106 protein-coding genes and 3 pseudogenes (2 of these 109 cut by a window edge) are annotated in these 111127 nt (G+C 64.1%); 59 read left to right on the forward strand and 50 right to left on the reverse strand.

Features of this window, described 5'->3' with window-relative positions:
* Positions 1–155: the 5' portion of a YgdI/YgdR family lipoprotein gene (locus SA190iCDA_RS10350; protein ID WP_070886848.1), read on the reverse strand. It extends 67 nt beyond the left edge of the window; 155 of the gene's 222 nt are visible here — the first part of the coding sequence; the start codon lies at positions 153–155; its stop codon lies off the left edge, out of view.
* Between the two features lie 107 nt (positions 156–262).
* Positions 263–835, reverse strand: a complete 573-nt coding sequence (mobA, locus tag SA190iCDA_RS10355; RefSeq protein ID WP_070886849.1) for a molybdenum cofactor guanylyltransferase MobA — start codon at positions 833–835, stop codon at positions 263–265.
* A 68-nt stretch (positions 836–903) separates the two neighbouring features.
* Between mobA and moaB the strand changes: the two genes are divergently transcribed.
* The 5 genes and pseudogenes from moaB (at position 904) to SA190iCDA_RS10380 (ending at position 5576) form a co-directional block, all read left to right on the forward strand.
* Positions 904–1443, forward strand: a complete 540-nt coding sequence (moaB, locus tag SA190iCDA_RS10360) for a molybdenum cofactor biosynthesis protein B (protein WP_013792019.1) — start codon at positions 904–906, stop codon at positions 1441–1443.
* Complete coding sequence (glp, locus tag SA190iCDA_RS10365; protein ID WP_070886850.1) at positions 1440–2651, forward strand: gephyrin-like molybdotransferase Glp; 1212 nt, start codon at positions 1440–1442, stop codon at positions 2649–2651. The genes moaB and glp overlap by 4 nt, the downstream gene beginning before the upstream one ends.
* Before the next feature lie 105 nt (positions 2652–2756).
* Positions 2757–3652, forward strand: a pseudogene (gene yegS, locus SA190iCDA_RS10370) (lipid kinase YegS).
* A 121-nt stretch (positions 3653–3773) separates the two neighbouring features.
* Positions 3774–4703: a chemotaxis protein CheV gene (locus tag SA190iCDA_RS10375; RefSeq protein WP_070886852.1), complete on the forward strand. Its 930-nt coding sequence runs from the start codon at positions 3774–3776 to the stop codon at positions 4701–4703.
* Positions 4704–4775: 72 nt separating this feature from the next.
* Positions 4776–5576: an MOSC domain-containing protein gene (locus SA190iCDA_RS10380; protein WP_070886853.1), complete on the forward strand. Its 801-nt coding sequence runs from the start codon at positions 4776–4778 to the stop codon at positions 5574–5576.
* Positions 5577–5652: 76 nt separating this feature from the next.
* On the opposite strand, the gene SA190iCDA_RS10385 is transcribed toward SA190iCDA_RS10380, so the two are convergent.
* Entirely contained in the window at positions 5653–7578 is a 1926-nt protein-coding gene (locus tag SA190iCDA_RS10385; protein WP_070886854.1) for a transglycosylase SLT domain-containing protein, read from the reverse strand.
* Positions 7579–7941: 363 nt separating this feature from the next.
* Between SA190iCDA_RS10385 and SA190iCDA_RS10390 the strand changes: the two genes are divergently transcribed.
* Entirely contained in the window at positions 7942–9870 is a 1929-nt protein-coding gene (locus tag SA190iCDA_RS10390; protein WP_070886855.1) for an ATP-binding cassette domain-containing protein, read from the forward strand.
* A 79-nt stretch (positions 9871–9949) separates the two neighbouring features.
* On the opposite strand, the gene SA190iCDA_RS10395 is transcribed toward SA190iCDA_RS10390, so the two are convergent.
* Positions 9950–10393 carry a universal stress protein gene (locus SA190iCDA_RS10395; RefSeq protein ID WP_070886856.1) on the reverse strand — a complete coding sequence of 148 codons (444 nt, stop codon included), beginning with the start codon at positions 10391–10393 and terminating at the stop codon, positions 9950–9952.
* 87 nt (positions 10394–10480) lie between these two features.
* On the opposite strand from SA190iCDA_RS10395, the gene SA190iCDA_RS10400 reads away from it, so the two are divergent.
* On the forward strand, positions 10481–10918 hold the full coding sequence (locus SA190iCDA_RS10400) for a hypothetical protein (protein WP_070886857.1): 438 nt from the start codon (positions 10481–10483) through the stop codon (positions 10916–10918).
* Between the two features lie 29 nt (positions 10919–10947).
* Here the strand turns inward: SA190iCDA_RS10400 and SA190iCDA_RS10405 are convergent, their stop codons facing one another.
* The gene (locus SA190iCDA_RS10405) at positions 10948–11766 is read right to left on the reverse strand and encodes a hypothetical protein (protein ID WP_070886858.1); all 819 of its coding nucleotides are present in this window, start codon (positions 11764–11766) and stop codon (positions 10948–10950) included.
* A 435-nt stretch (positions 11767–12201) separates the two neighbouring features.
* On the opposite strand from SA190iCDA_RS10405, the gene fadB reads away from it, so the two are divergent.
* The 6 genes from fadB to SA190iCDA_RS10435 all read left to right on the forward strand — a co-directional run bounded on the left by fadB (position 12202) and on the right by SA190iCDA_RS10435 (position 19809).
* A complete protein-coding gene (gene fadB / locus SA190iCDA_RS10410; protein WP_070886859.1) occupies positions 12202–14349 on the forward strand; it encodes a fatty acid oxidation complex subunit alpha FadB in 2148 nt (715 codons plus the stop codon).
* Positions 14350–14379: 30 nt separating this feature from the next.
* The gene (gene fadA / locus SA190iCDA_RS10415; protein WP_070886860.1) at positions 14380–15555 is read left to right on the forward strand and encodes an acetyl-CoA C-acyltransferase FadA; all 1176 of its coding nucleotides are present in this window, start codon (positions 14380–14382) and stop codon (positions 15553–15555) included.
* Positions 15556–15757: 202 nt separating this feature from the next.
* A complete protein-coding gene (locus tag SA190iCDA_RS10420) occupies positions 15758–15994 on the forward strand; it encodes a DUF1653 domain-containing protein (RefSeq protein WP_070886911.1) in 237 nt (78 codons plus the stop codon).
* A gap of 256 nt (positions 15995–16250) precedes the next feature.
* Complete coding sequence (gene topA / locus SA190iCDA_RS10425; RefSeq protein ID WP_070886861.1) at positions 16251–18857, forward strand: type I DNA topoisomerase; 2607 nt, start codon at positions 16251–16253, stop codon at positions 18855–18857.
* A 54-nt stretch (positions 18858–18911) separates the two neighbouring features.
* The gene (locus SA190iCDA_RS10430; RefSeq protein WP_070886862.1) at positions 18912–19433 is read left to right on the forward strand and encodes a DUF6586 family protein; all 522 of its coding nucleotides are present in this window, start codon (positions 18912–18914) and stop codon (positions 19431–19433) included.
* Between the two features lie 139 nt (positions 19434–19572).
* Positions 19573–19809: a hypothetical protein gene (locus SA190iCDA_RS10435; protein WP_042555598.1), complete on the forward strand. Its 237-nt coding sequence runs from the start codon at positions 19573–19575 to the stop codon at positions 19807–19809.
* 161 nt (positions 19810–19970) lie between these two features.
* Here the strand turns inward: SA190iCDA_RS10435 and sulA are convergent, their stop codons facing one another.
* A complete protein-coding gene (sulA, locus tag SA190iCDA_RS10440; protein ID WP_070886863.1) occupies positions 19971–20426 on the reverse strand; it encodes an SOS-induced cell division inhibitor SulA in 456 nt (151 codons plus the stop codon).
* A gap of 11 nt (positions 20427–20437) precedes the next feature.
* Positions 20438–21049, reverse strand: a complete 612-nt coding sequence (lexA, locus tag SA190iCDA_RS10445; RefSeq protein ID WP_070886864.1) for a transcriptional repressor LexA — start codon at positions 21047–21049, stop codon at positions 20438–20440.
* Between the two features lie 250 nt (positions 21050–21299).
* Between lexA and SA190iCDA_RS10450 the strand changes: the two genes are divergently transcribed.
* Both SA190iCDA_RS10450 and nagZ read left to right on the forward strand, forming a co-directional pair.
* Entirely contained in the window at positions 21300–22001 is a 702-nt protein-coding gene (locus tag SA190iCDA_RS10450; RefSeq protein ID WP_070886865.1) for a TetR/AcrR family transcriptional regulator, read from the forward strand.
* A gap of 167 nt (positions 22002–22168) precedes the next feature.
* Complete coding sequence (nagZ, locus tag SA190iCDA_RS10455; RefSeq protein WP_170833969.1) at positions 22169–23167, forward strand: beta-N-acetylhexosaminidase; 999 nt, start codon at positions 22169–22171, stop codon at positions 23165–23167.
* 381 nt (positions 23168–23548) lie between these two features.
* Here nagZ and mfd read toward each other — a convergent pair whose 3' ends face one another.
* Positions 23549–26992: a transcription-repair coupling factor gene (mfd, locus tag SA190iCDA_RS10460; RefSeq protein ID WP_070886867.1), complete on the reverse strand. Its 3444-nt coding sequence runs from the start codon at positions 26990–26992 to the stop codon at positions 23549–23551.
* A gap of 152 nt (positions 26993–27144) precedes the next feature.
* Between mfd and SA190iCDA_RS10465 the strand changes: the two genes are divergently transcribed.
* The 11 genes from SA190iCDA_RS10465 to sthA all read left to right on the forward strand — a co-directional run bounded on the left by SA190iCDA_RS10465 (position 27145) and on the right by sthA (position 38635).
* Positions 27145–28593 (forward strand): glyceraldehyde-3-phosphate dehydrogenase, encoded by a 1449-nt coding sequence (locus SA190iCDA_RS10465; protein ID WP_070886868.1) that lies wholly within the window; start codon positions 27145–27147, stop codon positions 28591–28593.
* A gap of 130 nt (positions 28594–28723) precedes the next feature.
* Positions 28724–29698, forward strand: a complete 975-nt coding sequence (locus SA190iCDA_RS10470) for an arsenic resistance protein (RefSeq protein WP_070886869.1) — start codon at positions 28724–28726, stop codon at positions 29696–29698.
* 307 nt (positions 29699–30005) lie between these two features.
* Positions 30006–31343, forward strand: coding sequence for a Na(+)-translocating NADH-quinone reductase subunit A (locus SA190iCDA_RS10475; RefSeq protein WP_070886870.1), 1338 nt, complete (start codon positions 30006–30008; stop codon positions 31341–31343).
* Positions 31344–31346: 3 nt separating this feature from the next.
* Positions 31347–32558 (forward strand): NADH:ubiquinone reductase (Na(+)-transporting) subunit B, encoded by a 1212-nt coding sequence (locus SA190iCDA_RS10480; protein WP_070886871.1) that lies wholly within the window; start codon positions 31347–31349, stop codon positions 32556–32558.
* Positions 32551–33339 (forward strand): Na(+)-translocating NADH-quinone reductase subunit C, encoded by a 789-nt coding sequence (locus SA190iCDA_RS10485; RefSeq protein WP_070886872.1) that lies wholly within the window; start codon positions 32551–32553, stop codon positions 33337–33339. The genes SA190iCDA_RS10480 and SA190iCDA_RS10485 overlap by 8 nt, the downstream gene beginning before the upstream one ends.
* A 1-nt stretch (position 33340) precedes the next feature.
* Entirely contained in the window at positions 33341–34009 is a 669-nt protein-coding gene (locus SA190iCDA_RS10490) for an NADH:ubiquinone reductase (Na(+)-transporting) subunit D (RefSeq protein ID WP_070886873.1), read from the forward strand.
* On the forward strand, positions 34009–34617 hold the full coding sequence (nqrE, locus tag SA190iCDA_RS10495; protein ID WP_070886874.1) for an NADH:ubiquinone reductase (Na(+)-transporting) subunit E: 609 nt from the start codon (positions 34009–34011) through the stop codon (positions 34615–34617). The genes SA190iCDA_RS10490 and nqrE overlap by 1 nt, the downstream gene beginning before the upstream one ends.
* 15 nt (positions 34618–34632) lie before the next feature.
* Positions 34633–35856, forward strand: a complete 1224-nt coding sequence (gene nqrF, locus SA190iCDA_RS10500; protein WP_070886875.1) for an NADH:ubiquinone reductase (Na(+)-transporting) subunit F — start codon at positions 34633–34635, stop codon at positions 35854–35856.
* Positions 35857–35961: 105 nt separating this feature from the next.
* A complete protein-coding gene (locus SA190iCDA_RS10505) occupies positions 35962–36885 on the forward strand; it encodes an FAD:protein FMN transferase (protein ID WP_070886876.1) in 924 nt (307 codons plus the stop codon).
* On the forward strand, positions 36882–37115 hold the full coding sequence (gene nqrM / locus SA190iCDA_RS10510; protein ID WP_070886877.1) for a (Na+)-NQR maturation NqrM: 234 nt from the start codon (positions 36882–36884) through the stop codon (positions 37113–37115). Before SA190iCDA_RS10505 ends, nqrM begins: the two co-directional genes overlap by 4 nt.
* Before the next feature lie 125 nt (positions 37116–37240).
* Positions 37241–38635: a Si-specific NAD(P)(+) transhydrogenase gene (sthA, locus tag SA190iCDA_RS10515; RefSeq protein WP_070886878.1), complete on the forward strand. Its 1395-nt coding sequence runs from the start codon at positions 37241–37243 to the stop codon at positions 38633–38635.
* 146 nt (positions 38636–38781) lie between these two features.
* On the opposite strand, the gene SA190iCDA_RS10520 is transcribed toward sthA, so the two are convergent.
* The 4 genes from SA190iCDA_RS10520 to SA190iCDA_RS10535 all read right to left on the reverse strand — a co-directional run bounded on the left by SA190iCDA_RS10520 (position 38782) and on the right by SA190iCDA_RS10535 (position 41009).
* Positions 38782–39300 carry an AAA family ATPase gene (locus SA190iCDA_RS10520; RefSeq protein WP_070886879.1) on the reverse strand — a complete coding sequence of 173 codons (519 nt, stop codon included), beginning with the start codon at positions 39298–39300 and terminating at the stop codon, positions 38782–38784.
* A gap of 114 nt (positions 39301–39414) precedes the next feature.
* Positions 39415–40134: a glycerophosphodiester phosphodiesterase gene (locus SA190iCDA_RS10525; protein WP_070886880.1), complete on the reverse strand. Its 720-nt coding sequence runs from the start codon at positions 40132–40134 to the stop codon at positions 39415–39417.
* Positions 40135–40143: 9 nt separating this feature from the next.
* Positions 40144–40440 (reverse strand): phosphodiesterase, encoded by a 297-nt coding sequence (locus SA190iCDA_RS10530; protein ID WP_070886881.1) that lies wholly within the window; start codon positions 40438–40440, stop codon positions 40144–40146.
* Entirely contained in the window at positions 40437–41009 is a 573-nt protein-coding gene (locus tag SA190iCDA_RS10535; RefSeq protein ID WP_070886882.1) for a PilZ domain-containing protein, read from the reverse strand. The genes SA190iCDA_RS10530 and SA190iCDA_RS10535 overlap by 4 nt, the downstream gene beginning before the upstream one ends.
* Positions 41010–41104: 95 nt before the next feature.
* Between SA190iCDA_RS10535 and SA190iCDA_RS10540 the strand changes: the two genes are divergently transcribed.
* The 11 genes from SA190iCDA_RS10540 to murB all read left to right on the forward strand — a co-directional run bounded on the left by SA190iCDA_RS10540 (position 41105) and on the right by murB (position 51275).
* Positions 41105–42355: a lipoprotein-releasing ABC transporter permease subunit gene (locus SA190iCDA_RS10540; RefSeq protein ID WP_070886883.1), complete on the forward strand. Its 1251-nt coding sequence runs from the start codon at positions 41105–41107 to the stop codon at positions 42353–42355.
* Positions 42348–43052 (forward strand): lipoprotein-releasing ABC transporter ATP-binding protein LolD, encoded by a 705-nt coding sequence (lolD, locus tag SA190iCDA_RS10545; RefSeq protein WP_070886884.1) that lies wholly within the window; start codon positions 42348–42350, stop codon positions 43050–43052. Before SA190iCDA_RS10540 ends, lolD begins: the two co-directional genes overlap by 8 nt.
* Entirely contained in the window at positions 43052–44296 is a 1245-nt protein-coding gene (locus tag SA190iCDA_RS10550; RefSeq protein WP_070886885.1) for a lipoprotein-releasing ABC transporter permease subunit, read from the forward strand. The genes lolD and SA190iCDA_RS10550 overlap by 1 nt, the downstream gene beginning before the upstream one ends.
* Before the next feature lie 99 nt (positions 44297–44395).
* Positions 44396–46642, forward strand: a complete 2247-nt coding sequence (locus SA190iCDA_RS10555) for a DNA internalization-related competence protein ComEC/Rec2 (RefSeq protein ID WP_083329841.1) — start codon at positions 44396–44398, stop codon at positions 46640–46642.
* A 72-nt stretch (positions 46643–46714) separates the two neighbouring features.
* A complete protein-coding gene (locus tag SA190iCDA_RS10560; protein ID WP_070886886.1) occupies positions 46715–47371 on the forward strand; it encodes a MotA/TolQ/ExbB proton channel family protein in 657 nt (218 codons plus the stop codon).
* A complete protein-coding gene (locus SA190iCDA_RS10565; RefSeq protein ID WP_070886887.1) occupies positions 47368–47796 on the forward strand; it encodes an ExbD/TolR family protein in 429 nt (142 codons plus the stop codon). The genes SA190iCDA_RS10560 and SA190iCDA_RS10565 overlap by 4 nt, the downstream gene beginning before the upstream one ends.
* Positions 47796–48803 (forward strand): tetraacyldisaccharide 4'-kinase, encoded by a 1008-nt coding sequence (gene lpxK, locus SA190iCDA_RS10570; protein ID WP_070886888.1) that lies wholly within the window; start codon positions 47796–47798, stop codon positions 48801–48803. Before SA190iCDA_RS10565 ends, lpxK begins: the two co-directional genes overlap by 1 nt.
* A gap of 40 nt (positions 48804–48843) precedes the next feature.
* Complete coding sequence (locus tag SA190iCDA_RS10575) at positions 48844–49029, forward strand: Trm112 family protein (protein WP_013791977.1); 186 nt, start codon at positions 48844–48846, stop codon at positions 49027–49029.
* A 1-nt stretch (position 49030) separates the two neighbouring features.
* The gene (gene kdsB, locus SA190iCDA_RS10580; RefSeq protein WP_070886889.1) at positions 49031–49795 is read left to right on the forward strand and encodes a 3-deoxy-manno-octulosonate cytidylyltransferase; all 765 of its coding nucleotides are present in this window, start codon (positions 49031–49033) and stop codon (positions 49793–49795) included.
* Positions 49795–50259 (forward strand): low molecular weight protein-tyrosine-phosphatase, encoded by a 465-nt coding sequence (locus SA190iCDA_RS10585; RefSeq protein WP_070886890.1) that lies wholly within the window; start codon positions 49795–49797, stop codon positions 50257–50259. The genes kdsB and SA190iCDA_RS10585 overlap by 1 nt, the downstream gene beginning before the upstream one ends.
* On the forward strand, positions 50256–51275 hold the full coding sequence (gene murB, locus SA190iCDA_RS10590) for a UDP-N-acetylmuramate dehydrogenase (protein WP_070886891.1): 1020 nt from the start codon (positions 50256–50258) through the stop codon (positions 51273–51275). The genes SA190iCDA_RS10585 and murB overlap by 4 nt, the downstream gene beginning before the upstream one ends.
* 112 nt (positions 51276–51387) lie before the next feature.
* Here the strand turns inward: murB and SA190iCDA_RS10595 are convergent, their stop codons facing one another.
* Together SA190iCDA_RS10595 and rne are read right to left on the reverse strand one after the other, a co-directional pair.
* Positions 51388–52593: an ISL3 family transposase gene (locus SA190iCDA_RS10595; RefSeq protein WP_329610183.1), complete on the reverse strand. Its 1206-nt coding sequence runs from the start codon at positions 52591–52593 to the stop codon at positions 51388–51390.
* A 144-nt stretch (positions 52594–52737) separates the two neighbouring features.
* Positions 52738–55943: pseudogene (gene rne, locus SA190iCDA_RS10600) on the reverse strand (ribonuclease E).
* 748 nt (positions 55944–56691) lie between these two features.
* Here rne and rluC point away from each other — a divergent pair.
* From rluC to sppA, 3 genes are read left to right on the forward strand one after another with little or no spacing between them, the layout of a single operon-like run.
* The gene (rluC, locus tag SA190iCDA_RS10605) at positions 56692–57645 is read left to right on the forward strand and encodes a 23S rRNA pseudouridine(955/2504/2580) synthase RluC (RefSeq protein ID WP_070887115.1); all 954 of its coding nucleotides are present in this window, start codon (positions 56692–56694) and stop codon (positions 57643–57645) included.
* The gene (locus tag SA190iCDA_RS10610; protein WP_070887099.1) at positions 57638–58333 is read left to right on the forward strand and encodes an HAD-IA family hydrolase; all 696 of its coding nucleotides are present in this window, start codon (positions 57638–57640) and stop codon (positions 58331–58333) included. Before rluC ends, SA190iCDA_RS10610 begins: the two co-directional genes overlap by 8 nt.
* The gene (gene sppA / locus SA190iCDA_RS10615) at positions 58323–59297 is read left to right on the forward strand and encodes a signal peptide peptidase SppA (RefSeq protein ID WP_070887098.1); all 975 of its coding nucleotides are present in this window, start codon (positions 58323–58325) and stop codon (positions 59295–59297) included. The genes SA190iCDA_RS10610 and sppA overlap by 11 nt, the downstream gene beginning before the upstream one ends.
* Positions 59298–59696: 399 nt before the next feature.
* On the opposite strand, the gene SA190iCDA_RS10620 is transcribed toward sppA, so the two are convergent.
* Together SA190iCDA_RS10620 and fnr are read right to left on the reverse strand one after the other, a co-directional pair.
* Positions 59697–60245 (reverse strand): adenine phosphoribosyltransferase, encoded by a 549-nt coding sequence (locus SA190iCDA_RS10620; protein ID WP_070887097.1) that lies wholly within the window; start codon positions 60243–60245, stop codon positions 59697–59699.
* Between the two features lie 26 nt (positions 60246–60271).
* Positions 60272–61006: a fumarate/nitrate reduction transcriptional regulator Fnr gene (gene fnr / locus SA190iCDA_RS10625; RefSeq protein ID WP_070887096.1), complete on the reverse strand. Its 735-nt coding sequence runs from the start codon at positions 61004–61006 to the stop codon at positions 60272–60274.
* Positions 61007–61150: 144 nt separating this feature from the next.
* Between fnr and SA190iCDA_RS10630 the strand changes: the two genes are divergently transcribed.
* Positions 61151–61636: a hypothetical protein gene (locus tag SA190iCDA_RS10630; RefSeq protein ID WP_070887095.1), complete on the forward strand. Its 486-nt coding sequence runs from the start codon at positions 61151–61153 to the stop codon at positions 61634–61636.
* A 40-nt stretch (positions 61637–61676) separates the two neighbouring features.
* On the opposite strand, the gene hemN is transcribed toward SA190iCDA_RS10630, so the two are convergent.
* From hemN to ccoN (SA190iCDA_RS10700), 14 genes and pseudogenes are all read right to left on the reverse strand, one after another.
* Positions 61677–63059: an oxygen-independent coproporphyrinogen III oxidase gene (hemN, locus tag SA190iCDA_RS10635; RefSeq protein ID WP_070887094.1), complete on the reverse strand. Its 1383-nt coding sequence runs from the start codon at positions 63057–63059 to the stop codon at positions 61677–61679.
* Positions 63060–63180: 121 nt separating this feature from the next.
* Entirely contained in the window at positions 63181–63864 is a 684-nt protein-coding gene (locus SA190iCDA_RS10640; RefSeq protein WP_070887093.1) for a sulfite exporter TauE/SafE family protein, read from the reverse strand.
* Complete coding sequence (ccoS, locus tag SA190iCDA_RS10645; protein ID WP_070887092.1) at positions 63857–64060, reverse strand: cbb3-type cytochrome oxidase assembly protein CcoS; 204 nt, start codon at positions 64058–64060, stop codon at positions 63857–63859. Before ccoS ends, SA190iCDA_RS10640 begins: the two co-directional genes overlap by 8 nt.
* Positions 64057–66482: pseudogene (locus SA190iCDA_RS10650) on the reverse strand (heavy metal translocating P-type ATPase). Before SA190iCDA_RS10650 ends, ccoS begins: the two are co-directional and overlap by 4 nt.
* Before the next feature lie 11 nt (positions 66483–66493).
* The gene (locus SA190iCDA_RS10655; RefSeq protein ID WP_070887090.1) at positions 66494–67000 is read right to left on the reverse strand and encodes a FixH family protein; all 507 of its coding nucleotides are present in this window, start codon (positions 66998–67000) and stop codon (positions 66494–66496) included.
* 355 nt (positions 67001–67355) lie between these two features.
* Positions 67356–68762: a cytochrome c oxidase accessory protein CcoG gene (ccoG, locus tag SA190iCDA_RS10660; protein ID WP_070887089.1), complete on the reverse strand. Its 1407-nt coding sequence runs from the start codon at positions 68760–68762 to the stop codon at positions 67356–67358.
* Between the two features lie 180 nt (positions 68763–68942).
* Positions 68943–69890 carry a cytochrome-c oxidase, cbb3-type subunit III gene (gene ccoP, locus SA190iCDA_RS10665; protein ID WP_070887088.1) on the reverse strand — a complete coding sequence of 316 codons (948 nt, stop codon included), beginning with the start codon at positions 69888–69890 and terminating at the stop codon, positions 68943–68945.
* A complete protein-coding gene (locus SA190iCDA_RS10670; RefSeq protein ID WP_070887087.1) occupies positions 69887–70087 on the reverse strand; it encodes a CcoQ/FixQ family Cbb3-type cytochrome c oxidase assembly chaperone in 201 nt (66 codons plus the stop codon). Before SA190iCDA_RS10670 ends, ccoP (SA190iCDA_RS10665) begins: the two co-directional genes overlap by 4 nt.
* 4 nt (positions 70088–70091) lie before the next feature.
* Positions 70092–70700: a cytochrome-c oxidase, cbb3-type subunit II gene (ccoO, locus tag SA190iCDA_RS10675; RefSeq protein ID WP_070887086.1), complete on the reverse strand. Its 609-nt coding sequence runs from the start codon at positions 70698–70700 to the stop codon at positions 70092–70094.
* A complete protein-coding gene (ccoN, locus tag SA190iCDA_RS10680) occupies positions 70697–72151 on the reverse strand; it encodes a cytochrome-c oxidase, cbb3-type subunit I (protein ID WP_070887085.1) in 1455 nt (484 codons plus the stop codon). Before ccoN (SA190iCDA_RS10680) ends, ccoO (SA190iCDA_RS10675) begins: the two co-directional genes overlap by 4 nt.
* 233 nt (positions 72152–72384) lie before the next feature.
* Positions 72385–73320 carry a cytochrome-c oxidase, cbb3-type subunit III gene (gene ccoP, locus SA190iCDA_RS10685; RefSeq protein WP_070887084.1) on the reverse strand — a complete coding sequence of 312 codons (936 nt, stop codon included), beginning with the start codon at positions 73318–73320 and terminating at the stop codon, positions 72385–72387.
* Entirely contained in the window at positions 73317–73502 is a 186-nt protein-coding gene (locus SA190iCDA_RS10690; RefSeq protein WP_013791955.1) for a CcoQ/FixQ family Cbb3-type cytochrome c oxidase assembly chaperone, read from the reverse strand. Before SA190iCDA_RS10690 ends, ccoP (SA190iCDA_RS10685) begins: the two co-directional genes overlap by 4 nt.
* Positions 73503–73506: 4 nt before the next feature.
* Positions 73507–74115, reverse strand: coding sequence for a cytochrome-c oxidase, cbb3-type subunit II (ccoO, locus tag SA190iCDA_RS10695; protein WP_070887083.1), 609 nt, complete (start codon positions 74113–74115; stop codon positions 73507–73509).
* Positions 74115–75554, reverse strand: coding sequence for a cytochrome-c oxidase, cbb3-type subunit I (gene ccoN, locus SA190iCDA_RS10700; RefSeq protein WP_070887082.1), 1440 nt, complete (start codon positions 75552–75554; stop codon positions 74115–74117). Before ccoN (SA190iCDA_RS10700) ends, ccoO (SA190iCDA_RS10695) begins: the two co-directional genes overlap by 1 nt.
* 99 nt (positions 75555–75653) lie before the next feature.
* Between ccoN (SA190iCDA_RS10700) and SA190iCDA_RS10705 the strand changes: the two genes are divergently transcribed.
* The gene (locus SA190iCDA_RS10705) at positions 75654–76349 is read left to right on the forward strand and encodes an alpha/beta family hydrolase (protein WP_070887114.1); all 696 of its coding nucleotides are present in this window, start codon (positions 75654–75656) and stop codon (positions 76347–76349) included.
* A 77-nt stretch (positions 76350–76426) separates the two neighbouring features.
* Positions 76427–76798: a hypothetical protein gene (locus SA190iCDA_RS10710; protein ID WP_070887081.1), complete on the forward strand. Its 372-nt coding sequence runs from the start codon at positions 76427–76429 to the stop codon at positions 76796–76798.
* 223 nt (positions 76799–77021) lie between these two features.
* On the opposite strand, the gene SA190iCDA_RS23395 is transcribed toward SA190iCDA_RS10710, so the two are convergent.
* The 10 genes from SA190iCDA_RS23395 to acnA form a co-directional block, all read right to left on the reverse strand.
* Positions 77022–77300, reverse strand: a complete 279-nt coding sequence (locus tag SA190iCDA_RS23395) for a 5-carboxymethyl-2-hydroxymuconate isomerase (RefSeq protein ID WP_205881608.1) — start codon at positions 77298–77300, stop codon at positions 77022–77024.
* A gap of 174 nt (positions 77301–77474) precedes the next feature.
* Positions 77475–77780 carry a hypothetical protein gene (locus SA190iCDA_RS10715; protein ID WP_070887080.1) on the reverse strand — a complete coding sequence of 102 codons (306 nt, stop codon included), beginning with the start codon at positions 77778–77780 and terminating at the stop codon, positions 77475–77477.
* 140 nt (positions 77781–77920) lie between these two features.
* Positions 77921–78082, reverse strand: coding sequence for a DUF2986 domain-containing protein (locus SA190iCDA_RS10720; RefSeq protein ID WP_070887079.1), 162 nt, complete (start codon positions 78080–78082; stop codon positions 77921–77923).
* A gap of 39 nt (positions 78083–78121) precedes the next feature.
* Positions 78122–78376 (reverse strand): GNAT family N-acetyltransferase, encoded by a 255-nt coding sequence (locus SA190iCDA_RS10725; RefSeq protein ID WP_236101164.1) that lies wholly within the window; start codon positions 78374–78376, stop codon positions 78122–78124.
* Between the two features lie 251 nt (positions 78377–78627).
* Positions 78628–78960 carry a hypothetical protein gene (locus tag SA190iCDA_RS10730; RefSeq protein WP_070887078.1) on the reverse strand — a complete coding sequence of 111 codons (333 nt, stop codon included), beginning with the start codon at positions 78958–78960 and terminating at the stop codon, positions 78628–78630.
* Between the two features lie 37 nt (positions 78961–78997).
* A complete protein-coding gene (locus SA190iCDA_RS10735) occupies positions 78998–79336 on the reverse strand; it encodes a DUF6966 domain-containing protein (protein ID WP_070887077.1) in 339 nt (112 codons plus the stop codon).
* Positions 79337–79374: 38 nt separating this feature from the next.
* Positions 79375–79533, reverse strand: a complete 159-nt coding sequence (locus SA190iCDA_RS10740) for a DinB family protein (RefSeq protein WP_236101167.1) — start codon at positions 79531–79533, stop codon at positions 79375–79377.
* Positions 79534–80095: 562 nt separating this feature from the next.
* Positions 80096–80419 carry a hypothetical protein gene (locus SA190iCDA_RS10745; protein ID WP_070887075.1) on the reverse strand — a complete coding sequence of 108 codons (324 nt, stop codon included), beginning with the start codon at positions 80417–80419 and terminating at the stop codon, positions 80096–80098.
* A gap of 17 nt (positions 80420–80436) precedes the next feature.
* Positions 80437–82002, reverse strand: coding sequence for a methyl-accepting chemotaxis protein (locus tag SA190iCDA_RS10750; RefSeq protein ID WP_070887074.1), 1566 nt, complete (start codon positions 82000–82002; stop codon positions 80437–80439).
* Between the two features lie 313 nt (positions 82003–82315).
* Complete coding sequence (gene acnA, locus SA190iCDA_RS10755) at positions 82316–85054, reverse strand: aconitate hydratase AcnA (RefSeq protein ID WP_070887073.1); 2739 nt, start codon at positions 85052–85054, stop codon at positions 82316–82318.
* A 241-nt stretch (positions 85055–85295) separates the two neighbouring features.
* Between acnA and rlmM the strand changes: the two genes are divergently transcribed.
* Both rlmM and tusA read left to right on the forward strand, forming a co-directional pair.
* Positions 85296–86351 (forward strand): 23S rRNA (cytidine(2498)-2'-O)-methyltransferase RlmM, encoded by a 1056-nt coding sequence (rlmM, locus tag SA190iCDA_RS10760; protein WP_070887072.1) that lies wholly within the window; start codon positions 85296–85298, stop codon positions 86349–86351.
* Between the two features lie 73 nt (positions 86352–86424).
* Complete coding sequence (gene tusA / locus SA190iCDA_RS10765) at positions 86425–86667, forward strand: sulfurtransferase TusA (RefSeq protein ID WP_070887113.1); 243 nt, start codon at positions 86425–86427, stop codon at positions 86665–86667.
* 287 nt (positions 86668–86954) lie between these two features.
* Here the strand turns inward: tusA and SA190iCDA_RS10770 are convergent, their stop codons facing one another.
* Positions 86955–88334: an MATE family efflux transporter gene (locus SA190iCDA_RS10770; RefSeq protein WP_070887071.1), complete on the reverse strand. Its 1380-nt coding sequence runs from the start codon at positions 88332–88334 to the stop codon at positions 86955–86957.
* A gap of 114 nt (positions 88335–88448) precedes the next feature.
* On the opposite strand from SA190iCDA_RS10770, the gene pdxB reads away from it, so the two are divergent.
* A complete protein-coding gene (pdxB, locus tag SA190iCDA_RS10775) occupies positions 88449–89600 on the forward strand; it encodes a 4-phosphoerythronate dehydrogenase PdxB (RefSeq protein WP_070887070.1) in 1152 nt (383 codons plus the stop codon).
* Between the two features lie 24 nt (positions 89601–89624).
* On the opposite strand, the gene SA190iCDA_RS10780 is transcribed toward pdxB, so the two are convergent.
* Positions 89625–89801, reverse strand: coding sequence for a PA1571 family protein (locus SA190iCDA_RS10780; protein WP_170833972.1), 177 nt, complete (start codon positions 89799–89801; stop codon positions 89625–89627).
* Between the two features lie 175 nt (positions 89802–89976).
* Between SA190iCDA_RS10780 and SA190iCDA_RS10785 the strand changes: the two genes are divergently transcribed.
* Positions 89977–90552, forward strand: a complete 576-nt coding sequence (locus SA190iCDA_RS10785) for a DUF1287 domain-containing protein (protein WP_070887069.1) — start codon at positions 89977–89979, stop codon at positions 90550–90552.
* Between the two features lie 59 nt (positions 90553–90611).
* Here the strand turns inward: SA190iCDA_RS10785 and SA190iCDA_RS10790 are convergent, their stop codons facing one another.
* Both SA190iCDA_RS10790 and SA190iCDA_RS10795 read right to left on the reverse strand, forming a co-directional pair.
* Positions 90612–90899 carry a DUF3509 domain-containing protein gene (locus SA190iCDA_RS10790; protein ID WP_070887068.1) on the reverse strand — a complete coding sequence of 96 codons (288 nt, stop codon included), beginning with the start codon at positions 90897–90899 and terminating at the stop codon, positions 90612–90614.
* 111 nt (positions 90900–91010) lie between these two features.
* Positions 91011–91232: a hypothetical protein gene (locus tag SA190iCDA_RS10795; RefSeq protein WP_070887067.1), complete on the reverse strand. Its 222-nt coding sequence runs from the start codon at positions 91230–91232 to the stop codon at positions 91011–91013.
* Between the two features lie 581 nt (positions 91233–91813).
* Between SA190iCDA_RS10795 and dnaX the strand changes: the two genes are divergently transcribed.
* From dnaX to SA190iCDA_RS10825, 6 genes are all read left to right on the forward strand, one after another.
* Positions 91814–93886: a DNA polymerase III subunit gamma/tau gene (gene dnaX / locus SA190iCDA_RS10800; protein WP_070887066.1), complete on the forward strand. Its 2073-nt coding sequence runs from the start codon at positions 91814–91816 to the stop codon at positions 93884–93886.
* A 17-nt stretch (positions 93887–93903) separates the two neighbouring features.
* Entirely contained in the window at positions 93904–94230 is a 327-nt protein-coding gene (locus SA190iCDA_RS10805) for a YbaB/EbfC family nucleoid-associated protein (RefSeq protein WP_013791929.1), read from the forward strand.
* Between the two features lie 312 nt (positions 94231–94542).
* Entirely contained in the window at positions 94543–95142 is a 600-nt protein-coding gene (gene recR, locus SA190iCDA_RS10810) for a recombination mediator RecR (protein ID WP_070887065.1), read from the forward strand.
* 121 nt (positions 95143–95263) lie between these two features.
* Positions 95264–95770, forward strand: a complete 507-nt coding sequence (locus tag SA190iCDA_RS10815; protein ID WP_236101171.1) for a sigma-70 family RNA polymerase sigma factor — start codon at positions 95264–95266, stop codon at positions 95768–95770.
* Positions 95771–95773: 3 nt separating this feature from the next.
* Positions 95774–96721 (forward strand): FecR domain-containing protein, encoded by a 948-nt coding sequence (locus SA190iCDA_RS10820; RefSeq protein ID WP_070887064.1) that lies wholly within the window; start codon positions 95774–95776, stop codon positions 96719–96721.
* Between the two features lie 113 nt (positions 96722–96834).
* Positions 96835–99324 carry a TonB-dependent siderophore receptor gene (locus SA190iCDA_RS10825; RefSeq protein ID WP_070887063.1) on the forward strand — a complete coding sequence of 830 codons (2490 nt, stop codon included), beginning with the start codon at positions 96835–96837 and terminating at the stop codon, positions 99322–99324.
* Between the two features lie 368 nt (positions 99325–99692).
* Here SA190iCDA_RS10825 and SA190iCDA_RS10830 read toward each other — a convergent pair whose 3' ends face one another.
* On the reverse strand, positions 99693–100604 hold the full coding sequence (locus SA190iCDA_RS10830; RefSeq protein WP_070887062.1) for an AraC family transcriptional regulator: 912 nt from the start codon (positions 100602–100604) through the stop codon (positions 99693–99695).
* A gap of 276 nt (positions 100605–100880) precedes the next feature.
* Here SA190iCDA_RS10830 and SA190iCDA_RS10835 point away from each other — a divergent pair, with 276 nt between their 5' ends.
* Positions 100881–101618 (forward strand): SDR family oxidoreductase, encoded by a 738-nt coding sequence (locus tag SA190iCDA_RS10835; protein ID WP_070887061.1) that lies wholly within the window; start codon positions 100881–100883, stop codon positions 101616–101618.
* A 61-nt stretch (positions 101619–101679) separates the two neighbouring features.
* A complete protein-coding gene (locus SA190iCDA_RS10840) occupies positions 101680–101955 on the forward strand; it encodes a putative quinol monooxygenase (protein WP_070887060.1) in 276 nt (91 codons plus the stop codon).
* Between the two features lie 59 nt (positions 101956–102014).
* Here the strand turns inward: SA190iCDA_RS10840 and SA190iCDA_RS10845 are convergent, their stop codons facing one another.
* Positions 102015–102443 (reverse strand): organic hydroperoxide resistance protein, encoded by a 429-nt coding sequence (locus SA190iCDA_RS10845; RefSeq protein ID WP_013791921.1) that lies wholly within the window; start codon positions 102441–102443, stop codon positions 102015–102017.
* Between the two features lie 192 nt (positions 102444–102635).
* Entirely contained in the window at positions 102636–103085 is a 450-nt protein-coding gene (locus SA190iCDA_RS10850; RefSeq protein WP_070887059.1) for a MarR family winged helix-turn-helix transcriptional regulator, read from the reverse strand.
* 174 nt (positions 103086–103259) lie between these two features.
* Here SA190iCDA_RS10850 and SA190iCDA_RS10855 point away from each other — a divergent pair, with 174 nt between their 5' ends.
* Positions 103260–103652, forward strand: a complete 393-nt coding sequence (locus SA190iCDA_RS10855; RefSeq protein ID WP_070887058.1) for a hypothetical protein — start codon at positions 103260–103262, stop codon at positions 103650–103652.
* A gap of 10 nt (positions 103653–103662) precedes the next feature.
* On the opposite strand, the gene SA190iCDA_RS10860 is transcribed toward SA190iCDA_RS10855, so the two are convergent.
* Both SA190iCDA_RS10860 and SA190iCDA_RS10865 read right to left on the reverse strand, forming a co-directional pair.
* Entirely contained in the window at positions 103663–103920 is a 258-nt protein-coding gene (locus SA190iCDA_RS10860; protein WP_070887057.1) for a YgaP family membrane protein, read from the reverse strand.
* 10 nt (positions 103921–103930) lie between these two features.
* Entirely contained in the window at positions 103931–104308 is a 378-nt protein-coding gene (locus tag SA190iCDA_RS10865; RefSeq protein WP_070887056.1) for a termination factor Rho, read from the reverse strand.
* A gap of 213 nt (positions 104309–104521) precedes the next feature.
* Between SA190iCDA_RS10865 and SA190iCDA_RS10870 the strand changes: the two genes are divergently transcribed.
* From SA190iCDA_RS10870 to katE, 3 genes are all read left to right on the forward strand, one after another.
* Entirely contained in the window at positions 104522–104917 is a 396-nt protein-coding gene (locus tag SA190iCDA_RS10870) for a DUF2513 domain-containing protein (RefSeq protein ID WP_070887055.1), read from the forward strand.
* Positions 104918–104936: 19 nt separating this feature from the next.
* Entirely contained in the window at positions 104937–107393 is a 2457-nt protein-coding gene (locus SA190iCDA_RS10875) for a glycogen/starch/alpha-glucan phosphorylase (RefSeq protein WP_070887054.1), read from the forward strand.
* A gap of 1230 nt (positions 107394–108623) precedes the next feature.
* Complete coding sequence (gene katE, locus SA190iCDA_RS10880; RefSeq protein ID WP_070887053.1) at positions 108624–110762, forward strand: catalase HPII; 2139 nt, start codon at positions 108624–108626, stop codon at positions 110760–110762.
* Between the two features lie 322 nt (positions 110763–111084).
* Here katE and SA190iCDA_RS10885 read toward each other — a convergent pair whose 3' ends face one another.
* A protein-coding gene (locus tag SA190iCDA_RS10885; protein ID WP_070887052.1) for a hypothetical protein crosses the window boundary here: on the reverse strand, positions 111085–111127 show its end. Its footprint extends 206 nt past the window's final position; the window shows 43 of its 249 coding nt (coding positions 207–249); its start codon lies beyond the right edge, outside the window; it ends in the stop codon at positions 111085–111087.

Below are 111127 nucleotides of genomic sequence, written 5' to 3' on the forward strand. Positions count from 1 at the left end.
AACTCGTAGAAGCCGGTGTCGTCGTCGAAATCGGGACGATCGACAGTCTGGATTTCACGGCCATCATTGAGAGTGATCACCGATGGCGTGGAACAGCCTGCCAGGGTAACCAGGCCGAGGGCGAGTAGAAACGCAGCGGTAGTCCGTTGCTTCATGGCATGTCTCCTTAAGTCGAGGCAGAGTGATTACCTTGGCTCAGACGGGTACGCCGAGACCAAGTTCCACCCTATTTATCCACCCGAGGCTGCTCTGCCGCAAGCTTTCAGCCGAGCAGGTCGGGTGAATTGAGGTTGCTCAGGCGTGGATCGTCGGGCTCGCAAGGCAGGGCTGCGGGATCATGTGCACGCAGCCAGCGTTGGGTGCTGCGCTCGCCGGCCTGCCATGCCCGTTCCAGTGATGGCTGCAGGCGGCGAGGGATGACGGCGAACAGCGGTTCCCAATAGCCGGCGCGCTGGGCCATTACCGGGCGATCGTCGGCCAGGGCCAGCAAACGCTCGACCAGCGCGCGGTCGACCCGCGGGGCGTCGCAGGGCAGCACCAGCAGCAGGGGATGACGGGCGACCTGCAGGGCTGCGCGGATGCCGGCCAGGGGGCCGGGATAGTCGGCACTGTCGTCACCGACCAGGCGATCGGCATAGGCAGCATAGGCCTGCTGGTTGCGGTTGCAGGAGATGATCAGGTCATCGGTCAGCGGCCGCACCACCTCATGCAGCCATGCGATCATGGGTCGCGCCTGCCAGTGCACCAGGCCCTTGTCCAGGCCGCCCATGCGCTGGCCGCGGCCGCCTGCGAGCAGAACCACCGAGAAGGGCTGGGACGGGGCTGGGGCGGGCATGGCAGGGTCTCCGGAGATGGCGCTGTGGTATAACACCGGCCTTTGTAGACGACAACTGGAAGCCTGCCATGAGCCACAAGGCCGATGCGCCATTCGTGCCCCTGAATATCGCCGTATTGACGGTCAGCGATACCCGCACGCTGGAAACCGACACCTCGGGGCAACTCTTCGTCGATCGCCTGAAAGCCGCAGGCCATAATCTTGCCGAGCGGGTGCTGCTCAAGGACGACCTTTACAAGATCCGTGCCCAGGTCGCCACCTGGATCGCCGAAGACGTGGTGCAGGTGGTGCTGATCACCGGGGGCACCGGCTTTACCGGCCGCGACAGCACACCGGAAGCGGTGGCCTGCCTGCTCGACAAGCAGGTCGATGGCTTTGGCGAGCTGTTCCGGCAGATATCCACTGCCGATATCGGCACCTCGACCATTCAGTCCCGGGCCCTGGCCGGCCTGGCCAACGGCACCCTGGTGTGCTGCCTGCCGGGCTCGACCAATGCCTGCCGCACCGGCTGGGACGGCATCCTTGCCGAGCAGCTCGATGCGCGCCATCGCCCGTGCAATTTCGTGCCGCACCTGAAACTCGCTGCGCCCTGCGAGAGCCGCGGATGAGCGAGCAGCCGTCACCGCTGATGCCGGTGGAGCAGGCGCTGGCTCGCTTGCTGCGACTGGCCGAGGACAGCCCGATTACCGAGCACGAGCTGGTCGATCTGGCCGCTGCCGACGGTCGCGTGTTGGCCGAGCCGATGATCGCCGGCCTGGACCTGCCACCCTGGCCGAACAGCGCCATGGACGGTTACGCGTTGCGCCTGGCCGACTGGCAGGGTGAGCCACTGCCGGTCAGCCAGCGCATCCTCGCCGGCCTGGCGCCTGACGCGCTGCAGCCCGGCACTTGCGCGCGCATCTTCACCGGAGCCCCGGTTCCCCGCGGCGCCGATACGGTCGAGATGCAGGAGAACGTCAGTGTCGCCGACGATGGCCGGGTGCATTTCCATCAGCCGCTCAAGTTGGCGCAGAACATCCGTCCCCAGGGCCAGGAAAACCGCAAGGGCGAGATGCTGCTGGCTGCTGGTACGCGGTTGGGCCCCATCGAACTGGGGCTGGCGGCGTCCATTGGCCTCGCCCGGCTGTCGGTACGGCGTCGGCCGCGGGTGGCGGTGCTGTCCACCGGTGACGAGCTGATCGAGCCGGGCCATAAGCTGGGCGCCGGGCAGATCTACAACAGCAACCGCTACCTGCTGGTCGCCTGGCTGCAGCGTCTGGGCTGTGAGGTCATCAATGCCGGCATCCTGCCCGATGAACTCGAGCGCACGCGCCAGGCTTTGGGTGAACTGGATGATGTCGACCTGATCCTCTCCACCGGTGGGGTGTCGGTGGGCGAAGCGGACTTTCTCGGTATCGCCCTGCGTGAAGCCGGCGAACTGGCGTTGTGGAAGCTCGCCATCAAGCCGGGCAAGCCACTGACCGTCGGCGAGTTCCGCGGTCGCCCGGTGATCGGCCTGCCGGGTAACCCGGCCTCGACCCTGGTGACCTTCGGCCTGTTGGCGCGCCCCTATCTGTTGCGCCGCCTCGGCGTGCAAAAGGTCGAACCCCTGGGCTTCCCGGTGCCGGCAGGCTTCACCTGGGGCAAACCGGGCAAGCGCCGCGAGTTCCTGCGCGCGCGCCTCGAGAACGGCCGCGTGGTGCCGTATTCGAACCAGAGTTCAGGGGTGTTGCGCAGCGCTGCCTGGGCCGAGGGGCTGGCGCAGGTGCTGGAAGGCACCACCCTCGCCGAAGGTGACCTGGTGCAGTTCATTCCAATGAGCGAACTGCTCGGCTGAGGCGCAGGGCCGGCAGTCTGCAGCAACTGACGGCGGGCGTGATTATTTCGCTCGCCCGTTGTCTGGATAAGCAGCACTGTCTTCAAACCCCCTTCCGGAGCCGTTATGCAAGAGCGTAAAGCGCTGTTGATCCTTCATGGTAAGCAGTCCCTCAACGACGAGGTTCGCGCTGCGGTCAACAGCCAGCGTGAGCGTGGCTGGGATCTGGCCGTGCGGCTCACCTGGGAGGCGGGCGATGCCCAGCGCCTGGTCGCCGAGGCCCTGCAGGCAGGCTACCCGACGCTGATCGCCGGCGGCGGTGACGGCACCTTGCGTGACGTCGCCGAAGCCATGGCCAAGGCCGAAAACGACGCCAGTCTGGTCTTGCTGCCGCTGGGCACCGCCAATGATTTCGCCCATGCGGCGGGCATACCGCTGACGCCCGCCGACGCGCTGGCGCTGCTCGATACGCCTGCGCAGCCGATCGACCTGGGTGAGGTCGATGGCGAGCTGTTCCTCAATATGGCCACGGGGGGCTTTGGCTCCAATATCACCGCCAATACCTCCGAAGATCTCAAGCGTTTCCTGGGTGGGGCGGCCTACATGCTCACCGGCCTGACCCGCTTCGCCGAAGTGCGTTCGGCCTTTGGTCGCTTCAAGGGCCCCGATTTCCAGTGGGAGGGCGATTTTCTCGCCCTGGGCATCGGCAATGGCCGGCAGGCCGGTGGCGGGCATGTGCTGTGCCCCACGCCCGGGTGAACGACGGCTTGCTGGACGTGTGCATCGTGCCGGCCGCTTCCGATGTGGTCGGCACGCTCGGCACGCTGCTGTCCGGTGGCCTCAAGGGCATCGAGGGCGTGGCGATCAGCGCGCGCTTGCCCTGGCTGGAAATCGATGCCCCGGAAGGCCTGGATCTGAACCTCGATGGAGAGCCACGTGGCGGGCATCGTCTACGCTTTGCGGCAAGGCCCCAGGCACTGCGCCTGCATTTACCGGAGCATTCGCCTTTGCTGCGCGACTGATCGGCGGGCACTGGTGTAGCGCCGCGCGCTGGTGCAAGATGGCGTTGCGCCATGCCGCCTACAGTAATTGCACGACTGGCCGATAGCTTCATACGAACACCACGCCTCACAGGAGCGAATAATGGCCGGTATTCTCGACACCGTTGATCAACGGACGCAGCTGGTAGGCGAGAACCGCCTGGAAATCCTGATGTTCCGCCTGGCGGGCCGGCAGCTGTTCGCCATCAACGTGTTCAAGGTGCAGGAAGTGCTGCACATGCCCAAGCTGACCTTGATGCCGCACCGCCATCGTTTCGTCTGCGGGGTGATCCACCTGCGCGGCCAGACGCTGCCGGTGATCGATCTGTCCCAGGCCATCGGCATGCGGCCGATCGTGCCGGATGAGCGCAGCACCATCATCGTCACCGAGTACAACCGCTCGATCCAGGCATTCCTGGTCGGCGGCGTCGACCGCATTCTCAACCTCAACTGGGAATCCATCCTGCCGCCGCCGGGTGGTGCGGGGCGTCAGCATTACCTGACGGCCATCACCAAAGTCGACGACCAACTGGTGGAAATCATCGACGTGGAGAAGGTGCTGGCCGAGATCGTGCCGTACGACACGCGCATCTCCGGTGACCGTCTGGCCGATCCGTTGCTGGAAAAGGCCCGGGGCCGCGAGGTGCTGCTGGTCGATGACTCCAGTGTGGCCCTGGCCCAGCTGCGCGATACCCTGTCGCAACTGGGCATCAAGCTGCACGTCGCCACCGATGGCCTCAAGGGCCTGCAGTTGCTCAAGGGCTGGGCCGATGCCGGTGAAGTCATCACCGACAAGCTGCTGATGATGTTCACCGACGCCGAAATGCCGGAAATGGACGGCTACCGCCTGACCACCGAGATTCGCCAGGATCCGCGCCTGCGCGACCTGTACGTGGTGCTGCACACCTCGCTGTCCGGCAGCTTCAACGATGCCATGGTCAAGAAGGTGGGCTGCGACAACTTCCTCTCCAAGTTCCAGCCAGACAAGCTGGTGGATGTGATTCGTCAGCGTCTTGCTCTAGACGAAAAGTAGAGCTCTGTCGGCTTGAGCCCCGGCGGCGGTTTGCGTATAACCGCCGTTTCGCTCAAGTCAGGACGCCGAGCCATGTACCTCTCAGCGCTGTACCGCTTCCCCCTCAAGTCCGCCATGGGTGAATCCCTGCCCAGCCTGCAGCTCGACGGTCTGGGTGTGGCCGGCGATCGCCGCTGGATGTTCGCGGATGCGCAAACCGGGCGATTCATGACGCAGCGCACCTTTCCCCACATGAGCCAGCTGCAGGCACGCTGGAACGCCGCTGGCGGCCTGAGCCTGGAAGCGCCTGGCCTGCCGGCGTTGCAGGTGGCGTTGCCGGAACCGGACCAGGCGCTGCGCGGGGTGATCATCTGGCGCGATACCCTGCGGGTACCGGATGCCGGCGACGAGGCCGCCGCCTGGGGCAGTGCGTTCATGGGCAAGGCGTGCCGCCTGGTGCATGTGCCGGCAGCGCGGGCGCGTTTCATCGAAGGCAACCTCAGCGGTGACGAGAAGGTCGGTTTCGCCGACGGCTTTCCGCTGCTGCTGATCGGCCAGGCCTCGTTGGATGACCTGGTGGCGCGGGTCGGCCGCCCCCTGGAGATGCTGCGTTTTCGTCCCAACCTGGTGGTGCAGGGCAGCGAGCCCTATGCCGAGGACAGCTGGAAGCGTATCCGTATCGGCGATGTCGAGTTCACCCTCGCCAAGCGCTGTTCGCGTTGCGTGATCACCACCATCGACCCGCGGACGGGGGAGCGCAGTGCCGACCTTGAGCCGCTGACCACCCTGCGCAGCTACCGCCTGGGCGAGGGCGGCATCCTGTTCGGACAGAACCTGATCAACCATGGCAGCGGTGAGTTGCGGGTCGGCATGCCAATCGAGGTGCTGGAATAAGCTTCTGAGCTACAAGCTACAAGCTACAAGCTACAAGCGAGTGGCGATAACTTGTGGCTTGAAGCTTGCCGCTGCCTTACTGGTCGAAATAACGCTCGTGCCAGCCCACCAGCGGCTGGGGCGCATTGAGCTTGTCGCCGTAGATCACCGCGTAGGACAGCACGTTCTGCACGTACTGGCGGGTCTCGTTGAATGGAATGTTTTCCACCCACACGTCATAGGCCAGGTGGTCGGCGCCGCGCAGCCACTGGCGCACGCGGCCGGGCCCGGCGTTGTAAGCGGCCGAGGCGAGCACCCGGTTGCCGTTGAACTGGCCGTAGATCTGGCTCAGGTAGGCGGCGCCCAGCTGGATATTGACGCTGGGCAGCAGCGCGTTGTTCGGGTTGCTCAAGGGAATGTCGAACTTGCGCGCGGTCTCCTTGGCCGTGGCGGGCATCACCTGCATCAGGCCCATGGCGCCGACGGGGGATTTTGCATCGGCCATGAAGCCGCTTTCCTGGCGGGTGATGGCGAATACCCAGCTCGAGTGCAGGCCACGCTTCTTGGCCTCGGCGGTCAGCGATTCGCGGTGAGCCATGGGAAAGCGGATGTCCAGGTCATCCCAGTACTTGGCTTGGCTGATGGTGCGGATCGCCGGGAAATACCACTGCCTGTCGTAGGCCAGGCGCGCCTGGGCGACCAGCTCGTCACGGTCGAAATGGCGGCTGGCGTGGTACCACTCGCGGCGGCCTTCGACGATCTGGCCGCGGTCGTGGAATTCCATGGCGCGACGTATACCGGGGGCATTGCGCACCTTCTTCATGACGGCCGGGCTCAACTGCAGGGGTGCGTTCTTCAGGTAGTAGGGTTCCTTGACCTGATCGGCGGCCATGAAACCGTAGAAGTCGCGCTCCTTGGCCAGCTCGTGGAACAGCGGCTGGGCGGCCTTGCCGTTGGGCTGGGCCAGTTGCAGGCTGCGCGCCTGCCAGTAGCGCCAGCGGTTGGTGCTGGCCAGGGACTCGGGCATGCGGCTGATCAGCTTGTAGGCGTCGTCCCAGCGGCCCAGGCGCAGCAGCAGGCGGGCGCGCCATTCGCTGACGGTGTCGTCGCGCAGGTTGGGGTCGTACCTGGCCATGACGTCGAGCGCGCGCGGGTCGAAGCGGCGCGCCAGGGTCAGGCCGATCTCGTTGGCGATGGCGACCTTCTCCTGCTCGGAAAAGCGCATGCGCTGCGAGTAGCCCTCGAGCAGGCTCAGGGCCTGTTCCGGGTCCTGGCGGGCGAGGCGGCGCAGGCCGAGGCTGACCACATCGCCCATGGCGTCGTCGGCTGGCGTGAAGCGTGCGGTCTGGGTGAGCATCTGCGGTTTCTGGGCGACGTCCACGAGCAGCTTGCCGTGGTTGCTCAGGGTCGGCAGGTCCTTGCTCAGAAAGGTCGCCAGGCTATAGTTGCGCGCTTCGGCGGCCAGCTTGGCGCGCTGCCAGCGGCGTTGTTCGGTCAGTTGGCCTCCGGCGGCCCAGCGGTCGAACAGGCGGTCACAGGCTTCGGGCTGGGATTTGCCGACCAGCCAGAGCTTTTCTGCGCTGGCATAACCTTCGGCGGTCTGGCCCTGGGCCAGCTGACGCTGGCCGTTCAGGCAGTCCAGTTCGGTGAAGTTGAGCCCCGGGTCGTAGTACTTGGCGAAGGTCTGCCATTCACCGCGTTCGGCGAGCCAGCGCAGCCAGCGCAATTTCATCCAGCTGGCCTGGGGCAGGTCACCATGGGCGGCGAGAAAGGCTTCGATTTCCTGGTTGCTGGCCCACTTCAGGCGCGCGGTCAGTTCGTCATAGGCCAGGTAAGGGGTCAGCGGGTAGTCGCGCAGGGCGCTGGCGTAGCGCTGGTAAGGCCCCTTGTCGCCCTTGGCGAGCGCGGCCTTGGCCTCGTCGTAGTACTGACGTTGCTGCTGCAGGCTCGCGGCCTGGCTGAGCGTGGAGGTGGCGGCGCAAAGGATCAGGCAGGAAAGCAGACTGGGCAAACGACAGCGCATGGCACTTCCGGGGTCATCTCGTGAGCGGGCGCGACCTGGCTGGTGCCGGTCGCCTGATGTGCCCTTGGGGCGGCGTGCGCCGCGGCGATGCGGGCATCGTCAGGCGCGGCGGCAATGGCCGCTAGCTTAGCCTTTTGCCGGCGTGCCGCGAAAGGGCCGTCGGTGCCTGGCCCATGTCTGTTTATGTCACATCGATGGCCGGCGCCGAGGCCGACAGACGCCGAGGGTCTTCTCGGTTAGAATACGCGCCCGTTTTTGGCTGGCGCGTGCCGGCCGGATCAGTTTCGTGGTCGGCAGCAGCGAGGCCCAGGTCGCGCCCCAGGCTTTCGCCCACCACTCCTGCGTATTGTCGAGGCAACCCTGATGACCCTGCTCAAGTTCACCGATGTTTCCCTGGCCTTTGGCGCCATGCCGCTGCTGGACAAGGTGTCTTGGCAGATCGCCCGCGGTGAGCGGGTGTGCATCATCGGCCGTAACGGCACCGGCAAGTCGAGCATGCTCAAGCTGGTCAACGACCAGCAGAAGCCCGACGACGGTGCCATCTGGCGAGCGCCTGGCCTGAAGATCGGCGAACTGCCCCAGGAGCTGCCGGTGGCCGATGGCCGAACGGTGTTCGACGTGGTCGCTCAGGGCCTGGACGGCGTTGGCGACCTGCTTGCCCAGTACCATCACCTGGCGCAGAACTGCGTGACCGAAGAAGACCTGAACAAGCTCATGCACGTGCAGCAGGAGCTGGAGGCGAAGGACGGCTGGCGCCTGCAGCAACTGGTCGACAGCACCCTGAGCCGCCTGCAGCTGCCGGCCGACAAGACCCTGGCCGAGCTCTCCGGCGGCTGGCGCCGTCGCGTGCTGCTGGCCCAGGCGCTGGTCAGCGAGCCCGATCTGCTGCTGCTCGACGAGCCCACCAACCACCTGGACATCGGCGCCATCGCCTGGCTCGAAGAGGCCATCAAGGATTTCCAGGGCGCCGTGCTGTTCATCACCCACGACCGGGCCTTCCTGCAGAGCCTGGCCACGCGCATTCTCGAACTGGATCGCGGTGGGTTGATCGACTGGAACGGCGATTACGCCAGCTTTTTGGTGCACAAGGAGGCCGCGCTGGCCGCCGAAGAAACCGCCAACGCGCTGTTCGACAAGAAGCTGGCCCAGGAAGAAGTGTGGATCCGCCAGGGCATCAAGGCCCGCCGCACCCGTAACGAAGGCCGCGTACGTGCCCTCAAGGCGCTGCGGGTGGAGCGCAGCGAGCGCCGCGAACGCACCGGCAAGGCCAATATCCAGCTGGATGTGGCGGACAAGTCCGGCAAGCAGGTGATGGTGCTGGAGAACGTCAGCTTCGCCCATCCGGGCGGCCCGCTGCTGATCAAGGACTTTTCCATGGTGCTGCAGCGCGGCGATCGCATTGGCCTGCTCGGCGCCAACGGTACCGGCAAGACCACGCTGCTCAAGCTGATGCTCGACGGCTTGCAGCCGACCGCCGGCAAGGTGGAACAGGGTACCAAGATCGAGGTGGCCTATTTCGACCAACTGCGTCACCAGCTCGATGTGGAAAAGACCGTCATCGACAATATTTCCGAAGGCCGCGATTTCATCGAAATCGATGGCCAGAACCGTCATGTGCTGAGCTACCTGGGCGACTTCCTGTTCAGCCCGCAGCGTGCCCGCACGCCGGTCAAGGCATTGTCCGGTGGTGAGCGCGCCCGCCTGCTGCTGGCCAAGCTGTTCAGCAAGCCCGCCAACCTGCTGGTGCTCGACGAACCGACCAACGACCTGGACGTGGAAACCCTGGAGTTGCTCGAGGAAGTGCTGTCGAACTTCAAGGGCACCGTGCTGATGGTCAGCCACGACCGGGCTTTCCTCGACAACGTGGTGACCAGCACCCTGGTCTTCGAGGGCGAGGGCAAGGTGCGTGAATACGTCGGCGGCTACCAGGACTGGTTGCGCCAGGGCGGCTCGCCGCGCCTGCTGGGCGTAGGCGAGAGCAAGTCGGGCAAGGCCGAGCTGGGTTCGGCGATCGTCGAGACGCCCGTGGCCGAAGCGCCGGTCGCCGAAACTGCCGCTGCTGCACCAGCGGCCAAGAAGAAGCTCAGCTACAAGCACCAGCGCGAGCTGGACGCCATGCCCGAAATGATCGATGCCGCCGAGCAGGCGATTACCGCGCTGGAAGCTAAGGTGGCCGATCCGGCGTTCTATCAGCAGCCGGCCGAGCAGACCGCCGCGGTGCTGGCGCAGCTGCAGGAAAAGCAGCAGGAGCTGGAACAGTTGATCGAGCGCTGGGCCGAGCTGGAAGGCTAAGCGGAGAGGGCGGCGCCCTGCCGGGATGATCGCATGCGATGATGCCGGGCCGATGCCCGGCGTCATTCGCCGGGGCCGATCAGGCCGAGGGTTTCTTGAGGCTTACGGCCAGCACGTCGCACGGTGCACCATGCAGCACGTCGTTGGCGGTGGAGCCGAGCAGCAGGGCCAGGCCATGGCGGCCGTGGCTGCCGACGATGATCAGGTCGCAGTGCTGTTCGGCGGCCAGGCGGTGAATTTCCTGGCGCGGTTGGCCATAGGCCAGGTGGCGGCTTTCGGCGCTGAGCTGCGGGTATTTGATGGCAAAGGCGTCGAGGCGCTCCTTGGCCTGCTCGAACTGCTGCTGTTGCAGCATCGACAGGTCCATCGGCACGTCACCGCCGAAGGCCATGGCCATCGGCTCGACGATATGCACCACGGACAGCTTGGCCTGGGTGCTGGCGGCCAGAGCCTGGGCGCGCTTCATTACCGGGTCGCACTCCTCGGTCAGATCGACGGCGACCAGAATGTGCTGGTAGGACATGGGGTGTCTCCTTACAAGGGTGACCAGTGATTTCAAGTATGGCTGGTTTGAGCATTTACCACAGGTTGCGCAGTCGAGATAGAACTTATGACGGGATGGATCGTTCTGGGCTTGCTGGTCCTGGCCCTCAGCCCGCTGGTCTGGCTGGTGCCGTCGCGTCGCCAGCGCGGGCAGATGGACGTGCGCCTGCAGGCGCGGCGCCTGGGCCTGGCGATGCAGCTGGCCCGCGAGGAATGGCCGTACTGGCTAGGCAAGACGCCGCCCAACCCCTGCCCGCAGTACCACAGGCCGCGACCCCGGGGACGCCAGGACAGTTGGTGCTACTGGCAGCGCGAGCCGGGCCAGTGGCTGAACAAATGGCAGGAGCCCTGCACGGACGTGGCGCTGGCCGAGCAACTGGCAACGCTGCCGGCCGACGTCTACAAGGCCGAGGCCACGCCGCAGATGATCGCGCTGTTCTGGGGGGAGCGGGCCCAACCCGAAGCCTTGCCGGCGATCGCCGACTTTCTCAAGGGCCGTGCCTGACTCAACCGTCGGGCCGGCGCCGCGGCGGCTCATGAAGCGCCGCCCGCCTGCGCGTACAGCGTGTCGACGTCCGCCAGGCTGTGGATGATGCTGTCCGAGTACTTGTTGACCAGGAAGGGCACGCTCTTTTCGTTGTAATTGCGCAGCGAGCCTTCGATATAGCGCCATTTGGTCACCACGCCGTCGAGCTTGACGTTGACCGCCGTGGTATTGCCCGGTTGCTTGCGCAATGCGCTCAGGCGCGCGGAAAAGTCGGCCACCAGTTCCTCGATGGGGCGCTCGCTGCTGTCGCCCGAGAAACTGGCTCCCACCGAAGCGCTGCGTGCCGCGTAGTTCACCGCGATGCTCTGCATCAGCACGCTGAGTTCGCGGGTGGCCGCCATCTGCGCGCTGATGGCGTTGCCATCCATCCGCCGCAGCGCCTCGTAAAGCGCCTGGGCCGTTGCCAGTACCTGGCGGTTGCGGGCGGCCAGATCCGCGACCGGCTGCAGGTCCGTGTAGCCCTGCTGCTGCAGTGCCGCCATCAAGGTCGTCAGTTCTCCATCGTAACGCTGCCATTGTTGCTGCAGCTGCGTCTGCAGGCGGGCGGCCCCCACGTCGGCCAGGTTGGCCAACCTGCCAAGCTGCTCGCGCGCCTGCTGACGGGAGGCGTCGATCATCCGTGCATATCGCTGGTCGCCTTCCATGCTGTTGTACATGTAGAAGTCGCCCAGGCTTTTCTGGGCCGAGAGATGGAAGTTCTGCAGGTGCTTGAGGTCGCCGGTGGTGTTGGCAAATGCCGCTGTGGGTATCAGCAGGGCGGCAAGCAGAAGGGCACGCAGAGAGACGGCACGCAAGTGAGTTGGCATGCGGGAACCTCGGTGTAATCGCTCGTTCTTGTTGTTTTCGGTCATTCGGTGGCAGCCGAATGGCCGCGACTCTACCCTTGACCCGGGGTTTTGGCTAGCGGTCACCAACTGGCCAGCGGCGCCTGCCGAATGATGGGATATCGACGCGGATGATCGGCTTTTCGCTACCAGGGTATGTGACTGTATGGTCTGCGTAGTGCCGGCCGCACCTGGCTACATCACGCCAATTGACAATCGCAGGCTTTTGCCTGAAGGTGTGCTCACCCAAATCAAACGGGCGTATGAATTGAGTGTTTGTCTTGCCGGCAATGCCCAATTCAGTCCGAATACCGCATCGGTGGGTAGCAGATTTTCGTCTACGTTGTCTGGTGGCGTGAGTCAGCCGGTTGGCTCCGGTGTGTACTGTTCAGATTCCCTTAGCGTGGAGATCAGTTGATGATTTACGAAGGTAAAGCCATCACGGTTAAGGCTCTTGAAAGCGGCATCGTCGAACTCAAGTTCGACCTCAAGGGTGAGTCCGTCAACAAGTTCAATCGTCTGACCCTCAGCGAGCTGCGCCAGAGTGTCGATGCGATCAAGGCCGATGCCTCGATCAAGGGCGTGATCGTCAGCAGCGGCAAGGACGTGTTCATCGTCGGCGCCGACATCACCGAGTTCGTCGACAACTTCAAACTGCCCGAAGAGCAGCTGGTTTCCAGCGGTCTGGAAGCCAACAAGATCTTCAGCGATTTCGAAGACCTGAACGTACCCACCGTGGTCGCCATCAACGGCATCGCCCTGGGTGGCGGCCTGGAAATGTGCCTGGCCGCCGACTACCGGATCATGGCCGAGGGCGCCAAGATCGGCCTGCCCGAAGTCAAGCTGGGTATCTATCCGGGCTTTGGTGGCACCGTGCGTCTGCCGCGCCTGATCGGTACCGACAACGCGGTCGAGTGGATCGCCTCCGGCAAGGAAAACCGTGCCGAGGAGGCCCTCAAGGTCGGCGCCGTGGATGCCGTGGTCAGCGCTGACAAGCTGCAGGCCGGTGCCCTGGACCTGATCAAGCGCGCCATTTCCGGCGAGCTCGACTACAAGGCCAAGCGCCAGCCCAAGCTGGAAAAGCTCAAGCTCAACGCCATCGAGCAGATGATGGCCTTCGAAACCGCCAAGGGCTTCGTTGCGGGCCAGGCTGGCCCGAACTACCCGGCGCCGGTCGAAGCGATCAAGACCATCCAGAAGGCCGCCAACTTCGGTCGCGACAAGGCGCTGGAAGTCGAAGCCGCCGGTTTCGCCAAGCTGGCCAAGACCTCGGTAGCGGAGAGCCTGATCGGCCTGTTCCTCAATGACCAGGAATTGAAGAAGAAGGCCAAGGCCCATGACGCCATCGCCCAGGACGTGAAACTGGCTGCCGTGCTCGGCGCCGGTATCATGGGCGGCGGCATCGCCTACCAGTCGGCGTCCAAGGGCACGCCGATCCTGATGAAGGACATCCGCGAGGAAGGCATCAAGATGGGCTTGGGCGAGGCCTCCAAGCTGCTCGGCAAGCGCGTCGAGAAAGGTCGCATGACCACCGCGCAGATGGCCGAATCCCTGAGCGCCATTCGCCCAACCATGTCCTATGGCGACTTCGGCCATGTCGACATCGTCGTCGAAGCCGTGGTCGAGAACCCCAAGGTCAAGCAGGCCGTGCTGGCCGAGGTCGAGGCGGCGGTCAAGGAGGGCACCATCCTGGCGTCCAACACCTCGACCATCTCCATCAGCCTGCTGGCCAAGGCCCTCAAGCGTCCGGAAAACTTCGTCGGCATGCACTTCTTCAATCCGGTGCACATGATGCCGCTGGTCGAAGTCATCCGCGGCGAGAAATCCAGTGACGAGGCGGTGGCCACCACCGTGGCGTACGCCAAGAAGATGGGCAAGAACCCGATCGTGGTCAACGACTGCCCGGGCTTCCTGGTCAACCGCGTGCTGTTCCCGTATTTCGGTGGCTTCTCCAAGCTGCTGAGCTTCGGCGTCGACTTCGCGCGTATCGACAAGGTCATGGAGAAGTTCGGCTGGCCCATGGGCCCGGCCTACCTGTCCGACGTGGTCGGCATCGACACCGGCCACCATGGTCGTGACGTGATGGCCGAAGGCTTCCCGGACCGCATGGCCGTGGAAGGCCGTACCGCCGTCGACGTGATGTACGAAGCCAACCGCCTGGGCCAGAAGAACGGCAAGGGCTTCTACGCCTACGAGACCGACAAGCGCGGCAAGCCGAAGAAGGTCAGCGACCCCGAGGCGTACGAGCTGCTCAAGTCGATCGTGGCCGAGCAGCGTGAGCTGAGCGACGAGGACATCGTCAACATCATGATGATCCCGCTGTGCCTGGAAACCGTACGCTGCCTGGAGGACGGCATCGTCGAGACCGCCGCCGAGGCCGACATGGGTCTGATCTACGGCATCGGTTTCCCTCCCTTCCGTGGTGGTGCGCTGCGTTACATCGACAGCGTCGGGGTTACCGAATTCGTGGCCCTGGCCGACAAGTACGCCGATCTGGGTGCGCTGTATAAGCCGACCGAGAAACTGCGTGAAATGGCCAAAAACGGCCAGACCTTCTTTGGTTAATCGCGCAACGATTGGAGCGAGAGTGAATTTATGAGCCTGAATCCAAGAGATGCAGTCATCGTCGACTTCGGCCGGACCCCGATGGGTCGTTCCAAGGGCGGCATGCACCGTAACACCCGCGCCGAGACCATGTCGGCGCAGCTGATCAGCAAACTGCTGGAGCGCAACGCCAAGGTCGACCCCAAGGAAGTCGAGGACGTCATCTGGGGTTGCGTCAACCAGACCCTGGAGCAGGGCTGGAACATCGCCCGCATGGCCTCGCTGATGACCCAGATTCCGCACACCAGTGCCGGGCAGACCGTCAGCCGCCTGTGCGGCTCGTCGATGAGCGCGTTGCACACCGCCGTGCAGGCGATCCAGACCGGCAATGGCGATGTCTTCGTGGTCGGCGGCGTCGAGCACATGGGCCACGTCGGCATGATGCATGGGGTCGACCCGAACCCGCACCTGTCGCTGTACGCCGCCAAGGCGTCCGGCATGATGGGCCTGACCGCCGAGATGCTGGGCAAGATGCACAACATCAGCCGCGAGGCCCAGGACAAGTTCGGCGTGCGTTCCCACCAGCTGGCCCACAAGGCCACGGTCGAAGGCAAGTTCAAGGACGAGATCATCCCGATGCAGGGCTTTGATGAGAACGGCTTCCTCAAGGTCTTCGACTACGACGAGACCATTCGCCCGGAAACCACCCTGGAAAGCCTGGCCAACCTCAAGCCGGCGTTCAACCCCAAGGGCGGCACCGTCACTGCGGGTACCTCCTCGCAGATTACCGATGGCGCCTCCTGCATGATCGTCATGAGCGCCCAGCGCGCCCAGGATCTGGGCATCCAGCCGATGGCCGTGGTGCGCGCCATGGCCGTGGCCGGTGTCGATCCGGCGATCATGGGGTATGGCCCGGTGCCGTCCACCCAGAAGGCGCTCAAGCGTGCCGGTCTGACCATCGACGACATCGATTTCGTCGAGCTCAACGAAGCCTTTGCCGCCCAGGCGCTGCCTGTGCTCAAGGACCTCAAGCTGCTCGACAAGATGGAAGAGAAGGTCAACCTGCACGGTGGCGCCATTGCCCTGGGTCACCCGTTCGGTTGTTCCGGGGCGCGTATCTCCGGTACCCTGCTGAACGTGATGAAGCAGAACAACGGCACCTTCGGCGTGGCGACCATGTGCGTCGGCCTGGGCCAGGGCATCACCACGGTGTTCGAGCGCATCTGAGGATTCGCCAGGACTGCTGCGTTATATAAAGGTGACGCAGCAGTTCTTTCCAGTGCGCTGTACAGGTTGCACAACCGGGGCCTCTGCCCCGGTTTTTGTTTTTTGGCGCTCCGGCAAGTGTGGAGGCCAAGCGGAACGGATGGTCGGGGGATAACCGGCCGTTCCTTTGTATCGGACGAAAAACTTTCCAGGAAATTGAATGATGTCGCTGCAACCCGGTCTCTACCGTCATTACAAAGGTCCCGAGTACCGCGTGCTGGGCGTGGCCAGGCACTCGGAGAGCGAAGAGGAAGTGGTCGTCTACCAGGCGCTGTATGGCGAATTCGGCCTCTGGGTGCGGCCGCTGGCGATGTTCACCAGCGAGGTGGAACTGGACGGCGAGCAGGTTCCACGCTTTGCTTTGGTCGAGGCCGAAGCGAGTGTTTTAAGTCGCCCCTGAGGGCGCCTCAGGAAGCGGTCGCCCTTGACCTTGCCTTGACCGCCACTATATATAGCGGGGCCAAAGCTGAACGCAGGGCCATCGCAGGCGTGCAAATGCACCTCTTCGGTCCACGGCAGCACCACGCTTCTTGCGTTCGCTCCATCGAGCGGGCGCCTTCATCGTCGATGCGATACGCGTCGACTCGATACGCCCAACAGTGTTTTCAGGCGCCTGGTCGCCGTTCACCTACCGAATTTCAGGAATTTTCCAATCCATGGGTAAATCGCTGGTCATCGTGGAATCCCCGGCCAAGGCCAAGACCATCAACAAGTACCTGGGCAGCCAGTACGTGGTGAAGTCGAGCATCGGCCATATCCGCGACCTGCCCACCAGCGGCGGGGCGGCTACCAAGGAACCTGCCAAGCGCGGCAAGGCAGCGGCAGGCGAAGCGCCGGCGTTGTCGCCGAAGGAAAAGGCCAAGCGCCAGCTGTTCGCGCGCATGGGCGTCGACCCGGAGCACGGCTGGAAAGCCAAGTACGAAATCCTGCCCGGCAAGGAAAAGGTGGTCGAGGAACTGCGCCGCCTGGCCAAGGAAGCCGACACCATCTATCTCGCGACCGACTTGGATAGAGAGGGGGAAGCCATCGCCTGGCACCTGCGCGAATCCATCGGCGGCGATGACAGCCGCTACAAGCGCGTGGTGTTCAACGAGATCACCAAGAAGGCCATCCAGGAGGCGTTCTCCGCCCCGGGCGAGCTGGACATCAACCGCGTCAACGCCCAGCAGGCGCGCCGTTTCCTGGACCGCGTGGTGGGCTACATGGTCTCGCCGCTGCTGTGGGCGAAGATCGCCCGTGGCCTGTCGGCCGGCCGCGTGCAGTCGGTGGCCGTGAAGCTGGTGGTCGAGCGCGAGAAGGAAATCCGCGCCTTCGTGCCCGAAGAATACTGGGAAGTGCACGCCGACCTCGGTACTGCCAAGGACGCCCAGGTGCGCTTCGAAGTGGTGCGTGAGAACGGCGCCGCCTTCAAGCCGCTGAACGAAGCCCAGGCCATGGCCGCGCTGGCGACCCTCAAGGCGTCGAGCTACAGCGTCGCCAAGCGCGAGGACAAGCCGACCAGCAGCAAGCCGACCGCGCCGTTCATCACCTCCACCCTGCAGCAGGCGGCCAGCACGCGCCTGGGTTTCGGGGTGAAGAAGACCATGATGATGGCCCAGCGGCTCTACGAGGCCGGCTACATCACCTATATGCGTACCGACTCGACCAACCTGTCGGCCGACGCCATCGAGATGGTGCGTGGCTTTATCGACAGCGAGTACGGCAGCAAATACCTGCCGGAGAAGCCCAACTATTACTCGAGCAAGGAGGGCGCCCAGGAGGCGCACGAGGCGATCCGCCCTTCGGACGTCAACCTGCGGCCGACCCAGCTGTCCGGCATGGAGCGCGACGCCGAGCGCCTGTACGAGCTGATCTGGCGCCAGTTCGTGGCCTGCCAGATGCCGCCGGCCGAGTACCTGTCGACCACCGTGACCGTCACCGCTTCGCAGTTCGAGCTGCGCGCCAAGGGCCGTATCCTCAAGTTCGACGGTTACACCCGTGCCCAGCCACAGATGAGCAAGCCGGGCGACGATGCCGTGCTGCCGGAAATGCAGGAGCGCGAGTCGCTCAGGCTGATCAAGCTCGATCCCAGCCAGCACTTCACCAAGCCGCCGGCACGCTACTCGGAAGCCAGCCTGGTCAAGGAAATGGAAAAGCGTGGTATCGGCCGTCCGTCCACCTACGCAGCGATCATTTCCACCATCCAGGACCGCGGCTACGTCGCCCTGCACAACCGTCGTTTCTATTCCGAGAAGATGGGCGACATCGTCACCGAGCGTCTCAGCGAGAGCTTCGCCGACCTGATGGACTACGGCTTCACCGCCGGCATGGAAGAGAATCTCGATGACGTCGCCCAGGGCGAGCGCGAGTGGAAGCACCTGCTCGACGAGTTCTACGGCGACTTCAAGAAGAAGCTCGAAGTGGCCGCCGACGGCGACCACGGCATGCGTGCCAACACGCCGACCCTGACCGATATCCCGTGCCGCGAATGTGGCCGGCCGATGATGATCCGCACCGCCTCCACCGGCGTGTTCCTCGGCTGCTCGGGCTACGCCCTGCCGCCGAAAGAGCGCTGCAAGGCCACCATCAACCTGGTGCCGGGCGACGAGATCGCCGCCGATGACGAGGGCGAGTCGGAATCGCGGGTGCTGCTCGGCAAGCATCGCTGCCCGATCTGCGCCACGGCGATGGACGCCTACCTGCTGGACGAAACTCGCAAACTGCATATCTGCGGTAACAACCCGGATTGCGCGGGCTATGAAATCGAGCAGGGCCAGTTCCGTATCAAGGGCTATGAAGGCCCGAGCCTGGAATGCGACAAGTGCGGCAGCCAGATGCAGCTCAAGACCGGCCGTTTCGGCAAGTTCTTCGGCTGTACCAACAGCGAGTGCAAGAACACCCGCAAGTTGCTGCGCAACGGCGAGCCGGCGCCACCCAAGATGGATGCGGTGAAGATGCCGGAGCTCAAGTGCGAGAAGGTCGACGACACCTACGTGCTGCGCGATGGCGCGTCGGGGCTGTTCCTGGCTGCCAGCCAGTTCCCGAAGAACCGCGAAACCCGGGCACCCCTGGTACTCGAGCTGTTGCCGCACAAGGACGAGATCGATCCGAAGTACCACTTCCTGTTCGATGCGCCGGCGCGCGATCCGGAAGGCCGTGCGGCAGTGATCCGCTACAGCCGCAAGACCAAGGAGCAATACGTACAGACCGAAGTGGACGGCAAGCCTACGGGCTGGAAGGCGTTCTTCGACGGCGGCAAGTGGAAGGTCGAAGACAAGCGTTGATCCGTGCTCGGTGCGCGCGTCATGCGCGCACCCGAGGCTATCTGGAGAGTGCATATGGCTGGCGAACTGTATACCCGTACCAATCAGAAGATCTTCTACGCCGGCCTCTCCCTGGAGTCCTGGCGCAAGGCCGAAGAGGGGCGGGCCATGAATGCCCAGGCGCTGGTGCAGGCCGAGCGCGAGGCCACGCTGTTTCATCTGTACGGTGCGTTGCTTGGGCTGTGCCATGAGGTTGCCGGCTTCTACCGTTTGCCCAACAGCAGCGCTGCCCGTGCCGAAGTGCTGCTGGATCGCCAGAACCTGAACGGGGCGCCAAGCCCGGAGCTGGCGGAACTGGTCGAGCTGGCCGAAAACCGGCAGACCTGGCTTGGGCAGCTTCTGGCTGCCCATGCCGAGCTGTTCAAACCGCCGCGTCCGCCCCGCGAGCCAAAGGGCGATCCCAACGCCTCCGCCCTGATCGAGGCGGTAAGCCTGGGCGATGAGCCGCCGCTGCTTGAGCGCGAAACCCTGGAAGGCTGGCGGCAGGAACTCAAGGCGCTGGCCCAGCGTTTTCGTGTCGGGCTCAGCGAGTGGTAAGCGTCGCCCGATATTGAGCCAAAGCCGTTTGGCATCTGGCGGCTTTTTCATCAACCGATCAGGCGGGCTGGCTGTTACACTGTACGGCCTTTTGTGGCACGCCTCCTCGAGACGCTGCCCTTCGTGGAGAATCCGAGTTATGCCTACGTCTTTCCTTGAAATCGTCGAACTGCCCGATGGGCGCATCGCCCTGCGTCGCGCCGACGATGAGGAAGCACTGGTCGTGCTGGACTTCTCGGAGGATGCCAAGGCGTTCCTGCAGGGCCAGCATGTGGAGGTCGCCAAGGCGATGCTCAATGTCGGCGTGCAAATGGCGGGCAGAATGGCTGAAGGTGATTTCGAGCAGGAAGACGAGCAGCCGCGCGTTTTGCATTAACTACAGGCTGCAGGCCACAAGTTGCAGGCTATAGGCAATAGCGAAAAGCCCCTCCAGCGTGAGGGGCTTTTTCATGGGAACACCGTCCCATGGGCCAAGCCATTCGACGAGTTACCGTACGGCCGGGCACGCTTGCAGCTTGCAGCTTGCAGCTTGCAGCGTCAGCCCAGGCTGATATTCAGGCTTTGCGCCTTGCCGGTGCGCGCTGCTGCTTCGAGCTGCTGGCGTGCATGCTGGGGCAGGGGGTGCAGCCAGCTGACCACGGTGTGGCTGCGGCCAAGCTTCAGGGCTTCCTGAGCCAGTTGCAGCGGGCTCTGGTTGCGACGCGGCTGCAGCAGCAGAATACGCTCACGGTTAAGGCCGGCGTCACGCAGCCAGCTCTGGGTCAGGCTGGCGGGCGGGGCGATCAGGGTCAGCCAGCGTTCGTCATCCTTCTCGCTCAGTTCTCGCAGCATGGGCGCCAGTAGCGTCAGGCAATGCCCAGCGGCACCACGCAGCGACACCTCGCTGAACGCGGCTTCCTGGCTGGTTGGTTCCTCTACAACTGCGAGGGTCGATGCCAGAAAGGCATCGAACAGGGGCAGCTGGTTACGGCTCAACGACTGGGGGAACTGCATGACGCCTCCAATTAGCGGCGGATGACGCCGACACTCAAACCTTCGATGACCAGGTTCTGCTCCTCGAGATTCACCTCGATCGGGGCGAACTCCGGGTTTTCCGCCAGCAACCACACGGTATTGCCTTCGCGCTTGAAGCGCTTGACCGTCACTTCATCGTCGATGCGCGCGACCACCACCTGGCCGTTGCGCACCTCACTGGTGGTGTGCACCGCCAGCAGGTCACCGTCGATGATGCCGATGTCCTTCATGCTCATGCCGCGTACGCGCAGCAGGTAGTCGGCCTTGGGACGGAAGAAGTCCGGGTTGATCCGGCAGGCCTCTTCTATATGCTGTTGCGCCAGGATCGGCGCACCGGCGGCGACACGACCGATCACCGGCAGCCCGTCTTCTTCTTCCTGGTTGGGCTCGAAGCCCGGAATGCGAATGCCGCGGGAGGCGCCCGGGGTCATCTCGATGGCGCCTTTGCGCGCCAGGGCCTTGAGGTGTTCCTCGGCCGCGTTCGGCGACTTGAAGCCCAGGGCCTGAGCGATCTCCGCGCGGGTTGGCGGGTAGCCGTTGTCTTCCAGGCACTGCTTGATGAAGGCGAGAATTTCGCCTTGGCGGGGCGTCAGCTTGATCATGTGAGGCGCTCTGGCTTTTTATACAGTGACTGGGATTATATACAGTAAGTCGTGCTTGGCAATCGGTTGATGCCCGCCGTGTTGATATAAGGCCAGGCAGCGGATGACCGGTAACCCGGGGTAGAGGGCAGCGGCGACGTGCGACGCGCTCGCCAAATGGTGACTGAGCAGCCAGAATACGCCCTGCGCGACTTGACAGTGGCACGCGCTGAAACGTATGTTTCAAACACTTGTTTGTCTGGTGGATGTCATGGCGCAATCGGAAACCGTTGAACGCATTCTCGACGCGGCGGAGCAGTTGTTCGCGGAGAAGGGCTTCGCCGAAACGTCGCTGCGCCTGATCACCAGCAAGGCCGGGGTCAATCTGGCGGCCGTCAACTACCACTTCGGCTCCAAGAAGGCCCTGATCCAGGCAGTGTTCTCGCGCTTTCTCGGGCCGTTCTGTACCAGCCTGGAGCGCGAACTGGACAAACGCCAGAGCAAGCCCGGGGTGACCTTCAGCCTCGAGGAACTGCTCGAGTTGCTGGTCGAGCAGGCCCTGGCGGTCAAACCGCGCAGCGGCAATGACCTGTCGATCTTCATGCGCCTGCTGGGCCTGGCATTCAGCCAGAGCCAGGGCCACCTGCGCAAATACCTCGAAGAAGTCTACGGCAAGGTATTCCGCCGCTACATGTACCTGGTGCACGAAGCGGCACCCGGCATTCCGCCCCTGGAGCTGTTCTGGCGCGTGCATTTCATGCTTGGCGCTGCAGCCTTCAGTATGTCCGGTATCAAGGCGTTGCGCGCCATGGCCGAAAGCGACTTCGGCGTGGACACCTCGATCGAACAGGTGATGCGCCTGATGGTACCGTTCCTGGCGGCGGGCATGCGCTCGGAGAGCGGCGTGACCGATCCGCGTCTGGCGTCGGCGCAGCTCATTCCCCGCCACAAAAGCCCGCCCAGCAAGTCCTGAGGCTTGTCGGTGGGCCTCGGCTGCCCCTAAGCTACCGCCCTTTAGTGCGCCCAGTCCTGCCGGCTGGTTCGTGTCGCCCGTGCGACCGGGAACCCTTTGTCGCGCCATTGTCAGATGGCCATTGGGCGTGATGCTTATCTTCAAGGAATTCTGTTGTGACGACTCCCCTGTATGGCTCCCTGATGGTGGATATCGCCGGTCCCTGGCTGACCGCCGAGGATCGCCAGCTGTTGCGCCAGCCCGAGGTTGGTGGCCTGATCATCTTTGCCCGCAATATCGAGAACCCGCGGCAGGTGCGGGAATTGTGCGAGTCCATCCGCGCGGTGCGTCCCGACCTGCTGCTAGCGGTGGATCAGGAGGGCGGGCGCGTGCAGCGCCTGCGTCAGGGGTTCGTGAAGTTGCCGGCGATGCGGGCCATCGCCGGTTGCGCCGGTGCCGAGCAACTGGCGCGCCAGTGCGGCTGGCTGATGGCCACCGAAGTGTTGGCGGTGGGGCTGGACCTGAGCTTCGCTCCGGTGCTGGACCTGGACCACGAGCGCAGTGCGGTGGTCGGCCACCGCGCCTTCGAGGGCGACCCCGAGCGGGCCACGCAGCTGGCCGGCGCCTTTATCCGCGGCATGGCGGAGGCGGGCATGGCGGCCACGGGCAAGCATTTCCCCGGCCATGGCTGGGCCGAGGCCGACTCCCACGTGGCGATTCCCCTTGACGAGCGCAGCCTGGATGAAATCCGCCAGCAGGATCTGCGCCCGTTCGCGGTGCTGAGTCGCGACCTGGCCGCAGTGATGCCGGCCCACGTCATCTACCCGCAGGTCGACAGCCAGCCGGCCGGCTTCTCGCGCCGCTGGCTACAGGACATCCTGCGCGGCGAGCTGGGCTTCGAGGGGGTGATCTTCAGCGACGACCTGTCGATGGCCGGCGCCCATGTGGTCGGTGATGCCGCCAGCCGTATCGAGGCAGCGCTGAGCGCCGGCTGCGACATGGGGCTGGTGTGCAATGACCGGGCGGCGGCGGAGCTGGCGCTGTCGGCAGCGCAGCGCCTCGAGGTCGTTGCACCGAAAGGGCTGGAGCGTATGCGTCGGCGCGCTTTTCCGGGTGTCGACTACCGCCAGGATCCACGCTGGGCGCAGGCGCTCTCGGCGTTGCGCGCCGCGCAGTTGGTGGAGTAAGGCGAGGACATTTGTCTCGATTTATCGCGCTGACTGCAAAGTGGGGCAGATTCAGCCGGCCGTTCGCGATCGTGGGAGGGGCCGGCGGCGATCCGCTTTAGCCCCGAGCTCTTTGTTTGCCTTGATAAAAAAATCGCGGCTAAAGCCGCTCCCGCGAGATCGCTGGATGTCTGCTTCTGCGTTGTATCAGGGACGTAGGGTGGACGACGCTTCATCCGTCCACCATGCAACGATCGAAAAGGTGGACACAAAGAGCGTTGTCCACCCTACGCAGGGAGTGGCTGCTTCTGCCTTGTAGCTGCCGCAATAGGGTAACAAGCAGGCCCCTGAGTATCGCCACGCCCTAAATGATCAGGGCCGCATAAGCGGCCCTGATCGTTTTCAGCTCTTCACCGTCGCCAGTAGCCGCTCCAGCAGCGCTTCCAGGGTATTGAAGCGTTCCTCGGCGCGTTCCATCGGCACCGAGAAGCGGAACAGCGTGGCGCCTTCGAACTTGTAGCGGTTCGGCGCACTCTGGATCAGCTTGATCAGCGTCAGCGGATCGACCGGCGTTTCCGCGGCGAACTCGATGCGCCCGCCCTGTGGCCCGGCATCGATCTTCTTGATGCCCAGCCGTTCGGCCTGCAGCTTCATCAGTGTCAGGCGCACCAGGTGCTTGGTCGGCTCGGGCAGCAGGCCGAAGCGGTCGATCATCTCCACCTGCAGTTCCTTGAGACCGTCCTCGTCGTTGGCATTGGCAATGCGCTTGTAGAGAATCAGGCGGGCGTGCACGTCCGGCAGGTAATCCTCGGGGATCAGCGCCGGCACCCGCAGGTTGATTTCCGGCCCGCCGCCCAGGGGCTGGTCGAGGTTCGGCTGCTCGCCCTTGCGGATCGACTTGACCGCCCGTTCGAGCATTTCCATGTACAGGGTGAAGCCGACCGCCTGGATCTGCCCGCTCTGGCCGTCGCCGAGCAGTTCGCCGGCACCGCGGATTTCCAGGTCGTGGGTGGCCAGCACGAAGCCGGCACCCAGGTCCTGGGCGTTGGCGATGGCCTCCAGGCGCTTCTGCGCGTCGTCGGTCATCTGCTTGCGTGGCGGGGTCAGCAGGTAGGCGTAGGCCTGGTGGTGGCTGCGGCCGACGCGGCCGCGCAGCTGGTGCAGCTGGGCCAGGCCGAACTTGTCGGCGCGCTCGATGATGATGGTGTTGGCACTCGGCACGTCGATGCCGGTCTCGATGATGGTCGAGGCGATCAGCACGTTGAAGCGCTTGTGATAGAAGTCGCCCATCACCTGTTCCAGCTCGCGCTCGTGCATCTGCCCATGGCCGATGCCGATGCGCGCCTCGGGCACCAGTTCGGCGAGGTCGGCGGCGCACTTCTCGATGGTCTTCACGTCGTTGTGCAGGTAGTACACCTGGCCGCCGCGCAACAGTTCGCGCAGCAGCGCTTCCTTGATGGTCGGCTTGTTCTGCTCCATGACGAAGGTGCGCACCGACAGGCGCCGCGCCGGTGGGGTGGCGATGATCGAAAGGTCGCGCATGCCCGACACCGCCATGTTCAGGGTGCGCGGAATCGGCGTGGCGGTGAGGGTGAGAATGTCCACTTCGCTGCGCAGGGCCTTGAGGGCCTCCTTCTGGCGCACCCCGAAACGGTGCTCCTCGTCGATGATCACCAGGCCCAGGTTCTTGATCTTGACGTCGTCCTGCAACAGCTTGTGGGTGCCGATGATGATGTCGATCTTGCCTTCGGCCAGCTGCTCGATGGCGGCGCTGACTTCCTTGGCGCTCTTGAAACGGCTCATCACCTCGACGGTCACCGGCCAGTCGGCGAAGCGGTCGCGGAAGCTGTTGTAGTGCTGCTGGGCGAGCAGGGTGGTCGGCACCAGGATCGCCACCTGCTTGCCGCCGTGCACGGCGATGAACGCGGCGCGCATGGCCACTTCGGTCTTGCCGAAGCCGACGTCGCCGCACACCAGCCGATCCATCGGCTTGGCGGCGAGCATGTCCTCGCGCACCGCCTCGATGGCGCTCTGCTGATCCGGCGTTTCCTCGAACGGAAAGCCGGCGCTGAAGGTTTCGTAATCGGCTTTCGGGTCGCGGAACGCGTAGCCCTCGCGGGCGGCGCGGCGGGCATAGATGTCGAGCAACTCGGCGGCGACGTCGCGCACCTGCTCGGCAGCCTTGCGCTTGGCCTTCTGCCAGGTTTCCGAGCCCAGGCGGTGCAGCGGCGCCAGGGCGTCGTCGCTGCCGGTGTAGCGGGCGATCAGGTGCAGGCTGGCCACCGGCACGTAGAGCTTGGCTTCCTCGGCGTACATCAGGGCGAGAAATTCGGCGGCCTGGCCGTCGAATTCCATGGTCACCAGGCCCAGGTAACGGCCCACGCCATGGTCGATGTGCACCACCGGCGCGCCTTCGCGCAGCTCGGTGAGGTTCTTGATCACGTTGTCGCCGGCATCGCGGGTCTTCTCCCGGCGGCGGCGCTGCATGATGCGCTGGCCGAACAGCGGGCTCTCGGCGATCAGCGCGATGTCAGCGAGCTGCAGGCCTTCGTCGAGCGGCGCGATGGTAATGCCCAGGCGCTCCTTGCTCGCGCAGAACTGCGGCCAGCCCTCGACTTCCCTGGGCTTGAGCTTGAGCCGGGCGAGCAGCTCGAGCAGCACCTCGCGGCGCCCGGCGGACTCGGCGCAGAACAGCACGCGGCCCGGGTATTCCTCGATAAAGCGGCGCAGGGCGGCCAGCGGTTCACTGGTCTTGGCCTGGATCGCCAGGTCGGGTAGGGCACTGGCCTCGAAGCGCGTACGGCCGACGCCTGGCTCGATGTCCTCGGGGCTGATCACCACCCGCGGCCAGTCCTTAAGGCGGGCGAAGCAGTCCTCGACCGGCAGGAAGATATCGGCGGGCGGCAGCAGCGGCCGCTCGGGGTCGACCCGGCGTTCCTCGTAGCGGTTGCGCGCATCCGTCCAGAACTGCTCGGCGGCCTTTTCGATCCCGGGCAGCGAGAACACCTGGGTGTCCTGGGGCAGGTAGTCGAAGAGGGTGGCGGTTTCCTCGAAGAACAGCGGCAGGTAGTACTCGATACCCGCCGGGGTGATGCCGGTGGACAGGTCCTGGTAGATCGGGCAGCGCCGGAAGTCGACGTCGAAGCGCTCGCGGAAGCGGCCACGGAAGTCGGTGATGGCCTTCTTCTCCAGCGGGAACTCGCGTGCCGGCAACAGTTTGATCGACTCGACCTTGTCGACCGAGCGCTGGGTCTCCGGGTCGAAGGTGCGCAGCGTCTCGATCTCGTCGTCGAACAGGTCGATACGAAAGGGTTGCTTGCTGCCCATCGGGAACAGGTCGATCAGCGCGCCGCGCACGGTGAATTCGCCATGCTCGTAGACGGTGTCGACATAGCGATAACCGGTGGCTTCCAGGCGCGCGCGCATGTCATCGACATTGATGCGCTGGCCGACGTCCAGCACCAGGCTGCTGCCGAGCAGAAAGCGCGTGGGCGCGAGGCGATGCAGCGCCGTGGTGATCGGCACCACCAGAATGCCGTGCTTGAGCTCCGGCAGGCGGTACAGCGCGGCAATGCGCTGGGAGATGATGTCCTGGTGCGGCGAGAACAGGTCGTAGGGCAGGGTTTCCCAGTCCGGGAAGTGCAGCACGGGCAGTTCGGGCGCGAAGAAGCTCAGTTCCTGCTCCAGGCGTTCGGCGCTCTGGCTGTCGGCGGTGAGCAGCAGGGTGAAGCGTTTGGCGGAGTTGGCCGCCTCGGCGATGGCCAGGCTCAGCGCGGCACCGGGCAGGTTGCCCCAGTGTTGTTTACCGGCGGTGGCCGGCAAGGACGGCAGACGCAGTACAGGCACGGGTGGCTCGCGATTGGTAACGATTTGGCCCCTGATTGTAACTATCCGCGAGGATGACTGTCAGTGTTTCGACCGCTGCAGATTGCCGACCCCTAGCTGGCTCGTCATAATGTAGCCCCTTTTTTCAGCCCCTACATGTGGAAGGTAATGCCGTGACTCAGAAGCCCGACCAGTGTCTTGGTGAATGGATTGACCGTGAAGCTCTCGCCGAGGCGATGATTCCGCTGATCGGTCAGCTGTACCGCAACAACAACGTGGTGCTGTCGATCCATGGCCGCAGCCTGATCAACCGCTCGGTCATCGAGATTCTCAAGGCGCATCGCTTCGCCCGTCACCGTCAGGCTGACGAGAACGGCCTGGCCGTTCACGATTCCTACGCCGTGCTCAAGGCCATGAGCGAGCTCAAACTGGGCGCTGCGTCCGTCGATCTGGGCAAGATGGTCGGCAAGTTCAAGGCTGAAGGTAACGGCCGCAGCATCGAGCAGTTCGTCAAGGACGAGCTGGCCGACGTCGCCAACCAGCAGAACGCCTCGCCACGCAAGGGCACCGACGTGGTGCTCTACGGTTTTGGCCGTATCGGCCGCCTGCTGGCGCGCATCCTGATCGAACACACCGGTGGTGGCGACGGCCTGCGTCTGCGCGCCATCGTCGTGCGCAAGGGCGCCGAGAACGACCTGGTCAAGCGCGCCAGCCTGCTGCGCCGCGACTCGGTACACGGCAAGTTCGACGGCACCATCACCATCGACGAAGCCAACAACACGCTGACCGCCAACGGCAACCTGATCCAGGTGATCTACGCCAAGGATCCGTCGGCCGTCGACTACACCCAGTACGGCATCAAGGATGCGCTGCTGGTCGACAACACCGGCGTCTGGCGTGATGCCGACGGCCTGGGCCAGCACCTCAAGTGCCCGGGCATCGACCGCGTGATCCTCACCGCACCGGGCAAGGGCGCGCTGAAGAACATCGTGCATGGCATCAACCATGGCGAAATCACCGCCGACGACAAGATCATCTCGGCCGCCTCCTGCACCACCAACGCCATCGTGCCGGTGCTCAAGGCGGTCAATGACCAGTACGGCATCGTCAATGGCCACGTCGAGACCGTTCACTCGTACACCAACGACCAGAACCTGATCGACAACTTCCACAAGGGCAGCCGTCGTGGCCGTAGCGCCGCGCTGAACATGGTCATCACCGAAACCGGTGCCGCCACCGCTGCCGCCAAGGCGCTGCCGGTGCTCAAGGGCAAGCTGACCGGCAACGCGATTCGCGTGCCGACGCCGAACGTGTCGATGGCCATTCTCAACCTGAACCTGGAGAAGGCCACCAGCCGCGAAGAGATCAACGAGTACCTGCGCCAGATGGCCATGCACTCGGACCTGCAGAAACAGATCGATTTCGTCAGCTCCCAGGAAGTGGTGTCCACCGACTTCGTCGGTTCGCGCCATGCCGGTGTGGTCGATGCCGAAGCCACCATCGCCAACGACAACCGCGTCGTGCTGTACGTCTGGTACGACAACGAGTTCGGCTACAGCTGCCAGGTGATTCGCGTGATGGAAGAAATGGCCGGGGTCAATCCGCCTGCCTTCCCGCGTTGATCGCGCCGGTATGAAAAAATGGGAGCCCGAGGGCTCCCATTTTTATTGGCCTTCCGTGAGCAAGCCGAGTCTCTGGACCGGGCTCGCAATAATATTCGGAGAAGGCGCTTTTTGGCGGGCAAGGAGGCATATGAACAGAGAAAGACTGGAGCAGGGGCAAATTCCCATCTACTTCGCTGCAGTCACCGTGGCGGCGCTTGGTGGGGTGCTGGCGCCTGCTGTTTTTCAGGCAATGGCGGTTCTGGTGACACCTGCCATTGCGCTGCTGATGTACGCCATGTTCCTGCAGATTCCTTTTCTGGCGCTGCGACAAGGCTTGAGCGACAGGCGTTTTGTGGTGGCACTTATGGTCGCCAATTTCGTTCTGGTGCCGATGCTTGTTTGGGCATTGACCCGAAGTCTGGTCGACCACCCGGCACTGCTGGTAGGTGCTTTGCTGGTTTTGCTCACGCCGTGTATCGACTATGTCGTGGTATTCACGCACATCGGCAGGGGTGATTCGCAGCGGATGCTGGCCGCGACGCCCTTGCTGCTGTTGCTCCAGTTGCTGTTGCTGCCCCTGTACCTGAGCCTCATGCTGGAGGCGGGGGCTCCACTGGTTATCGCCATTGAGCCCTTTGTCGAAGCGTTCCTCGTCCTGATCGTCCTGCCGCTGGTGCTGGCCGTTATCACCTGTGACGCAGGGCGTAGGTGGCAAACCGTGCAGCGCTGGAACAGTGCCTGGGCCTGGGCGCCGGTGCCTGCCATGGCAATTGTGTTAGTGGTGGTGATCGGCTCGCAAATCGACTTCGTCATGCGCGAGCTTGGCAGGCTGCTACCGGTAGTGCCCGTTTATCTCGGTTTCATGGTGCTGGCGCCTTTGCTTGGCGCCTTGGCCGCCTGGATGGTCAGGCTACCGGCCGGGACGGCACGCTCGGTGGTTTTCAGCAGTTCGACCCGGAACTCGTTGGTGGTATTGCCGCTGGCACTGGCACTGCCCGAGGGCGTTCGTGAGTTGGCCGCAGCGGCCGTCATAACCCAGACGCTTGTGGAACTGATGAGTGAGCTGATCTATATCCGTGCGGTACCGTCGCTGATCTGGCGCAAGCGCAGGCCACCTCCGTGAATAGCCGCAACGGGAATGCTGTCATATCGCAACGAGCACAAGCCGGCAGGGCCTCTCTGGCTGGCGGGTTGTCCATGGGGGCGGGTCTGGAATGCCCGCTCAACTGTTGCGTCCTGTAACGTAAGTTCCAGGGAAAGCAACAGCTTGGGTAGCGTCGCGTTGTCGCACAACCGTATAATCCCGTCGATTTTTACCCGCGTCCGCCCTTCGTTTGCATTGGCTATTGCTAGTTCAGTGCGTGACGAGCATTTGCGTTTCAGGCTGCGGACGTATTCCAAGAAAGCTTAAACAGTGGTTAGGCAGACCTATGATCAAAATAAAACATGGGCTTGATTTGCCCATAACAGGCGCGCCGGCTCAGCAGATCGAAGCAGCCAGGCCGGTGCGCAGTGTCGCTGTCATAGGCTTCGATTATCACGATATGAAACCCTCCATGGCGGTTCAGGTCGGGGATCGGGTCAAGCTGGGCCAAATTCTGTTCTCCGACAAGAAGCTGGAGGGTGTGCATTACACCGCCCCTGGTGCTGGTGTAGTGAGCGCCATTCACCGCGGTGAGAAGCGGGTGCTGCAATCGGTTGTCATAGAACTGGATGGCGACGAGCAGGAAAACTTCGCTCAGTATACCCATGAGCAGCTGGCCAGCCTGAATGACCAGCAGGTGCGAGATAATCTGCTGCATTCCGGCCTCTGGACCGCTCTGCGCACTCGGCCTTACAGCAAGGTGCCTGCGGCCGATGCCGTGCCCAGCTCGATATTCGTCACGGCCATCGATACTCATCCGCTGGCTGCTGACCCTGCCGTAGTGATCGCCGAGCAGGCCGCCTATTTCGAAAGTGGGCTCAAGGTACTCAGCCGCCTGGCTCGTGTGTTCCTCTGCAAGGCCGAGGGCGTCACGTTGCCCGGCGAAGCCGTGGCTGGAGTGACCAGTGAATCCTTCGCCGGCCCACACCCCGCAGGTCTACCCGGCACTCATATTCATTTCCTCGATCCGGTAAGCGTCAACAAGAGCGTATGGACGATCAACTATCAGGACACCATCGCCATCGGCAAACTGTTCTCCACCGGACAGTTGTCAGTGGAGCGTGTCGTTGCGCTAGCGGGGCCTGTCGTCGAGCGTCCACGTCTGTTGCGTACCCGTCTGGGCGCCAACCTCAGTGAGCTGACGGCAGGTGAGCTGCAGCCTGGCAACAACCGTGTGGTCTCTGGCTCGCTGCTGGGCGGGCGTATCTCCCGCGGCGCCTGTGATTTTCTTGGGCGTTACCATCTGCAGGTATCCTGCCTGCGCGAAGGGAATGATCGCGAATTGATGCATTACCTGCGTGCCGGGGTGAACAAGCATTCGGTGCTCAACATCTTTGTGTCGAAGTTGAACGCTGCCAAGCGGTTCGCTTTTTCCACCAGTACCAACGGCAGCCCGCGAGCGATGGTGCCGGTGGGTAACTACGAGGTCGTGATGCCCCTCGATATCCTGCCGACCCAGCTGCTGCGTTATCTGATCGTCGGTGATACGGAAATGGCTCAGAAGCTTGGTTGCCTGGAGCTCGACGAAGAAGACCTGGCGCTGTGTACTTACGTATGTGCCGGTAAGTATGAGTATGGTCCGATCCTGCGGGACAACCTCAGCCGTATCGAAAAGGAGGGCTAATCCGTGGGTATCCGTGCATTTCTCGACAAGATCGAGCATAACTTCGAAAAGGGCGGCAAGTACGAGAAGTGGTACGCCCTCTACGAGGCGGCCGACACCTTTTTCTACCGTCCCGGTAGCGTGACCAAGACCACCGCTCATGTGCGCGATGGCCTCGATCTCAAGCGCATGATGATCACCGTCTGGGCCTGTACCTTTCCGGCCATGTTCTTCGGCATGTGGAATACCGGTTACCAGGCCAACCTGATCTTCGCCCAGAACCCCGAGCTGTTGGCGGCGCAGGACGGCTGGCGCTTCGGGCTGATCGGCTCGCTGGCGGGCTTCGATCCCAACAGCCTGTGGGACAACTTTATCCAGGGGGCAGCCTATTTCCTGCCCGTGTATGCGGTGACCTTCATCGTTGGCGGCTTCTGGGAGGTGCTGTTCGCCTCCATCCGTCGTCATGAGGTCAACGAAGGCTTCTTCGTCACCTCGGTGCTGTTCGCTCTGATTCTGCCGCCCAGCATTCCGCTGTGGCAGGTGGCCCTGGGCATCAGCTTCGGCGTGGTGATCGGCAAGGAAGTGTTCGGCGGTACCGGCAAGAACTTCCTCAATCCGGCGCTGACCGGCCGTGCCTTCCTGTTCTTCGCCTACCCGGCGCAGATGTCCGGTGACGGGGTGTGGACGGCGGTCGACGGCTTCGCGGGCGCGACCTCGTTGAGCCTGGCGTCCTCCGGTGGTATCGATAACGTCATCAACAACGGCGTGACCTGGATGGATGCCTTCATCGGCACCATGCATGGCTCGATCGGCGAGACCAGCACCCTGGCCATCCTGATCGGCGGTGCGGTACTGCTGCTCACCAAGATCGCTTCCTGGCGTATTGTCAGCGGCGTGATGATCGGCATGATCGGCCTGAGCACACTGTTCAACACCATTGGCTCGGAAAGCAACCCGATGTTCGCCATGCCGTGGTACTGGCATCTGGTGGTTGGCGGCTTCGCCTTCGGCATGATCTTCATGGCTACCGATCCAGTTTCGGCATCGATGACCAATACCGGCAAATGGATCTTCGGCATTCTCATCGGCGTGATGGTGGTATTGATTCGTGTCGTCAACCCGGCGTTCCCCGAGGGCATGATGCTGGCGATCCTGTTTGCCAATCTGTTCGCACCGCTGATCGACCATTTCGTCGTACAGGCCAATATCAAGCGGAGGCTGGCACGCAATGTCTAGTCAAAAAGAATCCACCGCCCGCACACTGCTCGTGGCGTTGCTGGTCTGTCTGGTTTGCTCGGTGTTCGTAGCCGGCGCCGCGGTGGCGCTCAAGCCCACCCAGCTGGAAAACCGCCTGCTGGACAAGCAGCGCAGTATCCTGGCGATTGCCGGGCTGGGTAATCCGAACATGCCGGGTTCTGCGGTTCGCGCCATGTTCGAGGACACCATCCAGGCGCGGCTGGTCGATCTGCAAACCGGCAAGTTCTCCGACAAGTTCGACCCGGTGACCTTCGAGCCCCTGGCGGCTGCCAAGGATCCCGAATTGTCGCGTCCGCTGTCGGCTAGCGAGGACATTGCCTCGATTCGTCGCCTGGAGAACTACACCACCGTATATGTGGTGGAAAAGGACGGCCAGCTTGACACCGTGATCCTGCCCGTACGCGGTTACGGCCTGTGGTCGACCCTGCACGGCTTCATCGCGCTCAAGGGCGATCTCAATACTGTGGTCGGCATGGGCTTCTATCAGCACGCCGAAACCCCCGGCCTGGGCGGTGAAGTCGACAATCCGAAGTGGACCGGCCAGTGGCCCGGCAAGAAAATCTTCGACGAGGACGGCCAGCTCAAGGTGCAGGTCGTCAAGGGCGGCGTGAACCCGCAGAGCCCGGACGCCATTCACCAGGTCGATGGCCTGGCGGGCGCCACACTCACCGGTAACGGCGTTGATCATCTGCTCAAGTTCTGGCTCGGTCAGAACGGTCTTGGTCCGTTTATCGCTAACCTGCGCGCAGGGGAGGCTTGATATGGCACAGCCATCTATCAAAGACGTATTGCTCAACCCGATTTTCAACAACAACCCGATCGGCCTGCAGATTCTCGGCATCTGCTCCGCGCTGGCGGTAACCTCCAACCTCAAGACCGCCCTGGTGATGTCGGTGGCGCTGACCATGGTGACCGGGTTCTCCAACCTGTTCATTTCCATGATCCGCAGCCAGATCCCGGCGTCGATCCGCATGATCGTGCAGATGGTGATCATCGCCTCGCTGGTGATCCTGGTCGACCAGTTGCTCAAGGCCTTCGCCTTCAGCCTGTCCAAGCAGCTGTCGGTATTCGTCGGCCTGATCATCACCAACTGTATCGTGATGGGCCGCGCCGAGGCCTTCGCCATGCAGAACCCGCCGGTCCTGTCGTTCTTCGACGGCATCGGTAACGGCCTGGGCTACAGCGCCATGCTGATTGCCCTGGGCATCATCCGCGAGTTGTTCGGCGCCGGCAAACTGATGGGCTACACCATCATCCCGGTGGTCAATGACGGCGGCTGGTACCAGCCCAACGGCATGCTGCTGCTGCCGCCTTCGGCCTTCTTCCTGATCGGCCTGTTCATCTGGGGCATCCGGGTGTGGAAGACCGACCAGATCGAGAAGAAAGACTTCAAGATGGCGCCCCAGGTTTCCAACAAGGAGGCCTACTGATGGAACATTACATCAGCCTGTTCGTGCGGGCGGTGTTTGTCGAGAACATGGCCCTGGCGTTCTTCCTGGGCATGTGTACCTTCATCGCCATCTCCAAGAAGGTGGAAACCGCCATCGGTCTGGGCGTGGCCGTAGTCGTGGTGCTCGGTATCACCATGCCGGTCAACAACCTGATCTACGCCAACCTGCTCAAGGACGGCGCGCTGGCCTGGGCCGGCCTGCCGGATGTGGACCTGAGCTTCCTGGGCCTGTTGACCTTCATCGGGGTGATCGCGGCCATCGTGCAGATTCTGGAAATGACCCTGGACAAGTACGTACCCGCGCTCTACAACGCGCTGGGCGTGTTCCTGCCGCTGATCACCGTCAACTGCGCCATCATGGGTGGCTCGCTGTTCATGGTCGAACGCGACTACAACCTGGCCGAGAGCACGGTCTACGGTGTCGGCGCCGGGGTCTCCTGGGCGCTGGCCATCGCCGCGCTGGCCGGTATTCGCGAAAAGCTCAAGTACAGTGACGTGCCGGCGGGCCTGCAAGGGCTGGGCATCACATTTATCACCATCGGTCTGATGTCGCTGGGCTTCATGTCCTTCTCCGGCGTGCAGCTTTAAGGGTGGGATGAAGGGATGAATTACGAAGTATTTATCGCGATCGGCATGTTCACCGGCATCGTGCTGGCGTTGGTGCTGATCATCATGGCGGCACGCGCCAAGCTGGTATCCAGCGGTGACGTGAACATCGAAATCAACGGCGAGAAGACCATCACGGTTCCGGCGGGCGGCAAGCTACTGCAGACGCTGGCGGCCAATAACATCTTCCTCTCGTCCGCCTGCGGCGGCGGTGGCACCTGCGCGCAGTGCAAGTGCATCATCGAAGAGGGCGGCGGCGAGATGCTGTCCACCGAGGAATCGCACTTCACCAAGCGCGAGGCCCGTGAGGGCTGGCGCCTGTCCTGCCAGGCTTCGGTGAAGCAGGACATGAAGATCGAAGTGCCGGAAGAGGTGTTCGGCGTCAAGAAGTGGGAGTGCACCGTCGAGTCCAACCCCAACGTGGCGACCTTCATCAAGGAACTCACGCTGCGTCTGCCGGAAGGCGAGAACGTCGACTTCCGTGCCGGTGGCTACGTGCAGTTGGAATGTCCGCCCCACGAAGTGCACTACAAGGACTTCGACATCCAGGAGGAATATCGCGGCGACTGGGACAAATTCAACCAGTGGAAGTACGTGTCCAAGGTCGACGAGACCGTGATCCGTGCCTATTCCATGGCCAACTATCCGGAGGAGCGCGGTCTGGTCAAGTTCAACATCCGCATCGCCTCGCCACCACCGGGCAAGGACCATCTGCCGCCCGGCCAGATGTCGTCCTATGTGTTCAGCCTCAAACCCGGCGACAAGATCACCGTGTACGGACCCTTCGGTGAGTTCTTCGCCAAGGATACCGACGCCGAGATGATCTTCATCGGCGGTGGTGCCGGTATGGCGCCGATGCGCTCGCATATCTTCGACCAGCTCAAGCGCCTGAAGTCGACCCGCAAGATCAGCTTCTGGTATGGCGCGCGCTCCATGCGCGAATCCTTCTACAACGAAGAATACGATCAGTTGCAGGCGGAGAACCCGAACTTCGAATGGCACCTGGCACTGTCCGATCCGCAGCCGGAAGACAACTGGACCGGTCTTACCGGTTTCATCCACAACGTGCTCTACGAGAACTACCTCAAGGATCACCCGGCGCCGGAAGACTGCGAATTCTACATGTGTGGCCCGCCCATGATGAACGCCGCCGTGATCAAGATGCTCACCGACCTGGGTGTGGAGTCCGAAAACATCCTGCTCGACGACTTCGGCGGTTAAAACATGAGGTTAGCGGTACTACAGCCCGTTATTGCTGTCGCCTTGGCGGCAGCCCTAACGGGCTGCTTGCATTCAGACAGGATCGAAAGCTTTGGCGGCCCGACCATGGGCAGCACCTATTCGGTGAAATACGTCCAGGCCGAAGGGGTAGCCCCCAAGGCCGAACTGCAAGCGGCGACCGAGGCGATTCTCGCCGAGGTCGACGAGCAGATGTCGACGTACCGGGCCGACTCGGCGATCGAGATCTTCAACCGCGCCCCGGCGGGCAGCTGCCAGGACATGCCGCACGGCGTGCTGGAGTTGATCACCGCGGGCAATCGCCTGCACGAGGAAAGTGGCGGCGCCTTCGACCTGACCCTGGAACCGCTGCTCGACCTCTGGGGCTTCGGGCCCAAGGGCAAGGGCGAGGCGGTGCCCAGCGACGCACAACTGGCACAAGTGCGCCAGCGTGTGGGGCAGGGGCATTTGCGCATCGACGGCCAGCGCCTGTGCAAGGACGTCGACGTTGAAGTCGACTTCAACAGCATTGCCGCGGGCTATGCGGTCGACAGGATCATCGCCCGACTGAGCGAACTCGGCGTGCGCAGCTACCTGGTGGAAGCCACCGGGGAGCTCAAGGCAGCAGGGCTCAAGCCCGACGGCAGTCACTGGCGCATCGGCCTGGAAGAGCCGCGGGACGATCAGCGCGTGGCCCAGCGGATTCTGCAGCTCGACGGTTACGGTATCTCCACCTCTGGTGATTACCGCAACTACTTCGAAGAAAACGGTCAGCGCTATTCCCATACTCTGGATCCGAGTAGCGGGCGGCCGGTCAATCACAAGCTGGCGGCGGTCACCGTGGCAGATCCATCGACCCTTCGTGCCGATGGCTTGTCCACCCTATTGATGGTGCTCGGTCCTGAAGCAGGAAAGCTGTTCGCCGAGCGGCATCAGATTGCGGCATTTTTCGTGACCCGCGACGGCGAGGGTTTCGTCACAGAAAGTACGCCCCAATTCGAGCAGCTATTCGCTGCGGGAGAAGAGCAATGACATTCTTGATCGTGTTCATGGTCATGGCGCTGGTAGTGGCCATGATGGCCGTCGGCGTGATGGCCGGCCGCAAGCCCATCGCCGGTTCCTGTGGCGGCATTGCCAACCTGGGGATCGAGAAGGAATGCTCGATCTGTGGCGGGGACCGCCAGAAGTGCGAGGAAGTCAGCCGCGATCCGCAAGAGGGCAGCGACGCCGGCGTGCAGCGCTTCGACCCGAGCAAGCGCTGATCGCCAACCGGCGCCTGGAGCGTTACCCTAGGCGCCTTTGCAGGATGTTGTGTGCCAGGCCGCCTCGCGGCCTGGTTCTGCCGATAACGCGAGGTAAGCGTTGCGGCGTGATCTGAGGAGTGAACATGGCGGTCTACAACTACGATGTCGTGGTACTGGGCTCCGGCCCTGCAGGTGAAGGGGCGGCGATGAACGCGGCCAAGGCCGGTCGCAAGGTGGCGGTGGTCGACGACCGCCGCGAAGTGGGCGGCAACTGCACCCACCTGGGTACCATCCCTTCCAAAGCGCTGCGCCACTCGGTGCGGCAGATCATGCAGTTCAACACCAACCCCATGTTCCGCCAGATCGGCGAGCCGCGCTGGTTCTCCTTCCCTGACGTGCTGAAAAGCGCCGAACGGGTGATCGCCAAGCAGGTCACCTCGCGCACCGGCTACTACGCGCGCAACCGCATCGACGTGTTCTTCGGCACCGGCAGCTTCGCCGACGAGCAGACCATCGAAGTGGTCTGCCCCAACGGCGTGGTGGAAACCCTGTCGGCCAAGCAGGTGATCATCGCCACCGGTTCACGCCCGTACCGTCCGGCGGATATCGACTTCAACCACCCGCGGGTCTACGACAGCGACACCATCCTGACCTTGAGCCATACTCCGCGCCGCCTGATCATCTATGGCGCCGGCGTGATCGGCAGCGAGTACGCGTCGATCTTCAGTGGCCTTGGCGTGCTGGTCGACCTGATCGACAACCGCGATCAGCTGCTGAGCTTCCTCGATTCGGAAATCTCCGATGCCCTGAGCTATCACCTGCGTACCAACAACGTGCTGATTCGTCACAACGAGGAGTACGAGCGCATCGAGGGTCTGGACAACGGCGTAATCCTGCACCTGAAATCCGGCAAGAAGATCAAGGCCGATGCGCTGCTGTGGTGTAACGGCCGTACCGGCAATACCGACAAGCTGGGCCTGGAGAACATCGGCATCAGCGTCAACAGCCGTGGCCAGGTGCACGTCGACGAGCATTACCGCACCGAAGTCTCGAACATCTATGCTGCCGGCGACGTGATCGGCTGGCCGAGCCTGGCCAGTGCCGCGGCCGACCAGGGGCGCTCGGCGGCCGGCAGCATCGTCGACAATGGCAGCTGGCGGATCGTTGACGACATCCCCACCGGCATCTACACCATTCCCGAGATCAGCTCGATCGGCAAGAACGAGCACGAGCTGACCAAGGCCAAGATCCCTTACGAAGTCGGCAAGGCGTTCTTCAAGAGCATGGCCCGGGCGCAGATTTCCCATGAGCCGGTGGGCATGCTGAAAATCCTCTTCCATCGCGAAACCCTGGAAGTGCTTGGCGTGCACTGCTTCGGTTATCAGGCGTCGGAGATCGTGCACATCGGCCAGGCGATCATGAACCAGAAGGGCGAGGCGAATACCCTCAAGTACTTCGTCAACACCACCTTCAACTATCCGACCATGGCCGAAGCCTACCGGGTGGCGGCGTTCGACGGCCTCAACCGGCTTTTTTGAGCGGCTCCGGCCGGCGGCCTGAGCCGGTCGGGGATCCGTTCGCCGACTCCCGCGACTGGCGCTGGCCAAACCGCGAGAGCGTCTGAGCAGGCCAGGAAACCGATCCCTCGGGGATCGGTTTTTTTATGGGCGGGCCTTTGGGGTTTTCAGGCGCGGGTTTGCGGATAGGCGGCTAGGTGCTCGACGAGCAATGCCAGTGCTGCGTGCACGGGCAGGTGCGCGCTATCGAGAGTCAATGGCGCCTGCGTCCAGGGCTCATACTCGTGGGCCATGACCGATTGCCAATTGGGCGCCACCAGCCCCGGCACATCACTGATTCTCGATTCCACGCGCTGGCGATGCTGGTCCGGGTCGGAACAGATGACCTGCACATTCAGCAGGGTGCACCCTGCCTGGGCGGCGGTGTCAGCCCAGGCCTGGCGGCTTTCCGCGACCGGGTTGACGCAGTCGGTGATCACTCGGCGTCCCATCTTGAGGTTGTCCAGCGCGATGGCGTTGGCCACCTGGTAGCCGCTGTTGCCGACGTCCTGCCTGAGCGCACCGCTGTTACGCAGTGCCTGTTCGATACTGTCGATGCGCAGGTAAGTGGCTTCGAGGTGGGTGGCCAGGGCTTTGGCGAGGGTGGTCTTGCCGGTGCCGGGCAGGCCGCTGAAGACAATCAGCATGTTCGATCCTTCTGTGCTAGTGCCTCTCCCCTGGAGCGGGCAGTGGGAGCGCGCCATGCGCGCGAAATCACGGGCATGGCCCGTTCCCACATAAGGGGCGCCGTGCTACTGCGCTCAACCGCGCAGCGTGCTGACAGCGATACCGGGAAAGTCGGTGATGATGCTGTCGGCGCCGAAGTCGGCGAGGCGGCGCATCAGGGCGGGTTCGTTGACCGTCCACACCGACACGTGCAGGCCGGCTTTCTGGGCCTTGAGCAGGCGTTCCGGGGTGCACAGCGTCCAGTTCAGGGCCAGCAGGTCGCAGCCGTAGTTACGCGCCACCTTGATCGGATCCAGCCAGGCGTACTCGGCGACCAGGCCGCGGCCCAGATGGGGTGTCAGGCGCTGGGCGGCACTCAGCACTTCCCGGGAGCTGGAGGTGATGGTGATCCTGTCGTCCAGCCCGAAACGGCGACTGAGCAGGGCGATGGCCTCCACGGTGCGCGCGGCGCGCACCCTGGAGGCACTCTTGACCTCGAGCTGCCAGTGCTCGAAGTCGCATTGCTCGAACAATTCGCTCAGCCGTGGGATAGGGCAGGGGTGCCGCCACCCCGGGCCGCCGCGACGGGCGTCATAACGCACCAGCTCGGCGGCGTCGTGCTCCACCACTTTGCCGCGGTGGCCGGTGGTGCGCTTGAGCGTCGGATCGTGGATGACCATCAGCTCGCCGTCGCGCGACAGGTGCAGATCCAGTTCGCAGCGGCGCACGCCGTGCTCCAGGCACTGCTGAAAGCTGACCAGGGTGTTTTCCGGGGCTTCGCCCTTGGCGCCGCGATGGCCGTAGATCAGGGTCACGGTTGCTCCTTACTCGGTGGCGGTGGTGCGCGGTTGCAGGTGGCGCACGCTGTTGATCACATGGTCGTATTCGAAATAGACGCTGAATTCGCGGTAGTCCCAGCGGGTGATCGGCGGCTTGCCGACCGCGGGGTGTTCTTCATCGGCGAGGCCGAAGCGTTCCAGCACCGAGCGCTTGGACTGGCCCTTTTGCGGCACCTCGGTAAGGTCAGCGCCTTGCTGGCCGATGGGAATCGTCAGGGTGTCGGCCTGGGCAGCCAGTGGCAGCAACAGGGTCAGCGAAAGCAGCAGTCGGGAAGGGGTCACGTGAGTTCCTCGCGGGCCTGGCGGCGCTCCTGCGCCTGACGCTGCAGGATATGCCGGGCGAGCAACTGGCGTTGTGCGTCAGTCAGCGCTTCGAACTCGGCGCCGATCTCGAACTGGCCGTCACGCTCGGAGCAATGCAGCACCCTGGCGCGCAGCAGCAGGCCGAGTGCCTGGGGCATCAAGACCATCTGCATGGCCAGGTGGCTGTCGACCGTTACCGGTTGGGCGTTGAGAAAACTGATGCCGCCCTCGGACAGCGTCACCCGCTTGGGCGGCCCGATATCGCGCAGCAGGCTCTGGGCCATGGCCTGGCCGAGCAGGTCGATGCGTTTGTTGACCACCTTGAGGTAGCCCGCCAGGGTGCGGTCGCGCTCGCTGATATTGCGCAGCAGGTGCTGGGATTCGAAATCCATCACATGCAGTTCGCTGAGCAGGTTGAACAGCGGTGAGGCGTCGTGAAGCTCGTCACTGGCCAGGGCGTCGGCACCGGCCAGGGGGGTGAAATCCAGTGCGATCCTGTCCTCGATACGGTAATATTCGCGGCGATCGTTTTCGTCTTGAGTCGACATGGCGAACCCATGGCAGCAGTGGTGGTCAGAGTGTAAGGCCGCTCGCCAGGCCCCGCCACAAGGACGTTTCTCTTTCCCTCGAACAAGCGCCCCACATGTTCAGACCCCTGTCCGTTTTTCTCGGTACGCGCTACGCGCGGGCCAAGCGTCGCAACCACTTCGTTTCGTTCATTTCCCTGACTTCGATGATCGGGCTGGCACTTGGTGTGCTGGTGATGATCCTGGTGCTGTCGGTGATGAACGGCTTCGACCATGAAATGCGCACCCGGGTGCTGGGCATGGTGCCCCACGCGACCATCGAGAGCGCCACGCCGATCACCGACTGGCAACGCCTGGCCGACCGCGCGCTGAAGAATCCCCAGGTGCTGGCAGTGGCGCCGTTCAGCCAGATGCAGGGCCTCTTGACCAATGACGGCAAGGTGCAGAAGGTACTGATCAACGCCGTGGACCCGGTCGAGGAGCCCAAGGTGTCGATCATCGGCGACTTCTTCCGCGAGGGCCGTCTCGAGGATCTGCAGCCTGGCAGCTTCGGTATCGTCATCGGCGACAAGGCCGCCGACAAGCTCGGTGTCGGCCTGGGCGACAAGATCACTTTCGTGGCGCCGGAAGTCACCGTCACCCCGGGTGGCGTGTTTCCGCGCCTGAAGCGTTTTACCGTGGTCGGCATCTTTCATGTCGGCGCCGGTGAAATCGACGGTTTCATGGCCATGACCCATGTTCAGGATCTGGCCCGCCTGCAGCGTCACAAGCCTGACCAAGTGCAGGGCATCCGCCTCAAGTTCGCCGATCTGTTCCAGGCGCCGCGCACCGCCTGGCAGCTGGCCCAGAGCTTCGGCCAGGAGGATTACCTGGCCCGGGACTGGACCCGCACCCACGGCAATCTCTACCAGGCCATCCGCATGGAAAAGGCCATGATCGGCCTGCTGCTGCTGCTGATCGTCGCCGTCGCCGCGTTCAACATCATTTCCACCCTGGTGATGGTGGTCACCGACAAGAAGGGCGATATCGCCATCCTGCGCACCCTGGGCGCCACGCCGATGCAGATCATGGCCACCTTCATGGTGCAGGGCACGGTGATCGGCGTGATCGGCACCCTCATCGGTGCGGTGCTGGGCATTCTCGCCGCGCTGAACATCAGCGCCATCATCGCCGGCGTCGAGCGCCTGCTGGGCTTCAAGTTTCTCAATGCCGACGTGTATTTCATCGACTACCTGCCGTCGCAGCTGATGCTCGCCGACGTGGTGCAGGTGTGCGGCGCGGCATTGATCCTGAGTTTCCTCGCTACTCTTTATCCGGCCTGGCGCGCGGCGCGCACCCAGCCCGCGGAGGCATTACGTTATGAGTGATCCGGTCGTGCAGGCGCAGGCGAATGCCGTGCTCAGCTGCCGCAACCTGAGCAAGCGCTACGAAGAAGGCCCGCAATCGGTGGTGGTGCTCGACGATCTGCAATTGGAGTTGTTTCCCGGCGAACGCGTGGCCATCGTCGGCAGTTCCGGTTCGGGCAAGAGCACGTTGTTGAACATGCTCGGCGGGCTGGATACGCCGAGCAGTGGCAGCGTCTGGCTGGCCGGCGAGGAACTGTCGGCGCTCAACGAGAAGCAGCGCGGCCTGCTGCGCAACCGCGCGCTGGGTTTCGTCTACCAGTTTCACCACCTGCTGGCCGAGTTCACCGCCCTGGAAAACGCCTGCATGCCGCTGCTGATCGGCAAGACGCCGATCGGTGAGGCACGCCAGCGCGCCAGCGAGCTGCTCGAGCGCGTCGGCCTCGGCCATCGCCTGAGTCATAAACCGGCCGAATTATCCGGTGGCGAGCGGCAGCGTGTGGCGATTGCCCGGGCACTGGTCAACCGTCCCGGCCTGGTGCTGCTCGACGAGCCCACTGGCAACCTCGACAACCACACCGCCCAGGGCATCCAGGAATTGATGCGTGAGCTCAGCAGCCAGTCGCAGACGGCGTTTCTGATCGTCACCCATGACCTGCAGCTGGCGCGGCAGATGGACCGGGTGCTGAGCCTGGAAGACGGCAAGCTGGTGCGCGCCTGATGTTTCGCCCGCTGAGTGTCTTCATCGGCCTGCGTTACACCCGCGCCAAGCGGCGTAATCACTTCATCTCGTTCATTTCCCTGACCTCGATGATCGGCCTGTCCCTGGGGGTGCTGGCGATGATCGTGGTGCTGTCGGTGATGAACGGCTTCCACCGGGAAATGAGCTCGCGCATCCTCGGCATGGTGCCCCACGCGACCATCGCCGGGGCGCCGGCCCTGGCCGACTGGCAGGCGCCGGCCAAGGTGGCGCTGGAGAATCCGCAGGTCGAGGCCGCGGTGCCGTTCGCCGAGCTGGAAGGCATGCTGTCGTACCGCGGCGTGATGCAGCCGATCCAGCTGCATGGCATCGACCCGGCGCTGGAACCGAAGGTGTCGATCATCGGTGACCACATGGTGCAGGGCCGCCTGAGCGACCTGCGCGAAGGCGAGTACGGGGTGATCATCGGCGAGATCACCGCACGGCGCTTCCAGCTGCAGATCGGTGATCGCCTGGCCCTGATCGTGCCGGAAGTCAGCTCGGTGCCCGGCGGCATCACGCCGCGCATGCAGCGCCTCAACGTGGTCGGCATCTTCAAGGTCGGCGCCGACCTGGATAGCTCCCTGGCACTGATCAACGTCACCGATGCCGCGCAGATCCAGCGCCTGGAGCCGGGGTCGGTGCAGAGCATTCGCCTCAAGCTCAAGGACCTGTACCAGTCGCCCCAGGTGGCGGCGGCGATTGCCACGCAGCTGGGCGAGGGCTACCACGCCAGCGACTGGACGCAGACCCAGGGCAGCCTGTTCAGCGCCATGAAGATGGAGAAGACCATGATCGGTCTGCTGCTGCTGCTGATCGTCGCGGTGGCCGCTTTCAACATCATCGCCACGCTGATCATGGTGGTCGCCGACAAGGGCGCCGATATCGCCATCCTGCGCACCCTGGGCGCCACGCCGCGGCAGATCATGGGCATCTTCATGGTCCAGGGCACGGTGATCGGGGTGATCGGCACCCTGATCGGTGGGGTGCTCGGGGTGCTGGCGGCCCTCAACGTCAGCGAGCTGGTAGGCTGGCTGGAGCGCGTCAGCGGCCAGCACGTGTTCAGCTCCGACGTGTACTTCATCAGCACCCTGCCGTCGGAACTGCAGGTCGCCGACGTGGTGCTGATCTGCAGCGCCGCGCTGACCCTGAGCTTCCTTGCCACCCTGTATCCGTCCTGGCGCGCGTCGCGTACCCAGCCGGCCGAGGCATTGCGTTACGAATGACGGCCGCCGCGTCGTCGTCCGCCTGCTAGGCTCAGAAGGCCGCCATGAACATGGCGGCCTTCTCGTTTCTGCCCTTTTGATTTCCACAGCGGGACGCCCATGGACGGGACGCAAACCGGCGACTTGCGCAGCGCATTGTTGGCACTGGCCGCCGGCCTTCTGTTGCTGCGCTTCATACCCCAGCTGCCACCGGTCTCCCTGCTGCTGGCGTGCGCGCTGCTCGGGCTGATCCTCCTGCCGTTTCGCGGTTACCGGATCGGCCTGTTGCTGCTCGGATTCAGCTGGGCCTGCCTGTCGGCCCAAGGGGCGCTGGATGATCGCCTGGATCCCGAACTGGACGGCCGCACGCTGTGGCTGGAGGGCAGGGTGGTGGACCTGCCGGATGTCCGTGACGGCGTGGTGCGCTTTCATCTGGCCGAGCCACAGTCGCGCCGTGCCGAGCTGCCGCAGCTGCTGCGTCTGTCCTGGTACGACGGGCCAGCGATTCGCGCTGGTGAGGTCTGGCGCCTGGCGGTGAACCTCAAGCGGCCCCACGGCCTGGTCAACCCGCAATCCTTCGATTACGAAGCCTGGCTGCTGGCCCAGCGCATAGGCGGCGTGGGCACCATCAAGTCCGGCCAGCGCCTGAGCGAAGCGGGCGGCGGCGCGGCGTGGCGCGATGGCGTGCGTCAGCACATGCTCGCCAAGGATCCCCACGGCCGCGCCGGTGGGCTGGCCGCCCTGGTGCTGGGCGACAGCTCGGGCCTGTCGGTAGCCGACTGGCGAGTGCTGCAGGACACCGGCACGGTGCACCTGCTGGTGATTTCCGGGCAGCACGTGACCTTGGTGGCGGGGATATCCTACGGCCTGGTGTTCTGGCTGGCCCGGCTGGGCTGGTGGCCACGCGCACTGCCCTGGCTGCCGGTAGCCTGCCTGCTGGGCTTCGCCTCGGCGCTGGGCTACAGCCTGTTGGCCGGCTTCGAGGTGCCGGTGCAGCGGGCCTGCGCGATGATCGGCCTGGTGCTGCTGTGGCGCTGGCGCTTTCGCCATCTGGGCATCACCTTGCCCTTGCTGATGGCACTGGTCGCGGTGCTGCTCCTGGAACCCCTGGCGGTGTTGCAGCCGGGCTTCTGGCTGTCGTTCGGTGCGGTAGGGCTGTTGATTCTGATCTTCGCTGCGCGCCTGGGCGTCTGGGCCTGGTGGCGAACCCTGGGCCGTGCGCAGTGGGCGATGACCCTGGGCCTGCTGCCGATGCTGCTGGCCCTGGGCCTGCCGATCAGCGCCAGCAGCCCCCTGGCTAACCTGATCGCCGTGCCCTGGGTCGGTTTCGCCGTGGTGCCGCTGGCGCTGCTCGGCACCTTGCTGCTGCCGGTGCCCTGGCTCGGCGAAGGGCTGCTGTGGCTGGCCGGCTTCTCCCTGGAGTGGCTGTTCCGCCTGCTCGGCTTGATGGCCGCCTGGCTGCCGGCCTGGTTGCCCAGCAAGCTGCCGTTGTGGGGCTGGCTACTGGTGGCGCTGGGCACGCTGTTCATCTTGTTGCCGGGCGGTGTGCCGTTGCGCAGCTTGGGCCTGATCCTGCTGCTGCCTTTATTGTTCACGCCGGTAGAGCGGCCGGCTGAGCAACGCGCAGAAGTGTGGATGCTGGATGTCGGCCAGGGCCTGTCGATGTTGGTGCTGACCCGCCAGCATGCGCTGCTGTATGACGCCGGCCCGAGCTTTGGCGATTTCGACCTGGGCGAGCGGGTGGTGCTGCCCTCGTTGCGGGCGCTGGATGTGCGCGCCTTGGACATGCTGCTGATCAGCCATTCGGACAACGATCATTCCGGTGGTGCCGAGGCGGTCGCGCGGGGCATGCCGGTGAAGCGCGTGGTCAGTGGCGAGGCGCCCGCGCTACCCGTTGGGCTCGATGCAGAGGCGTGCGCGGAAGAAAACTGGTCGTGGGATGGGGTAAAGTTCGGCACCTGGCGCTGGGCTGAGGCGACGAACAGCAACTCGTCTTCCTGCGTGTTGATGATCGAGGCGGCTGGCGAGCGCATCCTGCTGACCGGGGATATCGACGCACGGGCCGAGCGCGCGCTGATCGACAGCGGTCATGATCTGCAGGCCCGCTGGCTGGTGGCGCCGCACCATGGCAGCCGCAGTTCGTCGTCCTGGGCCTTGCTCAAGGCGGTGCAGCCCCAGGCGGTGCTGTATTCGCGGGGCAAGCACAATGCCTATGGCCATCCCCATCCGAGCATCGTCTCTCGTTACGCGGCCTTCGATGCCCGTGCCTATGACAGCGTCGAGACCGGCGCGCTGCGTATCGACCTCGGTAGCTTCGGCGAGCCGCAGGCGCTGCGCGAAATACCGCGTTTCTGGCGGGAAAAATGAGAACCGCAGCCGTCAGTTAAGCCGCTTCCCTGTGCTAGAGTTGCGCCACTTTTGCGAAGGGGATCTGCCACCGTGTGGGAACTGGTTAAAGCTGGCGGCTGGGTGATGCTGCCGATCATTCTGTGTTCAATCGCCGCTCTGGGCATCATTGCCGAGCGCCTATGGACCCTGCGCGTCAGCCGCGTCACGCCGCCGCAGCTGCTGGGGCAGGTATGGCGCTGGATCAAGGACAAGCAACTCAACAACCAGAAGCTCAAGGAGCTGCGCGCCGACTCGCCGCTGGGCGAAATCCTCGCCGCTGGCCTGGCCAACTCCAAGCACGGTCGCGAAATCATGAAGGAGTGTATCGAGGAGGCCGCCGCCCGCGTGGTTCACGAGATGGAGCGCTACCTCAATGCCCTGGGCACCATCGCCGGCATCACGCCGTTGCTTGGCCTGCTGGGTACGGTGATCGCCATGATCGATATCTTCGGCTCCTTCGTGGGCGGCAGCACCGCCAACCCGGCGCTGCTCGCTGGCGGCATCTCCAAGGCGCTGATCACCACCGCATCGGGCCTGGCCGTGGCCATTCCGGCGCTGTTCTTCCACCGTTTCCTGCAGCGCCGCGTCGACGAGCTAGTGATCGGCATGGAGCAGGAGGCGATCAAGCTGGTGGAAATGGTCCAGGGCGAGCGTGACGTCGACCTGGCCGACGAGCCCAAGCCTGCCAAGGGGAGCAAGAAGGCGTGAAGTTCAGACGTAGACAGCGCGAGCAGGTCGAGATCAATCTCGCCTCGCTGATCGACGTGGTGTTCATCCTGCTGCTGTTTTTCGTGGTGACCACCACCTTCACCCGGGAAACCCGCATGCAGGTCGACCTGCCCGAGGCGGCCAGTGGCACGCCGCCGGAGCAGAGCGAACTCAAGCAGCTGGAAGTGGTGATCTCTGCCGATGGCAGTTTCTCGCTCAATGGCCAGGCCCTGATCAAGAACGACCTGGACAACCTGATGGCGGCGCTGCAGAAGGAGTCCGGTGGCGACAACAGCCTGCCGCTGACCATCAGCGCCGACGCCAAGACCAGCCACCAGTCGGTGATCACCGCCATGGACGCCGCCGGCAAGCTGGGCTTCGCGCACCTGCGCATCACCACGGTCGAGACCCAGGCAGCGCCCTGATGGCGAGCTTCGCCGACCGTCTGGTCAAGGCCTGGTACGAGGGGCATCCGGCGTTGGCGCTGCTGCGCCCGCTGGAGGCCCTGTACCGCGGTGTGGTAGAGGGCAAGCGCGCGCGCTTCCTGGCGGGCGAGGGCGAGATCTACCGTGCCCCCGTGCCGTTGATCGTGGTGGGTAACATCACCGTGGGCGGCACCGGCAAGACTCCCTTGATTCTCTGGCTGGTCGAGCAGTGCCAGGCCCGTGGCCTGCGCGTCGGGGTCATCAGTCGCGGTTATGGCGCCAAGCCGCCGAGCCTGCCCTGGCGGGTCCGTGCCGGACACAGCGCCGAGCAGTCAGGCGACGAGCCGCTGCTGATCGTGCAGCGCAGCGGCGTGCCGCTGATGATCGACCCGGATCGCAGCCGTGCCGCTCGCGCCTTGCTGGCCGAAGAACCGCTGGATCTGCTGCTCAGCGATGACGGCCTGCAGCATTACCGCCTGGCCCGTGATGTGGAGCTGGTGCTGATCGATGCCGCCCGCGGCCTCGGCAATGCCCGCTGTCTGCCTGCCGGGCCGCTGCGCGAGCCGGCCGAGCGGCTGCAGAGCGTGGATGCCTGCCTCTATAACGGCGCGGCGCAGGACCCGTCCGGTGGTTACGGCTTCACCCTGGTGCCCAGCGCCCTGATCAACCTGCGCAGCGGCGAGCGCCGTCCGCTCGATCATTTCCCCCCGGGCCAGGCCATGCATGCCGTGGCCGGCATCGGCAACCCGCAGCGTTTCTTCAAAACCCTCGAGGCGCTACACTGGCGGCCTGTCGCGCATGCCTTCGCCGACCATGCTGCGTACAGCGCCGAGCTGCTGAATTTCTCGCCGGCGCTGCCGCTGCTGATGACCGAGAAGGACGCGGTGAAGTGCCGGGCCTTTGCGACCGACGACTGGTGGTACCTGGCCGTCGATGCCCAGCCGTCTGCTGCCTTCCGCGCCTGGTTCGACGCCCGGCTGGAACGTCTGCTCTCCGAACGGCACTAAGCCTGCGCGCCTACTTCCTCTTTGTTCTCAAGGATTTCCCATGGACCCGAAACTGCTCGATATCCTGGCCTGCCCGATCACCAAGGGCCCGCTCAAGCTCAGCCAGGACAAGACCGAACTGATCAGCAAGGGCGCCGGTGTGGCCTATCCGATCCGCGATGGCATTCCGGTGATGCTGGAAAGCGAAGCCCGCACCCTCAACGATGACGAGCGCCTGGACAAGTAACATGAGTAACGCCTTTACCGTGGTGATTCCGGCGCGCTATGCGTCCACCCGCCTGCCCGGCAAGCCGCTGCAGGACATTGCCGGCAAGCCGATGGTCCAGCACGTGTGGGAGCAGGCCTGCAAGAGCAGTGCGACCCAGGTGGTGGTGGCCACCGACGATGCCCGTATCGTCGAGGCCTGCCAGGGTTTCGGCGCCAGGGTGCTGCTGACCCGGGCCGATCACAACTCCGGCACCGATCGCCTGGCCGAAGTGGCCACGGCGCTGGGCCTGGCAGCCGATGCCATCGTGGTCAACGTGCAGGGTGACGAGCCGCTGGTACCGCCGTCGATCATCGACCAGGTGGCAGCCAACCTGGGCGGCAATCCCCAGGCGGGCATCGCCACCCTGGCCGAGCCCATCGAGGATGTCGCCACGCTGTTCAACCCCAACGTGGTCAAGGTCGCCAGCGACCTCAACGGCCTGGCGCTGACCTTCAGCCGGGCACCGCTGCCCTGGGCGCGGGATGCCTTCGCCGCCGACCGCGACGCCTTGCCGGCGGACGTGCCTTACCGCCGGCATATCGGTATCTATGCCTACCGCGCCGGTTTTCTGCAGGACTTCGTCGCCTGGGGCCCGTGCTGGCTGGAAAACACCGAATGCCTGGAGCAGCTGCGCGCGCTCTGGCATGGCGTGCGTATCCATGTCGCCGATGCGCTGGAAGCGCCGCCCGCGGGCGTCGATACCAGGGAAGATCTGGAACGCGTGCGCCGGTTGCTGGGCGCCTGATGCGCGTGCTGTTCGTCTGCCTGGGCAACATCTGCCGTTCGCCCACCGCCGAGGCGGTGTTGCGCCAGCGTCTGCAGCGGGCCGGCCTGGCCGAGCGCATCGAAGTCGATTCCGCCGGCACTGGCGACTGGCACGTCGGCAAGGTGCCGGATTCGCGTACCCAGCAGGCAGCCAGCCGTCGTGGCTACGACCTGTCCAGCCTGCGCGGCCGCCAGGTCTCGGTCGACGACTTCGCCCGTTGCGACCTGATCCTGGCCATGGACGGCGCCAACCTGCGCGACCTGCAGCGCCTGCGCCCGGCCCAGGCACGGGGCGAGCTGGATCTGTACCTGCGCCGTTTCGGCCTGGCCGAGGACGAGGTGCCGGATCCCTATTACGGTGGCAGCGAAGGTTTCGAGCACGTGCTGGATCTGCTCGAGCAGGCCAGCGATGCCCTGCTGGTCGAACTCAAGGGGCGGCTATGAGCCTGGTGGTGCAGTCGGGCGTATCGCTCAAGGCCTACAACAGCTTTGGCGTGAACGTGGCCGCGCGCTACTGGGCCGAGGCCGGCGACGAGCATCAGGTGCGCCAGGCGCTCGACGCGGCGCGCGAGCGTCAGGTGCCGCTGCTGGTGCTTGGCGGTGGCAGCAACCTGCTGTTGACCGCCGATGTCGAGGCGCTGGTATTGCGCATGGTCGGCCGCGGCATCCGCGTGCTCGCCGACGATGGTCAGCGCGTGCAGATCGAAGCCGAAGCTGGCGAGCCCTGGCACGACTTCGTGCTGTGGACGCTGGGCCAGGACCTGGTCGGGCTGGAAAACCTCAGCCTGATCCCCGGTACCGTCGGCGCCTCGCCGGTGCAGAACATCGGCGCCTACGGTGTCGAGCTCAAGGACTGTTTCCTCGGTCTGACGGCCCTGGATCGACAGAGCGGCGAGGTTCACGAGTTCGACCTGCAGGCGTGCGCCTTCGCCTATCGCGACAGCTTGTTCAAGCGTGAAAGCGGGCGCTGGATCATCCTGCGCGTGCGCTTCGCTCTGAGCCGCCACGCGCCGCTGCATCTCGATTACGGCCCGGTGCGCCAGCGCCTGGCGGAGCAGGGCATCGAGGCGCCAACTGCCCTGGATGTCAGCCGCGCCATCTGCGCCATCCGCCGCGAGAAACTGCCGGACCCTGCCGTGCTCGGCAACGCCGGCAGCTTCTTCAAGAATCCCCTGGTGCCAGCCGAACTGGCGCAGCGTCTGCAGGCCGAGCATGTCGACCTGGTGGCCTATCCCCAGGCCGACGGCCAGGCGAAGCTGGCAGCTGGCTGGCTGATCGAAAAGGCCGGCTGGAAGGGCTACCGCGACGGCGATGCCGGCGTGCACCGGCTGCAGGCGCTGGTGCTGGTCAACCATGGCAACGCCAGCGGGCAGCAACTGCTCGGCCTGGCACGGCGCATCCAGGCGGATATCGCCGAGCGCTTTGGCGTCAGCCTGGAGATCGAGCCGAACGTGCTCTGATTGCGCGGCCTCGCCGCCTTGGCGGGGCTCGCGGTCCTCCTGCCACATTTCCATTGCCCCCAGGGCCGGGACGGCCCTTTTTCCCCGAATCGCAGGCAATAAAAAAGGTTCATCACGGATTGCCGGGAAAGACGCTCTTGATCTTCATGAAAAAGAATTCGCTATCCCGGTAACCGTACGCCATCCGCTTGATCACCTTTATTCGATTGTTTATTCCTTCCAACTGACCGGTGTGCATCGGCCAGCGAACCCGGCTGATGATGCCCCGCCAGTAAGTCTTTAGTCGTTTGGCGAACTGGATCAGAGCCGGTAGTTCGCTTTCCTGGGCATGGCGCAGCCATTGCTTCCAGGCCGATCGCCAGGCCCAGGCAGTACTCGGCGTCCAGAGTGTTTTGAGTTCAGCCTTCATCAAATAGACCGTCATCAACGCTTGGTTGGCGGCCAGCAGGTCCTCCAGACGGACCTGTTGTTCCGGCGCTTTCAAGTTCTGCGGATTGCGCAGCAATAGCCATCGCGCCTGCTTGATGACCTTGCGGGCAGGCTTGTCGTGGCGCAACCGGTTAGCCTCGTCGACGCGGACCCGATCAATCACCTCTCGGCCATATTTGGCCACCACATGGAAGAGGTCGTAGACCACTCTCGCGTTGAGACAGTGCTGACGAACCTCCAGGTCAAAAGCGGTGTTCATGTCCATCGCCACCGCTTCGATTCGAGCACAACCCTCTGGCCCCAGTTCTTCGAAGAAAGGCCTGACTGCCGCTCGGCTGCGGCCTTCACCGATCCACAGCACTCGCCGGGTATCCGCATCCAGCACCACACTGGCGTAACGATGACCTTTGAAAAGGGCGAACTCGTCCATCACTAGGCGTCGCGGTTGCGCCTTTGGCAAAACGCTCAACGCCGCTTGCAAGGCTCGACGCTCCAGCAACCGAACGGTGTCCCAATGCAGCCCGAACATCTGAGCCACGTGTAGCGTGGGAAGGCGCTCGCAGGCTTGAATGACTGCCTCGGCTAAGCGGCGCGTCATGCGGGCATAGCGGTCCAGCCAACTGACAGCCTCCATGCGCTTGCCGCAGTCACGACAGCCCACCCGCCTGAGCAACACGCTGAGGCGCACCGCACGGCCGAGAATCGGCAGATCGCGAATGGTTCGTTCGCAATACTCATGAGTGGTTGAACAGGGCTTTTGGCAGCCGCCACAGGAAGGGAATCGGGTGGCGTGGGGAATCAGTTCGATCTGAAGCGCGTCGCCATCAGGCTTGATCGTGACGACAGAAAAGCCCTCCCAAAAAGGAAGGAAAGTATTAATATCGCGCATAAGAACGCCGGTTTGGTAGATGTGTTTGCTCGCACGAACATCATCAATCAAATCGGCGTTCTTGTTTCTGTGTTTCCCGGGATTCCGTGAAGAACCATAAAAAAGGGATGCCGAGGCATCCCTTTTCTGTTTACGCGTCAGCTATCAGGCTTGCGGCTTGGGCGCATCCTGATCGCGCTGGGCGCTTTCGTCGACCGGCGTGACGATAACGTCGACCTGTTCGGCTTGCTCGACCGGCTCGCTGGCTGGCTGGGCATCGACCAGGGCTTCGCTTTCGACGACCGGAGCCGTTTCAACGACCGGGTCGACTTCAGCGACCGGAGCGGCTTCGACCACGGCAGGTGCCGCGGCGGCAGCCTTGGCTGCTTCCTCGGCTTCGCGAGCCAGGCGCTCCTCTTCACGCTTGCGGCGGCGCACTTCACGAGGGTCGTTCGGTGCACGGCCATTGCTGCTGGCCACGGCTGCTGGCGCAGGCTGCTCGGCAGGCGCTTGCTCGACGACCGGTGCGGCTTCCACGACCGGTGCGGCTGGAGCTTCGGCTTCGGCTACTGGCTCGGTGACGACGGTGGTTTCGGCCAGCGGCGCTTCGACGAGCGGTTTCTCGACAGCGGTTGCTTCGACGACGGCGGGCTCGCTCACCGGTTCGGCGACGACAGCTGGCTGCTGCTCGGCAACGGCTTCGAAAACCGGCGCCTGCTCGCGCGGCTGCTCGACTTCCGGCAGTGCTTCGACCACCAGGTCGGCGCGCTCGGCGACTACTGCTGCCGGAGCGGCTTCCTCGGCCGGAGCCGGTTGCTCGGCTTCGACTGCAGCAGGTGCCTGAGCGGCCTCGACAGGGGCGGCCGCCTGGCTTTCGCCGGTGGCGTCCTGCTCGGCCGGTTGCTCGGTTTCCGCGATCACGGCAGCCACGGTGGCGGCTGCGGCGATGCTGGCGCCGGCGACCGGCTGCTCGGCATTCTCTTCGCTGCCTTCGATCGGATTGCCATCGGCATCGCGCTGACGTTCGCGACGGTTGCTGCGGCGACGCTGACCACGGGAGCGGCGACGTGGGCGGTCACCACCTTCGTTACCGTCCTGATCGTCGTCCTGCTGCTCTTCGCTGTTCAGCACTTCTTCTTCAGCGCTGTCGGCCTTGGCCTGTTCGGCGCGCGGTTGACGCTCCTCACGGGGCTGGCGTGGCTGACGCGGTTCGCGTTGCGGGCGCTCGGCGCGGGCTTCTTCGCCGGCAACGGCGGTGTTTTCGTTCTGCGGCTCGGCGTCCAGCGGGGCACGCAGTTCCCGTGGCTGGCGCTCTTCGCGCGGACGACGCTCGCGACGGTTTTCCTGGCCCTCACGGGGTTCGCGGGGCGGACGGGACTGGCGCACTTCCTGAGGCTCGCGTACTTCCACGTTCTCACGGGCCTGGCGGTCTTCACGCGGGGCGCGCGGTTGACGCTCTTCACGAGGTGCGCGTTCTTCACGGGGTGCGCGCTCCTCACGGGCGGCACGATCCTCGCGCGGTGCGCGTTCCTCGCGTGGCTTGCGATCGTCGTCGCGGCGGTTGCCACGGTTACGGTTCTGCTGGCGACCGTTGCGACGCTCGTCACCGCGCGGCTGACGCTCGCCCGGCTTCTTCTCGACCACGGTCGGCTTCTGCTCTTCGGCGCCGGCGAACAGACCCACCAGGGACTTCACCAGGCCTTTGAACAGGCCGCCGGCAGGGGCGGCAGCGGCAACCGGAGCGGCTGGCGCGGCTTCGCTGACCGGTGCCGGCGCGGTGCGCGGCGGAGCGGCCTTGATGGCGGCTTCCTGGCGAACCAGGGTGCGGGTGGCGGCTGCCGGTTTCTCTTCCTCGACTTCGACCGTGGCCATTTCGTAGCTGGTCTGGGCGCTCTGGGCTTCCGGGCTGTCGTCACGGATACGCTGCACTTCGAAGTGCGGGGTTTCCAGGTGATCGTTCGGCAGGATGACGATGCGCGCGCGGGTGCGCAGTTCGATCTTGGTGATCGAGTTGCGTTTCTCGTTGAGCAGGAAGGCAGCGACCGGGATCGGCACCTGGGCGCGTACTTCGGCGGTACGGTCCTTCAGGGCTTCTTCTTCGATCAGACGCAGGATGGCCAGGGACAGCGACTCGACGTCACGGATGATGCCTTGGCCGTTGCAGCGCGGGCAGACGATGCCGCTGCTTTCGCCCAGGGACGGGCGCAGGCGCTGACGGGACATTTCCAAGAGGCCGAAGCGCGAGATACGACCGATCTGGACGCGGGCACGGTCGGCTTCCAGGGCTTCGCGGACCTTCTCTTCGACGGCGCGCTGGTTCTTGGCCGGCGTCATGTCGATGAAGTCGATGACGATCAGGCCGCCGATGTCACGCAGGCGCAGCTGGCGGGCGATCTCTTCGGCCGCTTCCAGGTTGGTCTGCAGGGCGGTCTCTTCGATGTCGCTGCCTTTGGTGGCGCGCGCCGAGTTGATGTCGATGGACACCAGGGCTTCGGTCGGGTCGATGTAGATGGAGCCACCGGACGGCAGCTTCACTTCACGCTGGAAAGCGGTTTCGATCTGGCTTTCGATCTGGAAGCGGTTGAACAGCGGCACGCTGTCTTCGTACAGCTTGATCTTGCTGGCGTACTGCGGCATCACCTGGCGGATGAAGGTCAGGGCTTCTTCCTGGGCTTCGACGCTGTCGACCAGCACTTCGCCGATGTCCTGGCGCAGGTAGTCGCGGATGGCGCGGATGATGACGTTGCTTTCCTGGTAGATCAGGAACGGGGCAGGGCGGTCCTGGGAAGCTTCCTTGATGGCGCTCCACAGTTGCAGCAGGTAGTCGAGGTCCCACTGCATTTCTTCGCTGCTGCGGCCCAGGCCGGCGGTGCGCACGATCAGGCCCATGTCGCCCGGGATGTCGAGGCCGTTCAGCGCCTCGCGCAGTTCGTTGCGCTCTTCACCTTCGATGCGGCGGCTGATGCCACCGGCACGCGGGTTGTTGGGCATCAGCACCAGGTAGCGACCGGCGAGGCTGATGAAGGTGGTCAGGGCTGCGCCCTTGTTGCCACGCTCTTCTTTCTCGACCTGAACGATGACTTCCTGGCCTTCCTTGAGCACGTCCTTGATGTTGACGCGGCCTTCGGGGGCCTTGCTGAAGTATTCGCGGGAGATTTCTTTGAGGGGAGGAAGCCGTGACGCTCGGAGCCGAAGTCGACGAATGCCGCTTCGAGGCTGGGTTCTACGCGGGTAATGCGACCTTTGTAGATATTGGATTTCTTCTGTACGCGGGCGCCGGACTCGATGTCCAGATCGTACAGGCGCTGGCCATCTACCAGCGCAACACGCAACTCTTCGGGTTGAGTTGCGTTAATCAGCATTCTTTTCATGTGGTACCAGTGGTTTCCGGTGCTGCCGGAAGCCGCGTTAGGCACACACGACGCTCAGGGTCGGTGTCAGGTGCGTCAGAAACGGGCGTAAATCGTTTCATTGTCTAGCGGCAGCAGCCAGTTTTGCTGGGCCGCGACGGACGTCTCCTGCTTGCTGTATGTGACAGAAAGCCCTCAGAACTCGCTTGTGATCGGCTAAGCATCGGCCTTGCTGCGTTGAAACCGGTCTGGAAGGCCCGTTTACCACGCGGGTAAAGGTCGTTTCCTCGGCCGCCCCGTACTGGGGGCTGTTACTAACGTAGCGTCTTGCGTGGCGCTAGCTCGCGAGACCCTAAACAGGTTCTCAGTCAGGAGGAGGAATCAAGGGTCGGTAGCGGACGATATGAAGCGTCTTTAGATAAAGCTCTTTGCTACGCAGGCCGACCGTTGTGCATCTCCACCCTACACGTATCGCTGAAAATCGGGTGCCGCTCACGAAAATCCGCAGCGGGTTGGCATTACCGCGACCGTCCAATTGGACGGGTCACGCATCTGTGTCTCAGGCCTTGTTTCCGAGTTTCTCGAGCAGCCATGCCGGCCTTTCGCTCTGTGAGATGCCCGTCGGACGGCCTTATGTCCTGAAGTGGGTTGCTCGATTCGCGATGGCGGTTTGGCAACATCCGCGAATCAGGCCGCTTTTGACGGCATTCGCGACTATAGCAGCAATGATTAAGTGCTTCAAATGCATAAAAATTGTATGATCGCGGCCATGACGACACCTACTCCCCCAACCTCCGGCGTTCAGCTGCTCGAGGTCGCGCCTGAGCTCGCGGGTCAGCGCATCGACAACTTCCTTCGCAACCAGCTCAAGGGCGTTCCCAAGACCTTGATCTACCGCATCCTGCGCAAGGGTGAGGTACGGGTCAACAAGGGGCGCATCAAACCCGAGTACAAGCTGCAGGCCGGCGATGTCGTGCGCGTGCCGCCGCTGCGTCTGGCCGAGCGCGACGAGCCCGAGCCGCTGGCTCAGGGGCTGTTGCAGCGCCTGGAAGCCGCCATCGTCTATGAAGACAAGGCGCTGATCGTGCTCAACAAGCCGGCCGGCATCGCCGTGCATGGTGGCAGCGGCCTCAATTACGGAGTCATCGAGGCGTTTCGCCAGCTGCGTCCGGATGTCAAGGATCTGGAACTGGTGCATCGCCTGGACCGTGACACCTCGGGCCTGCTGATGATCGCCAAGAAGCGCAGCATGCTGCGCCACCTGCACGAACAGCTGCGCGGCGACGGTGTCGACAAGCGCTACATGGCACTGGTGCGCGGCCATTGGGCGACCGCCAAGAAGCAGATCAACGCGCCGCTGCTCAAGAGCAACCTGCGTTCCGGCGAGCGCATGGTCGAGGTCAACCCCGAAGGCAAGGAGGCGCTGACCCTATTCCGCGTGCTGCGCCGCTTCGGCGAGTTCGCCACCCTGATCGAAGCCAAGCCGGTGACCGGCCGTACCCACCAGATTCGCGTGCACGCCCAGTACGGCGGGCACTGCATCGCCGGTGACAGCAAGTACGGCGATGACGACTTCACCCGCGAGATTCGCGAGCTGGGCGGCAAGCGCCTGTTCCTGCATGCCTACGAGCTGAACATCCCGCTGCCCGAGGGCGGCGTGCTGAAGCTCGAGGCGCCGGTCGACGAGATGTGGGCACGCACCGTGGAGCGCCTGAGTGCGTGACTACGAGCTGCTGATCTTCGACTGGGACGGCACCCTGGTCGATTCCATCGCCCGCATCGTCACCGCCATGCACCAGGCCGCCGATCTGTGCGGCGTGCCGCGGCGCAGCGACGAGGCGGTCAAGGGCATCATCGGGCTGGCGCTGCCCGAGGCGATCACCACCCTTTATCCGGAACTCGGCGAAGCGGCGCACGTCGAACGCTTCCATGCCCGCTACAGCGACTGCTATGTGGCCCTGGACCAGACGCCTTCGGCGTTCTTCGACGGTGTCGAGCAGAGCCTGGCGAGGTTCCGCCAGCAGGGCTATCAGCTGGCGGTCGCCACCGGCAAGAGCCGCCGAGGCCTGCAGCGGATTCTCGATACCCTGGGCTGGCAGGATTACTTCGACATCACCCGCTGCGCCGATGAAACGGCCAGCAAGCCGGACCCGCGGATGCTCCACGAGATTCTGCAACACTGCGGGGTGAGCGCCGAGCAGGCGCTGATGGTCGGCGACTCGTCGTTCGACCTGCTGATGGCGCAGCGTGCGGGTATGGATTCGGTGGCGGTGGGCTATGGTGCCCAGACGCTGGAGGCGCTGAGCCTTTATCAGCCGAAGTTGTCGATCGACCATTTCATGCAATTGAGTACCTGGCTGAGCAGCAGGGTAGCCGAGACCCGAACCGAGGAGATTGAGCATGTGGGGTGAGAGAAAGACGTCGTCGGTCTCCGAGAGTGACCCGAAGAGCTGGAAGCTCCTCGAGAAGACCTTGCTGGCCAGTGTCCACGAGCAGCGCCGCTCGCGTCGCTGGGGCATCTTCTTCAAGCTGCTGACCTTCATCTACCTGTTCGGCGCCCTGGCGCTGTTCTCGCCGCTGATCAGCACGCAGGGCGGCAGCAGCACGGCCCACACCGCGGTGATCGAGGTGCGCGGCATGATCGCCGACAAGGAAGCGGCCAGCGCCGACAACATCGTCGGCAGCCTGCGCGCTGCTTTCAAGGATCCGAACACCAAGGGCGTGGTCCTGCGCATCAACAGCCCGGGCGGCAGCCCGGTGCAGTCGGGCTACGTGTACGACGAAATTCGCCGCCTGCGTGGCGAGCACCCGGACATCAAGGTCTATGCGGTGATTTCCGATCTCGGTGCATCGGGTGCCTATTACATCGCCAGCGCCGCCGACCAGATCTACGCCGACAAGGCCAGCCTGGTGGGTTCCATCGGCGTCACGGCGGCAAGTTTCGGCTTCGTCGACACCATGGAGAAGCTTGGCGTCGAGCGTCGCGTGTACACCTCGGGTGAGCACAAGGCATTCCTCGACCCGTTCCAGCCGCAGAAGGACGAGGAAACCCGTTTCTGGAAAACGGTGCTGGACACCACCCACAAGCAGTTCATCGACAGCGTGAAGAAGGGCCGTGGTGATCGCCTCAAGGATGCCGAGCATCCCGAGCTGTTCTCCGGTTTGATCTGGTCCGGCGAGCAGGCCCTGAGCCTCGGCTTGATCGACGGGCTGGGCAGCACCAGCTACGTGGCCCGCGAGGTGATCGGCCAGGAAGAGATGGTCGACTTCACCGTGCAGGAAAGCCCGCTGGATCGCTTCACCAAGAAGCTGGGTGCCAGCGTGGCGGAGCACATCGCGCTGTGGATGGGTTTCCAGGGGCCTACTCTGCGTTAATTAATGTCTGCTGCGCGTTGGCACTGCTGCGTTGAAATCAGGCTGGATCGTCAGCCCGGTCGGCTAGCCGCTTGCAGCTAATGCGCTTTAGCGCGGCCCAGAGGGCGAGCGAAGCGAGTCATGCTCATGTACAACAGTACACTCGCTTCCTCGCCTGATTTCGCCTTGCACTGCTCTAGCAGGCTGTTGAAAAACTACCTGCGTTGCCATTGCTGCGTTAAAAACAGGCTCAAAATGCTTATTTACAGCTCGTAACTCCGCTTTTTCGCCTGTTTTTGCCTTGCACTGGCTGCCTCGCCTACGTTTTTCAACGGCCCGCTAGCTCGCTAGACATTGAGTAAAACTCGAATAAAGAGCCCGGCACTTGGCCGGGTTTTTTATTGGCTGATCACCTTTGCATCAACGCTCGTCCAGGGCGAAGGCCGTCAGGCTGTAGGTGGGAATGCCCATGTCCTGCAGCCGGCGGGAGCCACCGAGCTCGGGCAGGTCGATGATCGCCGCCGCCTCGTGAATGCCGGCGCCCATGCGCTTGACCAGCTGCACGGCGGCCAGCAGGGTGCCGCCGGTGGCGATCAGGTCATCGACGATCAGCACCTTGTCGCCTTCGCACAGGCTGTCGGCGTGGGCCTCCAGAAAGGCTTCGCCGTATTCGGTCTGGTAGCCCTGGCTGAGTACGTCAGCCGGCAGCTTGCCTTGCTTGCGAAACAGCACCAGCGGCTTGTTCAGCTCGTAGGAAAGAATCGAGCCGATCAGAAAACCCCGTGCATCCATCGCGCCGACGTGGCTGAAGTCCGCTTCGACGTAGCGCTGGATCAGGCTGTCGATGACCATGCGCAGGGCGCGCGGGGACTGGAACAGCGGCGTGATGTCGCGAAACACCACGCCCGGTTTGGGGAAGTCGTTGACCGGGCGGATAAGGGTCTTGATGGTGAATTCATCAAAGATCATGGCAGGGTGAATCCTTAACGGGAGTATCAGCCGTTAAGGTTACCACCTGCCAGGGCGCACAGCTCGATCGGGTCGAGAATATGCACTTCCTTGCCTTCGGCTTCGATCAGGTTGCTCTGCTGGAAGCGGGTGAACACCCGCGACACGGTTTCCACGGCCAGGCCCAGGTGGTTGCCGATCTCGTTGCGCGACATGGCCAGGCGGAACTGGTTGGCCGAGAAGCCACGGGCGCTGAAGCGCGCGGACAGGTTGACCAGGAAGGTGGCGATGCGCTCGTCGGCGGTCTTCTTGGAGAGCAGCAGCATCATCTGCTGGTCGTCGCGAATCTCGCGGCTCATCACGCGCATCAGCTGGCGGCGCAGTTGCGGCAGGCTGACCGACAGCTCGTCGAGACGCTCGAAGGGAATCTCGCAGACCGAGGTGGTTTCCAGGGCCTGGGCCGACACCGGGTACAGCTCGGTGTCCATGCCGGAGAGGCCGACCAGTTCGCTGGGCAGGTGGAAGCCGGTGATCTGCTCCTCGCCGGCGTCGCTCAGGCTGAAGGTCTTCAGTGCGCCGGAACGCACGGCGAACACCGAGTTGAAGGTGTCGCCCTGGCGGAACAGGAACTCGCCCTTTTTCAGAGGGCGGCCGCGTTTGACGATATCGTCGAGCGCGTCCATGTCCTTGAGATCCAGCGACAGGGGCAGGCAGAGGCTGGCGAGGCTGCAATCCTTGCAGTGTGCCTGATGAGTTGTGCGCAGCTTGATGCTTTCGGACATCGCCCTTATCCCTAGGTAATCACTCAGAAGTTGTAAGGGTAACGCACCAGAGGGGTGCGCGGCCACCTGCCGCAGGGTGCTCAAGTGTCGCACGCGCCTGCCGATAGACCTGTATCGATCAGTCCAGAAGCAGGGAGCGGTGTGATGCAAGTGGCGACCAATGTGTCGAGAGAGCGCAGCTATGTGACCGCCAGCGCAGCGCCCGTGGCTGAAGCGGCGCCTAACGAGGCGGCAGAGCAAGCCGCTGCGGCGCCAGGCGAGGAAGCCGGCTCCGCACCAGGCGTGAAGGTGAGCCTGTCGGACGTTGGCCTGGCCCGTTCCCGGGAAGCGGAAAACAAGAACGCCGATATCGACGAGAGCAATTTGCCCGACGAGGTAAAACGATTGCTCAAGATGATCCGCGAGCTCAAGGCCCAACTGGCCGAGAAGATGGCCGATCTGCAGGCCCTGATGGCCCAGGGCGATAGGGAGGATGAGGCGCAGCAGGCCAGGGTGCGTGCCTTGCAGACCGAAGTCGGTTCGATCAGTGGCGCCTTGAGCACCGCCAACGCCCAGTTGGTGAAAGTGATGCGTGATCAGAAACTCAACAGTGAACAGAGCGCCACCGTCGCCTCGTTGATGGCCAAGTGAGGACGGGTGCGCGGCGTCTCGGTCCTGCCGGGGGCACTGCTCAGATCACCCGCGAAAAGCGCTGCAGGCTGGTCTCGCCCAGGTAGCGGTCGAACGCCATGCACAGCGAGCGCACCAGCAACCGGCCGGCGGGCAGCACCTCGATGCCGCCGTCACGCAGATCGATCAGGCCGTCGCGATGCATCTGCTCGAGCGCCGGCCAGGTGCCTGCGAAGTAGTTGCGCAGGTTGATGGCGAAGCGCTGCTCGATGTCGGCGAACTCCAACTGAAAGTGACAGATCAGCTGCTGGATCACCGCACGGCGGATTCGGTCGTCGTGGTTGCAGCCCAGGCCGCGCTGGGTCGCCAACTGCCGGTTGTTGAGGCTGCCCTGGTAGGCAGCCAGGTCCGTGGTGTTCTGGCAGTACAGGTCGCCGATCTGGCTGATCGACGACACCCCCAGGCCGATCAGGTCACAGTGGCCATGGGTGGTATAGCCCTGGAAGTTGCGTTGCAGGCTGCCGTCCTCCTGGGCGCTGGCCAGCTCGTCGTCGGGCAGGGCGAAATGGTCCATGCCGATATAGCGATAACCGGCGCTGGCCAACTGCTCGATGCTGCCCTGCAGTATGGCCAGCTTGGCTGCCGCGCTGGGCAGCTGCCCGCTGTCGATGCGCCGCTGCGGCATGAAACGCTCCGGCAGGTGGGCATAGTTGAACAGCGACAGGCGATCGGGCTGCAGGGCGATGACCTGTTGTAAGGTGCGGGCGAAGTTTTCCGGCGTCTGCAGCGGCAGGCCGTAGATCAGGTCGATGTTCACCGAGCGAAACTGCAGGGTGCGCGCGGCCTCGATGATGGCGCGGGTTTCTTCGAGGCTCTGCAGGCGGTTGATGGCGCGCTGCACCTTGGGGTCGAGATCCTGAACGCCGAGGCTGACCCGGTTGAAGCCCAGCTCGCGCAGCAGGCCCATGGTCGACCAGTCCGCCTCACGGGGGTCGATTTCGATGCTGTAGTCGCCGGAATCGTCGTCGAGCAGGCTGAAGTGCTCGCGCAACTTGCTCATCAACTGGCGCAGTTCGTCATGGCTGAGAAAGGTCGGGGTGCCGCCGCCCAGGTGCAGCTGTTCGATGCGCTGGCGCTTGTCGACATGATGGCCGATCAGCGCCATTTCCTGCTCCAGCGCCTGCAGGTACGGCTGGGTGCGACCGCGATCCTTGGTGATCACCTTGTTGCAGGCGCAGTAGTAGCAGATGTTGGCGCAGAACGGCAGGTGCAGGTACAGCGACAGCGGGCGCAGCGCGCGGCGGCTGTCACGCAGGGCGTGCAGCAGGTCGAAGGAGCCGACGCCGTCGTGGAACTGCACGGCGGTCGGGTAGGAAGTGTAGCGCGGGCCGGCTTGATCGTAGCGGCGGATCAGGTCGCAGTCCCACTGGATGACATCGAGCATGGCGAATTCCGCTTCAGCATTGAATGCTCAGCAGTCTAGGGGGCGCATGGACGGGGCTTTTTGATCTGAGTCATGGGGTCGCAGTGGTGGTGGGATCGCTCAGTCATTTGCAGATCGGGCGTCAGTGCCCCATCAACCAATGCTGATGAGGGCCGGGCAGGGTCCACAGGCCGAACAGCATCACCAGCAGGCCGCCGGCGATGCGCACCCCGCGCCGGCGCAGCAGGCCGACCAGGCGCTCGGCTGCCAGCCCGGTGGCCAGCAGCACGGGCAGGGTACCGAGGCCGAAGGCGAACATCAGGGCGGCGCTGCGCAGGGCATCACCCTGGCTCGCCGCCCACAGCAGGGTGCTGTACACCAGGCCGCAGGGCAGCCAGCCCCACAGGCCGCCGAGAACCATGGCACGCGGCACATTGGTGATCGGCATAAGGCGCCGGGTGAACGGTTGCAGACGGCGCCACAGCCCACGGCCGAGCGCTTCGATACGCGTCAGGCCGCTCCACCAGCCGGCCAGGTACAGGCCCATGGCGATCAGCAGCAGGCCGGCGATGCTGCGCAGCACAGAGGCCAGCGGCCCGCTGGCCAGGGCCCAGCCGGCCAGGCCGAGCAGCAGGCCGGCAGTCGTATAGCTGAGAATGCGCCCAGCGTTGTAAGCGACCAGCAACTGCAGGCGCTGCTGGCGCCGTTCGGCCGGGATGGCCAGGGTCAGCGCGCCCATCAGCCCGCCGCACATGCCCAGGCAATGGCCGCCGCCGAGCAGGCCGAGGATCAGCGCGGAGAGCAGTTGTGGCAGCAGGTCAGTCATGGTCTTTCGGCGTGGGCTCGTCTTTGGCCTGTTTCACCGCCGCCTGGTGGCGTGGGTCATCGTCATCGAAGAGGATGCGGTGCGCCGGGCTGTCGAGGTCGTCGTACTGGCCACTGTCCACCGCCCAGAAGAACAGCCACACGGCGAAGGCGACCAGCAGCAGGGCGACGGGAATCAGGATGTACAGCGCGGTCATGGTGCTTTCCCCAGGCGCAGTGCGTTGAGTACCACCAGCAACGAGCTGAGCGACATGCCCAGGGCGGCCCAGATCGGGGTGATCCAGCCCAGGGCGGCGAAGGGCAGCACCAGGCCATTGTACAGGCCGGCCCAGGCTAGGTTCTCGATGATGACCGTGCGGGTGCGGCGTGCCAGGCGCAGGGCATCGACCAGGCTGGTCAGGCGGTTGGAGAGCAGCACGGCGTCGGCGCTGGTCTTGGCCAGATCCGAGGCCGAGCCCATGGCCACGCTGATGTCGGCGCCGGCGAGCACCGGCACGTCGTTGACGCCGTCGCCGAGCATCAGCACGCGGCGGCCTTGCGTCTGCAGATCACGCAGGATGGCCAGCTTGGCGTCCGGGGTCAGCCCGCCGCGTGCCTGGTCGATACCCAACTGGCGGGCCACTTCGCCGACCATGGGCGAGCTGTCGCCGCTGAGCAGCAGGATCTGCCAGCCACGCCCGCGCGCCGCCTCGACCAGGGCCGGCGCATCGTCGCGCAGGCGGTCGTCGAGTACGAACCAGGCCAGCGGCCGCTGTTCGTCACCGAGCAGCAACCATTGGCCCTGTTCCCCGTTGAAGGCCGGTGCGGGGCTGGCGCTGAGTGCGCTGACGAAAGCGGCCTGGCCGATACGCAGCCGGCGCCCCTCGACCACACCTTCCAGGCCCAGCCCTGGCACGTTGTGCAGCGCCTCGACCCGTGCCGTGGCATGGCCGAAGGCGCGGGCGATCGGATGTTCCGACTGGCTTTCCAGCGCCGCGGCCAGGGCCAGGCAGGTGTCGCCATCCAGATCGCCGAGGGGATGCACGGCGCGCAAGGTCAGACGGCCTTCGGTGAGGGTGCCGGTCTTGTCGACGATCAGCGTGTCGATCTGCTCCAAGCCTTCGAGCACATGGCCGCGGGTCAGCAGCATGCCGAGTTTGTGCAGGGTGCCGGTGGCGGTGGTCAGCGCGGTGGGTGTGGCCAGGGCAAGGGCGCAGGGGCAGGTGGCGACGAGCAGGGCCAGCACCACCCAGAACGCCCGCGACGCATCGAGCTGCCACCAGACCAGGCCGACGATGGCCGCCACCACCAGCACGATCAACAGGAACCATTGCGCCACCCGGTCGGCGATCTCGGCCAGGCGCGGCTTGTCGCTCTGGGCGCGCTCGAGCAGGCGGACGATGGCCGACAGCCGGGTGGCATCGCCCAGCGCCTGCACCTCGACGGTCAGCGGCCCCTCGACATTGAGGGTGCCGGCGGTCACGCCATCGCCGACGCCGCGTGGCTGTGGCAGGTACTCACCGGTGAGCAGGGATTCATCGACGCTGGACTGCCCGGCCAGTACCTGGCCGTCGGCCGGGATCAGCGCACCCGGCGGCACCAGCACCTGGTCGCCGGGTTGCAGCTCGCTGAGCAGGATGCGCTGGCCCTGGCCCTGTTCATCCAGGCGCAGGCACGAGGCTGGCAGCAACTTGACCAGTTGCGCGGTGACCGCGGCGGTGCGTTCCCGGGCGCGGCGTTCCAGGTAGCGACCGCTGAGCAGGAACAGGGCGAACATGCCCACCGCATCGAAATACAGCTCGCCATGCCCGCTGACGGTGGACCAGATGCCCGCCGCGTAGGCGCCGCCGATGGCCAGCGACACCGAGACGTCCATGCTCAGGTGGCGGGTGCGCAGGTCGCGCAGGGCGCCGCGGAAGAACTGGCCGCAGCAGTAGAAGACGATGGGGGTGGTGAGAAACAGGCTGACCCAGCGCAGGATGCTGTCCAGCTCCGGGCTCAGGTCGACGTTGAACTCCGGCCAGGTGGCCATGCTCGCCATCATCACCTGCATCCACAGCAGCCCGGCCACGCCCAGCTGGCGCATGGCGCGGCGGTTTTCCCGGGTCAGTTGCTCGGCGGCGGCATCCGCCTGCCAGGGATGGGCGGCGTAGCCGATGCCACGCACTTCGCCGAGCAATTGGCTCAGGGCAGGGCGCTGGCGCTCCAGCGCACCCGCAGGCGATGGTTGGACAGGTTCAGATGGGCCTCGGCCACACCAGGCAGGGCATTGAGGTGCTTTTCGATCAGCCAGCCACAGGCCGCGCAACTGATGCCCTCTATCAGCAGGCTGGTTTCGCTCCATTCGCCGCTTTGTTCGACGAAGGGCTGCTGCACGTCGCGGCGGTCATACAGGGCCAGCTCGTCGGGCAGCGCCTGGGGCAATTGCCGGGGATTGTTGGCCGCTTCGCTGCGGTGGCGGTAGTAATGCTCCAGGCCGTTCTGCACGATGGTTTCGGCCACCGCCTGGCAGCCCGGGCAGCACAGCTCCCGCGACTGGCCCAGCACCACGGCCGTGAAGCGGCTACCCGCCGGCACCGGCAGGCCGCAGTGGTAGCAGGGGGCCGGGCTGCTGCGTTCGAGCGGCGCGCCGGTGGCAATCGAGGTGTCGATCAGTGTTCATCCCCGAGCTGGAGGCTCTTGCCGGGTTGCAGGGTTTCTTCCTCGAACAGGCGCCAGTCCTGGCCGCCTTCCTGGCCGATCAGCTCGACGAAGCGCCGGCCCTGCACGCTGTCCTGCAGGCTGCCGCGGTACAGGCCCTGGCCCTGAGACTGCAGCACCACGCGGCGGTCGCGCTCCGGCTGGGTCGGCGATACCAGGTTGAGCACCAGTTGCGCCGGCGCGCTGGCGCCGTGCAGTTGCAGCTCGGCGGTGCCGCGTTCGTCGTCCAGGTCCAGCGTCGCCTGCAGCTTCAGGCGGACTGCCAGGTACTCGCGCTCCAGAGACTGGTTGATACCCTTGCCGACGTCGTAATAGTCGTCGGAGATCAGCCCCGGCGGGTTGCGGGTGGCGATGGTCAGCAGGGTCAGCCCCTGGATCACCGAGTAGCCGAGCAGGGCGATCAGGAACCAGGGCCAGAACTGTTTGTACCAGGGGGCGGGTTGGGGGTCTTCGTTCATGGCTGGATGGATCCTTCACATTTGCGGTTTGTGACAATTACCGTATTGTCAGTGCGTTCATTTCCGCTCTGACGAGCGGGTTTCTTTTGGCATTGCCCGGATGGCCGGCCCCGCCAAAAGAAACCAAAAGGTCTAGCCCCGACATCCGGCCCCAGCTTCGCTGGGGTTCCCTCGCTCCATCATTGCTCCGGGGGCCGGCCTGGAAGGGCCATCCCTGGCCCATCAGGCCTCTCGCCGCATCCATGCTGCTCGTCCCCCTGCACAATGATTCCACTCGGCCTCCTGAAGGGGCGTTTGTTTGTCGCCTGGGCATCCTGTGTGAAATCACATCAAAAAGCCCGAGCTGACGTTCAGGCTATCTCACGCTCGGGCCGATAAAGCGGCTGCTGGCGTCGTTGTGGATGCTGTCGTCGTCGGTGGCACGGATATGGAAGGTGATCTCGTTGGTGCTCGATGGCAGCTTCTCGGCGTCGATGGACAGCTCCACCGGCATCGCCAGCACTTCGCCGGCCAGGGCGCGGACTTCGCGGCGGCCTTCGTAGACCAGGCCGTCCAGGCCCTCGGCCTCGATGCGGTAGACGATGTCCTGCTGGGCCTTGTTCATGATCTTCAGGGTGTAGACGTTCTCGATCCGGCCCAGCTCGTTCTCGCGGTAGAGTACCCGATCCTTGAGCACGTCCAGCTCCACCAGCGGGCGGTTGCTCACCGCCCAGGCGAATACCGCCAGCATGGCCAAAAGGGCGATGGCATAGCCGATCAGCCGCGGGCGCAGCAGGCGGGTCTGCTGCCCCGAGAGGTTGTGCTCGGTGGTGTAGCTGATCAGCCCGCGCGGGTAGTTCATCTTGTCCATGACGGCGTCGCAGGCGTCGATGCAGGCGGCGCAGCCGATGCACTCGATCTGCAGGCCGTCGCGGATGTCGATACCGGTGGGGCACACCTGCACGCACAGGGTGCAGTCGATGCAGTCGCCCAGGCCCTGAGCCTTGTGGTCGGCGCTCTTCTTGCGCGGGCCGCGGGCTTCGCCACGGCGCGGGTCATAGGAGACGATCAGGGTGTCCTGGTCGAACATCACGCTCTGGAAGCGCGCATAGGGGCACATGTGAATGCACACCTGCTCGCGCAGCCAGCCGGCATTGCCGTAGGTGGCGAGGGTGAAGAAGGCAATCCAGAACAGCGCCCAGCCGCTGGCCTCGAAGGTGACCAGTTCGGCGAGCAGCTCGCGGATCGGCGCGAAATAGCCGACGAAGGTCAGCGCGGTGACCAGGGAAACGCCCAGCCAGATGCTGTGCTTGGCGAAGCGGCGGATGAACTTGTCCGCGCTCATCGGCGCCTTTTCCAGCTTCATGCGCTGGTTGCGGTCGCCCTCGGTGACCTTTTCCGCCCACATGAAGATCCAGGTGAACACGCTCTGCGGGCAGGTGTAGCCGCACCACACCCGGCCGGCGAACACGGTGATGAAGAACAATCCGAAGGCGGCGATGATCAGCAGCGCCGAGAGCAGCACGAAGTCCTGGGGCCAGTAGGTGGCGCCGAAGATGTGGAACTTGCGCTCGGGCAGGTTCCACCACACCGCCTGGTGGCCGTCCCAGTTCAGCCACACGGTGCCGAAGTAGAGGATGAACAGCAGGGCCCCGCCAGCGCGCCGCAGGTTGCGGTAGAAGCCGCTGAAGGCGCGGGTGTGGATCTTCTCGCGGCTGGCATAGAGGTCGATGGTCTCGCCGGCGGGCGGCGTGACGTTCTTGACGGGGATCTGTTGGCTCATCGAGGGCTACCACAACGGTTGGTCGGGCCTGCCGCGACCGATACGTGCCGGTCGCGATCGTTCGCTGCGCCGATGGTACGCCGCCAGGCCGGATCGGGCTTGCGGCTACCCGTCGCAGGGTAGGTGCAGGGCCATGCTAGGCGTTGCATGATCAAGTCGTCCTGACCCAGATCAGTGCACTCAATCTTTCTGCCGGCTTTGCGCTTCTGCCTGCGCCTTGTCGCGTTGCGACAGGCTGTACACGTAGGCGGCCAACAGGTGCACCTTGTCGTTGCCGAGAAAGTCCGCCTGCGCCGGCATCTTGCCGCTGCGTCCATAACGGATGGTCTGCTGCACCTGGGCGAAGCTGGAGCCGTACAGCCATGCCTTGTCCGTCAGATTCGGCGCGCCGAGCAGCTGCAGGCCCTTGCCATCGGGGCCGTGGCACATGGCGCAGTTGCTGGCGTAGAGCTGTTTGCCCGCGTTTAGATCGACGGCGATGTCCGCCGGGTTTTCCAGGTTCGAGAGACTGCGCACGTAGCCGGTGACGTCGCGCACGCCGTCGTCGCCGAGAATGGTCTGCCAGGCCGGCATCACGCCCTGGCGGCCCTGCAGGATGGAGGTCTTGATGGTTTCCGGGTCGCCGCCGTACAGCCAGGCGTCATCGGTCAGGTTGGGAAAACCGAAGGCGCCCTTGGCGTCGGCGCCGTGGCACGTGGCGCAGCTGTTGGCGAACAGCCGGCCGCCGATCTTCAGCGCCTGTTCGTCCCTGGCCAGCTCGGTGATCGGCATGGCGGCGTACCCGGCGAACAGCGGGCTGTAGCGCGCATCGGCCTCGGCCATCTCGCGCTGCCACTGGCCGACCTGGGTCCAACCCCCGTCATAGCCGGGCAGCAGGCCCTTGAAGTTGCCCAGCCCGGGGTAGAGCAGCAGGTAGCCGAAGGCGAATGCCAGGGTGCCTAAAAACAGCAGAAACCACCAGCGCGGCAGCGGGTTGTCGTATTCCTCGATGCCGTCGAAGTTGTGCCCGGTGGTCCGCTCGCTGTCGCCCGGGCGCTGACCCTTGCGGGTGGCGATCAGCAGCCAGGCCAGGCCCAGCAGCGTGCCCAGGGTGGTCAGGGCGACGAACAGGCTCCAGAAGGTGCTCAAGGCTTGTCGTCCCCAGCCTTCTGGTCCTGCTGGCTGGCGCTCTGCGGCTCGTCGGCGAAGGGCAGGTTGGCCGCCTCGTCGAAGCTGGACTTGCGCTTGCTGCTGTAGGCCCAGAGCACCACGGCGATGAAGGCGATGAGCACCACCGCGGTACCGATGCCGCGGATGGTGCCGATGTCGGTCAAAAAGGCTGGCATGGCGTCACCGCTTGTTGGGAATCGCGGTGCCGAGCACCTGCAGGTAGGCGATCAATGCATCCAGCTCGCTCTTGCCTGCCACCGCCTCGCGGGCCTTGGCGATATCCTCGTCGCTGTAGGGAATGCCGAAGCCCTGCATGACCTTGAGCTTTTCGGCGCTCAGGGCGCCGTCGAGCCTGCGCTCGGCCAACCAGGGGTAGGCGGGCATCTTCGATTCCGGCACCAGGTCGCGGGGATTGATCAGGTGGGTGCGGTGCCAGTCGTCCGAGTAGCGCCCGCCGATCCGCGCCAGGTCCGGGCCGGTGCGCTTTGAGCCCCACAGGAAGGGGTGATCCCACACGCTTTCACCGGCCACCGAATAGTGGCCGTAGCGCTCGGTTTCGGCGCGGAACGGGCGGATCATCTGCGAGTGGCAACCCACGCAGCCTTCGCGGATATAGATGTCGCGGCCTTCGAGCTGCAGCGCGGTGTAGGGCCGCATTCCGGCCACCGGCTCGTTGACCACGTCCTGAAAGAACAGCGGCACGATCTGGGTCAGGCCGCCGATGCTCACGGCGATGACCATCAGCAGGGTCATCAGGCCGAGGTTCTTTTCGATCAGGTCGTGCTTCATCGCCCGGCCCCCCCGTTTTGCGCCAGGGGAATACGCGCGCCGGCGTCGTACTCGGCCGGCCGGGCGGCGCGAATGGTGCGCCAGGTGTTCCAGGCCATCAGCAGCATGCCGGTGAAGAAGATCGCGCCGCCGATCATGCGCACCAGGTAGCCCGGGTGGCTGGCCGATACGGACTCGATAAAGGAGTAGGTGAGCGTGCCGTCTTCATGCACCGCCCGCCACATCAGGCCCTGGGTGATGCCATTGACCCACATGGCGACGATGTACAGCACGGTGCCGATGGTGGCGAGCCAGAAGTGCAGGTGGATCGCCGCCAGGCTGTGCATCTGCTCGCGGCCGAACACCCGGGGGATCAGGTGATACAGCGCGCCGAAGGTGATCATCGCCACCCAGCCCAGGGCGCCGGCGTGTACGTGGCCGATGGTCCAGTCGGTGTAGTGGGACAGCGCGTTGACCGTCTTGATGGCCATCATCGGCCCCTCGAAGGTGGACATGCCGTAGAACGCCAGGGAGACGACCAAGAAGCGCAGGATCGGGTCGGTGCGCAATTTATGCCAGGCGCCGGAGAGGGTCATCATGCCGTTGATCATGCCGCCCCAGCTCGGTGCCAGGAGGATGATCGACATCACCATGCCCAGGCTCTGGGCCCAGTCCGGCAGAGCGGTGTAGTGCAGGTGGTGCGGGCCGGCCCAGATGTACAGGGTGATCAGCGCCCAGAAGTGCACGATCGACAGCCGGTACGAGTAGATCGGCCGATTGGCCTGCTTGGGCACGAAGTAATACATCATCCCCAGAAAACCGGTGGTCAGGAAGAAACCCACGGCGTTGTGGCCGTACCACCACTGGATCATCGCGTCGGTGGCACCGGCATACATCGAATAGGACTTGAAGGGACTGACCGGCACGGCGGCGCTGTTGACCAGGTGCAGCATGCCGGTGACCAGGATGAATGCGCCGAAGAACCAGTTGGCCACGTAGATATGCCGGGTGCGGCGCTTGAACAGGGTGCCGAAGAACACGCCGATATAGGTGAACCAGACGATGCCCAGGAGGATGTCGATGGGCCATTCCAGCTCGGCGTATTCCTTGCTGCTGGTGTAGCCCAGCGGCAGGCTGATCATCGCGGCGACGATCACCGCCTGCCAGCCCCAGAAGGTAAAGGCCGCCAGGCGGTCGGAAACCAGCCGCACCTGGCAGGTGCGCTGCACCACGTAATAGCTGGTGGCGAACAGCGCGCAACCGCCGAAGGCGAAGATCACCGCATTGGTGTGCAGCGGGCGCAGGCGGCCGAAGCTGGTCCAGGGCAGGTCGAGGTTCAGTTGCGACCAGACCAGTTGCGCGGCGATGAACACCCCCAGCGCCATGCCCACCACGCCCCAGAACACGGTCATCACCGCGAACTGGCGCACCACCTTGTAGTTGTAGGCAGCCGGACTGCTTGCTGGGCTCATGCTGGGTTCCACGCTGGGCTGGGCGCTGCCGCGGGGCGACAGGCATTTCAGGCGGCGCGAGTATCCCCGACCGGCAGGGGTGGTGCAATGCGTGGGAAATGTGGTGCAAGGGTTCTGTCAGCAGCCTTGGCTGGCGCGGACATTGCTCGTTCGGGCGAGCGCAGAGGGATTGGGGGTAGCCTCGGTAGAGCGAAGCGAAACCCGGGAATGCACTCCCAGGTTTCGCCTCAGGGTTACTTGCTCGTTTCGGCGGTTTTGCTACGGCTCAGGCTCAGCACATAGGCCGCCAGCAGGTGCACCTTGTCGTTGCCCAGGTACTGCTCCTGGGCCGGCATCTGGCCATTGCGGCCATAGCGGATGGTCTGCTGCAGCTGCGCCAGGCTCGAGCCGTAGATCCAGCCACCCGGGTGAGTCAGGTCCGGCGCGCCGAGCACTGCCATGCCGTTGCCCGCCGGGCCATGGCAGGCCACGCAGGTGGTGGAGAACAGCTGCTTGCCCTGTTCCAGGTCGACGTTGCTGCCCTCGGCCAGCGGCAGCCCCGCCAGTTCGTGGCGTACGTAGCCGGCGACGTTGCGCACCCCGTCATCACCGAGTACCTGGCCCCAGGCCGGCATCACGCCAATGCGCCCGTTGAGGATGATGGTCTTGATGGTTTCGGCGTCGCCACCCCAGCGCCAGTTCTCGTCGGTCAGGTTGGGAAAGCCCACCGCGCCCTTGGCGTCCGAGCCGTGGCAGATCGAGCAATAGGTGGCGAACAGCCGGCCGCCCATCTTCAGCGCCTGCTCGTCCTGGGCCACCTGTTCCAGGGGCATGGCCGAGTACTTGGCGAAGATCGGCCCGTACTGTGCGTCGGCCTTGGCCACCTCCCGTTCCCACTGGGCGACCTGGGTCCAGCCATCCTCATAGCCGGGCAGCAGGCCCTTGAAGTTGCCCAGGCCAGGATACAGCGCCAGGTAACCGGCGGCGAAGATCAGCGTGCCGAGAAACAGCATGAACCACCAGCGCGGCAGGGGGTTGTCGTACTCCTCGATGCCGTCGAAGGAATGGCCCATGGTCTGGTCCGTGATGTTCTTGCGTTCCCCCTTGCGTGTGGCGAACAGCAGCCAGAACAACGCGACCAGGCTGCCGAGGGTCAGCAGCGTGATGTACCCGCTCCAGAAAGTGCTCATGGGGTGTCTTTCCTTACTGCTGCTTTGTTGGGTTCATCGGCGAAGGGCAGGTTCGCCGCATCCTCGAAGGCCTTGGCGCGCTTGCCGCTGTAGGCCCACAGCGTCACGCAGGTGAAGGCGATCAGTACCAGGGCGGTACCGATGCCGCGCACCATGCCGATGTCGATCAGGTCGGTAAGCATGGGATCACCTCTTGTTCTTCAGCGCAGTGCCGAGCACTTGCAGGTAGGCGACCAGGGCGTCCATCTCGGTCTTGCCCTTCACCGCGGCGGTGGCGCCGGCGATGTCCTCATCCGTGTAGGGCACGCCGAGAAACTGCATGGCCTTGAGCTTGGCGGGGGTGTCCTTGCCGTCCAGCACGTTCTCGACCAGCCAGGGGTAGGCGGGCATCTTCGATTCCGGCACCACGTTGCGCGGGTTGTAGAGGTGCGCGCGGTGCCACTCGTCCGAGTAGCGGCCGCCAACCCGGGCCAGGTCCGGGCCGGTGCGCTTGGAACCCCACAGGAAGGGGTGGTCCCACACGCTTTCGCCAGCCACCGAGTAGTGGCCGTAGCGCTCGGTTTCGGCGCGGAACGGGCGGATCATCTGCGAGTGGCAACCCACGCAGCCTTCCTTGATGTACACGTCGCGGCCTTCGAGCTGCAGCGCGGTGTAGGGCTTCATGCCGGCCACCGGCTCGTTGACCACGTCCTGGAAGAACAGCGGGACGATCTGCGTCAGCCCGCCGATGCTGACGGCGAACACCATCAGCAACGCCATCAGGCCGACGTTCTTTTCGACGATTTCGTGTTTCATCAGTGGGCTCCCTCAACCGAGTAAAGAGCTGCAGCTTCGAGTTCTTCCGGCTTGCTGGCGCGTACGGTCTGCCAGGTGTTCCAGGCCATCAGCAGCATGCCGGTGAAGAAGATCGCGCCGCCGATCACCCGCACCACGAAGCCGGGATGGCTGGCTTCCAGCGCCTCGACGAAGGAGTAGGTGAGCGTGCCGTCGCTGTTCACCGCGCGCCACATCAGGCCCTGGGCGATGCCGTTGACCCACATCGAGGCGATGTACAGCACGGTGCCGATGGTGGCGAGCCAGAAGTGCGCGTTGATCAGGCCGATGCTGTGCATCTGCTCGCGACCGAACACCTTGGGAATCATGTGGTACAGCGAGCCGATCGACACCATGGCGACCCAGCCAAGGGCCCCGGCGTGCACGTGGCCGATGGTCCAGTCGGTGTAGTGGGAGAGGGCGTTGACGGTCTTGATGGCCATCATCGGGCCTTCGAAGGTGCTCATGCCGTAGAACGCCAGGGACACCACCAAGAAGCGCAGGATCGGGTCGGTACGCAACTTATGCCAGGCGCCCGAGAGGGTCATCATGCCGTTGATCATGCCGCCCCAGCTTGGCGCCAGCAGCACCAGGGACATCACCATTCCAAGCGACTGCGCCCAGTCCGGCAGGGCGGTGTAGTGCAGGTGGTGCGGGCCGGCCCAGATGTACAGGGTGATCAGCGCCCAGAAGTGCACGATCGACAGGCGATAGGAATACACCGGGCGCCCGGCCTGCTTGGGCACGAAGTAATACATCATGCCCAGGAAGCCCGCAGTCAGGAAGAAGCCCACCGCGTTATGGCCGTACCACCACTGGATCATCGCGTCGGTGGCGCCGGCATACAGCGAGTAGGACTTGGTCAGGGTGACCGGCACTTCCAGGTTGTTGACCACGTGCAGCAGCGCCACGGTGAGGATAAAGCCGCCGAAGAACCAGTTGCCCACATAGATGTGGCTGACGTTGCGCTTGATGATGGTGCCGAAGAACACGATCGCATAGCTGACCCAGACGATGGTGATCAGGATGTCGATCGGCCATTCCAGCTCGGCGTATTCCTTGGAACTGGTGTAACCCAGCGGCAGGGTAATGGCCGCCAGCAGGATCACCAGTTGCCAGCCCCAGAAGGTGAAGGCCGCCAGCTTCGGTGCGAACAGCGTGGCCTGGGAGGTGCGCTGTACGGCATAGTAGCTGGTGGCGAACAGGGCGCAGCCGCCGAAGGCGAAGATCACCGCGTTGGTGTGCAGGGGCCGCAGGCGACCGAAGCTGGTCCACGGCAGGTCGAAGTTGAGCCACGGCCAGGCGAGCTGCGCCGCGATAAGCACGCCGAGCCCCATCCCGACTATGCCCCACACCACCGTCATGATGGCGAATTGGCGAACCACCTTGTAGTTATAGGCGGAACTGGTTGTTGTGTTCATGTCTGGGTTTCCATCCACGGTTATGGGCAGATCATCTGCAGCCCCCGCGCACGGACAAATCCGTACAGGAAAAAGGGCTTTTTTATGAGCGAGGCAAGCATGCGAGAAGGGCAACGAAGCGGTATTGACGCCGGTCAACAGGCACAGGAAAGCCCGGCGCCAGCGCTGCTCTGGGATCGGCGGACGGGCGCCAGCCAGGCCACGCTGATCCTCGCCCACGGCGCCGGCGCGCCAATGGACAGCGACTTCATGAACCTTATGGCAGGCAAGCTCGCCGCCCGTGGGCTGACGGTGGTGCGCTTCGAGTTCGACTACATGGCCGCGCGCCGCCAGGACGGCAAGAAACGCCCGCCCAACCCCCAGGCCAAACTGCTCGACTGCTGGCGAACCGTGTATGCCGCCGTGCGACACCAGGTCTCGGGCCCGCTGGCCATCGGCGGCAAGTCCATGGGCGGGCGCATGGCCAGTCTGCTGGCGGACGAATTGCAGGCGGATGGCCTTGTTTGCCTGGGTTATCCCTTCCACGCCATCGGCAAGGCCGACAAACCGCGCACTGCGCACCTGGCCGACCTGAAAACGCCGACCCTGATCGTGCAGGGCGAGCGCGACACCATGGGCGACCGTCACACCGTCGCCGGGTATCAGCTCTCGGCGGCCATCGAGCTGTGCTGGCTGACGGCAGGCGACCACGACCTCAAACCGCTGAAGGTGTCCGGGTACAGCCACGAGCAGCATCTGGAATCGGCGGCGGATGCGGTCGTGGGCTTCCTGCGCGAGCACGCCAAGAAGCGCTGAAAGCGGGCCTGCGTCGCAGCCCTGGCGCACCTGGCTGGTTACTATCGACTGCTGGGAGTGAGGCAGGAAAATCAGGGATGCATTACCGCGACGTGCTGCAGATTCACCGAAGCGCCAAGCGCTTCAAGCGCCTGGCCCTCTGGGCGGCCGTCCTGCTGTGCCTGATCATGCTGCTTGGCAGGAGCAAGTGGTACCTGGCGGGCGTGCCGGCGAACCCGGAATCCGTGGAGATGATGAAGGAATACGTGCGCGGCGCTGGCGCCGATCCCAATACGCTGATTCTCAGTGACCACCATGGCACCTGCGGCAGGTTCAGCTATATCGACCGAGATGGAAAACGTACGTCGCCCATGGGTTTCGTGGCCGTTCCAGGGCAGGGCGTGGCGCCAAGTGTACTTGCGGACGAGTGGAACAAGAGCCGCTGCGCCGGGCCGCGTTCGGCTCCCTGATCGTTTAGGGCGTTTATTCGGATAGTGCCCAAGCAGAGCGCTGGAACGATCAAGTTTTTATGTGCATGAAGCGGCAGTCTGTAGGGTGGACGACGCTTCACCCGTCCACCGCTCTGCAATCGCAACGGTGGATGAAAAAAGCGCCATCCACCCTACGGCTGCAAACGCCGATAACGCGTTGAGCAATCTTGGAACGAAGCAGAAAAAGGATCGTTGTCCGATTTCAACTCACCACTTTTGAATAGCTGGCGCGATCAATATCCGCGACCTCAACAGTGAGCGAGCAGTGTGGGCGTTCAATCGTTTGCAACTGAGCGAGCACGGATTTCGACAGTATCTGTTTCTGCTCGGTGGTTCTGCCTGACAAGATTTTCATCGTGACATGGACGAAATCGCATTTTTCTGGCCCGGTAAGATAGCTTTGGTAAGCAATGGCTCGGACTTTTATATCGCTGCCATTAGATTCAAAGAGCCCGGTATTCAGCGCCCCAGAAAATACCAAGGGTAAGAGAGCTTCACCGTCCAGAGAACCCGAGTGTTAAATAATGCAATGTGGCATAAAGTTGTCCGCAGATAGCGCAAGTTAAAGTAGATATCAATCAATTGTAGTGCGATGTCTCATTCGTCCACTGCTTTGAGATTGCGGCGGTGAATGAAAAGGCATCCACACTACATGTTATTCCTTTAGCCGCTGCCCGCAGTGCAGGCAGTTCGCGGTTGCCGGGTCATGGTAATCGCCGGCCCGCTCGTCAACCTTGTGATGGGGCGTATTGCGGCAGTTAGGGCAGGTGTAGCGCTCCAGCAGTTGATGCTGGCGATACAGGTTGAGTAGTCCACCGGCAATGATCACGGCCAAGGCGATCACCACGGCGTCAGAGGCGCCGAAGGCCACCAGCAGGAACAGGGCGGTCACCAGTACGCCAAGCAGCGACTGCAGGAAGTCCACATGGTGGCGCTGGCGGTTGTAGGCATCCTTGTCCATGGTAAAAATCCTTGTTTTCGGGGAGCCGCTGCCAGGCTCTGTACGAAAAGTGCGTTCGCTCGGAGACTTTTCGTACAGACCCTAGCATGGCGACTGTTTCATGGCCCGGCCCAGCGTCGATAACAATTGAAGCAGTTTCGCTAGTGAGCCGCCGTGTCCTGGTTCTCGGCGGCTTCGGCCTCCAGCTTCGCTCGGTCCGCCTTGCTGATGTATTTGGGCTTGCTGTTCTTGGGCGCCAGCTTGGCGTTGGCCTTCTTGGCGTGGGCATCCAGCAACTGCTTGATCTTCTTGCGGCGATTCATGGTGCTACCTGCGTCTTGATCGGTGGTTTGGTGTGGGGTTCAGCCTGCAGCCTTCGTCAGCCCCATGCCCTGGCTTGCCGGTGCCGTAAGCGCAAAGCCGAACTGCTGATAAAGGCGATAGGCCTCACCGTCCGCGATCAGGCTGATGTATGCGGATTCTGGCACCTCGCGGGCGATGTAATCGCTGATCGCGGCCATGATCATCTTGCCCAGCCCCCGGCCCTGATGGGCCGGCAGCACCGCGATATCCACCACCTGATAGAACGCGCCGCCATCACCGAGCACCCGGCCCATGCCGACCGGCTCCCCGGCGCAAAGCACCTGTACGGCGAACAGGCTATGGGCAGGCCACGGGTCGCCGCCTCGACAGTCTTGGCGCTCAGCCCGGCTGCGGTACGCAGATGGCGATAGGTTTCCACCGACGGAACGGCATACACGAGGGAATAGGCTGTTTCGGTCATTCGATGAGTCCTTTACTGGGCATGATACGCCGCCTGCGATGAACGGCTGCCAGATGATTACCGATGAAGAGGTGTTGACGCGAATCAGCGCACGTCGCCGTCGATAAGGGCTGAATGGTAGCGCGCTAACAACAACGGTACGGCCGTCTCGCGCCAGAACTTCAGGCTGATATGGCCCGACGACATGCCGCCGTGGGCGTGCCTCTCAACGAATACCGACGACTCGTGCGCGGTTATCGGCAAGCCAACCAGGCGCTCGAAGGTGGCCTCGAAGATTTCGGCCAGTTGCGCCTCGCTTGGCGGAAGCGGCTGCGTGGCCAGCACCTCGCTCATTTCCAGCCACAGATAGGGATCACCCCGACAGCCCCAACTGATGGGCTCAGGCTGAAAGAGGTCGGATAGGGTGGTGATGGACATCGATTGAGGTAGCCTCTGCTCTGGTCTATGCGGCAAGTTAGTCTACGTCTGTGGCATTGCGCAGCCGTATGGCCCGGGCCGCTATATAGACGCGATTAGACGCCTCATCCAGCGACTCCATGCCAGCAATGAAGCAGCCATTTTGCCACGGCGCGTAATCGTTGAAGCTGCCCATGCCGCCGTAAACGGACATCACCGAACACGCCAGGCCCGTCAGTTCTTCCCCATCGTAACGGCTGCCTGCCAGCGCTCGGGCTGTCGCCAGGCAATGGCGAAAATGCGTGTCCCAATGGCTATGCGGGTCGAGGGCGAGAATATCGCTGAGCACCGCAAGGTGAGCGATCAGTTCATTCAGTTGGGGTTGCGGATTGGTCATGGTGCGCCGTGTGAGTTTGTATCGAACGGGAATATGCCTCAGGCGTTTCGACGCTCAGGCTCTGGCCCATGGATAAATACCGTGTAGGTATCGGCAGGTCGATTACCGTCCGCCCGGTCAAGGGCATGGCCGCTGGCGCCGCGATGATAGGTGCCGTGGTTGACCAGATGAAAGATCGCCTCCTCACGGCTCAGCATGCCCTGTTTTCCATCCGCGAAAACAAAGCGAATAGGCTCCTGAAGTTGCGCTGGATTAAGCAATCGAGGTACGTGGTCAGCCAGTTTCGTAGGGTGGACGACGCTTTATCCGTCCACCAGTTTCAGAGTGCAATGGTGGATGAAAAGAGCGTCATCCACCCTACTTGCTGGTCAGTTCATCTATTTTTGTCCGATTGCATGGTTGTGAATGGAGAAATCTGCGATTAGGTTTAGATCGTCAATTAAGTTAGAAAGCATTGTATTTGTAGATATTGTGTAGGTTTTACTTTCTATAGAGCTTGCGCCGGCACTTATTATTGGGATTCTTATGCCTGCATTAAGACTCTCTGTTTTGGTTATGGATGTTATGGGCCTGAAATCTGATATGTCTTCGTGTTTTGCAGATATGTAATCTTTGTCCAGATAGATTAATGACTCCAAGAACCCCTTTCTTATTCACGACTGAGTCCTCTAGGTGAAATTCCGCTAACGCTGGCAGCATGCGCGCGCACGGAATGAAGCCGAAGACGCGACCTAGTGGGCGTCGCTGTACCTGCCCTGGTTAGGCATTTCTGTAATGATCCTCAAGCCAACTCAAGGCCTCGTCAGCAGTATAAATAGTAGGATCATAGACGGCGTAGGCATTGCCTCCATGAACAATGTATTTGCCTACGACCTTGACCTCTCCCGAGAACCCAACCTCGTTTAACTTTCGACAAAGCTGATCCTCACCGTGCTCATACACCACGCGTGTATAGTCCATCACGGTGTCAGAGACTATTCCATGCCGGTTAAAACTTGCCATCGCCTCGGCAACATCTACAGATGAAATATTTTTGATCGTCTCTAGCACTTCATGGAGTGAATCGCTCGATATACTGCTCATACATTGCGCTCAATTGCCTACCGATTAAACCGCGCCACCAACGAATACTGCCCCTGCGCCGTACTGGTCAGTTCTTCACTCAACAACGCCGTGCTTTGTGCCTCGCCCGCCGTCTGGTCGGACAGTTGGGCGATGGTGGTGATATTGCGGCTGATTTCGTCGGCCACGGCGCTTTGTTCTTCGGCGGCGGCGGCGATCTGGTCGGCCATTTCGTTGATATTGGCCACGGCGTCGCTGATGCCGGCCAGGGCCTGGTCGGCCTGTTGTACGCGCTCGACGCCTTCGTCGGCCTGTTTGCGGCCGATGTCCATGGTCATTACGGCTTCGTCGGCGGTGCGTTGCAGTTTGGCGATCAGGGCGTGGATCTGGCCGGTGGATTCGGCGGTGCGCTGCGCCAGGGAACGGACTTCATCGGCGACCACGGCGAAGCCGCGGCCCATTTCGCCGGCGCGGGCGGCTTCGATGGCGGCGTTGAGTGCCAGCAGGTTGGTCTGGTCGGCGATGCCCTTGATCACGTCGACCACGCCGCCGATCTCGTTGCTGTCCTGGGCGAGGCGGGTGACGGCTTCGCCGGTTTCGCCTACCGAGAGGGAAAGGCGCTGGATCGCTTCGCGGGTTTCGCTGGCGATGCCGCGGCCTTGCTGGGTCAAGCGGTTGGCTTCCTGGGTGGCGATGGCGGTGCGTGCCACGTTGTTGGCCACTTCCAGGGTGGTGGCGGCCATTTCGTTGACGGCGGTGGCGACCTGGTCGGTCTCCTCACGCTGGCGTTGCAACCCGGCGGAGCTGTTATGGGCCAGCAGGTCGGCCTGCTTGGCTTGTTTGGCCAGGTTCTCGGCGCTGTCCTGTAGGCGAGTGAGGCAGGTTTTCAGCCGTGCTTCCTGGCTGAGAATGGACAGTTCCAGGCGGCCTTCGACGCCACGGTTGTCGGTGTACATCTGCGCGATCAGCGGATCGGACGTCGTCTGCTCGGCCAGTTGCAGCAGGCGCTTGGTGCCGCGGCTCTGCCATGCCAGGCCAAGCAGGCCGAGGGGGATCGACAGCGCCGCAGCGGCGGCGAAGCCCCAGGTGCTGTCCAGCCAGGCGCCAACCAGGAAGCCCACCTGACTGACCAGAATGAACGGCAGCCAGTTCTGCAGCACTGGCAACCAGCGGTCGCGATTGGGGATGGCGGCCTTGCCGGCGTTGATACGGGAATAGAGGGCCTGGGCGCGCTGCACCTGTTCGGCGGTGGGCTTGCTGCGCACCGACTCGTAGCCGGTGACCTTTCCGTCATCCAGCACCGGCACCACGTAGGCGTTGACCCAGTAGTGATCGCCGTTCTTGCAGCGGTTCATGACGATGCCCATCCACGGTCGGCCCGCTTTCAGGGTTTCCCACATATGGGCGAACACCGCGGGCGGCACGTCCGGGTGGCGGACCAGGTTGTGTGGCGCGCGGATCAGCTCGTCGCGGGAGAAACCGCTGATGTCCACGAAGGCATCGTTGCAGTAGGTGATCTGGCCCTTGAGGTCGGTGGTCGAGATCAGGCGTTGCTGCGCTGGAAATGTCCGCTCGTTGCCGGTGATGGGCTGGTTGTTACGCATGGCATCTACCCTGATGTCAGTGCGATGCCTGGTGGGAGCTAGGGCAGGCTGGCGGCGAGTCGCGATGCCTACAGACTATGGCCTTGGGCCTTGACCCGGTGCGGCTGAGCCGGCCGCTCCTACAGACAACGCTTTTATGGTTATCGCTTACGCGTGGCAGGGCTGCAGTGTAACCAATATTCGAGGTTCGTCACATTTTGACGCCGGTGAAGCAGCAGTCCATTGGTAGGAGGCGTAGCTGGCATGAGAGAACCCGGGTGTCGCTGCGCTCGACCCGGGCTACGGAGAATCTCGTGCAGCGGCGCCGTGAGCATCAGCTGGCGATCAGCTGGCGCAGCACATAGTGAAGGATGCCGCCGGCCTTGAAGTACTCGACCTCGTTGAGGGTGTCGATACGGCAGAGCAACTCGACGCTTTCCAATTTGCCGCCTTCACGGGTGATCTCCAGCTTCAGGGGCATATGCGGGCGCACCTCGACGCCATCCAGGCCCTTGATCGCCAGGGTTTCCTTGCCGGTCAGGCCCAGGCTCTTGCGATCCGCGCCGCCGGTGAACTGCAGCGGCAGCACGCCCATGCCCACCAGGTTGGAGCGGTGGATGCGCTCGAAGCTCTCGGCGATCACCGCTTTGACGCCCAGCAGGTTGGTGCCCTTGGCCGCCCAGTCGCGACTGGAGCCGGTGCCGTATTCCTTGCCGGCGATCACCACCAGTGGCGTGCCCTCCTGCTGGTAGCGCATGGAGGCGTCGTAGATCGCCAGCTTCTCGCCGCTGGGCACGTGCAGGGTGATGCCGCCTTCCTCGCCGTCGAGCATCTCGTTGCGAATACGGATATTGGCGAAGGTGCCGCGCATCATCACTTCATGGTTGCCGCGGCGCGAGCCGTAGGAGTTGAAGTCGCGGGGCTCGACGCCTTGCTCGCGCAGGTAGCGACCGGCCGGGCTGTCGGCCTTGATGTTGCCGGCCGGGGAGATGTGGTCGGTGGTTACCGAGTCGCCGAGTAGCGCCAGGATGCGCGCGTTGGCGATATCGGTGATCGCCGGCGGCGCCTGGTCGATGGCCTCGAAGAAGGGTGGGTGCTGGATATAGGTGGAATCGTTCTGCCAGGTGTAGGTATCGGCTTCCGGCACGGCAATGGCCTGCCACTGCTCGTCGCCGGCGAACACCTCGGCGTATTCCTTGCGGAACATGGCGGTGTCGACCTTCTGCACCGCCTCGGCGATTTCCTTCTGGCTCGGCCAGATATCGCGCAGGTACACCGGCTTGCCGTCGCGGTCTTCACCCAGCGGCTCCTCGGCGATATTCACCCGCACGCTGCCGGCCAGGGCATAGGCGACCACCAGGGGGGGAGAGGCCAGCCAGTTGGTCTTCACCAGCGGGTGCACGCGGCCCTCGAAGTTGCGGTTGCCGGATAGCACCGAGGCGACGGTCAGGTCATGTTCCTGAATGGCCTTCTCGATCGGGTCCGGCAGCGGGCCGGAGTTGCCGATGCAGGTGGTGCAGCCGTAGCCGACCAGATCGAAGCCCAGCTTGTCGAGGTATTCGGTCAGCCCCGCAGCGGCGAAGTATTCGGTGACCACCTTGGAGCCGGGCGCCAGCGAGCTCTTCACCCAGGGCTTGCGCTTGAGGCCTTTTTCCACTGCCTTCTTGGCCAGCAGGCCGGCGGCCATCATCACGCTCGGGTTGGAGGTGTTGGTGCAGGAGGTGATCGCGGCGATCACCACGGCGCCGTCGCTGATCGGATGACGGTGGCCGTCCATCTCGTAGTAGATTTCGTTCTGCGCGGCATTGCCGACGGCCACGCCACCGCCGCCTTCGCTTTCCAGGCGACCTTCCTCTTTACGCGGCGGCTTGAGCTGTAGGCCGAGGAAGTCTTCGAAGGTCTGGCCGACCTGGGGCAGAGCGACGCGGTCCTGCGGGCGTTTCGGGCCGGCCAGGCTGGCTTCGACCTGGCCCATGTCCAGTTCCAGGGTGTCGGTGAATACCGGCTCGCTGCCAGCCTGGCGCCACAGGCCCTGGGCCTTGGAGTAGGCCTCCACCAGCTTGACGGTCTCGTCGGGGCGGCCGGACAGGCGCAGGTAGTCCAGGGTGATGTCATCGACCGGGAAGAAGCCGCAGGTCGCACCGTATTCCGGCGCCATGTTGGCGATGGTGGCGCGGTCGGCCAGGGGCAGTTCGGCCAGGCCGTCGCCATAGAACTCGACGAATTTGCCGACCACGCCTTTCTTGCGCAGCATCTGGGTGACGGTCAGCACCAGGTCGGTGGCGGTGATGCCTTCCTTGAGCTTGCCGGTCAGCTTGAAGCCGATCACTTCGGGAATCAGCATGGACACCGGCTGGCCGAGCATCGCCGCTTCCGCCTCGATGCCGCCGACGCCCCAGCCGAGCACGCCGAGGCCGTTGATCATGGTGGTGTGCGAGTCGGTGCCGACCAGGGTGTCGGGGTAGGCGTAGGTCACGCCGTCGTCTTCCTTGGTCCACACGGTGCGGCCCAGGTACTCCAGGTTGACCTGGTGGCAGATGCCGGTGCCTGGCGGCACCACGCTGAAGTTATCGAAGGCGCTCTGGCCCCAGCGCAGGAAGGCATAGCGCTCGCCATTGCGCTGCATTTCGATCTCGACGTTTTCGCCAAAGGCTTCGGGGCTGGCGAACTTGTCGACCATCACCGAGTGGTCGATCACCAGGTCCACCGGCGACAGCGGGTTGATCTTCTGTGGGTCGCCGCCGGCCTTGGCCATGGCGTCGCGCATGGCGGCCAGGTCCACTACCGCCGGCACTCCGGTGAAATCCTGCATCAGCACGCGGGCGGGGCGGTACTGGATCTCGCGGTCGGAGCTGCGTTTGTGCAGCCAGTCGCTGATGGCCTGCAGGTCGTCCTGGGTCACGGTCTTGTCGTCCTGCCAGCGCAGCAGGTTTTCCAGCAGCACTTTCAACGACACCGGCAGCTTGTCGATGTCGCCCAGCCTCTTGGCGGCGTCCGGCAGGCTGAAGTAATCGTAGGATTTGCCGTCCACCTCGAGGGTGCGGCGGCAGTTCAGGCTATCGATGGAAGGCATCGTGCATCTCCTCATGGCTTGCACGGTACAAGCCGTTCTGGTTTGGCAGAGCTTCTGCGACTCTGCGCGAGAGTTCCCTGGGGCGGCTCGTGTGGCGTGCGGTGAGCCGTCGCCTGATGGTGCGCCTGTCGAGCATAGTCCGTCGGCGCAGCCGGCGATGCCGGGATGCTGTTCTCTGGACAGGGAGCAGAGGCCCTGGGTTCCGGTTTTCGCTATCATGCCCGCCCCAAGGAGAGTGTCGATGAATACGTTGTTGCTGCACTGCCGCCCCGGCTTCGAGAACGAGGTATGTTCGGAGATTTCCGAGCATGCGGCGCGCCTCGAGGTGCCCGGTTACGCCAAGGCCAAGCCCAATACCGCCCACGCCGAATTCATCTGCAGCGACGCGGCGGGCGCCGAGCGGCTGATGGCCGGGCTGCGCTTCAGCCAACTGATCTTCATCCGCCAGTGGGCGCGCGGCGCCTTCATCGAGCTGCCCGAGAAGGATCGTATCAGCGTGTTGCTCGAGCACCTGGCGCCGCTGCCGACCTTCGGCAGCCTGTGGCTGGAGGTGTTCGACACCAACGACGGCAAGGAGCTGTCCGGCTTCTGCAAGAAGTTCGAAGGCCCGCTGCGCAAGGCCCTGATGGCTGCCGGCCGGCTTGCGGAAAACGCCCATGCGCCGCGCCTGCTGCTGACCTTCAAGAGTGGTCGCGAGGTATTTCTCGGCATGGCCGAGGCGAACAACTCGGCGATCTGGCCCATGGGCATTCCGCGCCTCAAGTTCCCCCGCGAGGCCCCAAGCCGCTCGACCCTGAAGCTCGAAGAGGCCTGGCACACCTTCATCCCCCGCGAGCAGTGGGACGAGCGCCTGTCGGACGAGATGACCGGCGTCGACCTCGGCGCCGCGCCGGGTGGCTGGACCTATCAGCTGGTACGCCGTGGCATGCTGGTCACCGCCATCGACAACGGCCCGATGGCCGAAAGCCTGATGGATACCGGCCTGGTCAAGCACCTGATGGTCGACGGCTTCACCTGGAAGCCCAGGCAGCCGGTGGACTGGATGGTCTGCGATATCGTCGAGAAGCCCGCACGCAGTGCCGCGCTGCTGGAAACCTGGATCGGCGAGGGACATTGCCGCGAGGCGGTGGTCAACCTCAAGTTGCCGATGAAGCAGCGCTACGCCGAGGTGCAGCGCCTGCTCGAACGCATTGCCGAAGGCCTGGCGGCGCGCAAGGTCAAGGCGACCATTGCCTGCAAGCAGCTGTATCACGACCGCGAGGAAGTGACCTGCCACCTGCGCCGCCTCGGCAAGTAGGCCAAACAGTTACGCCGCCCAGGCGGCAGGCGACTCCATGAACACTGCACGTACCCATGACGCGGAGCCCGTGATGCTCGATTCGACCCCTGATGACACCCTCGACGCTACCGGCCTGTTCTGCCCCGAGCCGGTGATGATGCTGCACAACAAGGTACGCGACCTGCCGGCCGGTGGCCTGCTCAAGGTGATCGCCACCGACCCCTCGACCCAGCGCGACATTCCCAAGTTCTGCGTGTTTCTCGGCCACGAGCTGGTGGAGCAAGCGCAGGATGCCGAGACCTACCTGTACTGGATTCGCAAGAAGGTTGATTGAGCGAGGCTAGGCGGGCATTAGGCGACCCATGTGGGAACGGGCCATGCCCGTTAAAAATCGCGGGCATGGACTAGGCGTCCCCGCCCGCTCCCACAGAGGATCGCTGTCTTCTGCCCACCATTGATATCGCAGAGCGGAGAGCGGCTGCATTCGCAGTCCGTAGGGCGGACCGGAACGCCGGCCGCTCAGGAGCGTCAGCGAACAGTCCGCCGATTCACTCGGTTCGGTAGTACCACACGCGCCCAGCACTCCAAAGGCGTACTGCTTCGCGAGTACGCCCTACCTATCTAGACAGCTGCCTTCATCCGAATCCGCCGCCTGGCACTGCTTTTCAGACGCAGCGTCAACATCAGCGCCGCACAGGTCAGGCCGACGATCAGCCCCTGCCACAGCCCGGCCGGGCCGCTGGCGGCGCCGAGCAGGTCGGTCAGGCCCAGCAGGTAGCCGACCGGCAGGCCGATGCCCCAGTACGCGAACAGGGTCAGGATCATCGTCGCCCGGGTGTCCTGATAGCCGCGCAGCGCGCCGGCGGCGGTGACCTGGATGGCATCGGAGAACTGGAACAGCGCGGCGTAGACGATCAGCGCCACGGCCACTTCGATCACTTCAGGTGCCGAGGAGTAGATACGCGCAATGGGCTCCAGCATCAGCAGCATGCAGCTCGCCGATACGCAGGCGTAGGCCAGCGCCGTGGCGATACTCACCCCGGCAGCGAAGCGCGCCTCCCGTGGTTGCTCGCGGCCGAGTGCCTGGCCGACGCGCACGGTGGCGGCCATGCCGATGGAATAGGGGATCATGAACACCAGCGAGGCGAAGTTCAGGGCGATCTGGTGCCCGGCGACCACCGTGGCGCCCAGGCCGCCGATCAGCAGGGCAATGACCGCGAAGATGCTCGACTCGGCGAACACCGCGATGCCGATTGGCAGGCCGATGCCCAGCAGCCGCTTGATCAGCGTCCAGTCCGGCCAGTCGAAGCGTCGCAGTGGTGTGGTGTGCGCGTAGACCGGCGCGCGGCGAATCCACCAGAGCATGCCCAGTAGCATGAACAGCATCGCCAGTGCCGTGGCCCAGCCGCAGCCAACGCTGCCCAGCGGCGGCAGGCCGAGCTTGCCGTAGATCAGCACGTAGTTAAGCGGAATGTTCGCCAGCAGGCCGAGCAGGCCCACCACCATGGCCGGGCGGGTGCGGCCCAGGCCATCGCTGTAGCAGCGCAGTACATGAAATAGCGCCACGCAGGGCATGCCGAACGCCACGCCGTGCAGGTAGCCCATGGTCGGTTCGATCAGGTCTGCGTCGACCTTCATCAGGTGCAGCACGAACTCGGCATTCCACAGCAAGGTGCCGGCCAGGGCGCCTACCGCCAGGGCCAGCCACAGGGCCTGGCGCACCAGCGGCCCGATCTCACCATGCTGCCCCGCGCCGAAGCGCTGGGCGACCTTGGGCGTGGTGGCCAGCAGGATGCCGGTCATCAGCAGGAACACCGGTACCCAGATCGAGTTGCCAAGGGCCACGGCGGCCAGGTCGCGGGCGCTGTAGCGCCCGGACATCACGGTATCGACGAAGCCGACGGCGGTGTACGCCAACTGCGCGATGATGATCGGAGTAGCGAGAGCCAGCAGCGTGCGCAGTTCGGTGCGCACCCGCTGCAGGCGGGAGTGGGCAGGCATGACGAGGTTCACTGGGCAGAGAAAACCGCACAGTCTACGCGCTGACGGATCGGTCAGGAAAGGCGAACCGCCGCGCTTGCAGGTAGAATGCCCACCGGTTTGTGGAGAGCTGCCATGCGCATCGTTGCCGACGAAAACATCCCCCTGCTCGACGAATTCTTCACCGGTTTCGGCGAGATCCGCCGCTTGCCCGGGCGCGCCATCGACCGCGCGGCCGTGGACGATGCCGAGTTGCTGCTGGTGCGCTCGGTCACCCCCGTGGACCGCGCGCTGCTCCAGGGCAGCCCGGTACGCTTCGTTGGCACCTGTACCATCGGCACCGACCATCTGGATCTCGACTATTTCTCGGAGGCGGGCATCGCCTGGAGCAGCGCACCGGGTTGCAATGCGCGCGGGGTGGTCGACTACGTGCTCGGCAGCCTGCTGGTACTCGGCGAGCGCCTGGGCGCCGACCTGGCGCAACGCACCTACGGCGTGGTCGGCGCAGGCCAGGTCGGCGAGCGACTGATCAGGGTGCTGCGCGCCCTGGGCTGGCGGGTGCTGGTCTGCGATCCGCCCCGGCAGCGCGGCGAAGGCGGCGATTATGTGAGCCTGGAGCAGATCGTCGAGCAGTGCGACGTGATCAGCCTGCACACCCCGCTGACCCGCGAGGGCGAGTTCGCCACCCGGCATCTGCTCGACGCCGATCTGCTGGAGCAGCTGCGCCCCGGCACCTGGCTGCTCAACGCCAGCCGTGGCGCGGTGCTCGATACCGTGGCGCTACGCACGCACCTGCAGCGCGGCGCCGATCTGCATGTGGTGCTGGACGTATGGGAGGGTGAGCCCCTGGTCGATCTCGAACTGGCCGCGCTGTGCCATATCGCCACGCCGCACATCGCCGGCTACAGCCTGGACGGCAAGCTGCGCGGCACGGCGCAGATCTACCAGGCGTTCTGCCGACACCAGGGTATCGAACCGGCTATCTCGCTGGACGCCTTGACTCCGCCCCGCTGGCTGCAGCGCCTGAGCATTAACGCGGGCAGCGATCCGGCCTGGGCCTTGGCCACGGTATGCCGCGCCGTCTACGACCCGCGGCGCGACGATGCGGATTTGCGCCGCAGCCTGGTGGTCGAGGAGCAGGCACGCAAGGCCGGCTTCGACCTGCTGCGCAAGCGTTATCCCATGCGGCGTGAGATAGAAGGGCTGGAAGTCGAGCTGCTCGGCGTGGACGAGCCCCTGGGTGCGCTGATCAGCGCGCTGGGCGCGCGCGTGATCCACGTGAGATAACAGAGCGTGCGCTGTGCCAACTGGTCAGCGGGAGGTGTCCTGCTGGTTGGTTGTCGCGTCCTTGTCGAGTTCGCTGCATGCTTGCTGGATCATGCTTTCGGTAATCGGAATTTCCTGACCATTGGGGTCGATCAGCGCGCCGTGGGCGAGCTCACATTCGCTGTTCGACTGCTGTGCCTGTTGCTTGTCGGGGCTGCTCATCATGGTCTCCTCATCAGGTGGTAGGCGCATCGTCGATGGCATCCCTGCATGACGACGTTATCTAGTGATGGGGGCTTCCCGATATGGCTTCAATCGTGCCCAGCCATACTGTCGCAAAAAATTACCATTTAAAGAAGAGCGTCCGTCGAACGGTTTCGGCTCAAAGGAGGCGTGCATGCTGAGAGCGTCATTGTTGCTGCTGGGGTGCCTGCTGGGTCTGCAGGTGGCGGCCATCGAGCCTGCAGAGCTGGTGAACGGAGCGCGCCAGCAGGTCGGCGTGACCCTGTCCTACGACCCCGCCTACCGACGTATCGCCTACCCGGGCGGGGACGTACCCATGGCAACCGGGGTGTGCACCGACGTGGTGATCCGCGCCCTGCGCCTGCAAGGCCTGGATCTGCAGAAGGCGGTGCACGAGGATATGGCGGCGAATTTTTCAACCTACCCGAAGCAGTGGGGGCTCAAGCGTCCGGATCGCAACATCGATCACCGCCGCGTGCCCAACCTGATGACCTGGTTCCGGCGCCAGGGCATGGCCCTGCAGATAAGTCGCCAGGCGGCCGACTATCGGGCGGGCGATATCGTCACCTGGGATCTGGGTCGCGGTCAGACCCATATCGGCATCGTTTCCGATCGCCCGTCCGCGGCGGGCGAGCCGCTGATCCTGCACAACATAGGCGCCGGTACCCGGGAGGAGGCCATCCTGTTCCGCTTTCCCGTCATCGGCCATTACCGCTTCGTACCCAGCTAGCTACAGAAACGGCGAAGCCCCGCGCCTTGTGGGCTACGGGGCTTCGGTTGGAACAGCTGTCAGGCGTGGTGGTAGCTGATCACGCTGTCCTGCTCCTTGAGCACCTTGCGCATCTCCGCCGGGATGTTGCCGGCCCTGACGGCCAGTTCCAGGCGGATGTCTTCGAGGCTCTGAGCGAAAGCGTTGGAATCGTTGATCTGCAGTTTCTGCAAGACCCGACTGTAGGCGGTGGTGTCCGCTTCATCGATCAGGGACAGAACGATGCTACCGTCCGGGCGAGGCCGACTGAAGGTGGCACGTAGTGGGGCGAATAGCTTCTCGACAAGCTGTCGATTACCATTTTCCATTGACGAACTCCAGTTTACGTAGGAATACCTATGAGTAACTGAAACTTATTTAGTTCGACGATGGCCGCTATTTCGCGCCCTAAAGTGACGAATTTCGCATTATCTCGATGTTCAGCGACGCAGTGCCTGGCGCGTACGCTCGATCAGGCCTGGCAGGGTGTCTGCGCTGTATTGGCCCGGGTAAAGACGCTGGGTGTGCTGAGCAACGCCGGTGTGGTCCACCACGGTGAAGCTGAAGCTGCCCTTGCGCGCTGCCAGAATATGGCAAGCCAATGGGGCAAAAGCGTTGGAAAGAGTATGGATAGCGGTTTGGATTTGTTGATTGGTATTCATGATTGGGTGTTTCCTGATACTGCAGGCGCATGATCGCGCCATAAATAAAGGGCTCCGGTCGTGGGCTTATGCCAACGGGACTGGTTATCGGAGCGGGCTGCGCGCTTTTAAGTTCCACCTTTATAAGTAGCGGAACGGGTGGTCGTTAAAACGCTAGCGAGGCAGCCAGTGCAAGGCAAAAACAGACGAAAAAGCGGAGTTTACGAGATGTAACTTAGCATTTTGAGTCTGTTTTTAACGCAGCAATGGCAACGCAGATAGTTTCAACGACTGCCGGAGCGGGTCTGTACTTCAGAAGACTGGCAAGGTCAGCGCATGAGCGGGACAGCCAGATCAGTCAGCGGAGGGGGTCTTGGCAGCTATGCGTGCATCGATTGGATGCCGATTGCCAGGAAACCATCAAGGAGGCCAGGAGGCCGGATGACTTGCAGCGTGGTACGAACGGAGCGAACTATACGTGACTGTATAAAAAATAGCCAGCCCTGATTTGATCTTTTTGTGTCCGCTGATCGGCGTCGCACTGGCCGGTCGATTTGAGCTAGCATTAGCGCTCTTTTGCTTTCCTCTGGCGACGGTTTTCAATGAGTTATCAGGTTCTTGCACGCAAATGGCGCCCGCGTTCGTTTCGCGAGATGGTCGGGCAGACCCATGTGCTGAAAGCGCTGATCAACGCACTCGACAGCCAGCGCCTGCACCATGCCTATCTGTTCACCGGTACCCGCGGGGTGGGCAAGACCACCATCGCACGCATCATCGCCAAGTGCCTGAATTGCGAGACCGGCATCAGCTCGACACCGTGCGGCACCTGCTCGGTATGCCGGGAAATCGATGAAGGTCGTTTCGTCGACCTGATCGAAGTCGACGCCGCCAGCCGTACCAAGGTCGAGGACACCCGCGAGCTGCTCGACAACGTGCAGTACTCGCCGAGCCGTGGGCGCTTCAAGGTCTACCTGATCGACGAAGTGCACATGCTCTCCACCAGCTCCTTCAACGCCTTGCTCAAGACCCTCGAGGAGCCGCCACCCCACGTCAAGTTCCTGCTCGCCACCACCGACCCGCAGAAGCTGCCGGTCACCGTGCTGTCGCGCTGCCTGCAATTCTCCCTGAAGAACATGCCGCCGGAGCGGGTGGTCGAGCACCTGACCCACGTACTGGGCGCCGAGAACATTCCGTTCGAGGATGACGCGCTGTGGCTGCTTGGCCGCGCCGCCGATGGTTCGATGCGCGACGCCATGAGCCTGACCGACCAGGCCATCGCATTTGGCGAGGGCAAGGTGCTGGCTGCCGACGTGCGCTCCATGCTCGGCACCCTCGACCACGGCCAGGTGTATGGCGTGCTGCATGCGCTGATCGAAGGCGATGCCCGTGGTGTGATCGAGGCGGTACGCCAGCTCGCCGAGCAGGGCCCGGACTGGAGCGGCGTGCTGGCCGAGATGCTCAACGTGCTGCACCGCGTGGCCATCGCCCAGGCGCTGCCGGATGCGGTAGACAACGGCCAGGGCGACCGCGAGCGCGTGCTGGGCCTGGCCCAGGCGCTGCCCGCTGAAGACGTGCAGTTCTATTACCAGATGGGCCTGATCGGCCGCCGCGACCTGCCCCTGGCGCCGGATCCGCGCAGCGGCTTCGAGATGGTGTTGCTGCGCATGTTGGCGTTCCGGCCGGCCGGCGATGGCGATGCCCCGAAGGTGGCGCTAAAGCCGCTGGGGATCAGCCAGGCCAAGGCTGATCCCCAGGCAAACCCGGTGGCCGACGCAGCGCCCGCTGCGTCAGCGCCTGTGGTCAGTGCCGCACCAACGACACCGGTAAGCCCGAGCCAGCCGACGCCGGCCGCTGTCGTGCCGCCGGCTGCGCCGCCCGTAGCTGCGCCCGCTGCGGCAGTACCGGCAGCGGAACCTGCTGTCACGCCGCCCTGGGAAGATGCGCCGGTCGAAGCCGAGGCTGCAGCACCGTTCAGCGAGGCACCCGAACCATCCCCCGAGCCGGTTGCCGTGCAACCTGTGCCGCAACAGCCGGCCGCCGCTGTCGAAGTGCAACCGGAAGCGGCAGCCGAGCTGCCCGTTCCCGAACTGGCCGACGTGCCGGTGATCGACACCCGCGACCTGAACCCGCCCGACAGCGATGACGAGCCGCCACCCGGCGACTACGACTACGTGTCGATGGACGTCGACAACCTGGATTACGATTTCGCCGATGCGCTCGCAGGCGATCAGCCCCAGGCCGAGCCCGAGCCGGAGCCGGCAGCGATGCCGGCCACCGGCCTGGCCGCCGAATGGCTCGAGATCTTCCCCAAGCTGGGGCTGAGCGGCATGACCGGCAGCATCGCCGCCAACTGCACGCTGATCGCCGTCGAAGGCGACAAGTGGCTCTTGCACCTGGATCCCGGCCACAGTGCACTGTTCAACGCGACCCAACAGCGGCGTCTGAACGACGCGCTCGACGCCTACCAGGGCCGCGAGATGCAGCTGAGCATCGAGCTGGTCAAGCCCGAGCAGGAAACGCCGGCCCAGGCAGCCGCCCGCAAGCGCGCCAATCGCCAGCGCGAAGCGGAGGCCTCGATCCAGAACGATCCGCTGGTGCAGCAAATGATTTCCCAGTTCGCCGCCTCCGTGCGTGTGGGCAGTATCGAACCCGTCGATAACGTCGTTAATCCCTGACTACCGAGGACAACATCATGATGAAAGGTGGCATGGCCGGCCTGATGAAGCAGGCGCAGCAGATGCAGGAAAAGATGCAGAAGATGCAGGAAGAGTTGGCCAACGCCGAGGTCACCGGTCAGTCCGGTGCCGGCCTGGTCAGCGTGGTGATGACCGGTCGCCATGACGTCAAGCGCGTCAGCCTTGACGACAGCCTGATGCAGGAAGACAAGGAAATCCTCGAAGACCTGATCGCCGCGGCCGTCAACGACGCCGTGCGCAAGATCGAAGCCAACAGCCAGGACAAGATGTCCGGCATGACCGCAGGCATGCAGTTGCCGCCCGGCTTCAAGATGCCGTTCTGATTGGCTCGTGCCGTCCAGCCGACGCACATGGCTGCGTTGCCGGCGGACTCGGAATCCTCATGTGCACCAGCACACTGCGGTTCCTCGTCCGCCAGCGCCTTGCCCTGCACGCCGTCTGATCGCCACTGTAATGCATTGAGCCCGACCATCCTCCGGCTACGATTGCCAAGGCGCTGTTAGGCGGGAGTGGCCAGCTTTGACGGAGCGCGCCATGGGCGCGAATCACGGGCATGGACTGGGCGTCCCCGCCCGTTCCCACGGGCGCCATTCCACGATCTTGTCTCTCCGCTTTTATAACCGAGCACTCGCACCATGAGCTTCAGCCCCCTGATTCGCCAACTGATCGATTCGCTGCGCATCCTGCCCGGCGTCGGCCAGAAGACTGCCCAGCGCATGGCGCTGCAACTGCTCGAACGCGATCGCAATGGTGCCCAGCGGCTGGCCCAGGCGTTGAGCCAGGCGATGGAGGGGGTGGGCTACTGCAAGTCGTGCCGCAGCCTGAGCGAGAGCGAGATCTGCCAGCTCTGCGAAGACCCGCGCCGCGACGACAGCCTGCTCTGTGTGGTGGAAGGCCCCATGGACGTGTATGCCGTGGAGCACACCGGCTTTCGCGGCCGTTACTTCGTGCTCAAGGGCCACCTGTCGCCCCTCGATGGCCTGGGGCCGGAGGCCATCGGCATTCCGGAGCTGCTGGCGCGCATCGAGGCCGGGCAGTTCAGCGAAGTGATCCTGGCCACCAACCCGACGGTGGAGGGCGAGGCGACCGCCCACTACATCGCCCAGTTGCTGGCCGGCAAAGGCCTGATCGCCTCGCGCATCGCCCATGGCATGCCGCTCGGCGGCGAGCTGGAGCTGGTCGATGGCGGCACCCTGGCCCACGCCCTGGCGGGGCGGCGGCCGATCAACATCTGACTGGCGGTTCGTTGGGTAGGACGCTGCGCGGCCAGGTGATCCTGAGCTAAGAATAGCTATAATTTGTTTCTGAGAAGCATTACCATTCATGCGTCTTCCTTGCGCGGTGGTGGTGTGCTCGATGTCCCTCGTTTCTTCCCAGCAGTCCCTGCAGCAGCTGTACCGTGAGCACAGCAGCTGGCTGAACGGCTGGCTGCGCAAGCGCATGGGCTGTGCGGACAATGCCGCGGATCTGGCCCAGGACACCTTTGTTCGGCTGCTGAGCAAGCATCGCGAGCTGCCGTCTCTGCGCGAGCCGCGGGCCTACCTGTCGACCATCGCCCACTCGCTGCTGGTCAACCACTGGCGCCGTCAGGCGATCGAGCGTGCCTACCTCGAGGCCCTGGCCCTGCAGCCGGAGCCCCACGCGCCTTCGCCGGAAACCAGCGAGCTGATCATTGAAACCCTGCTGGCCATCGACGCCATGTTGCTGCGTCTGCCGGCCAGGGTGCGCGAGGCGTTCCTGCTTTCGCAGCTCGAGGGCCTGACCTATGGGGCCATCGCCACGCGCCTGCAGGTATCCGAACGCATGGTCAAGAAGTACATGGCCCAGGCCATGCTGCAATGCCTGCTGTTGGCCGAGGCCTGAGCCATGGCGCCTGATCACGGTCACCTGCAACAGGCTGCCGAGTGGTTCGCGGTGCTTGCCGATCCGCCAGTCAACGATCAGCAGCGCCAGGCCTGGCAGCAGTGGCTGGCGGCGCGCCCCGAGCATGCGGCGGCCTGGCAACGGGTCGAGGCGATCAGCAGCCAGTTCGCCCGATTGCCGGCTGATACCCACCGCCGCGCCGCAGCCCAGGCCTTGCGCAGGCCCGGACGCAGCCGGCGCCAGGTGCTTGGGCTGTTCGCCGTGCTGGGTGGGGCAGGGTTGCTGGCCGCTGCCGGGCAGGGCCGGCCGTGGGGCGCGTGGCTGGCCAGCGAGCGCACCGCTACCGGGGAAATCCGCGATCTGCGCCTGGCCGATGGCAGCCACCTCTGGTTGGGCAGCCGCACGGCAATCGACGTCGACTACGGCGCTTCGACGCGGTTGTTGCGGCTGCTGCAGGGCGAAGTGTTGATCGACACGGCACCTGATCCGCGGCCCCTGCTGCTCGACACCCGTCACGGGCGGCTGCAGGCCCTGGGCACCCGTTTCGGCGTGCGCGAGGGCGACGGCTTCACCCAACTCAGCGTCTTCGCGGGGGCGGTACGTATCGAGCCCTCGACCGGGCAGGCCGCCCAGGTGCTGCAGGCCGGCCATCAGGTGCGCTTCGGCAGCGACGCCATCTCCGCCAGCGAGCCGGTGGACCCGGCACGCCAGGCCTGGAGTCGCGGCGTGTTGCTGGCCAATGACCGGCGCCTGGGCGATTTCATCGCGGAGCTGGCCGATTACCTGCCGGGTTACCTGGGCTGCGACCCGCGGGTGGCCGATCTGCGCCTGGTCGGTGCCTATCCGCTGGGCGACCCCGAGCGGATTCTCCAGGCCCTGGCCGGCAGCCTGCCGATTCGCGTCAATCGGCGTTTGCCCTGGTGGGTGACGATAGACCCGCTGGCCGGCTGATGCCCTAGCATGCAAAAAACTTGCGATGGCGGTTCCCCTTTTGCGATCTCGACTGGCCTTCCCGTATCCGGCCCTTGCGCACCCTGCGCGGGCGTTGTCTCGAGGACTCCTGCATGTCGTCACCGCTCCGCTTCTCGCCCCTTGATCTGCGCCGCTCGATCCGCCTGGCCACCCTGGCCCTGGCGACCTGCTCACCGCTTCTCGTGCAGGCCCAGGCCATCGAGGTCGGTAGCCACCAGCAGGCAGCGCGCAGCTACCAGATTCCGGCGGGCTCGCTGTCGGCGGCGCTGAGCCGTTTCGCGGCGGAGGCGGGCGTGCTGCTGTCGGTGGATGGGCGGCTGACCGCCGGCAAACAGAGCCCGGGGCTGCAGGGTGAGGCCGGTGTCGACGAGGGCTTCGCGCGGCTTCTGCAGGGCAGCGACCTGCAGGCCGTCGCCGATGGCCACGGCGGCTACTCGCTGCAGGCCGCCGCGCAGACGGGTAGCGGGTCGCTGGAGCTGGAGAGCACCGATGTGCGCGCCTTCGCCCTTGGCAACGCCCTGGGCAGCATGGACGGCTACAACGCTACCCACAGCAGCGTGTCGACCAAGACCAGCAAGGCGCTGGCGAAGACCGCGCAGAGCGTGTCGGTGGTCACCCGCGAGCAGATCGAACGCCAGGGCGCGCTGAGCGCCGCCGATGCCATGCGCTACAGTCCGGGCGTGCTGACCAACCCCTACGGCAACACCCACCGCTACGATTACCTGGCGATTCGCGGCATCAACGACGGCTCGGTGGACAACATCACCATCGACGGCCTGAAGTCCATGGGCGATCCCGGCTCCTACAGCAGCCTGCAGATCGACCCGTACTTCATCGAGCGCATCGACATTCTCAAAGGACCTTCTTCGGTGCTGTACGGCCGCAGCAACCCCGGCGGCCTGGCGGCCATCAGCACCAAGCGACCGGCGTTCACCCAGTCCGGCCGGGTGGACCTGTCCTATGGCAACAACGCCCGCAAGTCCCTGGGTTTCGACGTCACCGGCCCGTTGAACGAAAACATCGCCTACCGCGTCGTCGGCCTGGCCAAGGACGCCGATGCCCAGGCCGATCACGTCACCGAGACGCGCTATGCGCTGATGCCCAGCCTGGCGCTGAACCTCAGTGACGACACTTTCCTGACGCTCTACGCCTACCTGCAGGACGAACCCAACGGCGGCTATCACGGCAGCCTGCCGGCCTCCGGCACCGTGCACAAACGCGATGGCCGGCGCCTTTCGAGGGGCTTTTTCGAGGGCGACCCGGGCGTGGAGGAGTTCACCCGCACCCAGCAGATGGCCGGTTACGAGGTCGAGCACCGCTTCAACGACACCTGGAGTGCGCGGCAGAACTTTCGCTACGTGGATGCGCGGGTGTCGAACAGCCAGGTCTGGGCCTCCGGCTACCTGAGCGACACCAGCAACGAGCTGTATCGCGGCTACAGCGGCGGCCAGGAGCGTTTGCACGCCTGGATCGTCGACAACATGCTGCAGGCCGACTTCGCCACCGGCGCGGCCCAGCACACCCTGGTACTGGGCCTGGACTATCAGTATTCGAAGAACAAGATCGCCGACCAGCGTGACAACTCGATCCTGCAGCCACCCGGCTCGGTGACCCCGATCGACGTGTTCGATCCGGTCTACGACAATAATCCCCTGACCTCCATCACCCCGGTGACCGACGCCCTGCGCCGGCAGAAACAGACCGGCCTGTACCTGCAGGACCTGGTCGAGATCGACAACTGGAACCTGTCCTTCGGCCTGCGCCAGGACTGGTACGACGTGTCCATCGATGACGAGATCAGCGGCAAGGACGACAACCAGGGCGAGAAACTCAGCGGCCACGTCGGCGTGCTCTATGGGTTCGACAACGGCGTGTCGCCCTATGTCAGCTACTCGACCTCGTTCAACCCGACCTCCAACTATTCCAGTGGTGCGCAGATCCTCGACCCGACCACCGGCGAGCAATGGGAAGCCGGCCTCAAGTTCCAGCCGCCGGGCACGGAGGACCTCTACACCCTGTCGTTCTTCAACCTGGAGATGGAGAACCTGTTCGCCAAGGAAAACAGCCTGGTCACCGACAGCTTCTACAAGGGCGTCGGCGGCATTCGCTCCCGTGGCGTCGAGCTGGAGGCGCGTTTCAAACCCCTCGACAACCTGCAGCTGATCGCCAGCTACACCCATGCCGACGTGTCGTACAGCAAGTCCTACTTCGTCAACGCCGGCAGCGCCGTGGTGGACGCAAAGGGCAATACCCCGCCGCAGACGCCCGAGCGCATGGCCAGCCTGTGGGCCGACTACCGCTTCAGTGACGGCACGCTGGCCGGCCTGAGCGTCGGCGCCGGTGCGCGCTATGTCGGCCAGAGCGAGGGCAGTGAGCTGAACGATTTCGATGTGCCGTCCTACACCCTGTTCGATGCCTCCATCGGCTACGACCTGAGCCAGGTCGGCCTGAACGGCACCTCGCTCAGGCTGACCGCCAACAACCTTACCGATGAGTACTACGTGGCGTCCTGCTATTCGGCCGTCGCTTGTTATCTGGGCGAGGAGCGGACGGTGACGGCGACTCTTACCCAGCGTTTCTGAGGGCTCGTTGGAGCTGGGTCATCGGTCCGCTTTTGTGGGAGCGGGCGGGGACGCCTAGTCCATGCCCGCGATTTTTTCGCGCGCATGGCGCGCTCCCGCAGGCGTAGGGTGGATGACGCTTTTTTCATCCACCATTGCGATTGCGGAGTGGTGGACGGGTAAAGCGTCGTCCACCCTACGAACTGGCTCGGCGTTTCTGAGACGCTGCGCCATCTCTGAGTTCGATTTCATCGACTTGGACTGCAAAGTGGCGGAAGCAGCCGCAAGCTGCAAGCTACAGGTTAAAAGCAGTCCGCAATGCTCTCTCTTGTTCTCGCAGCTTGAGGCTTGCGGCTTGAAGCTCAATGTCCGCTTCTGCCTTCCAGCGCTCAGCCCGCGTTGCGTAGCCGCAGCATGTCGCGCAGCGGCGGGGCGCCGAACAGGCGGCTGTACTCGCGGCTGAATTGCGAGGGGCTTTCGTAGCCGACGCGAAAGCTCGCCGAGGCCGCTTCCAGGCCTTCGCTGAACATCAGCCTGCGCGCTTCCTGCAGGCGCAGCTGCTTCTGGTACTGCAACGGGCTCAGGGCGGTGACGGCCTTGAAGCGGTGGTGCAGGGTCGAGGCGCTGAGGTTGACCTCGCGGGCCAGCTCCTCGATGCGCAGGGGCTTGTCGTAATGCCGGTTGATCCATTCGATGGCACGGGCGATGCGGTGGCTCTGGCTGTCGGCCATGACGATTTCGCGCAGGCGCTGGCCCTGGGGGCTGCGCAGCAGCCGATAGAAAATCTCGCGCAGGGCGAGCGGCGCCAGCATGGCGGCGTCACGCGGAGCGTCGAGCAGGCGCAGCAGGCGAATCACCGCATCGAGCATGGAAGCGTCCAGGCGGTCGACGAACAGCGCTCGCTTGGCGCCAGGCGCCGGCAGGCCGATCGGCCCGGCGGCGGAGAGCAGTTCGCTGATCAGCGCCGGGTCGATGTCCAGGCGCACGCTCAGGTACGGCTGCTCCGGGGTCGCTTCGATCACCTGACCGGTCACCGGCAAGGTCACCGATGCCACCAGGTAGTTGAGCGGGTCGTAGTAATACTGCTCGGCGCCCAGGCGAACCTCCTTGCGCCCCTGGGCAATGATGCACAGGCACGGCCGGTAGAGCGTCGGCATCGGCAGGCTGGGCGCCGTGGTGTAGGCCAGCCCCAGGCCGTCGATCAAGGTCTCGTGCATGCCCTCGCTCGGGGTGTGCTGCCGAATCAGGTGGGCCAGTTCACGTTGGCGAAGGGCCAGGTCATCAGGCTGGTCGGGTTGCATCGTCTACTCACTCGCGAATTTGTGCGAAGCCTATCCGGGAATTGCCCAGACGTCCCGCGCGGCCATCGATCTTCGGAGTATTGGGCAAGCGTTACGCAGCATTAGGCAATCGCCTGCGCTACATGCCCCGCGATGGGCGGTCGAAAGAGATGGTCGAGCTCAAATCCGCACGATCAGGCAAGAATGCTCCAGTATCCGGCTAACGCTGAAGGGGGCCCGGCTCCTACTCTGGATTCATCGCGGCGCAGTGCGCCGCCCTGACCAGAGGATCGCACCATGAACAACATCCAAGAAAAAGTCGTCCTGATCACCGGCGCCAGCAGCGGCATTGGCGAAGGCTGTGCACGCATGCTGGCCGAGAAGGGCGCTCGGGTCGTGCTCGGTGCCCGTCGGGTCGAGCGCCTCGAGCAACTGGTGGCGGATATCCGCGCTGCCGGTGGCCAGGCCATCGCCCGCCGCCTGGACGTGACCGACGCCGCCGATGTGCAGGCCTTCGCAGATGCCGCCATGGCCGAATATGGCCGCATCGACGTGTTGCTCAACAATGCCGGGGTGATGCCGCTGTCGATGCTCGAGGCGCTCAAGCTGGAGGAGTGGAACCGCATGATCGACGTCAACATCCGTGGCGTGCTGCACGGCATCGCCGCGGCCTTGCCGGTCATGCAGGCCCAGCGCAGCGGGCAGATCATCAACGTGGCGTCGATCGGCGCCTACCGGGTGTCGCCAACCGCGGCGGTGTATTGCGCCACCAAGTACGCGGTACGGGCGATCAGCGATGGCCTGCGTCAGGAAGTCGGCGGCGATATCCGCGTGACCCTGGTGTCGCCTGGCGTGGTGGAGTCCGAACTGGCCGACAGCATCTCCGATGAAGGTGCCCGCGACGCCATGCGCGAATTCCGCAAGGTCGCCATCAGCCCTTCGGCCATTGCCCGCGCCGTTGCCTATGCCATCGAGCAACCGGCGGATGTCGACGTCAGCGAACTGGTGGTGCGCCCGACCGCGAGCATCCACTGACAAGGCGGATGCCACGGCGGATCTGCCGTGGCATCGCCGACTAGATCGAGGGAGAAAAACCATGACCCTGCAGACCCACATCACCGTGCTCGAAGCCGCTCCAGGTCGTTGTGAGGAACTGGGTGGCTACCTGCGTGACCTGCTGGAGCCGACGCGGCGTCTGGAAGGTTGCCTGACATTCGAGCTACAACGTGATCGGCGGCGCTGGCAGTTGCTCAGCCGCTGGCGTAGCAGCAGCGACCTGGAGCGCTATTTCGCCGAGCCGCTCTTACAGGAAGTAATCGGCAGCGCGTGGCGAAGTGGCGCCATACAGCAACTGCAAAGCCGCGCCGCCTGATCGCTGGCACGCAAACGCCCCGGTCGAGGCCGGGGCGTTTGTGTTGGTGCGGCGGGCGTTTACTCGACCAGGGTCAGGGTCACGTCGATATTGCCGCGGGTAGCGTTGGAGTAGGGGCAGACGATGTGGGCCTTGTCGATCAGTGCCTTGGCTTCTTCACGGTCCAGGCCGGGCAGGGTGATCTTCAGTTCCACCTCGATGGCGAAACCGGTGGGCACCGCACCGATACCGACGATGCCTTCGATCCAGCTGTCCGGCGACACCTTGTGCTTGTCGCGGGCGGCGACGAACTTGATCGCGCCCAGGAAGCAGGCCGAGTAGCCGGCGGCGAACAGTTGCTCGGGGTTGGTGCCCTGACCGCCAGCGCCGCCCAGCTCCTTTGGCGTGGTCAGCGCGACATCCAGCACGCCGTCGGAGGAAATGGCACGGCCTTCACGGCCCCCAGTGGCTTCGGCGTAGGCGCGGTAGGCAACGGTTTCGATCGACATGGTGAAATCCTCGTATTTGGTTTGTGCGATGTTTGTTAGTGCGCAATTTAACTGCTCGATGTGAACTCTAGTCGCGATTTATTTAGCGCGCAAGGTATTTTTCGAAGAAAGTTTCAACAGGGTGGATCCAGCGCCGTATTGACGAAGCTCAGTCTAGACTCGCGGTGTTACCTGTTGATTGCACGTCTGTGTTCAGAGGCTGTCCTGCAGTTGCTTGCGCAGGGCGGTCAGCTGCGCGGTGAGGCTGGCCAGGCGCTCTGCCGTCTGCGCGCTGGCATCGAGAATGCAGCCGGGGATCTGCCGGGCTTCGGCGTGCAGGGCGCGGCCCTTGTCGGTGAGGTGCAGGTGCACCACTCGCTCGTCGCTACTGCTGCGCTTGCGGTCGATCAGCCCCTCGGCCTCCAGGCGCTTGAGCAGCGGCGTCAGCGAGCCGGGGTCGGTGAGCAGGCGCGCACTGATCTCGCTCACGGTAATGCCGTCGCCTTCCCATAACACCAGCATCGCCAGGTACTGCGGATAGGTCAGGCCGAGCTTCTTGAGCAGCGGCTTGTAGACCTTGGTCATCATCAGCGAGGTCGAATGCAGGGCGAAACACACCTGGTTGTCGAGCAGCAGATCGGCGCAGGTGTCGTCGGTGGTCATGAAGGCTCCGGGGATGAGGGCAGGGCAGGCAGGCAATTTAGCGCGCCGATCCGGTCGATGCCAGCCAAAGCGGCTGAGCAAGGCGCCAGTGAGCGGCCTGACGCCCATCTGGCATACATTGCCGCGTCGCCTGTCATGGTTACGCGGCGTCGATGGGGCGTCAGGGAGTAATACATGAAGAGCTTGATGGCGGGTTTCGCCGCGCTGCTGCTACTGGCCGGCTGCAGTACGCCTGGCAAGCCCGCCGCGCTGCAAGCCCCGGTGACCGGCAAGATCAACCCGACCCGGGTGCAGATCACGCCGGGCGACGCCGATATCGAGGCGGCCAAGGCCAGCCTGTTCACGGCCATCGATGCCAAGGGTGTCGAGTTCGATTCGCTGTTCGGCACGGCGGCCAATGCGGCTGGTGAAGACGTGGCCGTCTGCGGTTTCGCCAAGCGCGACGAGAGGGAGCAGGCCTTGTATTTCGCCTACTACAGCGGCGAGCTGCTGCTCCGGGGCCAAGCCGCGCCCCACCGCACCAGCACCGACAACCAGTTTCTGGCGATGATCTGCTCCTACCGCTAAGCCGTCAGCCTCAGCCCAACAGGCGCCGCGGTGGTGGCAGGCGCTTGAGCGTGGCGGCCTTCGACCGGGCTGCCATGCGCCGTTTCGCCGGGCAGATGCCGGTCACGCCGCGGAAGATGCCCAGCGCACCGGCGGCGATATCGGTCAGGCCGAAGACGCCGCCAATGGCCAACCCCTTGCGTATCAACAGCGCGCCACCGGCGATGGAGATCACCCGTTCCATGGGCGCCAGGTTGGTCGCGCTGTCGTTGTTGTCATGTGCAGGCATGGGAACTCCATCAAGAGGCTTTCTTCAGGGCGCTGAGCAGTTCGGCCTTGCGCATCGTCGAGCGCCCGCTGATCTGGCGGGCACGTGCCAGGCGCAGCAGCTCCTGCTTGCTCTGCTCGTCCAGTGGGCGGTTGGGGTGGGTCTCACCGCGCCGGCTGGCCGCTGCCTGACGGGCGGAATCCTGGCGGGCGCTGCTCTTCTGCTTGGCACTGGTCTCGCGCCCCGAGCCGCCGGCCCGTTCGCCGCCACCGGACTGCTTGTTGACGGTGGCCCAGGCCCGGGCGCGGGCCTCGTCTTCCGAGATGCCGCGCTCCTCGTAGCTGGATTCGATGGCCGCTGCCTTGCGTTTCTGGGCCTCGGTGTACTTGTCTTTGCTTCCACGTGGCATGTCGGTCTCCTGGTCAGCAATGGTGTGGGTCGGTATCCATGGGGCAGGCCGGTGCGGCGTCGAGTTCAGGGGGCTGGATGAGTGGTCGTCGGCAATTCGGCAGACGCATTGAACTCTGTCGCAGGTGGCGGACTCATTGCTAAGTGCTTTTGGAACAGGGCGCCGAGCTCTGGCATGCGCCCGCCAGCCGCTGAACCTAAGAGGAGATCGACGATGAAACGAGATTGGGAACTGATCCGTGAACTGCTGCTGCAGATCGAAGCCCTGGAAACCGGACACCACTTCTACCCGCAGCAGGTCGGTGAGCACAGCGCCGAATCGGTCAGCTACCATATTCATCTGATGTGCCAGGCCAACCTGATCGAGTGCTCCCAGCACCATCCCTGGAATGGCGCGCCGGTCTCCATCGCCAACGGTCTGACCCTGACCGGTCACGACCTGCTCGACGGCATTCGCGAGGCGTCGCTGTGGGAAGCCAAGAAGGCCTATCTGCAGGCCCGCGCCGGCGGCATTACCTATGAAGGACTGAAGAACGCGCCGACCGCCGACTCCATGCTGTTCGCCAGTCGCGGTAGCGAAGAGGGTCGTCACGGCCACGTCTATAACTGATTCAGGGAGCGAACCTGCAATGGCCGAGGAAGCAGTGAAAGCAACAGACAACGTCGATACTTTCAAACAACTGATCCTGGCCAAGCTCAGGTATTCGGTGGGCAAGGACCCGGGCAATGCCTTTGCCCACGACTGGTTCGAGGCGGTGGCCCTGGCGGCTCGCGATCACCTGATCGACCACTGGGAAGACGCCTCCCTGCAGGTCGACCGCCAGGAACAGAAACGCGTTTACTACCTCTCGCTGGAGTTCCTGATCGGCCGCCTGCTGGTCGACAACCTCAGCAACCTCGGCCTGCTGGACACCGCCCGCGAAGCGCTGGCCCAGCTGGACGTGGATTTCGAGCAGATTCGCAACCTGGAGCCCGATGCCGCCCTCGGCAACGGCGGCCTGGGCCGCCTGGCTGCCTGCTTCATGGAAAGCATGGCGACCCTGAATATTGCCGCCCACGGTTATGGCATTCGCTACGAGCACGGCCTGTTCCGTCAGGTGGTGATCGACGGCTGGCAGCAGGAACATACCGAGACCTGGCTGGATTTCGGCAACCCCTGGGAATTCGAGCGTCCAGAGGTCAGCTACAGCGTCGGTTTCGGCGGCAGCGTGGTGAACCTGGCCGATTCGGCCGAGGTCTCCCGTTACGAATGGCAGCCCTACGAGCAGGTGCGCGCCATCGCCTACGACACCCCGGTGGTCGGCTGGCGTCATTCCAGCGTCAATACCCTGCGCCTGTGGCGCGCCCGCGCCGAGGAAGACCTGCAGCTGGAACGCTTCAATGCCGGCGATCACTTCGGCGCGGTGGCCGATGTGGTCAGGGCCGAAAGCATTTCCCGGGTGCTCTACCCGGCGGACAGCACCGAAGCCGGTCAGGAGCTGCGCCTGCGCCAGGAATTCTTCTTCGTCTCGGCGTCGCTGCAGGACCTGATCGCCCGGCACCTGGAGTTGAACCTCGACATTCACTCGCTGCCCGACCGCGTCGCCATCCAGCTCAATGACACCCACCCGGCGATCGCCGTGGCCGAGCTGATGCGCCTGCTGGTCGACGTGTACCGCCTGGAATGGTTCGAGGCCTGGAAGCTGACCACCGCGACCCTGTCCTACACCAACCATACCTTGCTGCCCGAGGCTCTGGAGTCCTGGCCGGTGTCGTTGATGGAGCGCCTGCTGCCGCGGCACATGCAGATCATCTACCTGATCAACGCGTACCACATCGATTCGCTGCGCGCCAAGGACATCCACGACTTCGACCTGCTGCGCTCCATCTCGCTGATCGACGAGGACAATGGCCGGCGCGTGCGCATGGGCAACCTGGCCTTCCTTGGTTCGCACAGCATCAACGGCGTCTCGGCGCTGCACACCAACCTGATGCGCAAGAGCGTGTTCAGCGATTTCCACCGCCTGTACCCGGAGCGCATCAACAACAAGACCAACGGCGTGACCTTTCGCCGCTGGCTGTACCAGTCCAACCCGCAACTGACCGAGCTGCTGGTCGGCGCCCTGGGCGAAGGCGTGCTCGACACGCCGGAAACCACCCTGCGCTCGCTCGAGCCGTTCGCCGCCAAATCGTCGTTCCGCAAGCAGTTCGCAGCTCAGCGCCAGCACGCCAAGCGCGCCCTGGCCGAGCTGGTGCGCGAGCGCATGGGCATCAGCCTGGACACCCAGGCAATCTTCGACGTGCAGGTCAAGCGTATCCACGAATACAAGCGTCAGCTGCTCAATCTGCTGCACACCGTGGCGCTGTACCAGGCGATGCGCAACGACCCGGCCACCGACTGGGCGCCGCGGGTGAAGATCTTCGCCGGCAAGGCTGCGGCCAGCTATCACCAGGCAAAGCTGATCATCAAGCTGGCCAATGACATCAGCCGCACCGTCAATGCCGACCCGACCCTGCGCGGGCTGCTCAAGGTGGTGTTCATTCCCAACTACAACGTCAGCCTGGCCGAGGTGATCATCCCGGCGGCCGATCTTTCCGAGCAGATCTCCACCGCCGGGCTGGAAGCCTCCGGCACCAGCAACATGAAGTTCGCCCTCAACGGCGCGCTGACCATCGGCACCCTGGACGGCGCCAACGTGGAGATGTCCGAGCAGATCGGCCGCGAGAACATGTTCATCTTCGGCATGACCGCCCAGCAGGTCGCCGCTCGTTCGCGGCGTGACCTCAACATGAGCGCCGAGGTGGCCGCCTCCGAGCGGCTGGCCGGTGCCCTGGAAGCGATCCGCTCCGGGGTGTTCTCGCCGGACGATCCGGGCCGCTACACCGGCCTGATCGATGGCCTGCTGGCCCATGACCGCTTTCTGGTCTGCGCGGATTTCCAGGCCTACTGGGAGGCGCAACGCAAGGTCGATATCCTCTGGCGCACGCCGGATCGCTGGTGGCAGGCGGCGGTACTCAACAGCGCACGCACCGGCTGGTTCTCCTCGGATCGCACAATCCGTGAGTACGCCAAGGAAATCTGGAACGTGGGCGGCCTCGACGGCTGACCGCTCTGCCATGAGCAAAAGCCCGGCATGCCTCGCGTATGCCGGGCTTTTTTCAGGTTTTCGCGTTTCGCGGGAAAGGCACGCTTGACGCCGGACTGGCAATAAAGCGTTCGCTGCCGATGACCTGGCACTCTCCATTGGCCCGCCGCCTTGTCTGATGGGTTTCGCCCCTTACGGGCGAGTCACTTGATTCGCTGCGCTTACCCTTCGGGCCAGCCTACGGCTGTTACTTCGCTGCGCTTCGTAGCTCTTGCTTGCCCAAGAGAAAGTAACCAAAGAGAAGGGCACCCCACCATCCGGGCTAGGCGCCCCCGCCCAGCTGCGCCGGGGTTCCCTCGCTCCATCACCACTTCAGGGGCCCGCTGCGAAGGGCCATCCCTGGCCCATTGCAGCTCTCGCGACATCCATGTCGCTCATGGCTACCCGCCCGGCCCCTTACGTGGTGATTCCACTCGGCCTCCTGAAGGGGACTTGGGCGTCGCCTTTACGATCGCAGCTCAAGAGCAAAAGCAAAAACAGACGCCGCCGAGCTTGAGTCTGTGGAAATTTTGTAAGCTCGCGCTCCGGTCCCGTCAGGAGGCCGAGTGGAGGTGTCGCGTAGGGGGACGAGCCGCATGGACGCGGCGACATACCGATGGCGGCCCCGCTTAATGGGCCAGGGAAGGCCCATGTAAGCCGGCCCCCGGAGCGGCGCCGGAGCGAGGAAACGCAGCGAAGCGGAGTAACAGCCGAAGGCTGGCCCGCAGGGTGAGCAAAGCGAATCAAGTTTCGCGCAGCGAAACCCGGATGTCGGGGTGCCCTTCTTTGGCACACCTTTCTTGGGCAAGCAGAGAAACGTAGCGAAGCGCAGTAACAGCCGCAGGCTGGCCCGAAGGGTGAGCGAAGCGAATCAAGGTGTGGCGCCCGTAAGGGGCGCAACCCAAACGTTCAGCAGACGCGGTAATGGATAGTGCCAAGCTAGTCAGTGATACGCACACAAACTTGCCAGTCCAGTGTCAACCCGCACTTTCCCCAAACTATGCGAAGAACCTTTTTCATCCTGCGAACACGCTTGAGTGCCGTCCGTCCTGTTGCCGGGCGCCGCTTCGCTAAAAAACCCGAACGTCCCCCTGCTTGCGGCCTCACATTCCTGAGGCGTCCACACGTCCAAACCGCGCCTGCCTGAGCGCGGCGGACGCTGTTGCCCCGATCAGCCGATCTGGCGGGGATACCACTGCGAGGAGATGACTGATGGAATCCAGAGACAAGGGCCGTACCAGCGAGTTGGCGGGTACCGACACCGTGGACCGCGGCAACAGCAACAAGAAGCTCGAACAGCTCGAACGCTTCCGTGAAGACGCCACCGGCCAGGCGCTGACCACCGACCATGGCACCCGTATCGCCGACAACCAGAACAGCCTGCGTGCCGGTGAGCGCGGCCCGTCGCTGCTCGAAGACTTCCTGCTGCGCGAGAAACTCACCCACTTCGACCACGAGCGTATTCCAGAGCGCGTGGTGCACGCCCGCGGCGCGGCGGCCCATGGCTACTTCCAGGTCTATGAGGACCTGAGCGAACTGACCAAGGCGGACTTCCTCACCGACCCGAGCAAGAAGACCCCGGTGTTCGTGCGCTTCTCCACCGTGCAGGGCCCGCGCGGTTCGGCCGACACCGTGCGCGACGTGCGCGGCTTCGCCACCAAGTTCTATACCGACGAAGGCAACTTCGACCTGATAGGCAACAACATGCCAGTGTTCTTCATCCAGGATGCCATCAAGTTTCCGGACTTCGTGCACGCCGTGAAGCCCGAGCCGCACAACGAGATTCCAACCGGCGCCTCGGCCCACGACACCTTCTGGGATTTCGTGTCGCTGACCCCGGAGTCGGCCCATATGGTGCTGTGGACCATGTCCGACCGCGCCATCCCCGTGGGCTTTCGCGGCATGCAGGGCTTTGGCGTACACACCTACCGGCTGGTCAATGCCGAGGGCCGCGCGCACTTCGTCAAGTTCCACTGGCGCCCGGTGGCTGGCGTGTTCTCACTGGTCTGGGACGAGGCGCAGAAGCTCGCCGGCAAGGACCCGGACTTCCATCGCCGCACCCTGTGGGACGACATCGAGAACGGTGACCCGCTGGAATGGGAACTGGGCCTGCAGGTGATCCCCGAGGAAGACGAGCACAAATTCGACTTCGACCTGCTCGATGCCACCAAGCTGGTGCCCGAGGAGCAGGTGCCGGTACGCGTGGTCGGCAAGCTGGTGCTCAACCGCAACCCGGACAACTTCTTCGCCGAGACCGAGCAGGTGGCCTTCCAGATGGCCAACATCGTGCCCGGCATCGACTTCACCAACGACCCGTTGCTGCAGGGCCGGCTGTTCTCCTACACCGATACCCAGCTGCTGCGTCTCGGTGGCCCGAACTTCAACGAGATCCCGATCAACCGTCCGGTCTGTCCGTTCCACAACAACAACCGCGACTCCTTCCACCGCCAGACCATCAACAAGGGCCGCGCCTCCTACGAGCCCAACTCCATCGATGGCGGCTGGCCCAAGGAAACCCCGGAGGCACCGAAGGGCGGCGGCTACTTCAGCTATCCCGAGGAAGTGTCCGGGCCGAAAATCCGCAAGCGCGCCGAGTCGTTCGGTGATCACTTCTCCCAGGCCCGGCTGTTCTTCAACAGCATGAGCGCGGCCGAGAAGGCGCACATCGTCGCGGCCTACAGCTTCGAGCTGGGCAAGGTCGAGCGCATGCATATCCGCAAGCGTCAGGTGCACGAGATTCTCGCCAATATCGACCTGGATCTGGCCAAGCAGGTGGCGGCCAATATCGGTGTCGACGCGCCGAGCGGGCCAACCGTGCAGGTGCCGGAGATTTCCCTGAAGGAGTCGCCGGCGCTGAGCCAGATGAACCTGCTGCCGGGCAACATCAAGTCGCGCAAGGTGGCGATCCTGGTCGGCGACGGCGTCAAGCAGGCCGATATCGACGCACTGACCGCCGAGCTCGACAAACAGGGCGCGCAGTTCAAGCTGCTGGCGCCAAGTGCCGCGCCGGTGACCAGTGATGCCGGCCAGGCGCTGGTGCCCAATGACTCCATGCAGGGCCTGCCGTCGGTGGCCTTCGATGCGGTATGGGTGCCGGGTGGCGCGAGCTTCGCCAAGGCCCTGGAAGGCGATGGCGTGGCGCTGCATTACCTGCTCGAGGCCTACAAGCACCTCAAGGCCATCGCCCTGTGCGGCGAGTCGGCCGATCTGCTCAAGCTGCTGCGTCTCCAGAAGGATGAAGGCTTGCTCACCGGGCAGGCGGGTAGTGGGTTGGTACAGCCGTTCACCGCGGCGATCGCCAAGCACCGCGTGTGGGCCCGCGAGCCGCTGACCAAAGCGATTCCAGCCTGACGTGAAAAAGCCCCTGTACCGCGAGGTGCAGGGGCTTTCAGCTGGGTGGCAGAAGCTTTTCACAATCGTTCGGCCCGATTTCAGCGCTTTGCCTGCAAATTGGCGGGAGCGGACATTTGTAGGGTGGACGACGCTTCATCCGTCCACCGCTTCGTGATCGCAACGGTGGATGAAAAGAGCGTCATCCACCCTACGTGGCTGCGCGATAACACGGCCTGGCGAAATTCTTGAACAAGACAGTTGCTCCCACAATGGATCAGTGACGGCCGCTTCTGCCTTATAGCTGCCTCTTCAACGTTGCCTAAAAATCGTCAACTGATTCTTAGCTCATCAGCACATGCGCATGCTGCTGGCAGGTACGCTGG

This window comes from Pseudomonas argentinensis, from assembly GCF_001839655.2.
GTDB classification, from domain to species: domain Bacteria; phylum Pseudomonadota; class Gammaproteobacteria; order Pseudomonadales; family Pseudomonadaceae; genus Aquipseudomonas; species Aquipseudomonas argentinensis_B.

Bases quoted from the DNA above. Each gene is read 5' to 3' on its own strand.
- SA190iCDA_RS10430 (WP_070886862.1), top strand. From the start codon at position 18,912: ATGGCTGGCGAACTGTATACCCGTACCAATCAGAAGATCTTCTACGCC.
- katE (WP_070887053.1), top strand. From the start codon at position 108,624: ATGGAATCCAGAGACAAGGGCCGTACCAGCGAGTTGGCGGGTACCGAC.
- sthA (WP_070886878.1), top strand. From the start codon at position 37,241: ATGGCGGTCTACAACTACGATGTCGTGGTACTGGGCTCCGGCCCTGCA.
- SA190iCDA_RS10770 (WP_070887071.1), bottom strand. From the start codon at position 88,334: ATGCCTGCCCACTCCCGCCTGCAGCGGGTGCGCACCGAACTGCGCACG.
- rlmM (WP_070887072.1), top strand. From the start codon at position 85,296: ATGAATACGTTGTTGCTGCACTGCCGCCCCGGCTTCGAGAACGAGGTA.
- SA190iCDA_RS10485 (WP_070886872.1), top strand. From the start codon at position 32,551: ATGTCTAGTCAAAAAGAATCCACCGCCCGCACACTGCTCGTGGCGTTG.
- SA190iCDA_RS10475 (WP_070886870.1), top strand. From the start codon at position 30,006: ATGATCAAAATAAAACATGGGCTTGATTTGCCCATAACAGGCGCGCCG.
- SA190iCDA_RS10420 (WP_070886911.1), top strand. From the start codon at position 15,758: ATGTCGCTGCAACCCGGTCTCTACCGTCATTACAAAGGTCCCGAGTAC.
- fnr (WP_070887096.1), bottom strand. From the start codon at position 61,006: ATGTCCGAAAGCATCAAGCTGCGCACAACTCATCAGGCACACTGCAAG.
- ccoG (WP_070887089.1), bottom strand. From the start codon at position 68,762: ATGAGCCAACAGATCCCCGTCAAGAACGTCACGCCGCCCGCCGGCGAG.
- tusA (WP_070887113.1), top strand. From the start codon at position 86,425: ATGCTCGATTCGACCCCTGATGACACCCTCGACGCTACCGGCCTGTTC.
- hemN (WP_070887094.1), bottom strand. From the start codon at position 63,059: ATGCTCGATGTCATCCAGTGGGACTGCGACCTGATCCGCCGCTACGAT.
- kdsB (WP_070886889.1), top strand. From the start codon at position 49,031: ATGAGTAACGCCTTTACCGTGGTGATTCCGGCGCGCTATGCGTCCACC.
- SA190iCDA_RS10690 (WP_013791955.1), bottom strand. From the start codon at position 73,502: ATGCTTACCGACCTGATCGACATCGGCATGGTGCGCGGCATCGGTACC.
- SA190iCDA_RS10870 (WP_070887055.1), top strand. From the start codon at position 104,522: ATGAAACGAGATTGGGAACTGATCCGTGAACTGCTGCTGCAGATCGAA.
- sppA (WP_070887098.1), top strand. From the start codon at position 58,323: ATGTGGGGTGAGAGAAAGACGTCGTCGGTCTCCGAGAGTGACCCGAAG.
- SA190iCDA_RS10780 (WP_170833972.1), bottom strand. From the start codon at position 89,801: ATGAGCAGCCCCGACAAGCAACAGGCACAGCAGTCGAACAGCGAATGT.
- ccoN (WP_070887085.1), bottom strand. From the start codon at position 72,151: ATGAGCCCAGCAAGCAGTCCGGCTGCCTACAACTACAAGGTGGTGCGC.
- ccoP (WP_070887084.1), bottom strand. From the start codon at position 73,320: ATGAGCACTTTCTGGAGCGGGTACATCACGCTGCTGACCCTCGGCAGC.
- SA190iCDA_RS10845 (WP_013791921.1), bottom strand. From the start codon at position 102,443: ATGTCGATCGAAACCGTTGCCTACCGCGCCTACGCCGAAGCCACTGGG.
- ccoS (WP_070887092.1), bottom strand. From the start codon at position 64,060: ATGACCGCGCTGTACATCCTGATTCCCGTCGCCCTGCTGCTGGTCGCC.
- SA190iCDA_RS10725 (WP_236101164.1), bottom strand. From the start codon at position 78,376: ATGGGCCGGGTGCTCGGTGATGGCGGCGCGTTCTATCAGGTGGTGGAT.
- sulA (WP_070886863.1), bottom strand. From the start codon at position 20,426: ATGCAGTTCCCCCAGTCGTTGAGCCGTAACCAGCTGCCCCTGTTCGAT.
- SA190iCDA_RS10555 (WP_083329841.1), top strand. From the start codon at position 44,396: ATGGACGGGACGCAAACCGGCGACTTGCGCAGCGCATTGTTGGCACTG.
- mobA (WP_070886849.1), bottom strand. From the start codon at position 835: ATGCCCGCCCCAGCCCCGTCCCAGCCCTTCTCGGTGGTTCTGCTCGCA.
- nqrM (WP_070886877.1), top strand. From the start codon at position 36,882: ATGACATTCTTGATCGTGTTCATGGTCATGGCGCTGGTAGTGGCCATG.
- SA190iCDA_RS10830 (WP_070887062.1), bottom strand. From the start codon at position 100,604: ATGCAACCCGACCAGCCTGATGACCTGGCCCTTCGCCAACGTGAACTG.
- nqrE (WP_070886874.1), top strand. From the start codon at position 34,009: ATGGAACATTACATCAGCCTGTTCGTGCGGGCGGTGTTTGTCGAGAAC.
- SA190iCDA_RS10540 (WP_070886883.1), top strand. From the start codon at position 41,105: ATGTTCAGACCCCTGTCCGTTTTTCTCGGTACGCGCTACGCGCGGGCC.
- SA190iCDA_RS10435 (WP_042555598.1), top strand. From the start codon at position 19,573: ATGCCTACGTCTTTCCTTGAAATCGTCGAACTGCCCGATGGGCGCATC.
- topA (WP_070886861.1), top strand. From the start codon at position 16,251: ATGGGTAAATCGCTGGTCATCGTGGAATCCCCGGCCAAGGCCAAGACC.
- pdxB (WP_070887070.1), top strand. From the start codon at position 88,449: ATGCGCATCGTTGCCGACGAAAACATCCCCCTGCTCGACGAATTCTTC.
- SA190iCDA_RS10835 (WP_070887061.1), top strand. From the start codon at position 100,881: ATGAACAACATCCAAGAAAAAGTCGTCCTGATCACCGGCGCCAGCAGC.
- SA190iCDA_RS10750 (WP_070887074.1), bottom strand. From the start codon at position 82,002: ATGCGTAACAACCAGCCCATCACCGGCAACGAGCGGACATTTCCAGCG.
- SA190iCDA_RS10745 (WP_070887075.1), bottom strand. From the start codon at position 80,419: ATGAGCAGTATATCGAGCGATTCACTCCATGAAGTGCTAGAGACGATC.
- SA190iCDA_RS10505 (WP_070886876.1), top strand. From the start codon at position 35,962: ATGGGCAGCACCTATTCGGTGAAATACGTCCAGGCCGAAGGGGTAGCC.
- SA190iCDA_RS10735 (WP_070887077.1), bottom strand. From the start codon at position 79,336: ATGACCAATCCGCAACCCCAACTGAATGAACTGATCGCTCACCTTGCG.
- SA190iCDA_RS10875 (WP_070887054.1), top strand. From the start codon at position 104,937: ATGGCCGAGGAAGCAGTGAAAGCAACAGACAACGTCGATACTTTCAAA.
- fadB (WP_070886859.1), top strand. From the start codon at position 12,202: ATGATTTACGAAGGTAAAGCCATCACGGTTAAGGCTCTTGAAAGCGGC.
- SA190iCDA_RS10595 (WP_329610183.1), bottom strand. From the start codon at position 52,593: ATGCGCGATATTAATACTTTCCTTCCTTTTTGGGAGGGCTTTTCTGTC.
- rluC (WP_070887115.1), top strand. From the start codon at position 56,692: ATGACGACACCTACTCCCCCAACCTCCGGCGTTCAGCTGCTCGAGGTC.
- SA190iCDA_RS10740 (WP_236101167.1), bottom strand. From the start codon at position 79,533: ATGCTGAGCCGTGAGGAGGCGATCTTTCATCTGGTCAACCACGGCACC.
- SA190iCDA_RS10795 (WP_070887067.1), bottom strand. From the start codon at position 91,232: ATGAATACCAATCAACAAATCCAAACCGCTATCCATACTCTTTCCAAC.
- SA190iCDA_RS10840 (WP_070887060.1), top strand. From the start codon at position 101,680: ATGACCCTGCAGACCCACATCACCGTGCTCGAAGCCGCTCCAGGTCGT.
- SA190iCDA_RS10470 (WP_070886869.1), top strand. From the start codon at position 28,724: ATGAACAGAGAAAGACTGGAGCAGGGGCAAATTCCCATCTACTTCGCT.
- SA190iCDA_RS10575 (WP_013791977.1), top strand. From the start codon at position 48,844: ATGGACCCGAAACTGCTCGATATCCTGGCCTGCCCGATCACCAAGGGC.
- SA190iCDA_RS10385 (WP_070886854.1), bottom strand. From the start codon at position 7,578: ATGCGCTGTCGTTTGCCCAGTCTGCTTTCCTGCCTGATCCTTTGCGCC.
- SA190iCDA_RS10380 (WP_070886853.1), top strand. From the start codon at position 4,776: ATGTACCTCTCAGCGCTGTACCGCTTCCCCCTCAAGTCCGCCATGGGT.
- SA190iCDA_RS10550 (WP_070886885.1), top strand. From the start codon at position 43,052: ATGTTTCGCCCGCTGAGTGTCTTCATCGGCCTGCGTTACACCCGCGCC.
- recR (WP_070887065.1), top strand. From the start codon at position 94,543: ATGAGCTTCAGCCCCCTGATTCGCCAACTGATCGATTCGCTGCGCATC.
- SA190iCDA_RS10860 (WP_070887057.1), bottom strand. From the start codon at position 103,920: ATGCCTGCACATGACAACAACGACAGCGCGACCAACCTGGCGCCCATG.
- SA190iCDA_RS10705 (WP_070887114.1), top strand. From the start codon at position 75,654: ATGCGAGAAGGGCAACGAAGCGGTATTGACGCCGGTCAACAGGCACAG.
- SA190iCDA_RS10450 (WP_070886865.1), top strand. From the start codon at position 21,300: ATGGCGCAATCGGAAACCGTTGAACGCATTCTCGACGCGGCGGAGCAG.
- SA190iCDA_RS10375 (WP_070886852.1), top strand. From the start codon at position 3,774: ATGGCCGGTATTCTCGACACCGTTGATCAACGGACGCAGCTGGTAGGC.
- ccoO (WP_070887086.1), bottom strand. From the start codon at position 70,700: ATGAAGCACGACCTGATCGAAAAGAACCTCGGCCTGATGACCCTGCTG.
- SA190iCDA_RS10710 (WP_070887081.1), top strand. From the start codon at position 76,427: ATGCATTACCGCGACGTGCTGCAGATTCACCGAAGCGCCAAGCGCTTC.
- lpxK (WP_070886888.1), top strand. From the start codon at position 47,796: ATGGCGAGCTTCGCCGACCGTCTGGTCAAGGCCTGGTACGAGGGGCAT.
- SA190iCDA_RS10865 (WP_070887056.1), bottom strand. From the start codon at position 104,308: ATGCCACGTGGAAGCAAAGACAAGTACACCGAGGCCCAGAAACGCAAG.
- fadA (WP_070886860.1), top strand. From the start codon at position 14,380: ATGAGCCTGAATCCAAGAGATGCAGTCATCGTCGACTTCGGCCGGACC.
- SA190iCDA_RS10715 (WP_070887080.1), bottom strand. From the start codon at position 77,780: ATGGACAAGGATGCCTACAACCGCCAGCGCCACCATGTGGACTTCCTG.
- SA190iCDA_RS10805 (WP_013791929.1), top strand. From the start codon at position 93,904: ATGATGAAAGGTGGCATGGCCGGCCTGATGAAGCAGGCGCAGCAGATG.
- acnA (WP_070887073.1), bottom strand. From the start codon at position 85,054: ATGCCTTCCATCGATAGCCTGAACTGCCGCCGCACCCTCGAGGTGGAC.
- SA190iCDA_RS10405 (WP_070886858.1), bottom strand. From the start codon at position 11,766: ATGCCAACTCACTTGCGTGCCGTCTCTCTGCGTGCCCTTCTGCTTGCC.
- SA190iCDA_RS10730 (WP_070887078.1), bottom strand. From the start codon at position 78,960: ATGTCCATCACCACCCTATCCGACCTCTTTCAGCCTGAGCCCATCAGT.
- SA190iCDA_RS10535 (WP_070886882.1), bottom strand. From the start codon at position 41,009: ATGTCGACTCAAGACGAAAACGATCGCCGCGAATATTACCGTATCGAG.
- glp (WP_070886850.1), top strand. From the start codon at position 1,440: ATGAGCGAGCAGCCGTCACCGCTGATGCCGGTGGAGCAGGCGCTGGCT.
- SA190iCDA_RS10390 (WP_070886855.1), top strand. From the start codon at position 7,942: ATGACCCTGCTCAAGTTCACCGATGTTTCCCTGGCCTTTGGCGCCATG.
- SA190iCDA_RS10655 (WP_070887090.1), bottom strand. From the start codon at position 67,000: ATGAACGAAGACCCCCAACCCGCCCCCTGGTACAAACAGTTCTGGCCC.
- nqrF (WP_070886875.1), top strand. From the start codon at position 34,633: ATGAATTACGAAGTATTTATCGCGATCGGCATGTTCACCGGCATCGTG.
- SA190iCDA_RS10640 (WP_070887093.1), bottom strand. From the start codon at position 63,864: ATGACTGACCTGCTGCCACAACTGCTCTCCGCGCTGATCCTCGGCCTG.
- SA190iCDA_RS10790 (WP_070887068.1), bottom strand. From the start codon at position 90,899: ATGGAAAATGGTAATCGACAGCTTGTCGAGAAGCTATTCGCCCCACTA.
- moaB (WP_013792019.1), top strand. From the start codon at position 904: ATGAGCCACAAGGCCGATGCGCCATTCGTGCCCCTGAATATCGCCGTA.
- murB (WP_070886891.1), top strand. From the start codon at position 50,256: ATGAGCCTGGTGGTGCAGTCGGGCGTATCGCTCAAGGCCTACAACAGC.
- SA190iCDA_RS10720 (WP_070887079.1), bottom strand. From the start codon at position 78,082: ATGAATCGCCGCAAGAAGATCAAGCAGTTGCTGGATGCCCACGCCAAG.
- SA190iCDA_RS10855 (WP_070887058.1), top strand. From the start codon at position 103,260: ATGAAGAGCTTGATGGCGGGTTTCGCCGCGCTGCTGCTACTGGCCGGC.
- lexA (WP_070886864.1), bottom strand. From the start codon at position 21,049: ATGATCAAGCTGACGCCCCGCCAAGGCGAAATTCTCGCCTTCATCAAG.
- lolD (WP_070886884.1), top strand. From the start codon at position 42,348: ATGAGTGATCCGGTCGTGCAGGCGCAGGCGAATGCCGTGCTCAGCTGC.
- dnaX (WP_070887066.1), top strand. From the start codon at position 91,814: ATGAGTTATCAGGTTCTTGCACGCAAATGGCGCCCGCGTTCGTTTCGC.
- SA190iCDA_RS10850 (WP_070887059.1), bottom strand. From the start codon at position 103,085: ATGACCACCGACGACACCTGCGCCGATCTGCTGCTCGACAACCAGGTG.
- SA190iCDA_RS10815 (WP_236101171.1), top strand. From the start codon at position 95,264: ATGTCCCTCGTTTCTTCCCAGCAGTCCCTGCAGCAGCTGTACCGTGAG.
- SA190iCDA_RS10400 (WP_070886857.1), top strand. From the start codon at position 10,481: ATGACGGGATGGATCGTTCTGGGCTTGCTGGTCCTGGCCCTCAGCCCG.
- ccoN (WP_070887082.1), bottom strand. From the start codon at position 75,554: ATGAACACAACAACCAGTTCCGCCTATAACTACAAGGTGGTTCGCCAA.
- SA190iCDA_RS10620 (WP_070887097.1), bottom strand. From the start codon at position 60,245: ATGATCTTTGATGAATTCACCATCAAGACCCTTATCCGCCCGGTCAAC.
- SA190iCDA_RS10585 (WP_070886890.1), top strand. From the start codon at position 49,795: ATGCGCGTGCTGTTCGTCTGCCTGGGCAACATCTGCCGTTCGCCCACC.
- SA190iCDA_RS10820 (WP_070887064.1), top strand. From the start codon at position 95,774: ATGGCGCCTGATCACGGTCACCTGCAACAGGCTGCCGAGTGGTTCGCG.
- SA190iCDA_RS10490 (WP_070886873.1), top strand. From the start codon at position 33,341: ATGGCACAGCCATCTATCAAAGACGTATTGCTCAACCCGATTTTCAAC.
- ccoO (WP_070887083.1), bottom strand. From the start codon at position 74,115: ATGAAACACGAAATCGTCGAAAAGAACGTCGGCCTGATGGCGTTGCTG.
- SA190iCDA_RS10785 (WP_070887069.1), top strand. From the start codon at position 89,977: ATGCTGAGAGCGTCATTGTTGCTGCTGGGGTGCCTGCTGGGTCTGCAG.
- SA190iCDA_RS10630 (WP_070887095.1), top strand. From the start codon at position 61,151: ATGCAAGTGGCGACCAATGTGTCGAGAGAGCGCAGCTATGTGACCGCC.
- SA190iCDA_RS10825 (WP_070887063.1), top strand. From the start codon at position 96,835: ATGTCGTCACCGCTCCGCTTCTCGCCCCTTGATCTGCGCCGCTCGATC.
- SA190iCDA_RS10520 (WP_070886879.1), bottom strand. From the start codon at position 39,300: ATGCTGATTGTCTTCAGCGGCCTGCCCGGCACCGGCAAGACCACCCTC.
- SA190iCDA_RS10395 (WP_070886856.1), bottom strand. From the start codon at position 10,393: ATGTCCTACCAGCACATTCTGGTCGCCGTCGATCTGACCGAGGAGTGC.
- SA190iCDA_RS10670 (WP_070887087.1), bottom strand. From the start codon at position 70,087: ATGCCAGCCTTTTTGACCGACATCGGCACCATCCGCGGCATCGGTACC.